Origin of the sequence: Massilia sp. YIM B02769 (assembly GCF_030411995.1) — a bacterium.
GTDB lineage: Bacteria > Pseudomonadota > Gammaproteobacteria > Burkholderiales > Burkholderiaceae_D > Telluria.
In genome coordinates this window covers 189,599-304,941 of sequence record NZ_JASNRC010000007.1, presented here as the reverse complement: position 1 = coordinate 304,941, position 115,343 = coordinate 189,599, and the positions used below count along the sequence as shown (strand labels likewise).

Genomic DNA, 115,343 nt, shown 5'->3' with positions numbered 1-115,343 from the left:
CCTGCGTTCGCCTTCGCGCACGCCTTCCTGCTGGCGCACCAGGCGGGTCAGCACGGCCTGGGTGTCCTGCAACGAGCCTTCCGCCACCTGGCGCGCCTTCTGCTCCAGGCACAGGCGGGCGGACAGCTCGCGCGCGCGGTCGTCGAGATCGATCCCGCGCCGCAGCAGCAGGCAGAGCGCACCGGCGGCGCCCAGCAGCCAGATCAGGGCGGTGACGGTCGAGGACGGAAAGGCGCTGCCCGGGATGCCCGCGCCGGCCACGCAGGCGCCCAGGATCATCAGGGCAGGGAGGTAGCCGGCTGGTCGGAGAAGCGGAGTCTTCATGGCGATCCTTCTTACGGGTTATCAGAACTTTCCGGCACTCAAGTTACCGCTTGTCGCAGGCGGGGTCCTTGTGGGTCATCAAAGTCCGTGCCGTATGGCAATAGCCACACTCCGGCGGCCGGAAAGGGGGAGGGGTCGGCAAGCGGGGTGGCGGGCGGTTATAATGGCCGGTTGACGAGAGGCTTACTGTGACTTACAGCATCAAAGAGATTTTCTACACCTTGCAGGGCGAAGGCGCCCATGCCGGGCGGCCGGCCGTGTTCTGCCGCTTCTCCGGCTGCAACCTGTGGACCGGGCGCGAAGCGGACCGGGCCACCTCGATCTGCCAGTTCTGCGACACCGATTTCGTCGGCACCGACGGCGAACGCGGCGGCAAGTTCCGCGACGCCGCCAGCCTGGCCGCCGAGATCGACGGCCTGTGGCCGGCCACCTATGCGCCGAGCAAGTACGTGGTCTTCACCGGCGGCGAACCGCTGCTGCAGCTGGACACGGCCCTGATCGAGGCCATGCATGCGCGCGGCTTCACGATCGCCATCGAGACCAACGGCACGCTGCCGGTCCCGGCCGGCGTCGACTGGATCTGCGTCAGCCCCAAGATGGGCTCGACGCTGGTGGTCGAGAAGGGCAATGAAATCAAGGTCGTGATTCCGCAGGCGAACCAGGACCTGGCCGCCTACGAGCACCTGGATTTCGAGAACTTCTTCGTGCAGCCGATGGATGGCCCGCTGGCCGCGCACAACACGCGCCTGGCGATCGAGACCTGCCGCCGCAACCCGAAGTGGAAGCTCAGCCTCCAGACCCATAAACTTTTGCAGATTCCCTGACTGATGCTTACCATTACCCGCAAGCTCGAATTCGATGCCGGCCACCGGATTCCCGACCACAAAAGCCAGTGCCGCAACCTGCACGGCCACCGCTACACCCTGGAAATCACGCTGATCGGCGAAGTCATCCAGGCTGAAGGCAATTCCGACAACGGCATGATCATGGATTTCTCCGACATCAAGGCCCTGGCCAAGGAACACCTGGTCGACGTCTGGGACCATGCCTTCCTCGTGTACGAAAAGGATGACAAGGTGCGCGCCTTCCTCGCCAGCCTGCCGGACCACAAGACCGTCGTGATCGATCGCATCCCGACCGTCGAGAACCTGGCGCAGGTGGCTTTTGGTATCCTGAAGGCCGCCTACACCGACCGTTTCGGCACCGGCCTGCGCCTGCACAAGCTGGTACTGCACGAAACCCCGAACTGCTGGGCAGAGATTACCGATGCCTGATGTCGCACAAGCCGCGCTCCAGCCTTTCGCCTCTGAGCTTGGCGGGGCAGGGGCGGCGCAACCCGACGTACCGCAGGCCGACTGCACGCATCCCGACTTCACGCATCCCGACTTTACCTTCATGCGCCTGGCGCTGGACCAGGCCGAGCGTGCCCGCCTCGAAGGCGAGGTGCCGGTCGGCGCCGTGGTCGTCAAGGATGGCGAAGTGGTGGCGGTCGGCTACAACCAGCCGATCGGGCGCCACGACCCGACCGCGCACGCGGAGATCGTCGCCCTGCGCGCCGCCGCCGAGAAGCTCGGTAACTACCGGCTTCCGGGCTGCGAGCTGTACGTGACGCTGGAACCTTGCGCCATGTGTTCGGGCGCCATGATGCATGCGCGCCTGGCGCGCATCGTGTACGCCGCGCGCGACCCGAAGACCGGCGTCTGCGGCTCGGTGCTCGACTTGTTCTCGCATGACGTGCTGAACCACCACACCGAAGTGGTCGGCGGCGTTCTGGCCGACGACGCCAGCACCATGCTGAAAAGCTTCTTTGCCGAACGCCGCGCCGCTGCCCGCAAAGTTGTGACCTGAGCGCCACGGGCGTGTGGCGCGGCTACCGCAGCCACGCCATGCACCCGGCGCACGCTTGCCCCTGAGCGCCGCCGCCGCGCTGAAAATGCTATGCTGGTTTTCGCACTGCCGACAGGCAGTCCAGGAGACCAGCCGTGTTTTGCCCGAACCCATTCAACCCACGCACAAGCCGGCACTGTCGTACGCCGGCCCAGCCGCCATGCCGACGCTGAGCGCCAACGGCATCCGCATTGCCTTCGACACCGCCGGCGACGCCAAGTCCACGCCGGTGCTGTTGCTGCACGGCCTGGGCATGCAGCTCACCAATTGGCCCGACGAATTCGTCGACGGCCTGGTCGAACTGGGTTTCTACGTCATCCGCTTCGACAACCGCGACAGCGGCCTGTCCACCAAATTCGACCGCGCCGGCAAGCCCAACCCCGTCTGGAGCTGGATCAAGCACGCCTTGGCGGCCCGCCTGGGCCTGCCGTTCAAGCCGCCTTACGGCCTGGACGACATGGCCGAGGATGCGCTCGGCGTCCTCAGCGCGCTCGGCATCGCGCGCGCCCACCTGGTCGGGGTCTCGATGGGCGGCATGGTGGCCCAGATCCTGGCGGCGCGCCATCCGCAGCGCGTGCTCAGCCTCACCGCCATCATGTCGAGCAGCGGGCGGCGCGGGCTGCCCGGACCGACCCCGAGCGCGCGCCATGCGCTGCTGTCGCGGCCGGCCGACACCCGCGACGTCGAAGCGCTGATCGACCATGCGGTGGCGGTGCAGCAAGCCATCGGCAGCCCGGCCTATCCGACGCCGGAAAAGCAGCTGCGCCGGCGCGCCGCCCGTTCGCTGCGGCGCTGCTATTGCCCGGCCGGGGTCACGCGCCAGATGCTGGCCATCACCGGCGCCGCCGACCGCTCCGCGCTGCTGCACACGATCGCCGCGCCGACCCTGGTAATCCACGGCGCCCGCGACCCGCTGGTGCCGCTGGCCTGCGCCGAAGACCTGGCGGCCCAGGTGCCGGGGGCGCGCCTGGAGGTCATCGAAGGCATGGGCCACGACCTGCCGGCCCAGCTGAACGAGCGGATGCTTGCCTTGATCGACGCCCATGCGCGCGGTAAGATGGCTTTCGACTTAACACCGCGCCTCTTCGTCAAACAGTGATCACTTCCCAACTCGGCATCGCGATCGTCGCGCCCGCCGGCCACACGCACGACCTCGACGCCGTCGCCCGCGGCATCGCCCGCCTCGAAGCCCACGGCTGCCTGGTCCACAATTACTACGATCCCGAGGCGGTGCACCTGCGCTTCGGCGGCACCGACGAAGCGCGCCTGGCCCAGCTGTATGCGGCGGCCGACAACCCGGACGTGCAGGTCGTGATGGCGCTGCGCGGCGGCTATGGCATGACGCGCCTGCTGCCGCAGATCGATTTCGAGCGCCTGGCGCGCAGCGGCAAGTTGTTCGTCGGCTTTTCCGATATCACGGCCCTGCACATGGGCCTGTATGCCAGGACCGGCGCGCTCAGCTATGCCGGGCCGATGCTGGCGGGCGACTTCGGCGCGCTTGAACCGGTCGACTTCACGCTCGACCAGTTCTGGTCCTGCCTGGCGGGGCCGACGCACACGATTACCGAGCAGGCTTGCGGCAACCCTGCGCTGGACGTGAGCGGCACCATCTGGGGCGGCAACCTGGCGATGCTAGCCTCGCTGGTCGGCACCGATTATTTCCCACGCATCGACGGCGGCATTTTGTACCTGGAAGATATTGCCGAGCACCCGTTCCGGGTGGAGCGCATGCTGCTGCAGCTGATGCAGGCCGGGGTGCTGGCAGGGCAGCGGGCCGTGCTGCTGGGCGACTTCTCCGGCTACAAGCTGGGGCCGATGGACAACGGCTACGATTTCGACGCCATGCTGGCCCACCTGCGCGCCACCTTGCCGCTGCCGGTGCTGACCGGCCTGAGCTTCGGCCACGGCCCGCGCCGGGTGACGATACCCTTCGGCGCCCAGGCGCGCCTGGTGTCGGACGGCGAGGGCTTCAGCCTGCGGCTATCCGACTATCCAACGCTGCGTTGCGCCTGAAGCGCCGCGAGCGGCAACATTTCCTGAACGATCAACCTGTCCTTGCGCCGCAGCGCCCTCCAACCGGGCCTGCCGGTGGTAAAATAGCAGGTTAATCGCAAACTTCGCTAGAGGTCACACCAGTGCTCAGTACAGCCAATATCACCATGCAGTTCGGCTCCAAGCCGTTGTTCGAGAACATTTCCGTCAAGTTCGGCGAAGGCAACCGCTACGGCCTGATCGGCGCCAACGGTTGCGGCAAGTCGACCTTCATGAAGATCCTGGGCGGCGACCTGGAACCGTCGGCCGGCAACGTCAGCCTCGACCCGGGCGAGCGCCTGGGTAAACTGCGCCAGGACCAGTTCGCGTACGAAGACGTGCGCGTGCTCGACGTCGTCATGATGGGCCACACCGAACTGTGGAACGCCATCGCCGAGCGCGACGCCATCTACGCCAATCCGGAAGCCACCGACGACGACTACATGAAAGCCGCCGAGCTCGAAGGCAAGGTCGCCGAATACGACGGCTACTCGGCCGAAGCACGCGCCGGCGAACTGCTGCTCGGCCTGGAAATCGCCAGCGAGCTGCACCAGGGTCCGATGAGCGCCGTGGCGCCGGGCTGGAAGCTGCGCGTGCTGCTGGCCCAGGCCCTGTTCTCGAACCCGGACATCCTGCTGCTCGACGAACCGACCAACAACCTGGACATCAACACGATCCGCTGGCTGGAAGACGTGCTGAACCAGCGCAATTCGACGATGATCATCATTTCCCACGATCGTCACTTCCTGAACCAGGTCTGCACCCACATCGCCGACATGGACTACGGCACCCTGAAGGTGTATCCGGGTTCCTACGACGACTACATGCTGGCCTCGACCCAGGCGCGCAACCAGCAGCTGGCGAACAACGCCAAGGCGAAAGAGAAGGTCGCCGAGCTGCAGGACTTCGTGCGCCGCTTCTCGGCCAACAAGTCGAAAGCCCGCCAGGCTACCTCGCGCGCCAAGATGATCGACAAGATCAAGATCGAGGAATTCAAGCCTTCCTCGCGCGCCTATCCGTTCGTGCGCTTCGAAGGCGAAAAGAAACTGCACCGCCTGGCCGTCGAGACCGAGGGCCTGACCAAGGCCTACGACCGCACCCTGTTCAAGAACTTCTCCATCATGGTCGAAGCGGGCGAGCGCATCGCCATCATCGGCGCCAACGGCGCCGGCAAGACCACGCTGCTGCGCTGCATCGGCGGCAGCGCCATCACGGGTCTGGATGCCGACCATGGTCGCGTGAAGTGGGCCGAGAACGCCAACGTCGGCTACATGCCGCAGGATCCGACCGAGGAATTCCCGAAAGACGACATCCTCACCGACTGGATGGGCCGCTGGACGAAGGAGGGCGACGACGACCTGGCCGTGCGCTCGATCCTGGGCCGCCTGTTGTTCGGCGGCGACGAAGTCAAGAAATCGGTCAAGGTCCTGTCCGGTGGCGAAAAGGGCCGCATGATGTACGGTAAGCTGATGCTGGGCCGTCACAACGTGATGCTGCTCGACGAGCCGACCAACCACATGGACATGGAATCGATCGAGTCGCTGAACATCGCCCTCGACAAGTACGAAGGCACGCTGATCTTCGTCTCGCACGACCGCGAGTTCGTCTCCTCGCTGGCCACGCGCGTGCTCGAAGTGAAGGAAAACGAAGTCGTCGACTTCCGCGGCACCTACGAAGAGTACCTGACCAGCCAAGGCATCGATTAAGTAGGGTGGGTTCTCGAACCCACCGCTCCGACCGGCGCCGCATCATCCGGCGCCGGTTTTGTATTCATTGACGAATCTGCTGCGATGAACATCCCGATCAAAACCTTCGAATACGACCACCCGCAAGACGGCGCCGCCTGCACCGCCCACGCCTGGGCCAAGGTCCCCGCAACGCCATCGCCTGACGAAAAGACGGCACTCAAGGACCGCATCCGGCGCCTCTTGAAAGAGAAACAGGCGGTCCTGGTCGCCCACTATTACGTCGACCCCGACCTGCAGGACCTGGCCGAGGAAACCGGCGGCTGCGTCTCCGATTCCCTGGAAATGGCGCGCTTCGGCCGCGACCACCCGGCCAAGACCCTGGTCGTGGCCGGCGTGCGCTTCATGGGCGAGACCGCAAAGATCCTCAGCCCCGAGAAGACCATCCTGATGCCAGACCTGGACGCGACCTGCTCGCTCGACCTGGGCTGCCCGGCCGACGAATTCGCGGCTTTCTGCGACCAGCATCCGGACCGCACCGTGGTCGTCTACGCGAATACCAGCGCCGCCGTGAAGGCACGCGCCGACTGGATGGTGACCTCGTCGATCGGCCTCGACATCGTCAGGCACCTGCACGAGCAGGGCAAGAAGATCCTGTGGGCGCCTGACCGCCACCTGGGTTCCTACATCCAGAAGCAGACCGGCGCCGACATGCTGCTGTGGCAGGGCTCCTGCCTGGTGCACGACGAATTCAAGGGCATCGAACTCGATTTGCTGAAGATCGAGCACCCTGGCGCGAAAGTGCTGGTGCACCCCGAGTCCCCAAGCAACGTGGTGGCCCAGGCCGACGTGGTCGGTTCGACCACCCAGCTGATCACCGCCGCGCAAACAATGGACGCCACCACCTTCATCGTCGCCACCGACAACGGCATCCTGCACAAGATGCGCATGGCCGCGCCGGGCAAGACCTTCATCGAAGCCCCGACCGCCGGCAACAGCGCCACCTGCAAAAGCTGCGCGCACTGCCCGTGGATGGCGATGAACGGCCTGAAGAACCTGGCCGACGTGCTCGAATCCGGCGCGAACGAGGTCTTCGTCGACCCGGTCATCGGCAAGGAAGCCGTGCGCGCCATCGACCGCATGCTCGATTTCGCCGCCGCCAAGAAGACGAAGGCGCTGCCAAGCGGCGCGCTCGAACAGAACACCACGCTTTTCTCGGGAGTAGGCCCAGCATGACGACCCTGCGTAATCCGCATTCCCAGTTCGACGACAAGCTGCAAGCCGCCTTCGAACAGAACATCCTCGCTGCGCTGCTGGAAGACGTCGGCAGCGGCGACCTGACCGGCATGCTGGTCCCGCTCCAACCCCGCGTGCAGGCGCGCGTCATCGTGCGCGAAGCCGCGGTGCTTTGCGGCGCGCCCTGGTTCGAAGGAGTGATGCTGGCCATCGACCAGGATACCGAGATCGAGTGGCAGTATGCCGAGGGCGACCTGATGGCGGCCGATTCCGTCGTCTGCACCATCGCGGCTTCGCCGCGTTCGCTGCTGACGGCCGAACGCGCAGCGCTGAACTTCATGCAGCTGCTGTCGGGCGTGGCCAGCGCCACCCGCACCTACGTCGACGTGATCCAGGGTACGAACGCCGCCATCCTCGACACCCGCAAGACCTTGCCGGGCCTGCGCCAGGCGCAGAAATACGCGGTGCGCGTCGGCGGCGGCCAGAACCAGCGCATGGCCCTGTACGACGGCATCCTGATCAAGGAAAACCACATCGCGGCGGCCGGCGGCGTGACCCGCGCGCTGGAGAATGCGGCGGCCCTGGACGCCGGCGTCACGGTGCAGATCGAAGTCGAGACCATCGCCCAGCTCGAGGAAGCGCTGGCGGCCGGCGTCACCTCGGTCCTGCTCGACAACTTCGACCTGGACATGATGCGCGAAGCGGTAAAAGTCAACGCCGGCCGCGCACTGCTCGAAGCCTCGGGCGGCATCAACATGGGCACCGTGCGCGCCATCGCCGAAACCGGCGTCGACCGCATCTCGATCGGCAGCCTGACGAAGGACGTCCGCGCGACGGACTACTCCCTGCGCATCGTCGGGTAGGGTGGGTACTCGTACCCACCGGGTATGCACCGTGGCGGTCCGTAGGGTGGACCGGGCCGCGCAAGGCACCTGTGTCCACGCGGAACAGCACCACCGCGCCACCGGCCGCTGTCCGGCACCCGCAACGTCTGCGTTCCGATCACCCCAGCAGGCGCGCCACCTGCGGCAGCAGCAGCTCCGCCGAGTCCTCGATTTTCATGGAGAGCAAATGGTCGGCCCGGGTGCGCCCGAGATTCACGGCGGCGATCGGCTTTCCTGCTTCGGCCGCCATGCGGCAAAAGCGAAAGCCCGAGAACACCATCAGCGAGGACCCCACCACCAACAAGGCGTCGGCCGCCTCCATCAGCGCCAGCGCCTGGGCCGTGCGCGCCGCCGGCACGTTATCGCCGAAGAACACCACGTCCGGCATCAGGGTGCCGCCGCAGTGCGGGCAGAAGGGCAGGTGGAAGTCGCCGAGGGATTCGGGTTCGATCTGGGCGTCGCCGTCCGGCAGCGGCACCGCCATCGCCCCCATCAAATGCGGATTCGCGTCTTCCAGCATGCGCTGCACCGCTGCGCGCGGCAGCAGGCGGCGGCAATCCAGGCACACCACGGTGTGGATGTTCCCGTGCAGTTCGAGCACGGCGCGGCTGCCGGCCTGCTGGTGCAGGCCGTCGACGTTCTGGGTCAGCACCGGGCCGATGCGGCCGGCGCCCTCCAGCGCGGCCAGGGCCCCGTGCCCGGCATTCGGACGCGCCCGCGCCAGGGTCGGCCAGCCGACCATGCTGCGCGCCCAGTAGCGCCGGCGCACGGCTTCCAGCTTGCGAAATTCCGGCCCCTGGATCGGCTGGCGTCCGCGGCGCACGCCGTCGCGGTCGCGGTAGTCGGGAATGCCCGAGGCGGTCGAGAGGCCGGCGCCGGTCAGCACCAGGGTGGTCGGATGGCGCGCCAGGAACGCGGCCAGCATCTCCGCAAAGACCTCGGCCTGCCCGGTGATCGTGAATCCTTCAGACATCGCAATGCATCCTCCTGTCAGCAAGGATGCTAGCACCACTGGGTCAGCGCTGGCGCGCAGACACCGCGATCCCGCCGACGATCAGCATGAAGGCCAGCGCATGGTAGAAGTGCGGCGCCTCGCCCAGGAAGGCGGACGACAGCAGCGCCGTGAACAGCGGCGTCAGGTTAATGAAGAAGGCGCCCAGGGTCGGCCCGGCGCGCTGCACGCCGGCGCCCCAGCAGCGCATGGCGACGATCGCCGGCCCGATCGCCACGTACAGCAGCGCGGCCGCGACCGTCGGGCTCCAGGCGACATCGACGTCCTGGACCGACCACTCGATGCCGGACAGCGCCGCGCACCACAGCACGCCGTAACCGACCTGCATCAGCAGGAAGGCGGCCCAGTCGGCGCGGATGCCCGGCACGTCGCGCTGCTGCATCAAGAGCCAGCTGTAGAAGGACCAGGCGATCGTCGCCAGGATCATGTACAGGTCGCCCGTCACCAGGCGCAGCCCGGCCAGTTGCTGGACATCGCCCCGGCACAGCACCACCAGCACGCCGACGATCGACAGCACGGCGCCCACGATCTGGCGCGGCTTGACCGGCACCTTGAAGAACAGGCGCCCGACCAGCAGCATCCAGACCGGCAGGCCGGAAGCGACCAGGGTCACGTTGATCGGCGTCGAGCTTTGCAGGGCCAGGTATTGCAGCGAGTTGTAAAGACCGATGCCGAACAGGCCCAGCAGGCTGTAGCGGCGCCAGTTGGCCAGGATGCCGCTGCCTTCTCGAAGCGCCGCGCGTCCCAGCGGAACCAGCACCAGCAGCGCGATGCTCCAGCGCAGCAGGTTCAGGGTCATCGGCGGCACGGCGTCGCGCACCAGGCGCCCGACGATGGCATTGCCGGCCCAGAGCACGGGCGGCACGGTCAGGAGCAGGGCGGTGGAGACGCTGAGCTTGCGGTTCATGCGGCCCGCATCCCTAGCGCCGCGCCGGCGTCAGGACGCTCGGCAGTGCCTTCGGCAGGGTGTCGGGATAATCGCGCGAGTAGTGCAGGCCACGGCTCTCGTGGCGCGACAGCGCGCTGTTCACGATCAGCGAGGCCACGTCGACCAGGTTGCGCAGCTCGAGCAGGTCGTGGGTGATGCGGAAGTTGCGGTAGTACTCGTCGATCTCTTCCTTCAACAACTTGATCCGGTGCTGTGCGCGCTCCAGGCGCTTGGTGGTGCGCACGATGCCGACGTAGTTCCACATGAAGCGGCGCAGCTCGTCCCAGTTATGGGCGATGACGACTTCCTCGTCGGCGTTGGTGACGCGGCTCTCGTCCCAGGGCGGCAGCACTGGGCTGTCGATGGGCGGCGCGGCGGCGATCTGGCTGGCGCAGGCGCGGCCCACGACCACGCATTCGAGCAGCGAATTGCTGGCCAGGCGGTTGGCGCCGTGCAGTCCGGTGCAGGCCGTCTCGCCGACCGCGTACAGGCCTGGGATGTCGGTGCGCCCGGCGAGATCCGTGACCACGCCGCCGCAGGTGAAGTGCACGGCCGGCACCACGGGAATCGGCTCCTTCGTGATGTCGATGCCCAGTTCCAGGCAGCGCGCGTAAATGGTCGGGAAGTGCTCCTGCAGGAATTCCGGGCTCTGGTGGCTGATGTCGAGGTGGACGTAATCGAGGCCGCGCTTCTTCATCTCGAAGTCGATGGCGCGCGCCACCACGTCGCGCGGGGCCAGTTCGCCGCGCTCGTCGTGGGCCGGCATGAAGCGCGTGCCGGCGGCGACGCCGGCTTCCGGCGGCAACTTGAGCAGGCCGCCTTCGCCGCGGATCGCCTCGGTGATCAGGAAGGACTTCGCATACGGGTGGTACAGGCAAGTCGGGTGGAACTGGATGAACTCCATGTTCGACACGCGGCAGCCGGCGCGCCAGGCCATCGCGATGCCGTCGCCGGTGGCCGTGTCCGGGTTGGTGGTGTACAGATAGACCTTGCCGGCGCCGCCGGTGGCCAGCACCGTGTGCTCGGCCTCGAAGGTCAGGACCTTGCCGCTCGACTCGTCCTGCACGTACAGGCCGTGGCAACGCGGCTGGCCGACCAGCGCCGGGGCGCCACCGTGCACGCCCTTGCCCGTGAGTTTGTCGGAGGTGATGACGTCGATCGCGCAGTGGTGTTCGAACAGCGCGATGTTCGGATGTGCACGCACCTTCTGTTCCAGCGTCACCTGTACCGCGTGGCCGGTGGCGTCGGCGGCGTGGATGATGCGGCGCTGGCTGTGGCCGCCCTCGCGCGTCAGGTGGAAACCCAGTTCGGCGGAGGCGTCGCGGGTGAAGGGCACGCCCTGCGCGATCAGCCATTCGATCGCTTCGCGCCCGTGTTCGACGATGCTGCGGGTCGCCGCTTCGTCGCACAGGCCGGCGCCGGCCACCAGGGTGTCGGCGATGTGCTGGTCATGGCTGTCGCCGGAATCGAGCACCGCGGCGATGCCGCCTTGCGCCCAGTTGCTGGCCCCGTCGAGGAGGGCGCGTTTCGAGATGATTGCAACCTTGCGCGTCTCGGCGAGATGCAAAGCCACCGACAAGCCGGCCAAACCGCTGCCGACAATAGCGACGTCAAATTTCATGGCAAGTCTAATATGTATACAAGGGCATCACTATAAGCGATTTGCACCATATCCGTCCCGGCGCCTTGCGCCTGGCCTCACCAGGAAGTCAGCCAGCTGGTGCTGGCGGCGGCCACCGCTTCGCGCCAGTCGCTGCGGCTGAAATCCCCGTCGGCGCCGGCGATCTCGACCCGGCGGCAATGCGCGCGCCGCCGCTCCAGCAGGCGCGCGGTGCGCTCGTAGGCCGGATCGGCGCTGCCCAGCACCAGCAGGATATGGCCAGCGTAGGCATCGAAGGCGCCGGCCAGTTCGGCCGGCAGGGCGGCCGCGCGGGGCGGCGCAGCGTGCGGCAGGTGGCGCCGCAGCAGTTTCGGGGCGAAGCGCCGCATGTAGCGCCGTGCGCCGCTTTCCTGCGGCGGCGGCGCCGGCAATTCGGGATTGAACAGGGCCAGGCCGGTGACGCGCGCATCGCCGGCGGCATACAGCGCCGCCGAGCGGGTGGCGTCGCCGGCGGCGAGGATGACAGATTCTTTCATTTCGGGCACGTGGATGAACAATTCTTTCATCGCGGCGCCGAGATCTGCGCTGTCGTCGGCGCTGCCGTCGCGGCCCTCGCTGTCGCCGGCGCCGCTGCGGTCGAAGCGCATCACGGCCACGCCGCGCCCGGCCAGCAGGCGCGCCAGCAGGGTGAACTGGCGGTGGCTGCCGGTGCGGTACTGGCGGCTGTCGGCCAGCACCAGCAGGCCGCGCGCCAGCGGCCGCTCGGGCACGTCGACGATGCCGATCAGGGCGTTGCCGCCCGAGGAAAAGCGCAGGGCGCGCTGCTCGAGTTTCATGATGGCTCTCCCGCGAACAGGGTGGCGGTTGCCGCGCGCAGCTCGGGACAATCGAGGTGGCCGGCGCCGCTCCACTCGGGGGCGCCGTCGAGCTGGTAATAGTGCAGCTGGGCGCCGCCCGCCGCCCAGCGTTCCTTCAGGCGCGCGGCGCCGGCGGCGGCACGCGCCGGCGCCGGTCCGGCGTAGGCCAGCCAGTGGACGTCGCAGGGCGGCAGCGTCAACTGCGCGGCGTCGCAGGCATCGATGGCCTTCACCAGCGGCACCGCCACCTCGAAGCCGGCCACCTCGATCGCCCCGTGCACGGCCAGCTGGGCGCGCAGGGCCGAGGTGCTGCGCGGCGCGCCCGGCGCCGGGTCCTTCAGTTGCTCGGACAGGCGCAGGAACTGATTGATGCAGGCGCGCCCGCTGAGATAGGGCTGCCACAGCAGCAGGCGGCGCGGCTGCAGCCGGGCGGCGACGTCGAGGGCCAGCAGGCCGCCCAGGCGCAGGCCCCACAGCGTCAGCGGGCCGCTGTCGCGCTCGGCCAGCCAGTTCGCGGCCAGCACCAGGTCTTCGCGCCAGATGTCCCAGCGCCCGGCGCTGAATTCGCCGCAGCTGTCGCCGCAGCCGAACAGATCGATCTGCAGGACCGCGAATCCCAGCTCGGCAAAGGCGCGCGACTGCAGCGCCGCCATGCGCCGCGTGCGCGTCAGTTCCTCGGCAAAAGGATGGACATACAGGATCGCGCCGCGCGGGGCGACCTGCGGATTCGGCGCGTGGTAGAGGCTGAAACGCGTGCCCGGTTCGGCGTCGAAGAAGAAGGGCTCCACGCGCGGCGTGGTCAAGAGCGGAGCATTCATGGCTGGACCTCCTGCACTGGCGCGGCGCGGCGCGTCGGGGACGTGCGTGTCGTAGCCGGGGGATTAAACATGCATTTATGTCAATTTGACACGCGCTCTGGCGTGGCGTCTTGACGACCGACAGACGGCCAGTGGCAATATCAATTGATACCCGTCAATGATCCCGAGGCAGATTTTCTCAATGATGAATCTTTATTTACAGCATCTTCGGAGAAAACATGGCGCAGCTGATCCATGAACTGGTCGAACGCATCGCCGCGCGCGCCCCCTCGAGCACCGCCTTGCGCCATGGCGCGGGACGCGTCAGTTACGCCGGGCTGGCGGCGGCGATGACGGCGGTGGCCGCCGCGCTGGCCGGCAGCGGCGCCGGGCGCGACGACCGGGTTGCCTGCTGCCTCGCGGCGTGTCCGGAAAGCGTGGCGCTGCTGCTGGGCGTCTCCAGCGCGGGCTGCGCCTTCGTCCCGCTCGACCCGCAACTGGCGCCGGCCCAGCTGTGCGCGCAGTTGCGCCACAGCGGGGCGCGCGTTCTGGTTGCCGGCGCAGTCCAGGCAGCCGCACTGGCCGCCGGCCTGGCCGATTGCCCGGCGCTGCGCAGCGTGGTGGTGCTCGGCGAGGGGGCGGCCACCGGTGCGCGCAAGCCCGGCGCGCGCCGCTTCGGACCGCGCGCCGTCGGCTGGAACGACTGGCTGGCCGGCGCCGGCCGCGCGGCCCCGGCGGCCGGCATGCCGGTGCTTGGCGCCTTGCTGTACGACCCGCGCTCGGCCGAGCCGGCCGCCAGCGCGCTGTCGCAGCGTAACCTGGTGGCCGGCGCCGCCTCCAGCGCGCGCTGCGTCGGCCTGGGCGCGGGCGACCGCATCCTGGCGGCGCTGCCGCTGCACACCGACTACGGCCTGAACACCTTGCTCGCCACCTTGTCGGCGGGCGCCACCGCCTGGCTCGGCGCACCCGGCGACAGCGCCGGACTGGCGGCCCTGCTCGAACGCGGCGAACCCACCGGCCTCTGGGCTGCGCCGGCCACCTGGGAAGCCCTGGCCGGCGCGTCCTTCGGCCGCGGCGCCGATTGCCTGCGCTTCCTGGTCAGCGCCGGCGGCAGCCCGGAACGGGGCGCGCTCGACGCCCTGCGCCGCGCGCTGCCGCGTACCCGCATCCACCTGATGTACGACGTCGGCGACGCCTGCCGCTCGACCTGCCTGATGCCGTCCCAGCTCGACGAACGCCCCGGTTCGATCGGGCGCGCGATGCCGTATTCGGACTGGCTGGTGCTGCGCGCCGACGGGCGCGAATGCGCACCCGGCGAAACGGGCGAACTGGTGCAGCGCGGGCCGCTGGTCACGCTCGGCTACTGGAACGACCCGGGGCGCAGCAGCGCCGCGTTCCGCCAGCTGCCGCCGCTGCCCGGCCTGGCGCTGGCGGAGAACGGGCGCTGGCCCGGCGCCGGCGCGCGCAAGGACATGGACGGCTACCTCTACCTGGTGGATGCGCGCAGCGACACCATCACCACCGGCGGCTACCGGGTGCGGGCGCGCGAAGTCGAGAAGGTCGTGGTCGGCACCGGCCTGGTGGCGGAAGCGGCGGCGGTCGGCGTCGCCCATCCGGTGCTGGGCCAGGTGATCGCGGTGCTGGCCACGGCGCGTCCGGGCGCCCGGCTCGATTCCGCTATCCTGTTCGGCGCCTGCCGCGCCAGGCTGCCGCAGCACATGCTGCCGGCCATGGTCGACGTGCGCCGGGCGCCGCTGCCGCGCGCGCGCGACGGCCAGATCGACCGCGCGCTGCTGGCCGGCGAACTGGCGCCGCTGTTTGCCGAGGCCGCGCCATGAGCGGCCTGTGCGGCTGGTTTTCGCGCGAGCCCGGCGCCTTGCCGATCCTCGACATGGCCGCGCCCCTGCATGGCGGCAACGGCGCGCCGCCGCGCTGCGCCGCCCACAGCCTGGGCGCGGTCGCGCTGGCCGGCGCGGCCTTGCCCGGCCTGTACCACGAGGACGGCTTGCTGATCGCCTATTGGGGCGAGCGCCCGGGCGCACTGGCCCGGCTCTGGCGCAGCCATGGCGCCAAGGCGTGCGCCGCGCTGTCCGGGCAATTCGCCTTTGCGCTCCTCGACGAGCGGCGCGCCGAGGCGCTGCTGGCCGTCGACCGCTGCGCCACCCGCCCGCTGTATTACCAGATGGTCGGCAGGACGCTGCTGTTCGCCAGCCACAGCGAAGCGCTGGCGCGCCACCCCGGCGCCGGACGCGAGATCGACCCGCAAGCCATCTTCGATTACCTGTATTTGCAGGCGCTGCCCGCCACCCGCACCCTGTACAGCGGCCAGCGCCGCCTGGCGCCGGGCGAATGCCTGCACCTGCGCGCCGGGCGCGCCGAACGGCTGCGCTACTGGCGCATGCGCTTCACCGAGCATGCGCTTGGCGCCGCGCCGCAGGCCGGCCTGCTCGATGCCCTCAGTTGCGCCGCCGACGCCTGCGTTGGCGCGGCCGCCGATACCGGCCATTCCAGCGGCGCGACCGCGGTCCTGCTCGGCGGCGGCGCGGCCAGCGTGGTCCTGGCCGGCCTGCTGCAGCGCCACAGCGGCGCGCCGCTGGCCACCGTCGCCGTCGGCTTCGCCCCGGGCGCCGAACCGGCCCTGGAGCCGGCCAGCGGCGCCGCCCGCCGCCTGGGGAGCCGGCACCGCGCGCTGCTGGTCGGCGCGCGCAACCTGGTGGAAGCCGTGCCGCTGCTGGCGGCGGCCGGCGATGGCCCCTGCGGCGATCCGGCGGCCTTTGCGCTGTTCGCCGCGGCCCAGGCCGCGCGTGCCGACGGCGCCACCCGCCTGGCCGGGGCCCAGGGCGCGGCCCAGCTGTTCGGCGGCGGCCGGCGCTTCGGCGCACTGGCCCGGCCCGGCCGCTACGAACGCCTGCCCGGCGCGCTGCGCCAGCTGGCGATCGAGCCGGTGCTGTACCGCCTGGCGGCGCGCTTGCGCCGCGCGAATCCCTTGCCCGCCTACGGCCTGGACGCGTTGTTCGAACCGGCCTTCCTGGAACTGGTCGACCCCGATGCGCCCGCCGCCTTGCAGGAAGCGCTATGGTGGGGTGCCCAGGCGCGCAGCGGCGCCAACCGCCAGGTCGAACTCGAACTCCAGCTCGACTTGCCCTGCCGGGTCTTGCCGGCCTTTGCCGGCGCCTGCGCCGCCGCCGGCATCGATCCCTTGCACCCTTACCTGAACGATGCGGTAGTGGCGGCGTCGGCGCGCCTGGCGCCGGCGCACAAGCTCGACGCCGGCCGGCGCAAGCTGTTTGCCGCGCTCCTGCGCGAGCTCGCCCCCGGCTGCAGCGCGTACGGCACGGCGGCGCCGCGCATGCCGCTGGGGCGCTGGCTGCAGGCCGATGCACGCCTGCGCGCGCTTGCCTGCGACAGCCTGAACGACCTGGCGCGGCGCCGCATCCTGCGCCGCGACTTCCTCGACCTGCTGCTGTCGCGCCGCCTGCCGCTTGATCCCGAACTGCACGGACAAACGGTCTGGCTCCTGATGATGCTGGAGCAGTGGTTCGTGCGCCAGCGCCACGACGGTTGCGCGCACGGCAGCCGTCTGGCAACGGTGGCGCCGCTGGTGATGTCGTAGGCGCCGCGCCGGTGCCGGCCTGGCGCCGGCGCTAGCGCCCGGCCTCGCGCAGCAGGGCGTCGTAGACCGCGCAGTGGCTGCGCGCCATCGCCGCCAGGCTGTGGTGGGTGATCACCTGGCCGCGTGCGCGGGCGCCGTGGCGCAGGCCCATCTCGGGGATGCGGCAATAGTCGGCGATGGCGGCGGCCATGATCTCGGGCGACAGCGGCGGCACCAGGATGCCGGTCAGGCCGGGCTGCACCAGCTCGCGGTGGGCGCCGACGGCGGTGGCCACCACCGGCAGGCCGCTGGCCATGGCTTCGAGCAGGGCGCCGGCGCAGCCGCCCGCGCGCGCCGGCAAGACCATCAGGTCCATGGCGCGCATCAGCTGGGCGGTGTCGCGGCGCTCGCCCGGCAGCCAGGCGCGCGCGCCGGCGCCGGCGCGTTCGAGCGTGGCCTGGCAGGCGGCGCGCAGCGGACCGTCACCGGCGATCAGGAGGCGCAGGCGACGGTGCGCCGCATGCGGCGAGGCGATCAGGCGCAGGAAGGCGTCGACCAGGGTCGCATGATTGCCGGCCTCGTCCATGCGGCCGACACTGCCGATCACGAAGACCTCGTCGTGCATGAAGCCGGCCGGGCCAACCGCCACGTGCGGGCCGAGGCGCGGGTGGAAGGCCAGGCTGTCGACCCCGGCCGGGATCTGGGTCACGCGCGAGGGCGCGGCGCCGACCCGCTCGATCAGCCAGCGTTCCTGTTCGGCGCTGGCGGCGATGTAGTGCCGGACCAGCGGGCACAGGGCGCGCCGCAACAGTTGCGTGCGCAGGCGCCGTACCGCCTTCCAGCCGCCGGCGCCGCGTGTCCTGGAGGCGAATCCGGCGCCCGGGTCGTGCGCGGCCTGGCGCCCGTATTCGCCGTGCACCCGCAGCCTGACCCCGGCCAGCGCCGCAACCAGCTGGGCGTCGAGGTTGCCGAGGCTGCGGGTATGGACCAGGTCCGGCGCCAGCGCGCGCAGGGCGCGGTAGAGCGCGAGATAAAAGCCGGCGCCGCCGCGCCGCGCCAGGTCGACCACCTCGACGCCGCGTTCGCGCAGTCCGGCATGGGCGGCGCTGTGCCCGCCCAGGCAGACGACGGCGTGGCGGTAGCTTCCCGCCGGCGCATGGTCGAGCAGGTCGAGCAGGCCGGCGGCGGCCGTGTCGAGGCGCGAGACCAGGTGGGCGACCAGCGGTGGCGGCGCGTCGGCGCCGTGCGCGATGGCTGCTGGCGGCCGGTTGCCCATGGCAGCTCAGCCGGCACTGGCCAGCGGCTGCGGCGCCGCCTGGAACAGGGCCGGCAGGCCGGCCAAGCGCAGGTTCCAGTCGTGCTCGCGCAGCACGCGCGCACGCGCCGCGCGCCCGACCGTGGCCGCGCTGCCTTCCGCTCCGGAAAGCAGGGCGCCGATCCGCGCACGGAAGGCCGGCGCATCGGCCGCCGCCCAGGCTTCGGGCAGGGCCAGGCAAGCCAGGCCGGCCAGCGCGTGCGGCAGGCCCAGTACGGTTTTTTGCATCGCCATCGCGGCCAGCACCGCCATCGAGGCCGCGTGCCCGGCGCCGGGCGGCGCCAGTACCAGGGCCGCGTGCGCCAGGTAGGGCCGCGCGTCGGCCGCCTTGCCGCCGAGCGTTACGCCGGGCTGGCGCGCCAGCGCCCTGAGGCGCCGGTCCGCGCCCGCCGCCAGGGGAGGGCCGACCAGGTACAGGGCCAGCGACGGATCGGCCGCGCGCAGCGGCGCGAAGACCTCGTGCGCCAGCCAGTGCGCGGCGTCGGCCCCGGCCGGGCCGTCCAGGGGACCGGCCATGACCAGCGCACGCTCGCCAGGCTGGAAGGGCGAACGCTGCACGATATGCGGAGAATAATGCTCGGGGTCGATGCCGCTGGGCAGGAGCCGGGCCTTGTGCGCCGATTCCGGTGCAAACAGGCGAAAGCGCGCGACGTCGGCGGCGCCCGCGAACAGCGCGTGGTCGCAGGCGGCGCCGGCGGCGCGTTCGGCCGCCAGCAGGCGGCGCGCCTGGCGCCGCCACAGCGCCGCTCCCGGCCAGGGACGCACGGCGCCGTGGCGGCGGCTCCGGTCGGACTCGAGTTCGACGAAGTCGACGACACGCACCAGCCCCCGCGGCAGCGCCGCCAGGTGCCCGCCCATGCCGGCGCCGCAGGCCAGCACCGCGCGTACCGCCTGGCGCGCGCATAGCCGCATGGCCCAATCCAGCAAGACCGCATCGCCGCCAGCGCCGGGCCTCAGGCGCGCGCGCACGCCGGCGGGGGGAGCGAAACAGGTTTCGTGGCACAGCGCGCGAACCCGGCTGAACTGGGCGCCGTCGCGCAGCGGATCGGCGCGGCAACCCAGGTGGACGCGGTAGTGGCGCGCCAGGAAGCGCAGCAGGTGGAACCAGCGCAGGCTGGCCGCGTCGCCATCCGGACGCGGCAGGCAGGGCGCCAGCACCAGCAGGTCGCCGGCACGCGCCGAAAGTTGAACCGGAGTGGACGGGGTCATGCGCACACCGGGTGCGCCGCAAACGGCGAAATCGGCCGGGTCGAACCACGGCGGTGGACGAGCAGCATGTCGGAATCTCCCGTGAAAGCCTGGTGGCGCGGCCCTGGCGCTTGCCGTCCGTCGATTATATGGCTGGGCAAGCGATGCATTGCGCAACCCTTTTTGCAGTTGATACCGCTCAAGAGACGGGCTCGTGCTGTCATCCGGGCACACAACGCATCCCGGAATCTGCACCATGCTTGTGGCAAATTTCTCTGGAGCTTGATCTATGTTCAGATGGCAAAGTTTGGCGGCAAAGGCGGGGAACTGCGCTACGGCTGACCTTGTCTGACTGGCAGCTATCCCGTTTTCGCCAATAACGGCGGGACGCCACTCAGGAGAACAGCATGCTGGTAGATGAAATGCCCATCGCAACATTCGAGTCGCCGCCACCGGCCTCCGGCGCGCCGTGCCCGCCCGGCGCCAGGCCGCAGCCGGCGCAGCAGGTCCGCTCCCAGGTCTTCAACGTCCGCCTGGCGAGCAGCGCCGGCCGGCATGACGCCGCCGGCGTGCTGCTGCGCCGCATGTACGCATGGCGCGGCTATGCGCTCGACCCGGCGGCGCGCCAGGATGGCGGCCGCGTCACCTTCTATGCCGAGACCGACGGCGAGCTGGTCGGCACCATGAGCCTTGCCCTGGACCTGCACGGCCGCCTGCCGGCCGACGAGAACTTCGCCGACTGCCTGGCGCCGCTGCGCCTGGCAGGACGGCGCCTGTGCGAGCCCTCGCGCCTGGCGATCGACAAGGGCATGTCGAAGCGCGTCTTCGCCGCCCTGATCCACATCTCCTACCTGTACGCGCACCGCTTGCGCCGCTTCAGCGACTACGTGATCGAAGTCAATCCGCGCCACGTCGCGTTCTACCAGCGCATGCTCGGCTTCTCCGACTTCGGCGGCGAGCGCGACTGCAGCCGGGTCGGGGCGCCGGCGGTGCTGTTGCGCCTGCCGCTGGACGTGATGGGCGAGCAGATCCGCCGCTGGGGCGGCAGCTTCGACGCCGCCGGCGCCGAGCGCTCGTTCTACCCGTATTTCTTCCCGTTGCGCGAGGAAGCCGGGATCACGGCGCGCCTGGCCGCGCTGTGCCAGGGGGAGGACGCAGCATGACCGCCATGAACGAACTGCGCGGCGCCATCGACCACCGCGCCGCCCTCGCCGACATGACGGCGGCGGTCGGCGCGCCCCATTTGCTGACGGACGAAGCCACGCTGGCGCGCTACGCCCGCAGCACGTCGGCGCGCCCGGTGCGGCCGCTGGCGGTGGCGCGGCCGGCCGACGCCGCCCAGGTGGCGCAACTGGTACGCATCGCCGCCACCCACGGCATCGCCGTGTATCCGCTCAGCACCGGGAAAAATTGGGGCTATGGCGACGCCTGCGCGGTCGGCGCCGGGCAGTTGATCCTCGACCTGTCGCGCATGAACCGCATCGTCCAGGTCGACGCCGAGCTGGCCTATGCCGTCATCGAACCGGGCGTGACCCAGCATCAATTGTCCAGCTTCCTGGAAGAGCAGGGCTATCCCCTGTGGGCCGATTGCACCGGCGCCGGGCCGGACACCAGCTACATCGGCAACATCATGGAGCGTGGATTCGGGCATTCGCCCTACGGCAACCGCCTGCAGCACGTGGCCGGCATGCAGGTGGTGCTGGCCAGCGGCGAGATCCTGGAGACCGGCTTCGGCCACTACCGCCAGGCACGCGCGGCCCACCTGTTCCCGTATGGCGTCGGTCCCTTCCTCGACGGCCTGTTCACGCAGTCGAACATGGGCATCGTGACCCGCCTCGGCATCTGGCTGATGCCACGGGCGGAATGCGTGAACCATTTCCTGTGCAGCGTGCCGGCGCATGGCGACATCGCCGCCGTGGTCGACGCCTTGCGGCCCCTGCGCCTGGACGGCACCTTGCGCAGCATCCTGCACATCGGCAACGACCTGCGGGTACTGTCGGGCGGGCGGGTGTTTCCGCATGCCGAGCTGGCGCGTGCCGCGGCTACGGACGGTCCTGCGCCGTCCGGCGCGCGCCTGCCGCCGGCACTGCGCGCCCGGCTATGCGAGGGCCTGGGCGCCTGGACGGTGTCCGGCGCCCTCTACGGCAGCACGGCCCAGGTGGCGCTGGCGCGCAAGGCCGTCAAGCGCGCACTGCGCGGTACGCGCGGGCGTGCGCGCTTCGTCACCGAACGCAGCCTGCGCCTGGGCGCCCTGGCCGGGCGCCTGCTCGGCGACAGCGAGGCGGGACGCCGCCTGCGCGCCCAGGTCGCCCTCGGCGCCTCGCTGTTCGAGGTGAACCGCGGGGTGCCGAACGGCCGCTTCCTCGCCGGCGCCTACTGGCGCCGGCGCGGCGGCTTGCCGGCCGGCTTCCCGCAGGGCGCCGATCCCGCGCGCGACGGCTGTGGCCTGCTCTGGGTGTCGCCGGTGCTGCCGCTGCGCGGAGAAGACCTGCTGGCGGTCCACGCGCTGGCCGAGGCCGAGTTCGCGCGTTTCGGCTTCGACCTGTTCGCCACCTTCAGCATGATCAACGAACGCTCCCTGGGCGGCGTGCTGACCGTGGCCTACGACCGCGACGACCCGGAGGAAACCGCACGGGCGCGTGCTTGCCACGACGCCGTGTTCGCCCGCCTGTTCGAAGCCGGCTACATCCCTTACCGCGTGGGCAACCACGCGATGGCGGCGCTGGACCCGGCGGGCGACACCTATTGGCGCACCGTGGCGGCGCTGAAAGGCGCGCTCGATCCGCGGGGGATACTCGCGCCGGGGCGTTACCAGCCGGGCGAGGCGGCGCGCTTCGGGTAAGGCTGGTCGGCCCGGCGCCGGGATAATCGTCAGCGGAAACGCGGGCCTGAGCGGCGCATGGGCCGGGGCCGCAGCATGGGCCAAGGAAGCGCAGGCCCGTGGCATGGACATGGGCATGGCAGACAGACTGCCGCCACGCCGCATGCCGGACCCTGCTCAAAAGCCGATTTTCCTGGCCGGAAGGGTGCGCACGACGCCGCGGAAGTCGACCGTGTTCAGCGCCACCGGGCGGCGCCAGATCCGGTCGACGCACTCCATCACGCGCTCGGCCTGCTGGAGGTCGAGGCCGCGGCCGTCGTGCTGGTAGTCGTGGCGCAGCTCCAGGCTGCCGTCCGCCTTCAACGCCGTGACGGCCACCGACGGCGCCCCGTAGTTGTATTTCGGCGCCAGGATCGCTTCGCGGATCGCATGGATGTCGCGGTTGGCGATCCGCGTCTCGCCATCCTTGCGCGTTTCATGGACGAACAGGTCGAGCCGATCGGCCAGTTCCGGGTCGAGGTAGTTGCGGATGAAGCCGAAGTCGTCTTCCTCGCGCATGATGCGGCGTGCCGCTTCCAGGCCGTCGCGCTCGACGATGTGTTCCCACATCGCGAATCCCAGGTGGTAGGGATTCAGCGTGAGCGCCAGCTGCTGGCCGCCGGCATACGGACGCACCACGTCGGAATGCGATTTCAGCGCTGCCAGGTAGAGTTCGTTCGGCAGGAAGCCGGCCTCGCGCAGCAGGCGCGCGTGCCAGTAGGAGGCCCAGCCTTCGTTCATGATCTGGCAGGCGTGGATGGGATGGAAATAATAGGCTTCCTCGCGCACGGCCAGGAAAATGTCGCGCTCCCATTCCTCGAGCTCCGGCGCGTAATGGGCGATGAACCAGAGCAGGTCGCGTTCGGGGTGCGGGGGAATCGGCGCGCGCTGGCGCCGGGTGTCGGTTCCGGGCGGATCGGTTTCGCCGGGCAGCCGAGCATAGCGGTCGCGAAACACGTCGGCGGCCGGCGCGCCGCCGGGCGCGGCGTGGTCCGGATAGCGCGGCCGGTGCAGCGGCTGGTCGATGTCGATGTGGGCTTCCAGGGCCAGGGCCGCGTCGAGCACGGCTTCGACCTTTTCCTGGCCATGCTCGGCCAGCGCCGCTTCAAGGCGGTGGGCGCGCGCCGCGCTCTGTTCGAGGATGTGGCTGCCGGCCATGTTCATGAAGCGGCGGAACAGGACATTGTTCTTGGCGAAATCCGCGTGGCCCAGCACGTGGGCGGTGACCAGGGTGTTTTCGGCCAGCGAATTGTGCTCGAGCATGAAGGCGCGGCAAGGATCGCCCGGGAACATCACCTCGAAGATGCGCGAATGCCCCATGTGCTGGCGCACCAGCTGGTGGATGTAGCGCACGCCGAAGGACCAGTGGCGCATCCGCACCGGCAAGCCGTAGACGGCGATCTCGAGCATGAAGCTGTTCGGCACCATGTCGAAATGCACCGGATCGAAGTCGAGGCCGTGCTCCAGCGCCAGCGTCTCCAGGCGGGCAGCGTACTCGGCCAGGCGGGCGTCGCGGTCGCCCGGGTGCGCGCCGCTGTGCTGGCTCATGTGCTCGCCCGTGTGCTGACTCATGTGGTCGTCCGTGTGCTGGCTCATGTGCTGCCTCCTGTGCGCATGCATCTCCCTGTCCTTGCTCATGCGGGCACCTTCGTGTCGGGCTGTTCGCCGAAGAAGCGGCGCAGGGCGCGCCAGACATCGTCGGGATGCGACAGCACGCTGGCCCCGACCGGCAGGCCGCGCACTTCCAGGTCCGTGAACAGGCGCCGCATCTCGGTATCGAGCGAGCGGGTGACGCTCGGCAGGGTTTCGACGAATCCAATGTAGTTGAGCATACCCGCCAGCTCCTTCAGGCTGTGGTGGGTGGCGCCGCGGTCTTCGGTAAAATTTTCGCCGTCGGAGGCGTAGAACAGGTACAGGTTGGTTTGCCCGGCCAGGCGCTCGCGCCGGATGATGTCGAGCGCCAGCCGGAAGCCGCTCGAAGCGATCGTGCCGCCGATGCCGCTCACCTGGAAAAAATCGCCCTCGGCAAATTCCCAGGCCTGGGTAGTATGCGCGATGAAGCGCGCCGCCACCTTTGCATAGCGGCGCCGCAGTCCCTGCAAGGCAAAGAAAAAGAAGGACTTGGCCAGCTTGCGTTCGAGCGGGGTCATGCTGGCCGAGACGTCGATCACGAAAAAGATCAGGGCCGCGCTGGCCGGGCGCGGGCGGCTCACCAGCTGGCGAAAGCGCAGGTCCTCGTCAGTGAAGGGCAGGGGATCGTCCTGCACCGCGCGGCGCTTGATCGCTTCCTTCAGGGTGCGGCGCCGGTCGAGGCGCGAGCGCGCGCCGCGCCGGTCCCAGCCCTCGCGCACCAGTTCGGTATCCGGGATGGCGTGGCTGGACACGGGTTGCAGGTCGGGCAGGCGCAGATCTTCCCACAGCCAGTCCATGATCTCGTCGATCGAGAACTCCAGCAGCAGCTTGACTTCGCCGTCCTCGTTGCCGCCGGCCCCGTATTTGCCCTCGTCGTCATCGTCGTCCCCGGCATGGCGCAGGATATCGCCGGGCTGGCCCTGGCCCTGGCCGGCGCCGGTTTCGACACGGCCTTCGGCCAGGCGGAAGCGCGCATGTTCCAGCAGGCGCACCGGCACCTGCACGCTGCGCTGCCCGGGGCCGGTGATCAGGTCGGGCCCGGCGATCAGGTCGGGCAGGTGCTGGCGCACCGCCTCGCGCACCTTGTCGTTGTGGCGCAGCCAGTCGCGCGCGCCGCGCGAGAACAGCTCGTACCATTCGGTGCTGATGGTGAGCGCCATGGCGTAAGTCCTGTGCCTGTGCGTGGATGGCGGCCGGTTCGTGGGCGCCGGTCATTCCTGGGCCAGCAGCGTGGTGACATAGTTCAGGGCTTCGCGCGCGCTGTGGGCGTCGTAGCCGTACTCGTCGACCAGACGCTTTTCCACGGCTGAGATCTTGGTGCGCACCTCGTCGTCGGGCCGCTTGCTCGAACTGACCAGGCGCAGCACGTCGCGGCGCTGCTCGAACAGGTATTGCTGGACCGCGTCGTTGAGCTGGATGTGGCTGTCGAGGCCGAACCTGGCGCCGCGCTTGTAGGCGCCCATGGCCTTGCGCACCACTTCCTGCCGGAACGACTGCTTGCCCGACTCCGAGATATGGATCTTTTCCTCGACCGCGCGCAGGAAGCGTTCGTCCGGGCGCCGTTCCTCGTTCGTGATCGGGTCCTTGATGGTGCGGTTGTCGAGCATGGCTTCCACCTCGTCGAGGTATTTCTCGAGCAGCTCCAGCGCTTCGCCCTCGAAGGAAACGAACAGCGCCTTGTGCACGTCCTGCTTCACCCAGCGGTTATAGAAATCCTTGCGCGTCAGTACCAGGTAGTCGACCCACTTGCGTTTCTTGCGCGCCTCGATGCGGGCGTCGTTCTCGATGGCGTCCTTCAGGGCCAGCAGCACGTCCATGGTGGACAGGCTTTTCTGGTTCGAGCCGATGATGGCGTTCGACAACGCATTGATCACGAAGCGCGGCGAGACCCCGGACAAGCCTTCGTCGGGCGCCTTGTCCTTCTCTTTGACCCGGCGGATGTCGGCCCGGTTCACGCCATCGACTTCCTCGTCAGCATGGATACGCACCTTCTTGACCAGTTCGACCTCCTTGTCGTCGCCGTCCTGGATGCGCGACAGGATCGCGAACACCGCGGCCGCATGCAGCACGTGCGGATCGAGGTGGACGTCGCGGAAGGCCGGCGCCGCCGAGGAGATCAGCTTGCGGTAGATGCGCGCTTCGTCGCGGTAGTTCAGGGTGTAGGGCACCTGGACGATCACCATGCGGTCGAGCAGGGCCTCGTTCTCGCTCTCCTGCAGGAACTTGCGGAACTCCGCGAGATTGGTGTGGGCCAGGATGGTTTCGTCGAGGTAGATCAGCGGAAAGCGCGCCACCTTGACGTTCTTTTCCTGGGTGAGCGTGAGCAGCAGGTAGAGGAATTCGCGCTTGACCTTCAGGATCTCGATCATTTCCAGCACGCCGCGGCTGGCCGCGTACACCGCGCCGGACCAGGACCAGGCGCGCGGGTCGCCCTCGTCGCCGTACTGCGCCACCTTCGACAAATCGACCGAACCGACCAGGTCGGCCAGGTCGGCGGTGGTGGGGTCGTGCGGCGCATAGGTGCCGATGCCGCTGCGCCCGGCCTCGGAGATGAAAACGCGCTCGACCGGCATGCGCAGGAAGTCGCCGTCGAAGCCGTCTTCCAGGCGCGCGCGGCAGTGCGGACACAGCTCGCCGGCGATGTCGATGCCGTAGGTGTTGCGGCAGGCGGCGCGCATGCTGTGCGGCACCAGGTGCAGCGGCGACTCGCGCACCGGGCAGCCGCCGATCGCGTACAGCGCGCCCTCGTCGGTGCGGCTGTATTCCTCGAGGCCGCGCTTGAGCAGGATGACCAGGGTCGACTTGCCGCCCGATGGCGGACCGAGCAGCAACAGCAGGCGCCGCCCGACCTCGGAGCCGGCCGCGGCCGCCTTGAAATAATCGACCACCCGCTCGAGCGCCTCGTCGATGCCGAACAGGTCGTCGGCGAACAGGCTGCAGCGCGGCTTGCCCTCGGCATCGTCGAGGCAGGTGGCGCGCATCATGTCCCAGATGTACTGGTGCGAGCTGCGCGCCAGGCGCTGCGCCGCCTGCGGCAGGATGACGCCCAGGAAATCGGCGAAGCTTCCCGCCCAGTGCCCGGCCCGGTGCTGCCGGTTGAACTGGTCGAGGCCCTGCAGGAACACATCGTGCCCGCCGGCCTGCGCCGACTGCGCGGCCGGCAGATTGTCGCCCGGGTGCGTCACGTTTCCTCCGTTGGCTGGTGTGGCGGTTGGGCGGCCCTGGCCGGCCGCGCGAAGCCACAGTATCGGTGGGCGCAACTTGATGCGACTGAGGCGTATCAATGTGCGCGACCGAACCTCGCGGGGTCAGCCGGGCCTAATAACACGCGATCCTGCGTTCGCCGCCGCACCGATTGCTTGCGTGCATGCGGTTAGGATGGGGTTTTCGATCAACCGAAGGGTATGCCATGTCCACAACGAATGCTTCCGTCCAGGCCGCGGCACTGGCCGACAAGATCCGCTCGATGCGCTTTGCCATGTTCACCACTGTCGACGAACACGGCCACCTGATCAGCCATCCGATGACCAACCAGGATACCGACGCCGAAGGCGGGCTGTGGTTCTACACCTCGATCCACACCCCGCTGTGGCAGAACATCGCGATGCAGCCCGAGGTGAATGTCAGCTTCGCCCAGCCCGAGGACAGCCTGTACGTGTCGATCAGCGGCACCGCCGAGCGCGTGGTCGACCGCGAGCGCATCCGCGCGCTCTGGAACCCGATGGTGCAAGCCTGGTTCCCGCACGGTCCCGACGACGAGCACGTGGTGCTGGTGCGCGTGGCGCCGCACAGCGCGGAATACTGGGATTCGAACGACAGCAAGATGGTGCGCCTGTTCCAGATGGCCAAGGCGGCCGTCACCGGCACCACGCCGGACGTCGATCCGGGCGAACACGGGACGATCAAGCTGGACAACTGAATGGACAACGGAGCCCGGCGCGAACTGCCGGGCCCATTCGCATACGGGCTCGCGCCAGGAAAGCCGGCGTCAGCGCCGGCTTGACGCTCAGGCTTTTTTGTCCGCCGGCGGCGCCAGGTCGGCCGGCGACTGGTTGGCGCCGCTTTCCGGCGAGCCGATCCCGGTGCCGGTCCCCCCGGCCTGGTCGGAGCGGGTATCGAAGGCCCCACGCGCGCCGCTGTGCATGCCGGACTCGGCCGGCTCGGCCGGATTGCGTGGTGCGGCAGGCGCACCCTCGGCGGATGGCTGGGCGTGGGCAGTGCCTTCGCGCAGCGCATCCTTCAGCTCGCCCTGGCTTGCAGTCAGTTGCTCTCCACCACTGCCGCCCGTTTCCTGTTGCGTTTCGTGGCTGGGCGTCGCCCCGGCCTGGCCGCTCGTCGCGCCACCCACGCCTATCGTGGCCGACGCATCCTGGTCTGTCCCGTTCCTGCCTTGTGCATTCATCATGGTTCCTCCTTGAAGTTGTACCAATTATGCCAAGCCAGGCCTCGGAAGGCCGCACGGACGCACGCCCATCAGCGGTAACGCTTGTACACGCCCGTGCTGCCATCCTTCTTCACCAGCAGCACCTCGTACGGATCGCTGTGCGCGCCCTCCATGCCTGGCGAGCCCATCGGCATGCCGGGGACCGCCAGGCCGGTCGCCTCCGGCCGCGTGGCCAGCATGCGCTTGATGTCCGATGCCGGCACATGGCCCTCGATCGCGTAACCGGCGACCCTGGCGCTGTGGCAGGAGCCATGCGCGTCGGCGATGCCGAACTTCGCCCGGTAGTCGCCCGGGTTCGCCACGTCCTGCGCCTTGACGCTGAACCCGTTTTCCTCCAGATGCTTGATCCACTGTTTGCAACAGCCGCAGCTGGCGGTCTTGTAGACCTCGACCACGGGCTGGGCAGCCGTCGCGAACAGGGGCAGGGCGGCGAGGAAGGGCAGCAAGGCACGGGAAACGAATGGCAAGGACATGGGACTCTCCAATAAAAGCAGTGGGATTGCCCGGCGCGGGGGCCAATCCGGATGACGGAACCCCGCGATGCTACACCAGCCGGAGGCCAAGCCGCCATGCCCGCTTTCGTAGTATCTTTACAGAAATTGTTTGGACGTGGTTGCCTGACCTGGAGACCAGCATGACCTCGCATCCTCCCGCATCCGGCGTACTCGCCGCCGACGCACCGTCCGGGGCGCCGCTGCCGCCCACCAGCCCGGACACGCCGCTCGAGGCCGTGGTCATCGGCGCCGGCTTCGGCGGCATCTGCATGGGCAGGGCCTTGCTGCAGGCGGGCATCGCCCACTTCGTGATCCTCGAACGGGCGCAGGAGGTCGGCGGCGTCTGGCGCGACAACCGCTATCCGGGCGCGGCCTGCGATGTCCCGTCGCACCTGTATTCGTTTTCCTTCGCGCCGAAGCCGGACTGGCCGCGTACCTTCGCCACCCAGCCCGATATCCTGGCCTACCTGCGCGATTGCACCCGCGCCTTCGGCCTGTTGCCGCATCTGCGCCTGGTCCGGGAAGTGGCGCAGGCCCGCTTCGACGAGGCGCACGCGGTCTGGACCATCCTGACGACGTCCGGGGCAACACTGCACACCCGCCTGCTTGTTAGCGCCACCGGCCTGCTGAGCCGGCCGGCGCTGCCGTCCATCCCAGGCCGCGACAGCTTCGCCGGCCCCACCTTTCACTCGGCCCGCTGGGACCATGCCGCCAGCCTCGCCGGCAAGCGCGTGGCGGTCATCGGGACCGGCGCCTCGGCGACCCAGCTCATCCCGGCCATCGCCGGCGAGGTGAAGGCCTTGCTGGTGTTCCAGCGCTCGCCGGCCTGGCTGAAGCCGCGCGGCGACCGGGCCTATCCGGGCTGGCGCCAGCGGCTGTTCCGGCGCCTGCCGCTGGCGATGCGCCTGCACCGCGCCCTGATCTACGCCAGGTACGAAGCGCGTGCGCTGGCCTTCAGCCGCCTGAAGGGCATGATGCAGCTGGCCGTGGGCCGGCCCTTCCGCCAGATGCTGGCGCGCGACGTGCCCGACCCGGGCTTGCGCGCCAGCCTGACGCCGGACTACCCGATCGGCTGCAAGCGCATCCTGCTTGCCGACGACTACCTGGCGGCGTTTGCCGATCCGCGCGTGCAACTCCTGACCGGCGCCATTGCCCGCATCCACCCGCAAGGCGTCGAAACCGCCGACGGCAGGCTGCACGCCGTCGACGCCATCGTCTACGGCACCGGCTTTGCCGCCACCGACTTCCTGGCGCCGATGTCGATCCAAGGGCGCGACGGGCGCGACCTGAACGCGGCCTGGCGCGACGGCGCCGCGGCCTACCTGGGCATGAGCGTGCCGGGGTTTCCGAATTTCTTCATGCTGTACGGCCCGAATACCAACCTCGGCCACAATTCCATCGTCTACATGCTGGAAAGCCAGGTCGCCCACGTCATGCGCTGCCTGCGCGCGCTGCGGGCCACGTCCTCGACCACGGTGGAAGTCGACGCGGGCGTACACCGCGCGTTCAATACCCGGCTGCAGGCGCGCCTGGGCAGCTCCGTCTGGAACGGTTGCACTAGCTGGTACCTCGACCGCCAGGGCCGCAACAGTGCCAACTGGCCGGGATTCAGCTTCCGGTACCGCTGGCTGGCACGGCATGCGCGCCTGTCGGCCTACCGCCTGGCCGCTCCCTTGGCGGACCGGGCCGGCGGCCTGCGCATCGCCGCGCCACCCGCGCTGGACGAGCGCCTGCAGGCCGCTTTCCAGCGCGCGTTCCTGCGGGCCTGCTTCCGGCCGCTGATCGGGCCGCCTTTCGGCGCCCATTTCCAGCGCACGGTCGTCGGCTTGCTGGCGCCGCTGATGCCGGGCGTGGCCGGCGTGCAGTTGCGCCAGCAACGCATGCAGGAGATACAGGTCGAGATCGTCACGCCGGACCGGGCAGGCCATTTCGGGACCGGCGCCATCCTCTACCTGCACGGCGGCGCCTTTTGCCTGGGGAGTCCCGTCACCCACCGCAGCATCACCACGCGCCTGGCGCGCGATGCCGGCATGCCCGTGTGGGTGCCGGACTACCGCCTGGCGCCCGAGCACCGCTACCCGGCGGCGCTCGACGACGCCGAAACCTGCTACCGCGCCATGCTGGCGAGCGGCATCCCCGCGCACAGGATCGTCGTGGCCGGCGACTCGGCCGGCGGCGCGCTTGCCCTGGCGCTGGCCCTGCGCCTGCGCGACAGCGGCGAGGCGCTGCCGGCCGGGCTGGCGCTGGCATCCCCGCTGGCCGACCCCGGCCTGTCCGGTGCCTCGGTGGCGGCCCGCGCCGGCATCGACCCGATGGTGCGCCGCGCCTGGGTGGCCCAGGGAATACAGTGGTATGCCTGCCCCACAGGCGCCGGCGCGCATGCACCGCTGGCCGCCAGCCTGCAGGGCTTGCCGGCGATGCTGGTCCAGGTCGGCGAGCAGGAGATCCTGCACGACGATGCCACCCGGCTGGCCGCGCATGCCAGGGAATGCGGCGTATCATGCCAGCTAGAAGAGTATGCCGGGCGCTGGCATGTGTTCCATCTGCAAGCCTTTTACCTGCGCTCGGCCGCCCATGCCATCGGGCGCCTGGCCGCCTTCGCACAGGCATGCGCAAGCGAGGCCCCGCCTGACGACATGCAGGCGGATACCGAGACCTAGGGAAGGGGAAGCGCCCATGGGATTTTCGCTGGCCGCCGCCGGGGTCCTGCTGCTGCACCTGGCCTTTGTCCTGTTCGTCGTGTTCGGCGCGCTGCTGCTGGTGCGCTGGCCGCGCCTGGCCTGGCTGCATCTGCCGGCCGCCGCCTGGGGATTCTTCATCGAACTGACCGGGCGGCTCTGTCCCCTGACCACGCTGGAGAAGCTACTGCGGATGCGCGCCGGGCTGTCCGGCTACGGCGAGAGCTTCGTCGAACATTACCTGCTGCGCCTGATCTATCCCGGCAGCCTGACCCGTGAGATGCAGCTCGGCCTGGCGGTCGGCGTGGTCACCATTAATGTTCTCCTGTATGGCTGGGCTTTTCTCTTGCCCAGGTTGCGCCAGCGCGCGCATTCGTGAACCGGCGGTAACGTGCGGGCGCTGGCCATACCCGGTGCTATGCTCGTCCGCAGGGTGCCCGGTCCCAGGGCGCCAGGCTTGACGGGAGAGTTCCATGACGATGACGGTAGGCGATTTCCTCTTGCAACGGCTCGACGAATGGGGTGTGGGCCGCATCTACGGCTACCCCGGCGACGGCATCAACGGCATCCTGGCCGCAATGCGGCGCCAGGACCGCATCGACTTCGTCCAGACCCGCCACGAAGAACTCGCCGCCTTCATGGCCTGCGCCCACGCCAAGTACACGGGCGAGGTCGGCGTCTGCATGGCCACCTCGGGGCCGGGCGCGATCCACCTGCTGAACGGCCTCTACGACGCCAAGCTCGACCACCAGCCGGTGGTCGCCATCGTCGGCCAGCAAAAGCGCGCTTCGCTCGGTGGGCACTTTCAACAGGAAGTCGACCTGGTCACCCTGTTCAAGGACGTGGCCGGCGCCTATGTGCAGATGGCCACCACGGCCGAGCAGATCCGTCACCTGGTCGACCGCGCCTTCCGTATCGCCCGCACCGAGCGCTGCGTCACCTGCATCATCATTCCGTCCGACCTGCAGGACGAGGACGCCGTCACCACGCCGCCGCGCCAGCACGGCAGCATCCTCTCGGGTATCGGCAGCCTGGCCCGTGCCGAGGTGCCGCCGCAGGCAGCACTGCAAGCGGCGGCCGACATCCTGAACGCCGGCAAGAAGGTGGCGATCCTGGCCGGGGCCGGCGCCCACGGCGCCGCCGACGAACTGGTGGAAGTGGCCCGGCTGCTCGGCGCCGGGATTGCCAAGGCCTTGCTCGGCAAGATGGTGGTGGCCGACGACCAGCCCTTCGTCACCGGCTCGATCGGCATCATCGGCACCCAGGCCAGCTTCGACATGATGAACGGCTGCGATACCTTGCTGATGGTCGGCTCCAGCTTCCCTTATTCCGAATTCCTGCCCGAGGAGGGCCAGGCGCGCGGGGTACAGATCGACATCGACGGCAAGATGCTCAGTTTGCGCTACCCGATGGAAGCGAATTTGATCGGCGACGCCAGGGCTACCTTGCGCGCCCTGATCCCGCTGCTGGAACGCAAGCAGGACCGCAGCTGGCAGCAGGGCATCGAAACCAGGGTGGAGGCGAGCTGGCGCTTGCTGGAAGAAAAGGCGCGGATGGACACGCCGGAGCTGAACCCGCAGCGCGCTTTCTGGGAACTGTCGCAGCGGCTACCCGACGACGCCATCCTGGCCGGCGATTCCGGTTCCTCGACCTCCTGGTATGCGCTCGACATCAAGGCGCGCACCCGCATGCTCGGCTCGCTCTCGGGCGGGCTGGCGACCATGGGTTCGGCCGTGCCGTATGCCTTTGCCGCCAAGATGGCCTATCCCGGACGCCTGGTGGTGGCGCTGGTGGGCGACGGCGCCATGCAGATGAACGGCATGAATTGCCTGATCACGATCGCGCGCACCTGGCAGGACTGGAGCGACCCGCGCCTGATCGTGCTGGTGCTGAACAACCGCGACCTGAACTTCGTCACCTGGGAACAGCGCGGCATGGCCGGCGAACCGAAATACGAAACCTCACAGGAACTGCCCGACGTGGCCTACGCCGATTACGCCCGCCTGCTGGGGCTGGATGGCGCCCGCGTCGAACGCCCGGATCAGCTCGGCGCCGCCCTGGATGCGGCCTTCAATGCCGACAAACCCTTTGTCCTCGACATCGTCAGCGAGGCGAATATCCCGCCCTTGCCACCCCATATCACCCGTTCCCAGGCCAGGAAATACTACGAGGCCATCGAAAAAGGCGAGCCGGAGGCCGATGCCGTTCGGCGGGCGCTTGCTCAACAGGGGTTGACGGAGCAATAATGCGGATGTGCTGGCTTATTCTTATCGCTTTTCGGGCACGCGTGTAAAGACGCGGCGTGGAAAGTGTGAATCGATTGGCGCCTGGCGGCTCTGCAGGCGCTTTTTCTTGTTCCGACGATAATCGTATCCGGTGCCGCCGGCGTCCTGCGCCGGCGGCAAGGGTGTGCGCATGGGAGGCACAAGCCGGCGAACGACAGCAGGTCTGCAGGGAAGCGGGAAGGGCTTGCGCCACAAGCGTCGGCCTTCCGACAGGAGACGACAATGCATAACAGGAGAACGCGTAGTGAGTATTTTTAGGACGAAGAACCTCGATACCATGGTGGCGGGCGCCGCCAAGCCTGGCGGGCTGAAAAAGGTCCTCGGACCGATGGACCTGATCCTGATGGGTATCGGGGCAATTGTCGGCACGGGTATCTTCGTGTTGACGGGTACCGGCGCGGTCACGGCCGGCCCGGCGCTGACGCTTTCCTTCATCATCGCCGCGATTGCCTGCGGTTTCGCCGCGCTGTGCTATGCGGAATTCGCGTCGAGCGTGCCGGTGGCCGGCTCGATCTACACCTATTCCTACGTGACCCTGGGCGAAATCGTGGCCTGGATGATCGGCTGGGACCTGCTGCTCGAATACGGCCTGGCCACCTCGACGGTTGCCGTCGGCTGGTCCGGCTACTTCCAGTCGCTGCTGAAAGGCGTCGGCATCGTCCTGCCGGAAGCCCTGCGCGGCGCCCCGGGCGCGATTCCGGGCGTGGACACTGTCTTCAACCTGCCGGCCTTCCTGATCATGATGGTCCTGACCTTCATGCTCTCGCTCGGCGTGCGCGAATCGGCGCGCGTGAACAACATCATGGTGCTGATCAAGACCGGCGTCGTGCTGCTGTTCATCTTCGTCGGTGTCAACTACGTCAAGCCGGAGAACTGGCAGCCGTTCATGCCGTTCGGCATGGGTAGCGTGATGAGCGCCGCCGCACTCGTGTTCTTCGCCTTTATCGGCTTCGACGCCGTGACCTCGGCCGCGGAAGAAGTCAAGAACCCGAAGAAGGACCTGCCGATCGGCATCATCGGTTCGCTGGCGATCTGCACCATCCTGTACGTGGTAGTCGCGGCCATCATGACCGGTATCGTGCCTTTCCCGAACTTCAAGGGCGTCGACCACCCGGTGTCGCTGGCGCTGCAATACGCCGGCCAGGACTGGGTTGCCGGCTTCGTCGACCTGGCCGCCATCCTGGGCATGAGCACCGTGATCCTGGTCATGGCCTACGGCCAGACCCGCATCCTGTTCGCCATGTCGCGCGACGGCCTGCTGCCGAAGAAACTGTCGGAAGTGCACCCGAAATACGGCACGCCTTACTTCGCCACCTGGATGGTCGGCATCATCTTCGGCCTGATCGCCGCCGTCGTGCCGCTGGGCGTGCTGGCCGAGCTGGTGAACATCGGCACCCTGGCCGCCTTCTCGCTGGTGTCGCTGGCCGTCATCATCCTGCGCAAGAAGCGTCCGGACCTGCACCGCGCCTTCCGTTGCCCGGGCGTGCCGGTGGTGCCGGCCCTGGCCATCATCTTCTGCCTGGCCCTGATGTCCTTCCTCAGCTGGCACACCTGGGTGGCCTTCATCGTCTGGCTGCTGCTCGGCCTGGCCGTGTACTTCGGCTACGCGCGCCAGCGCTCGGTGCTGAACAACACCCAGCCATAATCGATTGACGATGTAAAAACGGCGCCCCCGGAAACAGGGGCGCCGTTGTCGTTTGTGCAGCGCTGAATACGGATCAGGCCGCGGCGGCTTCCTGTTCCAGTTCCGCCAGCGTCGCGGCGGTGGCGCCGGCCTCGCGCATCTGCGCGATCGCACGTTCGCCGTCCTCGGGCTGCACGTTCACCGCGCGCATCGCTTCGGGCAGGATCACGGTCTCGAAACCGTTCTTCAGCGCATCGAGGGCGGTGTTCAGCACGCAATAGTCGGTGGCCAGGCCGCACACAAACACGCGCGTGATGCCGTGCCCGCGCAGGTGGTCGGCCAGGGCCGTGCCGTTGAAGGCCGAGTAGGCGTCGACATCGGCCGTATCCGCCTTCGAGATGATCACGGTGTCGGCCGGCAGCGCCAGCTCGTCGGAAAATGCGGCGCCGCGGGTCTCGGCCACGCAATGCGGCGGCCAGGGACCGCCGCGCGCCGCGAAGGAACAATGGTCTTCGGGATGCCAGTCGCGCGAGGCGTAAACGGGCAAGCCGCGCGCGGCAAACCTGGCCATGGCCTCGTTGATCGGCGCCAGCACCTGGTCGCCCTCGGGCACGCCCAGGCTGCCGCCAGGAAGAAAGTCGTATTGCATGTCGATGACGAGCAAGGCATCGCTGTCTTGCAGACGGATCGGATTCATATAAGCAGGTCCTCGCGGTTTGTACACAAATCAAGGTTAGCACGTCGGGCATGCAGGGGGTACCGCCAGGCTTGTTGAAGATGCTATACTGTGTTTTTATACAGTATCTCTTGCTTCACATGACTAAGTTCGTTCCCATCGACCTCGGCTCCACCGTTCCCATCGAGGAGGACGCAGCCGCGCCCAGCGGGCGGCTCGGGGTCAAGATGTTCCGGGTGGCGGACGATCCGATTACCGAGGCGCAAACCGACATCGAGATCGCGCGCGAGTTCATCGCCAACGGCGAACTCACGCCGGCCTCGATCGCCAATTCGCAAAAGGAACTGTACCGCTTCCTCACCTGGTGCCGCGAAGAAGCGAAAAAAACCCTGTCCCAGCTGAACGTGGCCGACCTGAACGCCTACAAGGATTTCCTGCGCAACCCGCCGCCGGACTGGATCTCGAAGACCAAATGGCCGCGCAGCGATCCGCGCTACCGCCCGTTCACAGGGCCGCTGTCCGATCCCAGCCGGCGCCAGGCCATGATCGCGGTCAAGGGGCTGCTCGCCTTTGCCGAGCACACCGGCTACCTGCGCCGCAATCCCGGCGCGCTGGTGCGCAATGTGCGCACACCCGTTGCCAGCCGCATCACGCGCTACCTCACGCCCGAGGCGATTGCCCTGGCCATCGACACGGTGTCGAATCGCCTGGCCGATTCGCCCGCCGCCGAACGGCGCCGCGAACGCGACCGCTTCCTGCTGATCGCCTTTGCCCATACCGGCGCGCGCCTGAACGAAATCGTCAGCGCCAACATGGGCGCCATCTATACCGAGGGCGGCGGGCGCTGGTGGATCGACGTGCTCGGCAAGGGCAACAAACCGCGCCGCCTGCCGGTGCCGGAAGAAATGCTGGCCGCCTTCCAGCGCTACCGCGAAGCCTACGGCTTGCCGCCGCAGACGGCACGCGTCGACCGCATGCCGCTGGTGCTGTCCAGCCGCAGCCGCGAAGTCACGCGTCTCACCGACGAGGCGGCTTCCGAAGCGCTGAAGGGCATCTTTGCCGAAGCGGCAGGGAAGGCGGCGCGCGCCGGCGACAGCGACATGGCAGCCACCTTGCGCCACGCTTCGGCACACTGGCTGCGCCACAGCATGCTGACCAACCATGCCAACAATGGGGTGCAGCTGAAAACCCTGCAGGACACGGCCGGCCACGCCAACATCGCCACCACGGCGGGTTACCTGCACAAGACCGATCACGAACGGCACGACGAGATCATCGCGTCGGTGGAAGGCGCCAGGCGTGGCGCCAAGGGAGGCGACAAGGACGACGACAGGCGTGCGGACAAGGGTGGCGACCTGCCCGGCCGGGACGAGCCGGCCGACTGAGGCGACAGTGCCGGCCGCGCGTCCAGCCACCGGTGGCTGGCGACTGCGCGGCGCCGCGGCTACCTTCGCCCGGCCGGCGCATCCGACGGCGCATGTGTCCTTTCGACGTCCGACTCATTTGCCAACGCATTTGCCAACCCATTTGCCAACTCATCGGCCAAGGGATTTGCCACCTCATCGGCCAAGGCATCGGGCAATTCATCGGATGGATACCGCAAACCGATCTGGGCGCGGATCTCGTCCAGCACGCGCATGCCGGCCAGCGTGTCGTCGTGGGTCATCAGCGGATGCTCGATCCATCCGGCCCGCAGCGCCTCGCCGGCGGCAAGGGCTTCGTGCACGTAGCCATTGCCCAGGAAAGGCGTGGGAATACCACGGCTGCTGCCATCGGACGCCGTCACCGTCAGCGAACCCGCCATATGAAACATGCTGTCCATGCGGATACTGCCCAGCGAGCCGGCAATGTGCAGTTCGCAGGGCGTGCGCGCGCGCAGCGAACAGCTCGACACCGACATGGTCCCGCCCCGGTGCCGCATGACGAAGCCGGTGCCGAGGTCGACACCGGTGTCGCCGATCACGGCCTGGGCCTGCACGCTCTCGACCGGCCCAAGCAGCGCGCTGGCAATCGACAGCGGATAAATGCCCAGGTCGAGCAGGGCGCCGCCGCCGAGTTCGCGTTGATTGACCCGGTGCCCGGGGTCGCGCGTCGCGGCGAACCCGAAGTCCGCCTGCACCAGGGCCACCTCGCCAATCTCGCCGTCCGCCACCAGGCGCCGCACTTCCGCCAGGGCCGGCATGAAGCGCGTCCACATCGCCTCCATCAGGAACAGCCTGCGGCTGCGCGCCAGGCCGATCATCCGCCGCGCCTGGCGCAGGTTCATGGCAAAGGGCTTCTCGCACAGCACGGCCTTGCCGGCGCCGAGCGCCAGCAGGGTATTCTCCGCATGCAGCGTGTGCGGCGTGCCGATGTAGACGATGTCGACCCCGGGCGCCGCCACCAGCGCTTCGTAGGAGCCGTAGGCGGCCGCCCCGAATTCCTCGGCAAACGCGCGGGCGGACCCGAGGCTGCGCGAGCCGACCGCCACCAGCCGCGCACCCGGCGTCTCGCGCAGGGCCTGGGCAAAGGCGCGGCTGATGCCGCCGGTGCCGAGGATGCCCCAACGAATCATGTCGTTTCCCATGATGTCAGAGCTCGCCGGCGACGCCGAGATAATCCTGCAGGGCGCGCACGACCAGTGCATGGTCCTCGGCGCCAGGCAAGCCGGAGACGGTGATCGTGCCCACCTGCCCGGTGCCGCGCACGACCACCGGGAAGGCGCCGCCGTGGGCCGCGTACTCGCGCACGTCGAAGGTCGGCATGGCATCGATGTCGCCGCCGTTCGCCTTCACCTCCGCATGCACGAACCAGGAGCTGTGCCCGGTACGGTTCGCCAGGTTACTCTTGCGCCGGATCCAGTCGGTGTGATCAGGCGTGGTGCCGCGCATGCCATGGGCGAACAGCAGCATGCCGTTGCGGCGGATCTCGATCGCCACCGCCTTGCCATCGGCACGCGCCAGCTCCACCAGCTTCAGGCCGATGGCGAGCGCCGCTTCGTTGCCGAAGCTGTCGAACTGCAGCACCGCTTCCTGGCGCAGCAATTCTTCGCGGGTATGGTTTTTCGCAGTCATGGCATGGCTTCCTGGGTCGGGCGTCAGCGCCGACAGCGCGCCCAGCACGTACACGAGTGGCGCATTCCAGTTGATCGCCACTTCGTTGCTGGCATAGCTGCAGGCATGGTCGAGGTAAGACAGGGCCGGCAGGCTGGACGGATACGGCGGGCATTCGGCCTTGTCCTGCTGGAAGGGCTGCGGCCCGCCGACCACGAAGCCCGGCACCGGCGCCATGACCTTGTCGCCGAGCGAAGGCCGGTGGTGCGGATGGCGGGGCATACGTGCGCCGAAACCGGTGACGAACGACAGGCCGAGGGCGTTGCGTCCGAACACGTAATCAAGGCCGGACTGGGCCGCATCCAGGTAGTCGCGCCTGCCGTTCAGGCGATAGGCCTGGACCAGCATCATGGCTCCGTTCAGCATTACCGCATTGCTGCCCCAGACAAACTCCGCGCCCTTCATGCCGACCCGGTAGCCGGAACTGCGCCATTCGCTTGCCAGGCGCGCTGCCAGGCCATCGATGCGGCTGGCAATCAAGGCCTGGTCGGCGATCGGACTCAGGCGTGTGCGGTGATGGGCCAGCGACATCCAGGCCAGGCCGCGCACGTCGTCCCAGGCCGGCACCGTTGCCGACACGGTTTCCGGCGCCATCGCCTGGTAGTAGCTGTCCTTGCCGGTCGTGATGTAGAGCTCGGCCGCAGCCCAGGCCAGCTCGTCGTCCACGCGGGCGTCGCCGTACTCTCCGGTCAGCACATCCGCCGGGTTCTTGAACAATACGTTCGGGTGGGCTTGCGCCCAGGCCCAGGCGCGCTCGGCCGCCAGCAGCATCCTGGCGGACAGGCCCGGCCAGCGCTGGTCGTAGGCCGCGAGCACGCGGCTGGCCGTGGCCATGGTCGCGGCAAAGCCGAGCGCGGCCGAGGTGCTTTTCGCCACCACGTAGCGCGGCTCGCGCATCGCCTCGTGCGGCTGGACCATGGCGTCGAAACGCAGGTTGGTCAGCTTGTGGTAGACGCCGCCGTCCTCCGGGTCCTGCATGGCCAGCATCCATTCCAGGTTCCACATGGCTTCGTCGAGGATGTCCGGCACCGCGTCGCCGGACTCGGGAATATTCAGGTCGAGGCCGCCGAACCAGGCGGGAAAATGCTCATAGGCTGCGAGCAAGGTATAGGTGGAAATGGCCGAGCTGGCGATGTACTTGTTGTAATCGCCGGCGTCGTACCAGCCCTTGGCCGCCGCAATCACCGTCCCGGCCGGGCGCGTGGCGGAGGCTGCCGAGGCGTGCACCAGCACCCGGTCGTCGGGGTGGCCGGCCGGACGCGCATAGGCGCCGGCGTGGCGCGCAGCCAGGGCCGTGCCGCTGCGATTGAAATAAAACGCCTTCAATGCCGCCTTGCCGGCCTCGCGGTAGGCTGCGGGCTGGATGGCGAACACATCCGAAAGCGGCTGGCCCGGCACCCGGATGCGGTAGCTGCCCGGCAGGTGCACGGCGCTGAAATCGGCCACGCGCACCGTGTCCCCGGCCGGCGCCCAGGAAGCGGCAGGGCCCAGCTCACCGCGCAGGACAACCCGGCCGCCGTCGTTTGCCAGTACCTCGAACGTCGATCCGGCGCCTGCGGGCACCAGCGCCAGCTTGTTCGCCTGCGGCAGGTAGCCGAGCTGGTTCAACTTGATGGTCGGAACCGGCGCGGACGCCGGCGCAGCGGCGGCACTGGCGGCCAGCAGCAACAGGAGAAGCAGCAACGCGAGGAGCGGCCTCATGCGGGCACCGCCTTGCCGTCCGCCGCGGAGCCGGACGCGGCCAGTCCGTCGTCGTGATAGAAAGGCGCGAACCAGGTAGCGAGGAAGGAAGGAATCGTCGCCACCATCACGAAGACGAAATAGTGCACATAGCCGAGCCACTCCTGCAGGTGGCCGCTGACCACGCCCGTCACCAGCCCGCACAACCCCATCACGCCGGTGCCGAAGGCGTAATGGGTCGTCGTGTACTTGCCCGGCGCCAGCTGCTGCATCAGATAGATCATGAAGCCGACCGCGCCGAAGCCGAAGAAGAACTTCTCGATGACGACCCCGGCCGTGATCAGCACCAGCGAACTCGGCAGGTAAATGCTCATCAGCAGGAAGGTGATATTCGGAATGTTCACCGCGCAGCAGAGCACGAACAGGGTCGCCTTCAGGCCGCGCCGCGCCACATACCAGCCGCCCAGCAGCGAACCGAGCAACACCGCCGCCAGTCCATAGGTGCCGTAGACCAGGCCCAGCATCTCGTTCGACAGGCCGAGGCCGCCTTTCGAGGCCGGGTCGACCATGAAAAAGGGACCGATCTTTTCCAGCAGCCCTATGCTCAGGCGGAAAAGAAAAGCGAAGGCCAGCATGCGCCAGATGCCGCGCTTCTGGAACAGGGTGACAAAGGCATCGAACAGGATGCGGCCGGCATCGCGCATGCTGGCCGGGGTATCGGCGGCGCGTGCGCCATCGGGCATGGTGCGCGCATGCCAGGCGGCCATTGCCAGCATCACCGCGCCGACCAGCACGAAGATCAGGCGCCAGGCGTCGATCCAGTCGGGGCCGAAGACCCTGGGGTCGTGCCCGAAGACCCGGGTATGCAGGTAGCCGCTGAGATACACCATGCCGCCGGCGGCCACGATCGGCCCCACGTTCCACGACAGGCTTTGCAGCCCGCAGTACAGCGACTGGGTGCGGGTATCGAGCGAGGTAACGTACACGCCGTCGCTGGCGATGTCCTGGGTCGCGCCGATGAAGGACAAGCCGAAGAAGACCGCCATCAGCACCGTCATGTAGCCAGGCAGCGACATCGCCAGCGCCACGCCGGCAAACCCGGCGCCGATCAGCACCTGGGCCCAGAGCACGAAGAATTTCTTGGTCCGGTACATCTCGACGAAGGGCGCGAACAGCGGCTTGACGGTGTAGGCCAGGATCAGCAGGCTGGAATACTGGGCGGCCGTGCCGTTGTCCATGCCCAGGTTCTTGAACATGATGGCGGTGACGCTGGTCAGCATCACATAGCCCAGGGCCATCGTGAAATAGCCGGTGGGAACCCAGAGCAGCGGCGAGCGCAGGCGGTCAGCAGTGCGCATGTTCGCGCTCCCGGGTGACAGGCATTGGCGCCGGCGCTGTCGCAAGCGCATGCGCACCCGCGCGCTCGCCCAGATGATCGCCCAGATGATCGCCCAGCATCCGCCCCGCGCCCAGCAGCGCCGGACAGGGCGCCGTGATCAACAGGGTCGGAATCGCCGCCGTGAAGTCGCTGAAGCGGCCCTTGTGCTCGAAGCGGGCGCGAAACGGCGAGCGCGCGAACCACTCGCCCAGGCGCGGCACCACACCGCCACCGATGTAGATGCCGCCGCGCGCCCCCAGGGTCACCGCCAGGTTGGCGGCCACCGTACCGAGCATGCCGGCAAAGCATTCCAGCGTTTCCAGGCACAAGGGATCGTCGCCGGCCAGGCCACGGGCCACGATCCCGGCCGGCTCCAGGGTCTCGAACACCAGGCCCTGGCGCGCCGCCAGCGCTTCCCGGATCAAGGCCAGGCCCGGCCCCGACACCAGGCGCTCGGCCGACACGTGGCTGTAGCGCTCCCAGCAATGGCGCAGGACCGCCACTTCGCGCTCGTCCGCCGGAGAAAAAGCCACATGCCCGCCCTCGCTCTGGAGCGGCGTCCAGCCGCCAGCCCCGTTCGGCACCAGGCCGGACACGCCAAGCCCGGTGCCGGCGCCAACCAGCCCGATCGCCGCCCCCGGCCGCGTCGCGCCGCCACCGACCTTCACCAGATCCGCAGGCATCAGACCGGGGAGCGACATCGCCAGCGCCGTGAAATCGTTCACCACCAGCAGCGTCTCCAGTCCCAGCTCGTGCGCCGCACCCGCGGTCGAGAAGGCCCAGTGGTGGTTGGTCATGCGGACGGCATCGCCGTCGACCGGATTGGCGATCGCGATCGCCGCGTGCTGAACCGCGATGCCGACACTTGCCAGGTAGGCGGACACGGCGTCTTCGAAACGCGGATAGGCGTCGCAGGCGAGGGTGCGCACGGCGCTGAGCTGCCCAGGTGCGCGTTCCAGTGCGAAGCGGGCATTGGTGCCGCCGATGTCGGCCAGCAGGCGCGGGCCATCGGGATAGAAAGCGGGGTGCATGCTGTCTCCTTTGCTGTCAGCGCGCGCGGCGCGCCAGGAAATCGCGGTACCAGAGCGCGCTTTCCTTGAGCGTGCGCTGCTGGGTGGCGTAGTCGACGTGGATGATGCCGAAGCGCTTGCTGTAGCCCGAGTTCCACTCGAAGTTGTCCAGCAGGCTCCAGAGAAAGTAGCCGCGCACGTCCACGCCCTGGCGCATGGCCTCGAGCAGGGCCGCCAGGTGGCTTTGCACGAAGGCGATGCGTTCGGGATCGTGCACGCTGCCGTTCTCGACCGCATCGGCGCGCGCCATCCCGTTCTCGGTGATGTACAGCGGCGGCAGCGGATACTCGGCCTTCAGCTTCAGCAGCAGTTCGGGCAAGCCTTGCGGATAGATCTCCCAGTCCATGTCCGTGGTGCCGAGCGGGGCCGGAGCCGGACGCGGCGGGTCCTCGGCGCTGCACCAGGCGCGAAAGTAATAGTTACAGCCGAGGAAATCGAGCGACTGGGCGATGATGTCGAAGTCGCCTTCTTGCACCTGCGGCGCATTCTCGCCATGCGCACGCAGGGCCAGCTCGGGATAGCGTTTGTTGAAGATCGGGTCCATGAACCATTGCACCGAGCGGGCATATTCCCATTCGGCCAGGGCGCGATCCGCTTCGGAATCGGTGGCCGGGTCGGCGGTCCACTGGTTCAGGACGATACCCAGGCGCGCCGAGCCGGCGGCGGCGCGCATCGCCTGCATCGCCAGGCCGTGCGACACCAGCAGATGGTGCGAAACCTGCACGCTCTGCTTCTGGTCGACCACGCCGGGCGCGAACTGGGCGTTGCCATAGCCGAGATTCGCCGTGCACCAGGGTTCGTTATGGGTGGCAATTGCCGCGATGCGGTCGCCGAAGCGGCGCTTGACCTCGTAGGCATAGTCGGCAAAGCGGTGCGCCGTGTCGCGGTTCAGCCAGCCGCCATCATCCTGCAGGGCTTGCGGCAAGTCCCAGTGGTAGAGCGTCAGGTGAGCCGCGATATCCTTTTCGGCCAGGGCGTCGAGCAGGCGGTCGTAGAAGCCGAAGCCGGCCTCGCTCCAGGCGCCCTTGCCACCCGGCTGCACGCGCGACCAGGCCATCGAGAAACGGTAGGCGTCCACGTTCAGGCCGGCGAGCAGCTCGACGTCCTCGCGGTAACGGTGGTAATGGTCGCAGGCGACCTTGCCGTCGCTGCCATCCTTGATGGCGCCGGGCCGGGTACAGAAGCTGTCCCAAATGGAGGGGCCCTTGCCGTCGGCGTTCGAGGCGCCTTCGATCTGGAAGGCACTGGTGGCCGTGCCCCAGGCAAAATCAGGTGGAAACTGCTCGGCTGATACTGAAATCGGTTTCATCATTGAAGCTTTCGGTTACGCAAAGAGGTGTACGTCGTCCCGGCTGCCCGGCAGCCGTACCCGGACAACGTGGCCGGCGCCGCTGGAGGTAGGCGGCACCAGCCGTGCCGCGGCGGCTGCTGTCAGAAGTCGAAGCCGGTGTTCACGCCGACCGTGCGCGGCGGCTTGTACTGGGCCAGCCACGGGCCGAAGCCGTTGAAGGCGCTGGTCTTGATCTTCTTGTCGTTGACGTTGCGCACCCAGGCGTCGATCCACCAGCCGCGCCCGTTCTGGTAGCGCAGGCCGAGGTCGGCCGTGGCATAGGCTTCCTGGCGGTCTTCCGGACCCAGGTTGAACACGCTCAGTTCGGCGTCGGACTCGTAGTGCGCGGTGATGCGTGGCGACAGGGTGCCGTCGGCGCCGATATGGAAGTTGTGCTGGTATTGCACCGTGGTCGAGAAGCGCGGCGCGTGCGGCATCTTGTTGCCGGTGACGTCGACGCAGGTTTCGATGCGGGTATCGACCGTGCATGGCGGCAGCGCGTAATCGTTCGAGCCGGCCACCAGGCGGCCGAGCTTCGCGTCGAGCAGGGCCAGCGTGACTTGCAGGCGTCCGTTGTCGCCGATGCGGGCGGCGATTTCGCTTTCGATCCCCTTGACCTTGGCGCCCTCGGCATTCTCGATGGCCAGGCCGCGCCCGCCATCCGTGAAATTCACCGGCGAATTGAACTGGAAGTCCTTGAAGTCCGAGTAGAACAGGGCGTTGTTGATGCGCAGGCCGCCGTTCAGGAAGGTGCTTTTCGAGCCGATCTCGTAGTTGGTCAGGGTCTCGGGCTGATAGGGCAGGCCGCGGTCCTGCACCCCGCCCGATTTATAGCCGGTGGCAACGCTGGCATACAGCATGTGGTTGCGGTCGAGGTCGTAGTTGGCGCGCAGCAGGCCAGTCACCTTGCTGCCCTTGAACACGCCGTCGTTGCCCGGCACGCCCGCTTCGAAACCCTGGCCGGGACGGCTCGGGTCGATCGACGGGTTCAGCGGAATCACCGGGATGCCGGCGCCGCCGACCCAGTTGAAGGCGCGCCCGCCGACGTTCTCGCGGCGGTCGTGGGTATAGCGCACGCCGGCGGTCAGGTGCAGGGCGCTGTTCACGTTCCAGGTGGCCTGGCCGAAGGCGGCAGCCGACTTCACGGTTTCCTCGGGCTGGATGAAGGAACCCTGCCACCTGACGGTGCCGTCCTGGGTGCCGTTGAAGGCCGGAATGTCGAAGCGGATGTCGTTCTTCTCGGCCGCGTAATACAGGCCGGCCTGCCAGTCGACGGTCTTGCTGCCCAGCGACTGCAGTTCCAGCTCGTGGCTGTGGCTGCGGTAGTTCGAGTCGACCGTGGTGTGTTCCTGCCAGATGCCGCCCGAGCGGATGCTGGTGGGCAGCACCGCGCCGCCGTCCTGGTCGAAGCGCATCGAGCCGCGGTACGTCGAGAAGCCGGCGATGTAGTGGACGGCGAGGTCGGCGTTCAGGTCCCAGCTCAGGCGGCTGCGGATATTGTGGCTGTCGCGGTCGATCCAGGGTGCGCTGTCGCTCAGGGTCGACCAGTGCTTCTGGCCCGGACGCGGGTTCTGCATCAGGTTGGCGCTGGGCGTGCCGCGGTCGGCGAAGTTTTCGTAGGCGACGTTCCAGCGCAGGGCCGGATTGATCTGCCACAGCAGGCTGACGCGGGCGGCGGTCTGGTTCTGGGCGCTGTATTTCTGGTTGCCGACCACGTAGTTGTTCGGGTTGATCGGGCGGAAGGCGGCGATGTCGCCGCCGGCGGCGACGAAAGCCGCCTGCTGGTCGGCCAGCGAGACGCCCGGGAATTTCTGGTAATCGACATAGCCGTCGTGCTGCTCGTGCACCACCGCGAAGCGCAGGGCGGCGTTATCGGAGATCGGCACGTTGAAGGCGCCGCGCGCGCCATAGCGCTTGTAGTCGCCGACGCCGCCCTCGACGTAGCCGGAGCGGCTGTTCAGGGTCGGCTTCACGGTCTGGATGTTCACCGCGCCGACGGTCGAATTGCGGCCCCACAGCGTACCCTGCGGACCACGCAGCACCTCGATGCCCTCGACGTCGAACAGCAGGGCGGTGGCGCCTTCCGCGCGCGGCGAATACACGTTGTCGACGAAGGAGGCGACTTCCGGATCGGCATACTGGGTCTTGGCGCTGTCGTTGCCGATGCCGCGCAGGGTCATGGTGGTGACGCCGTGGTCGCCCTGGGCCGTGGCCTGGAAGCCGGGCACCAGCGCCACCACGTCGAGCATGGTCTGGACGTGGTTGTCGGCCAGGGTGGCGGCCGACAGCGCGGTCACGGCGATCGGGGTTTTCTGCAGCGAGGTGTTGCGCTTGGTGGCGGTGATGCGTACCTCGGGGATCACATTCGCGCCTGTGCTTCCATCCGCGCCGGCAGCGGCGGCCGGCTGGGCAGGCACGGCGGCGGCGGTGTTCGACTCGGGCGTCTGGACCGGGGCGGTCTGGGCATGGGCGCCGCCGATACCGGCGAGCAGGGTGAGGATGGCGAGCTGGATCTGGGCGTGGGCGTGCCGCCCGCGTTGCGGTGCAAGGGTTTCCATGGTTGTCTCCAATGTGGAATTATTGATTTGCGCGTCAGCCGGCAGCTTTTTGTAAGAAATCGATTTCATCCGCCGTGAAAACGATTTCATGCTACATTTGGACTTGTTCGAAAGTCAAACAAAATTTGCGAGCTTGTTGCGGACAATGTTTTCGGCAGCGGTGCGAGTAACGCGTGAAAGCGTTTCATGGAACCGCCAGTCCGCCGGGTGGGCAGAACCCAGCCACGGCTGCCCGGCAAGCGTTGTAAAAAGGAGAATATCGCGTGTTACACTTCAGTCAACTAGCCGCCTGCGGCGCCACGATCCCGCCACGATGAAGAACGACGACAGCACCGCCACCCTGTACGAAGTCGCCAGCGCCGCCGGCGTGTCGCCGGCAACGGTGTCGCGTTTCCTGAACGGCACCGCCAAGGTGTCCGACGACAAGCGCAAGACCATCGAACGCGTCATCGACGAGCTCAACTACAAGCCGAACCGCCTGGCCCAGAGCCTGAAGATGGGCAGCACGCGCACCATCGGCGTCCTGACCCAGTCGCTGGAAAGCGGCTACTTCAGCCAGGCCATGATCGGCATCGAGGATGCCGTGAAAGCCTCGGGCTATGCGCTGCTCATCATGAGCGGGCACTGGCATGCCGACGAGGAAGCCGAGCGCGTCGAACTGCTGATCGGCCGCCGCGTCGACGGCGTCGCCATCCTCACCGGCAAGCTGAGCGACGAGCAGATCCTCGGCTATTCGCAGCGCGTGCCGATCGTCGCCTTCGGCCGCAAGCTCGAGGGCGAACGCCTGATGAGCCTGCGCCTGGACAACTACCAGGGCGCCTGCGACGCCGTCGCGCACCTGGTCGAGCAGGGCCACCGCCGCATCGCCTTCATCACCGGGCCGGAAGACCACGAGGATGCCCAGGCGCGCCTGGCCGGCTACCTCGACACCCTGGCGCGCCACAAGATCGCGCCCGATCCCGCACTGATCGTGCCGGGCGACTTCCAGGAATCGGGCGGCCTGCTGGCCGTGAACCAGCTGCTGGCCGAAAAGCAGCGCTTCACCGCCATCTTCGCCAGCAACGACCTGAGCGCCTACGGCGCGCGGCTGGCCCTGTACCGGCGCAGCATCCGTGTGCCGGACGACATCTCGATCGTCGGCTTCGACGATTTGCACAGCTCGATGTACACGACGCCGCCCCTGACCACCGTGCGCCAGCCGCTGTACGAGGTGGGGAAGGGCCTCGGGCGCATGATGCTGGGCATGCTGGGGCAGAAGCAGGTCGAGGTCGATGCCCCGCAGCTGGGCCTGATGATCAGGGAATCGGTGCGCCGTATTGCCTAGTACCGTCCGCTGCCAATGGGTTGGAAGAGGGAAGCGGGCCGCTGCTGGGCGAAGCGGGAATGCGGGCCCGTTGGAGAAGGAGGCGGATATTGCGCCGCGTGGCCATCGGGGTCGACAGCTCATGGCGAGAAGCAGGGCATGCGGGATGGGCGAGGCGGATGCCTGGTCGCAAAGAGCATCGCAGTCAGGTGCAGGCGCACGCGGGCCACGAACCCGCGTGCGCGTACGTCCAGCGACCGGAAAAAAGAGGCACGCCAAGTCCATCGCGCATGTATTGCGCGATCGCGCCGATGATCGACGTTCCCGAGATTTCCGTGCCGGCGCTGGGTTCAGGCGGTCCAATACGGACTCGACATTAGCAAATATATTGTCGAGTTGGATCCGGCATCGCACGCATGCCCGGGTAGGCGAGGTAGATGCTCCCTGCTTGCGACGCCTGAGTATAGCGTGGCGCGGGCCGGCCGTGGATAATCGCTATCTCACTCACCCGGCTGGTCTTTTCAATTGCACAACGAAGCCATACACGACGTGCTCTACACGCTGCACAAAGCGCGTCCGATTTCCGACGAAACACTCAGCAACGATTTTGAGAGGAAATGCAGACGCATCGCGATCTCCCTGCGCTGGGCGGTTGGCATCTGCTTTGTCACTATCCTCGTGCTTGCTGGATGGCCGCTGTTGCCCTGGGCGTTGCCAAGCCATCCGACCGTCGCCCTGGACTGGCTGTTACGCGCACTCACCGTGAGCGGCGTGCTGTGCGTCGCTGTCGACGTCTTGCCGCTGGCAAGAGACATCAGCCGCTTCGAGACCTACGCCTACCAGCAGCGGCAACTGGTCGCAGCCCACGATCTCGCGAACGCCGCCACACTGGCGAGTTTCACGCTCGCCGAGCTCGTCCTGGCCGAAAAGTGGCTGGGGCTGCGCATCGAGCGATCTCGCCTGCGGCTAGGGATCATGCTGGGTGGCTCCGACAAGGTGGCCATACTCGCAGTGGTCAGCGGCGCGTGGACCGCCTGGCACAATCTTCCGTCCAGCAGCGGCGCGGTCGACCAGTGGCTTTATTGGTGTCTGGGCGCGTTCATCGGCGGGTCGGGATTGGGCGGTATACTCGCCAACATCGCAATTGCAAGAATGGCGTACCAGCGCGATGTGTTGGCGCTTGCCATTTGCCAGAGCGCCCAGCTCAGCGCTTGATCATGCACCGATAGGGAATGCAATCGGCAGCCGCAATCGGTCGGCGTTTCGGAGGGCAGACTTCCTGGTCTCGACAGCATAGCTGGTGACGCTAGGAGTGGTCCTACGTCCAGTGAAGTAAAAGTGGTCACCCCATGAACACGCAAAGCATTGATTCGTCAGTGCTTTTTTTTCGCCTGTTTCAAAATTACTTCATACTCGAATGAAGTAATTTTGAAACTCGCCAATGAGTGCACACTGCTGCCGAACTTCCGCACGAGAAAACCAGTCTAGAGACTATCGCGGCAAGCTAAACCACTGAATATTTGGATAAATTCCTCCGAAGTGTCCCAATTTTACTTCGAACTTCGACGCATTGTCGACCTGTTGACAGATTTCTATTACGATATTTAAAAGTTAACTAGAACGAGGTGCAACATGATCGGTACAGGCATCGCGACGTTGGCGAATGAAAACAGGCTGGCGCCGCCACAGGCAGGGGCCGCTGGCGTGCTTCGGTCTGCACTTCTCTTGGCACAGCGGACAACGGAGTTTGACGGAGGCGTCGGAGGGCTTGTGCTGCCGGTCTGCTCGCGGGATCCGGGTCGTCAGCGAAAGGATGGTCATGGCACCTAACCCGCGCTTTGTACGTCCAGCGAGTAACGCCCGTAATTCGAAAGCCCATCGTTATGACGTGTTCGGTCCGAAGGTTAGCCGTGAACTTACAATTTTTGGCCGGCCCGCTTTGCTTGCGTGGACAAGTCTCGAAGCAGACCCAAGCGTCGAGACCTACTGCGAGAGGCCGCTAGTAATACCGGAAACGAGTCGTATTGTCGATTTCTGGGTTCGAAGGAAAGATAGCGAATGTTTTGTCATTCTGCTGAGACAATCCGAGCTGCCGGAAGAGGGCAAAATATCTCTGCCGAAGAAGGTGCAATCATGGCTCGACGCGAGTCGCACGCCGGTCGTACTCGTCGATCCTGCGGACGATGTGCGCCGCCTCGTACTACTGGAGAATTGGGGCTTGATTATCCGGGATCTTTCCGCGTTCGCCCGTTACGTTCCTCGGGCGCTTTCTGAAGAGGTCCATAAAGCGATAGAAGATGGCCTCGCTCTTGAGCAGCTCGAGCAAGACTTTGACGATCAGGACCCAGTGCTCGCCCGCGTTGCGCTCTTTTCTCTGCTACACCGAGGCCTGGCGCTTTGTCCGCAGCTTGAGCATTCTCCTCTCAATTCGTCAATGACGTTCACGCCTGCATGAAAAATCTTTCGTACGGCAAGTTGCGCTTCGATCGGGCGTCGATCCCGGATTTTCTTGCGGACCTGCAGACCTGGCCAAGTGTCGACCCATCCGCGTTGCGCGAAGAGGATCGGGCTCCTTTCAGAGCGCGCTGCGATGCGATAAAGGACTTTATCGAAGAGAAACACGTACCGGTCAACGCTATTTTGAAGAACACGGGGGTCTCGCGGTCCACCCTGTACCGGTTGATCGAGAAGTGCTGGCAAAAGCACGCGGACGGGAGAATTTATGGTTTTCGAGCCGTGATTCCATACGAACGGCTCGCGGATTATGAACGTCAGCAACGAGTCGACGGGGAACGGGAAGGATACAGCGGATGCGCAGGCGCCTTCGCACAGCTCCTCCGCGAACATCCTCCGATCGAAAAACTCTTGCTCAAGCGCGCCGTCGAACGAGTTCGGCCGATCAAGGGGCAGAAGAGGGCACGGCAAGTCCGGAAGCCGCTACGCGCGATCCACGACGAATTTATCAGAGCGTGCCGGGCCGAGAAGATCAAGTCCAACGAGTATCCATTTACTGAGCAGCGGCAGGGGTTTCGCACTATGCAGACCTACCTGAGAAAAATGAGCGCAAAAAAGTATCCAAACGCCGCAACCGACGCTGGAGGGCAGCGCACCGGTGCAGCACCAGGGGATGAGGAACAGGCACCGGCAGCCACCCGGCCGTTCCAAGTAATCGAATTCGACGGTCATAAGCTGGATCTGCGTCTTACCATTAGGCTCAAGGACCCACTTGGCTTCGAGCGAACTCTCGAGCTTCACCGTATCTGGATCCTTGTCCTGCTCGACGTACAATCCCGCGCCGTGCTTGGCTACTCCCTTGCGTTCGGCAAGGAGTATAACAAGGACGACGTCGCTGCCGCATTGCAGTCGGCGCTTACTCCTTTTGTCCCTCGGAAGTACACAATTCCTGACCTCGAAATCGACGAAGGGGGAGGCTTTCCTTCGGCCGTATTTCCCGTGACCGCTTACGCGTGCTGGGATTGGTTTCGCTTCGATGGAGCCAAGTCGCACTTGGCAGCTGCAACCCTTGAGCGCCTGACCCAGATTGTCGGCTGCTGGACCGAGAACGGGCCGGCAGGCGAGCCAGATGCGCGACCGTTCATTGAGCGCTTCTTCCAGCTCCTTTCCCGCCATTTTGCGCACCGTTTTCCAGGAACCTTGGGAAATGATCCTGAATCCATCGAAAAAGCATTGGGCGACCCGGGGGGCGATATCTCGTTACTGATTGAGTACGAGGAGCTGGAACAGCTTATTGAAGTGGTGATTGCTAACTATAACGGCAGTGGTCACGGCGGACTCCTGGGTGTGACACCGTTAGCAGCAATGCGCCACTGGTTGCGCCGCAAGCCGTGTTATCTCCGCAGCCTGCCGCGCTTTCTCCGGTCCAGCCTTTGCCTGCTTCAGGAAGCGCGGGTGGTGCCGGTGAAGGGTTCCTTAAAGACGGGGGTACGCCCGCACATTAATTTCTCCAATGTCCGATATACCAGCAAGGAGTTAGCCGGAAATGCTGGGCTCATCAATAAAAAAATCCGGATTTATTATGATGTGCGCGACATTCGTACCGTCAAGGCGTTTTTCGAAGATGGAACCGAGCTGGGCATTCTGACCGCTGCCCGGCCCTGGAATGCGACGCCGCATTCCTTACGCCTCCGGCAGCAAATTTTCCGCGAGATCGAGGAAGGCAAGCTCGTAGTAAAGGATGGCATGGACCCCATCGAAGCTTGGGAGAGAAAGAGGTGGAGCGAAGCGCGCACGAGCAAGCGAGCTGCAAATGCACTAGCGCAGGCACACGTCAACGGCAGACAGGTGATGCCGGCTGCAGAGCCGAATCCAGCCGAGCACCCTGAAGGTCCGGACAGCCCCGAAGGGGAAGGCTCGACTGCACCTCTCGCTCCCGCAGCGACTGAGGATTCGCCCACCGCTACACCGGCGACAGAGGCGCCCCTCGTTCCAGTACCAGAGCCAGCGCCCCCGGACGAGGTGCCCACGGCGCAACCCCGCGTGCTAAAAATTCGCCGCATTGTTACCTTTTAGGAGCGTTGGGTGAAAAACGACATCCGCCCCGTAAGCGTCGACGAACACCCGATGACGCTGAAGACGTACATTGTGCCTACCCCAACGATCGACGCGCTCGTCGAACGGGTGAAAAAACTGATCCGCCTCCGCACTCCCGGTGCGATCATTTACGGATTTCCTCGTTTTGGTAAGACCTACAGTATCCGGTACGTGATCAGCACGTTGCGGGTGGATTTTCCCAAGTCTGTCTTTATCAGTTTTGGCTGCGAGAAGAAAAAGACACCCTCTGAGGACGCGTTTTTCACTAACTTGCTCATTGGCGCAGGGCATAAGCACCTGGGCGGAACGAATCCCAGAAAACGCGTGCGCTTGATAGAGAAAATTTGCGAGATGGTAGACGGCTCTGGTTATAACTGGGTCGTCTTCTTTGCCGACGAGGCGCAGCGGCTCGATGTCATCGAATATGAATGGTTACGTGATGTGCACGATAGCCTCGAGCGCAAAGGAATCAGGATGCTGACCCTGTCAGTCGGCCAACCGCAACTGCTCAACGTCAAAAGCGCACTCCGCCAGAGCGGCCACACGCAGATCGTCCTGCGATTCATGATCACGGAAATGCGCTTTGACGGGTTGCGCTCACCAGACGATTTTGCCACGTGCCTCCAGGCGTACGACGAGGCAGAATATCCGCTGGGTAGTGGCTGGACATATACACGCTTTTTCTTTCCGGAGGCATGGTCGGCCGGCCTACGGCTTGTAGACCAGGCGGGGCAGCTTTGGGCTGCCTTTAACAGGGCGCACCGTCTTGCGGGATTCAACTTCGAGATGGAGGTGCCGATGCAGTACTTCGCGTACGCGGTTGAAATAGCATTCTCCGAAAAAATGGGATTGGATGGGCCGACCTTCGAATTTACTTCCGAGATTTGGGACGAGGCGGTACTTGAGGCAAGCTATGTCTTGGCTCAAGAGGAGTTGCATCATGGGAGCACGTCGGCGGATCTGGTGGAGGTCGAATGACGGTCCGAATCATTCTCGACACCGTGCGGCCACCAGAAACCAGCTGGTGTTGGCGCAATGACTGGTATAGCGGCATGTGCTCTGCGTATGCACTGGTTCTCAAATTCGGTATGTTAAACGCGGTTTCCGGAAAAGAGATCGCCAAAGCGTTCATTAGCAGGAAGTGTGGGATCAAGAGCGAAACCTGTGCGAACCCGAACGTGGATCTGCGCGACGCAAGACTTTTTGATATCGAAATAATGGCGGAGGCCTTTCGAATTCCGCCGAGAGAAGTGCGTGCCACATTCCTTTTTGAGCTGCTGCCTAAAAGCGGCACCAAATCGAGCGAACACTTGCGCTGGTGCGAAGCATGCATGGCCCGCGGATTTCATACGCCCATCTTCCAGATGACCCTTGTTTCCGCTTGTCCTATTCATCAGATGGCTTTGCGGACATTCTGTCGCTGGTGCGGGCAGTCCATACCGTATCGGCTGCGCCAGGATCTTCTGGCCATGCCGTTCTGTTGCCCCCATTGCAAGGCGGATATGGCACCCGGCCTGCGCGACGCACGCGCGAGCGTCCTGGTGCCACGCCCGCGTGAGCGCATCGCGCTTGGGGAGACCGTGGCATTTCTTCGGCTTGAAGAGGAAACCGTGCTTGCCAAGATGGAGATGGAACGCCGGGTGCAGCAATACGGACAGGGCGAACTGATCTTCTCGAGGCCCAGCGCGGACGGCCGGATGTCGCGCTATATCGGGTTTGTATCGCAAGTAATCGATCATCTGCGCTTTGCCAAAGTGAAGGCTCAGGCCACACTAGCGATGGAAGCGTTGGAACGAGCGGAGCGAGGAATGCCGGCGGCGGCGCACCCGGACGATGAAGATCCGGCTCTACAATACCCGTCCTGGGGGAATCAGATCGAACACATGAGTAACAGCGAGACCGTCGGGGAGCCGCGCGGAGAAGCTGAGATGCGGTCGGTTACCACGGTGTACCAGGCGGTCCGCCGCCATCTGTGGAAGCATGTCATTCGGCGACACAGGCGTTGCGTGATCGCTGCGGCGCGCCACCTGTGGTGGCGGACGGACGAGGAGACCACTGCGAGCTTTTGCCCGGTCGCCGAGGCGTACATCAGATGGCGGATGTCGTGGGAGGGATGCGGGACACCGCGTTACCTGTTCGGGGCGCCCCGGCGTGCGTTTTACGGGGTGCTTGGATGGGTTTCGTCTCGACCCTCACCATGCCCGAGTCATTGGTCTCGTCCGACGCAGCATTGGGTGATCGATCACATTTTCGCAAACGCCTGCGTGGAAAGCTTCCGTGAGCGGCTTGCCGATGCAATGGAAAACGATGCCAAAGGCACCATTCACTGGAAAGGCGCATTCCGTCCGGTGCGCTACGACACATACTGGGCCGTGACCGGCTCGGATGTGCAGGGAGACCCGACCGTCGTTTACCTTCGCTGCCCAATGCCGCACCCGGCTGCGGCCTATGGTTTGCCAGGAGGGCGGCAACATCGAAAAACCCACTTGGCTCAGCTGGCGACTATTGTGCGATAGGCAGTCACAAGGAACTACGTTTTCCGCTGTACGGTACACGCAACCGCGTCTGCTATTCGAGATAGGAGGCAGCCGCGATCATCCTTGGTGCGTCGTCCGGATGATGTGTCCGCCGGGTCCAATTCCCTGGGACTTACTGAGACCGACAGCTCCGCGGCAAGGTGTTTTTCGAAAGCCAAACCTGACCCACGGTCGGCAGCTCATCTATCATTCAACCGATGGGCAAACTCCACATGAGGCCCCACCGACTGGCCAGTCAGCATCTCGAACGACGTGTTTCCATCCCCAAGCACCTTATCGAAGAGGATGCTGCTCATCCACGATTCCGTAAGCGGCGCAGGCCGCTGCCATGGCCGTATTGCCTTGTTGTTGCCTAAACGGTAATCAAAGTAGCGCCGCAGGTTTCCAGGAATCATATTGTAGACATGCTGGCGCGCGTAAGTCTTTTCTTGCGCAAGAGCTGCCATATCCTTCAACACATAAAAAATCACGTTCCACACTTGCCCGATGGAGTAGTGCGTCAGGAAGTCGTGAACGACGGCCGCGACTTTTGGAGAATAGATATCGGGCTGGAAGAAACGGTACCGTTCACACTGTTTGAGGAAGTACCGGCGGCACTCGCTCTCGGCGACCATGAACCAGAGCTGTTCAACGGCGTCCGGCTCGGGGTCGTCGAGGCGCGTAAGCAGTAGGGAAAAGACCTCCTTCATGGAGCGCCCGGATGCATCGGGAGCCAGTACCCAACCGACACTTTCGAAAGAAAAGTTGATGGCTCCGTCCTCATCGCGGATCGTGAATACCCGAGGGTCGGAGGCAGGGTCGGGAGAAATGATCCTGTCTTCGTATAGCGTCTTATAGACACGCTGCGACAGGTCCGGTGTCGGCCCCAGTTCTCCTGGCTGCGAGTCCATTGAGGCTAGCCGGTTACCCTCCCATCCGGCATTGGCAGCGACCAGCGCACTGTACAGGAAAAACGACTGCACATAACTCAGTTCTGAGTACTCAATAGGGGAGGCGTCTGTCTGGACACGCGACAGAGCCTGCGTTATCCGAGCAGTGTGCTGCGCCAAGACGATTTCATTGGCCCTCCTGTCCGTAGCGAGCGCAGCCGCCGCACAGGATCCGCACCGGTTCACGCCCCGGTAGTAAGCGGAGCCGATAGGCCTGCGACTAGATGGCGAATACTGGCTTCTATTCCGTACCTCCAGCGGAACACCGCATCCGGCACAGGGGAAATGACGTAAGTAGGCGCGGCAACTCGACTTCAGAATCTCAAGCATTTTGGGTTGGCTGATTCCCGATTCATGCAGGATCGCGTCGAATTTCTCAGTCCATGCGCCCTCAGTAACAGCCCAGTACCTGAGGCACAAGGTTTGATGAAGAGGATCATCGGTGAGGAAACAGAGGAAAGGAATGCTGGTTGACATCGTTAAAGAATGGAGCAAGGAAGGTGTGCGCCGGCCATCAGGCAGTAGCGAAGCTACTCGAATTGCAGGCCCGCGCAACACGCAAAATGATGACTATAGTCCGAAGACGAAATGATACAGCAAGGACATGATTTCTCCTACGTAACGGGAGAAATCATTGGATCCAGGGCTGGCGTTTGGAAAAGTTTTGCGTGTAGTGCGGAAGAAAGCGGGCCTGACCCAAGAACAGCTGGGTCACGCTGCAGAGGTTGACCGAACATTCGTCAGCCTGATGGAGCGCGGCGAGCGACAGCCGACGGTGCGTGTGCTATTCAAGCTCGCTGCCGCCTTGCAGGTGACGCCGGCGCGACTGATCCAGCTCACCCAGGACATGGCGGAGCAGGACTTAGCCGGTAGCCCATGATCGTTACGAGGTCCCGCGCACCCGGCAACGGTATCACGACAATATACGGCTACCAGCCGATCCGGTGTTTTTCTTCCGTTTCAGCATGGCGGGCGTCGTCGGACGAATGCAGGTAAGTGTTCGTTGTGCTAATCGACTCGTGGCCCAGGTTATCGCGAACGTGGCGGAGGTCGACATCGTTGTTCGCCATATGCGACCCCGCGGTATGGCGCAGCCAGTGCGCTGACGCCTGGGTTACGCGGGCGGCGGCAGGTGCGTGTTCAGGACCTCGCTGACGGAGTCGATCCGCGGTTTTGGCGAACAGCGCCTTGAAGATCTCATGTACGCCACCGCGCGACATCGGTCGAGGGTTTCCGCCTATCGGTAGGAGTAGTGGCGTCGCTTCTCCAGGAACGGGGTACGGCTGAAGGCCCAACTCACGTCGGTAACGGGCCAACTCGACCATTAGCTCGTCGGTCGCCGGCACGATGCGCAATTTGTCGCCTTTGCCGAGCACTTCCAGCCACCAGCGCTCTTCGCCGTCGCGGTCGCGGCGCCGGAAAAAGCCTCCCATGCTGTTGCTGGTGATTTCAGAGATACGCAACCCACAGACGTAACAGAGCGAGACCAGCCAGCGTAGCCGCAAATAGTGTTCGCGCTCACGCGGCGTCTCCCGCGGCAGCGTGTCTACGGTCATTTTTACTTCATTCCACAGCTCGTCGTCGAGATAGCGAGAAATTCTTGGCGCAGATCGCCGTCGGCGCTCACGCGACAGAGCAAGAGGATTACCGGCTAGATAGCCTGCGTTGACGAGCCACGAAAAGAGGGTATTCAGGATAACCGCCGCCTGACGCTGGCTCGACGCCGACAGCGGCCCGGCAAACGGCCGCCACCCCGGATCTGTCCGCGGGAATTTTCGACCTTCTGCGGCGATCCAGCGAGTCGCGGGCGTCGGGTTCCGCAGAAACAGCTGGTACTCGAGCCAATCCTCGTGGGTCAGTGAAGAAAGTGGTTTGCCCAGTTGGAGCGTGCACCAAAGCAGCAGGCGCTCGGCCTCCTTGCGATAGTTGTCGAAGGTGGTCCGCTTTTCCAGAAAACGGGCCAGCCAGGCCTTGATCGCGTCGATGTCATTATTTGCTCGTATCTGGGATGTGCCGGCGCGTGCGCGGTTGGTCCCCTGGGAGCCGTCGAGCTGCCCGGGAATGGTGATGATCTCGAGAGGAGCGACCACGGCTGGCGACGGGATGACGGAATTTGAAGGGGGCATGACGAATGTTAGTTAATACAGCCGCTTGTGGCCACTGTCGGAATTGCGCTCAACGCAGACGACCCTGATCCTACCCGAAGCCAAGCGACAGCCTGGATTGTATGCCGGGATTTCGTGCGCAGACCAGGGCTTCGCGAGCGGCGTCTGAACCGGCAGGGTCGAAGGGCCACATCGAGCACGTGCACGGGTCGTCCAGTCCTTGCCTCCAAGCCGAGTCAGCGCTTCGAGCATGGGCGAGGGATATTTGCTTCCTTGACCATGCTGTTCGATACCGGACCGAACAAGGCACTCAGGACTAGATGTTGTCCGTAAGTACCGCTAACTGTTCCAACTTTGAGCTCTGACTGCGACCGAGCAATGTACTTAAGGTTGCTTACGAGCGGGATGGTAGGCGACGGGATCAACGACGCGCCGGCGTTGGCCAAGGCGAATATCGGCTTCGCCATGGGGGCGGCCGGCACGGATACGGCGATTGAAACAGCCGACGTCGCGCTCATGGATGACGACCTGCGCAAGATCCCTCAGTTCATCCGATTGAGCAGGCAGGCCAGTGCCATCTTGAAGCAAAACATCGTTACCGCCCTTTCAATCAAGGCGGTGTTCCTGGGACTGGCGATTGCGGGATCGGCCACCCTGTGGATGGCAGTGTTTGCGGACATGGGCGCGAGCCTGCTGGTGGTCTTCAATGGACTGCGGCTGCTCAAGTTCAGTGGAGCACGCGGCGGGACGTAAGCAGGCGCGTCCGCTTCCAGACGCCTATTCTGGGACCTTGTCGGCGGCTTACTTGTTGACTGGGTAGTTCGCCGGCTGCAAAGCGCGCTCGACCAACTCGATCAGGATATGGATGACCTTGATATGCAGCTCCTGCACCCGGTCCGCGTATCGGCCCGCACTTGTACAGATGCATACGTCGGCATTCTGTTCGAGCTGCGACCCTGACCGCCCAGTCAGGCCGATCACCTTCATTCCGCGCGCACGGGCAGCCTGGGCAGCCAACACGACTGATGGGCTGCTGCCGCTCGTGCTGATTGCGAACAGGACGTCGCCATCGCCGCCGTTACCCTGGACGAAGCGGGCAAACACCTGGTCGTAGCCGTAGTCGTTGGCCACACAGCTGATATAGCTCGGGTCGCTGATGGCCACGGCTGCCATCGCTGGGCGATCCTCGCGGAATCGCCCCGACAGCTCTTCGGCCAAATGCATCGCATCGCACATCGAGCCACCGTTTCCGCACGAGATGACGCGGCGTCCGCTGCGCAATGCGTCGATCAACAGGGAGGCGCCGGCCTGAATATTGCCGAGTTGGGTATCATCGCTGATGAGGCGGTCGAGCGCGTCGCGTGCCTCGACGAGGTTGGCCCTGATATGGTCGATCATCGCTTTTCTCCTTCGTGCTCGTCGTGGTCGGCGTGCTCGTGTGCCAGCGTAGGCCCGAAGCTGTGCTCTTCAGCCGCCTGTTCACAGGGCGTCGTTTCGATCTGGATGGTGCTGTGATGGATATCGTACTCGCGCGCCACGAGTTCGCGGATCGCCATCAGCAGAGCTTGCGGGTCTGCGACAGCAGTACCCTGAACGACGTGCACGGTCAGGCTGGCTTTTCCGCTGGTGATCGACCATACATGCAGGTCGTGAACGCTGGCCACGCCCGGCACTCGCGCAATTGCATCCTTGACGTCGGCAATGCCCAGTCCCTCTGGCACCCCCTCGAGCAGCACGTTCATGCTTGCCTTGAGCAGCGTCCAAGTACGTGGCAGCACCCACAGCCCGATCGCAACGGCAATCACCGAATCGACCCAGGTCCAGCCGGTGTAGCGAATAACGAGCGCACCAATGATCACGCCAATCGAACCGAGCATGTCGCTCCAGACTTCCAGATAGGCGCCCTTGACGTTCAGGCTGCTGTCCTTGCCGCTCGAGAGCAGGCGCATGCTAACGAGGTTCACGACCAGGCCGAAAGCGGCAACCATCAGCATCGTTCCCGACTGAATTTCCGGTGGATTGTGCAGTCGCTGGTAAGCCTCGTAAAGGATGTAGATCGCCACCGCGAACAGCAGCATGGCGTTGAAAGCGGCCGCCAGGATCTCGAAGCGGTAGTACCCGAATGTCCGGTTGCTGTCTGCCGGGCGTTTGCCGATGCGGATTGCGGCCAGTGAAATTGCCAGCGCCGCGCTGTCGGTAAACATGTGCGCTGCATCCGAGATTAGCGCCAGGCTGTTGGTAAGGATGCCGCCGATAATTTCAGCGATGAGGAAGGCGGTCGTAAGGCCGAGGGCAATCCAGAGTGGTCGTTCGTTCTGGCCCGGCTGTGCTGCATGTGAATGTCCTGAACCCATTGTTTTCCCCTTATATAGTAATTACGGTTGTGCTGACAAATTAGAGAAGCGAGACCCTCGCGGAGAGTTCGGCACGCTTCCTGCCGCTCGCCCGCGATACGGACGGGCGCCAAGGACGCCGGAGGATTGCTATTTTTTCTTCGCGCTGCGTGCTGAGCCCTTCCTTTTCTTCTTGTTTGCCGGATTGTTGCGGTCCTTGTATTTGAGCCAACCGAAAAACACCATCATCAGGCCAAAGAAAATCAGGCTGCTGATTCCAACTACTTCGATGAGCTGACCACGTATCGGATCGGGCAGCTGTTGTTGTAGTTTCATTGTTCGTCTCCTTGCGATTGCGTTCAACGCTTTGTCTCTCTAGCAGCGAATCAGTCCAGAATCCGGCCAAGATGGAGCACGGTACGTGCGCACAGCATCAGTACGATGCTCAGCCCGGCAAGTGCGTCCAGCTTTCCTGCCTCAACGCCCAGTGGGCTGAACGCGACACAAAACGCCAGCACGGCCGGCGCTCCGGACAGCATTGCATCGACCGCGCGCCCTCTACGTCCAGGACCGCCAGGCCGCAAAGCCAGCGCAGCGGTAGTCGTAGCGGCCAGCGCTCCCGGTATCGCGAAGCCTGCTATTGCCAGGGCATTGAGCGGCTCCGCGTGAAACATGCCGTGTGCGCCCATGGCGGTAACGCATATAGCCAGTGGCAGGCAACATGCCCAAACGAAGAGCTGGACAAGTGAACACAGTGCGTCGCCCGACCTGATTCGGGATTGCCCTGCATCCTTGTTGTCAAATAGCAGGCGGAAACCGAGGCTTGCTGCGTGATGCGAGGCAGCTCCCATGAGGACGACGCTTTCCAGAACGACTCCTCCAGTCATGCAGCTCAGGAGCGCCGTTCCGTGCGCAGCAAGGTCCAGCCCGAAAAGCCGGCGTGTGCCTGGTGACCTCCGACCTGGGGTGTCTTCACGCATTTCATCCTCCTCAGCCGGGCCGCAAGGATTTCTCGCGGCCCGGCAGTCTCAATGCACGAGGACCTTCACCGGCTCCGCTGGTACTTCATCGCTGTCTTTGCGATGAGCAAGCCGGTAAAGGAGGGGAAGGACGAGCAGCGTCAGCGCCGTCGAGGAAAGAATGCCCCCAATCACAACGGTGGCCAATGGCCGCTGCACTTCGGCCCCGGTGCCGGTGGCGATCGCCATCGGCACGAAGCCAAGGGACGCCACCAGGGCCGTCATCAGCACTGGCCGCAGCCGCGTCAAGGCTCCGTGCGTGATGGCCCGGTCCAGTCCGATGCCTTCTTCGCGCAAGGTGCGGATATAGGAAATCATCACCAGGCCATTCAGCACCGCGACACCCGACAGGGCGATGAAGCCGACCGCCGCCGAGATGGACATTGGAATACCACGCAGGGCGAGGGCAATGACGCCGCCCGTCAGGGCGAAGGGGATACCCGTAAAGACCAGCAGCCCGTCCTTCACGTTGTTGAACATCATGAACAGCAGCGTGAACACGATGAACAGGGCGAGCGGTACCACCAGCTGGAGCCGGGTCGTGGCCGACTGCAGTTGCTGGTAAGTACCGCCCCAGCTCGTCCAGTAGCCCGCCGGCACCTTGACATCCCTGGCGATTGCCGCGGCTGCCTCAGGTACGAACGAGCCGATATCGCGTCCGCGCACGTTTGCGCTCACGACAACGCGTCGCTTGCCGTTCTCCCGGCTGATCTGGTTCGGGCCAGGCGCGAATTCGAGCGAAGCAACCTCGCCCAGGGGGATATAGGTCGTCGCGCCGCCGTCCTTGGCGGGCAGGGAGATCGGCAGCTGCCTGAGCGCGTCGAGATCGGTCCGTAGCGTTTCGGGCAAACGAACGACGATGTCGAAGCGGCGGTCGCCCTCGAACATGGTGCCGGCTTCGCGACCGCCGGTTGCGATGGCGAGGGCTTCCTGAACGTCGCCGATGTTCAGACCATAGCGCGCAGTCTTCTCGCGGTCGATGTTAACGGTCAACATAGGCAGGCCGCCCGTTTGCTCGACCTTTACTTCGGCCGCGCCAGGGATGCGCTGCAGTACCTCGGCTATTTCCTTGCCCGTCGATGCAAGCACGTCCATGTCGTCGCCAAAGACCTTGACGGCAACGTCACTGCGCACGCCGGAGATCAGTTCATTGAACCGCAACTGGATCGGTTGCGAGAACTCGTAGGAATTACCCGCGTATTTCTCGGCCTCTTCCTGGATCGCCGCGATCAGTTCGTCGCGGCTCTTCTTCGGTGCTGGCCATTGCGCTTCAGGCTTGAGCATGATGTAGCCGTCCGAGATGTTCGGCGGCATCGGGTCCGATGCGATCTCGGCAGTGCCGGTGCGGGCAAACACTCTGTCGATCTCCGGGAACTTCGCTTTCAGGCCGGCTTCCACCTTTTTCTGCATTTCCACGGACTGACTCAGGCTGGTGCCAGGAATGCGCAACGACTGCAACGCCAGGTCGCCTTCGTTCAGGCTCGGGATGAACTCGCTGCCCAGCCGCGTGACCAGTAACCCCGACAGGACGACGAGGACGACCGCGCTCGTGATAACCAGTGCCGCGTTGCGCATGACTTTTTCGAGCATCGGCGCATAAGCTTGCTTGGCCATGCCCATGAGCCTGTTTTCCTTCTCGGTGACGCGCTTGCCGATAAACAGGGCCACCGCGGCGGGGATGAAGGTGATCGACAGGATCATGGCGCCGACCAGGGCCGCAACCACGGCGAAGGCCATCGGGTGGAACATTTTTCCTTCGACACCCGACAGCGCGAAGATCGGCAGGTACACAACCATGATGATGAGCTGGCCGAAGAGCAGCGGTCGCCGTGCTTCCCGGGCAGCGGCGAACACTTCATGGAAGCGCTCGGCGAGGGTCAGGTCACGCTTGTGGTGCTCCTGCGCATGTGCGAGGCGCCGCACGCAGTTCTCGACGATCACCACCGCGCCATCGATGATGATGCCGAAGTCGAGGGCGCCCAGGCTCATCAGGTTCGCGCTGACCTTGTACGACACCATGCCCGTGAAGGTGAACAGCATCGCCAGGGGGATGACCATCGCCGTGATGATCGCCGCGCGGATGTTGCCGAGGAAGAGGAACAGGATGACGATCACCAGTACCGCACCCTCGAGCAGGTTCTTCTTGACGGTATTGATGGCCTTGTCGACCAGTACCGTCCGGTCGTACACCGGCACCGCCTTGACGCCTTTGGGCAGCGAACGATTCACCTCGACCATCTTGGCGGCAACGGCCTGCGACACGGCGCGGCTGTTCTCGCCGATCAGCATGAATACCGTGCCGAGCACGACCTCTTTGCCGTTTTCGGTCGCGGCGCCGGTACGCAGTTCGCGCCCGATGTCGACGGTCGCCACGTCGCGCACGCGGATTGCAACACCCTTGACGTTGCTGAGGACCGTGTTGCGGATATCGTCGAGGGTACGCACCTGGCCCGGTGCGCGGATCAGGAACTGCTCGCCACGGCGCTCGATATAGCCGGCGCCGACGTTGTTATTGTTGCGGTCGATCGCGCCGACGACGTCGGACAGCGACAGGCCGTAGGAGCTGAGCTTGGCCGGATCGGGTGCGATCAGGTATTCCTTCTCGAAGCCGCCGATCGAATTGATTTCGGTGACGCCGGGTACCTGGCGCAACTGCGGCTTGATGATCCAGTCCTGGACTTCGCGCAAGTCGGTCGGGGTGTACGGTGTGCCATCGGGCTTTTTCGCGCCCGGCTCGCTTTCGACCGTCCAGAGGTAGATCTCGCCCAAGCCGGTAGAGATCGGGCCCATCATCGGCACCACACCGCTCGGCAGGTTTTCCCGTGCTTCCTGGATCCGCTGGTTGACCAGCTGGCGTGCAAAGTGGATGTCGGTGCCATCCTTGAAGATGACGGTCACCTGCGACAGGCCATAGCGGGACAGCGACCGGGTTTCTTCCAGGCCGGGGAGGCCCGCCATGACCGTTTCGATCGGGAATGTCACGCGCTGCTCGGCTTCCAGCGGCGAATAGCCGGCGGCCGACGTGTTGATCTGGACCTGGACGTTGGTGATGTCGGGCACCGCGTCGATAGGCAGTTTCTGGTAGTTGTAGATGCCGATGGCGGCCATCGCGACGACGCCCAGCATGACAAGCCATCGATGCTCGATGGCGAAGCGGATAATTCGTTCAAACATGGCAGGTTCCTCGATCAGTGTTCGTGCTCGGCACTGCTTTTGCCTTGCTCGGCTTTCACAACGAAGCTGCCCGTTGCAACGTATTGCGCTCCTGCGCTCAGCCCGGCGACGATCTCGACGTTCTTGCCGTCGCTCGCGCCCAGCGTGACTGGCTGGGCCTGGAAGCCCTTCTGCACTTTCGTGAAGACGACGGTTTTGCCTTCAATGGTCTGGACGGCATCGGCCGCGACCGCAACGGCGGCCTCCTTCGTGCCGCGCACAAGGGCGACGTTCACGAACAGTCCTGGGCGCCAGGCAAGACCCGGGTTATCGATGACGACACGTGCGCTCGCGGTCCTGGTCTGTTCGCCCAGCAGGCTACCCACATAGCTGACCTTGCCGGTGACCGATGCGCTGCCGGCAGCGGATTTGATTGTGACCGGCTGGCCGACGCGGACCGATTCCAGGTCCTTTGCCGTCACCACAATTTCCACCCAGACGGTCGACAGGTCGGACACCAGGAAGGCATTCGCGTCTTCCTTCACCGCTTCGCCCTGCGACAGGTGTTTTTCGACCACGACGCCGTTGAAGGGCGAGCGCAGGACATAGCGGTTCACGGCGCCCCCGTTGATTTCGGCACCGATGGCCGTCAATTTCGACCTGGCCGACTGCGCCTCGATCTGCGCTTCACGGTAGGCCTGCTCGGCTTGCAGGTAGTCCTGCTGCGCCGAGATCCTGTCTTCCCACAGCTTCTTCTCGCGTTCGTAGGTGGTGCGCGCCAGTCCGAGGCGCTTGTCCGCGGCGAGGGCGGTACTGCGCAGTTCTGCCAGGTCGGGGCTTGCGATGATGGCCAGTGGCTGGCCCTTCTTCACCTCCTGGCCGAGCGAGGCGGAGACCGATTCGACCACGCCCGCCACCCGGGGAACGATATGCGCGGTGCGGTCTTCGTTGAAGCGCACTTCGCCCGGCAGCGTGACGGCGGTATCGATGCGCGCCGGAGCGGCCTGCGCCACGGCAATGCCCGCGCCTTGAACTTGCTGCGGCGTCATCTCGATCAGGCCGGGAGGCTCGTCGGCATGCTCTTCCTTGCCTCCCGACTTTTCGGCGGTTTCCTCTGCGTGTTCGCTTTCACCCTGCGCCGCTGGCGCGTCCTTTTTCCAGAAAAGAATGGCGAGCGCGAGCACGAGACCCAGGCCAATCACGGCGGCGATGGAAAAGAGGGATTTCTTGTTCATAGTCGACTTCATGGGGCAATCCTGTTGTTGAGGTCGGCGCCTGCGTCTGGTGCGGCATAGCGGCCAAGGTCGGCGACGGCGCGGTAGCGGTCGTACAGTGCCTGGATGTATTGGGTGCGGATCTGCAGCAGCGTGCGCTGGGCGTCGAGCACGTCGAGAAACCCGAACTTGCCGGCTTCAAAGCCGATGACCGCAGAGTCGAACACGCGCTGCGCTGCCGGCAGGATGTTCTCGCGCATGCTGCGCACCTGCTCGCGCGACAACTGGGCGCGCTGGTACGCGTTGGTCAGCCCCTGGTGCAGGCGCAGGCGCTCGGCCTCCAGTTCGGCGCGTGCCTTCTCGGCGCGACCGAGCGAGGCCTGCAGGCTGCCCTGGTTGCGGTTGAACAAGGGCAGCGGGACCGACAGGCCGACCACGGTCTGCGAACGCCCGATCTCGTCGTCCTTTTTGTTGCCGACGATAAGCGTGAGGTCGGGCATACGCTGGGCACGATCGACGCCGACCTGAGCTTCCTCGCGCTGGACCTGCAAGTTCGCGCGCCGTAGCTGCGGCGAGGTGGCCAGCCGCTGTTCCAGTTCGGCCAGCGCAGGCGTTGGTGCCAGGTCGAGCTCGGGGACGATCAGGGTAAGGTTTGCCTGACCAGTTTCGCCCCAATAGGCGGACAAGGTGTGCATGGCAATCGCCAGGTCGCTCTGCGCCTGGGCCAGCTCGAGCCGCGCCGATGCCTGTGCCACGCCGGCGCGATCCTGCTCGACAGGCGAAACCCGTCCGGCCGTGACGCGCTTTTCGGCCGCCACTGTTGCTTTCGCTGCGACGTCGAGCGAGGTCTGGGCGATGCGCACGCGCTCCTGTGCACCCAGGGCATCGAAATAGGCCGTTGTGACGTCGGCGCGCAGATCGGTACGGGCCACGCTGAGGTTGCCTGCCGCAAGACTGCGTTCGCGTTCGGCCAGGTTGATACGCGCCGAGCGCTTTCCTCCGAGTTCGAGCACTTGGCTGAGCTGCACGGTCTGGGTGCGGGTACCGCGTTGCGTTCCTTCACGGACAAAGGACACTTCGGGATTCGGGAACAGGCCCGCCTGGCGGCGCATGCCGTCGGCGATCGCAACATCGAGCGCGGCCGCGCGCAGGCTTGGGTTGGCCGCCAGTGCCTTTGCGATGGCTTCATCGAGCGTCAGCGGCGGGCCTGCGACGGGTGCTTGCTGCTGTGTTGCCACAGGAGACAACGGCTGCGCTGTCACCTGCGCAGCACTCGGCAACGCCTGTGCAAATAGCACGGACGCCCCGAGGACGAAATACTTGGGATGCATGAATAACTCCGGTTATTGAAAACGAAGGCTATTCAGCAGCGAGACGTATCGGGATGGCCTTCTCAGGCCCGCCCGCACAATGATGAGTGGATGTATACGATCTGCCGCCGAATCAGACGGCGGAGATCCATTGAGGCCGCTCGGGACGAGCGGAGTATAAGGAGGAGTATTGAAGCTGGAGCGCCGGCGGCGCCAGACGGACCGGCTCAATAATCACTTGCGCAACAGGAAGTCCTTCAAACGAAAGCGTCGCGTGAGCACAGGAAGCGCAGTGCGAGTGCATTGCGACTTTCTTGTTGGAACCCGTCGGCTTGTCCTTCTCAGCGGAGGCGAGCTTGTGCGAGTCGGCCTCCGACGAATGATGACCGAAATGCTGGGCGGCACGGCCCGACTCGTGCTGACAATAAGCAGCAACCACACTCCAACTGAGCTGAAGAGCGAGGATCGTCAGGACTAGGTAGATGAAGCGTCGGGCGGTCATGAAGAAAAGTATAGCACGTGGGATCGTTTGTCTTATGCGCTCATATCCTTACTTCAGCTTCAGGATGCGACGTGCGCCCGAAAGTACGATCACGCCAATCACCGTGCCGACAATCAAATCGGGATAAGGCGATCCGGTCCAGGTGACGAGTGCGCCGGCAGCAATCACGCCGATGTTTGCAATAACGTCATTCGCCGAGAAAATATAACTTGCCTTCATGTGCGCCCCGCGGTCGCGTTTCTTTGCGATCAACACCAGGCAAGCCACATTCGCAACCAGGGCTACCGCGCCAACGCCCATCATCAGGCCCGATTCCGGTTCGCTTCCGAAGAAGGCCCGGCGTACCACTTCACTGAGGGCGCCCAGCGCGAGCACGAGCTGCAGCCAGCCGGCCAGGTGTGCTGCGTGCGTCTTCATCGCCGCAGCCCTGCCCACTGCGTACAGGGCCAGGCCGTACACAGCGGCGTCCGCAAACATGTCCAATGAATCAGCGACCAAACCGGTCGATTCTGCGACCAGCCCCCAGATCAGCTCGACCACGAACATGATGCCGTTGATAGCTAGCAGCAACCAGAGCGTCTTCGCCTCCGATGCGTCGCCGGCCTTGTCTTGACTGGCTTCTTCATGGGACGAATCCAGTTGCGACCCGATCAGATGGGCACCAAGCTTCAGCGGGCCAAGTTTCTGCAAGATCGGATCGACTTCCCCCATATGCGCAACATGGAGCTGCCGCTGGGAAAGGTCAAAGTTCAAGGAATGAATGCCGCCGACATCCGCCAGTGCCATGCGGATCATGTTTTCCTCGGAAGGGCAGTCCATCTTGGGAATCCCGAGCGTACTCAGCGTACGTTTGCTGTCGACTTTCGGCCTGGCTGGACGGGATCCGCGCAATTCGACACCCAGCCGCAAGGGCTGCAGCACCTGCACGAGGGCGTCCGCTTTGCCGTCGTGGAGCACAGTCACCGTGCGGGTGTTGAGGTCGAAGGCAATGTTGTCGATGCCCGAAACTTTGCCTAAGGCCATCCGAATCAAATTCTCTTCGGACGGGCAGTCCATCTTCGAGACAAATAGTTCGGTTTCGAGGCGGGCTGCCGTAGCGGTTTGGTCTTGTGTCATGACGATGAGCCTAGGATCGGAATTGTTCGAAGGATAAAGCTTCAACCCGCTTCAAGGTCAAGCGTGTTCGCCACGTCAGAACCGTCCAGCCGGAGGAATAATCTATTGCTGAGGTGACAGGGCGCCGATGATGCCGCAATCGGAAACTCGGCCGCCCTGGCATGAAATGAGCAGACGGGACAGGTGTTCTTTCAGTGAGTTGAGGTCTCTGATCTTCTGCTCGACTTCTGCAAGATGCTGCTCGGTCAGCGCAGTCACTGCACAGCAGTCGCCATCGCGGCTATCGGAAAAGGCCAACAGACTGCGTACCTGATCGATCGTGAAGCCGATTTCCCGGGCACGGCGAACGAAGCTCAGGCGGGCCACATCCTCGCTGCCGTACAGCCGATAGTTACTGCCGGTCCGCGATGGAGAATCGAGCAACCCGATTTTTTCGTAATAGCGAATCGTCGGCGCAGGGGTCTGCGCCGCGGCGGACAGCTGACCTATCGTAAAAGTGCGTGACATATGCTTGACCTTAAAGTGACTTCAAGGTTTATAAAGTTCATTTATTAATCCGTCAAGCGAATTCACCTATGCGCACCAAGATGAATCTCTGTGTCACCGCAGCGTTGCTGGCCATGTGCGCAGTTGCGGGATCTGCCTTTGCCGAAAGCACTGCACTGACGCTTGCCGAAGCCGTTGCCAGAGCCCGCATCCAGGCGCCGCAACTGCAGAGCGCCGATGCAGCACTGCGGGCTGCAGACGCCAATGTGCGCCTGTCCGGCCTGCGGCCGAATCCGACACTTTCCGTGGAAGCGGAAAATGTGATGGGCTCAGGGCGCTATTCCGGTTTTGGCGGGGGAGAAAAGACGGTTTCACTGTCGATGCCCCTCGAGCTGGGCGGCAAGCGGGGCGCCAGGCTACGTGTGGCCCAGGCCGAGCGCGCTGCTGCCGACGTTGGTGCGCGCTCCGCTGAAGCCGAATTGACGTTCCAGATCACCGCGGCGTTTGTTACGCTTGCCGCCAGTGAGCGCTACCTTGCGATCACAAAAGCCGGTCATGAGCTGGCCGAACGCGCGCATCACGCGGCACGCGAGCGGGTACGGGCCGGAAAAGCATCTCCCATAGAAGAGCAACGGGCCGACGTGCTACGAATTAATTCCGAGGTTCGCCTGGGAAAAGCAATGCGTGCCGCCGAGCTGGCGCAGAAAACGATCGCACGGCTGACAGGCGCGCCAATGCCGTTCTCGATAGCGTCTGCCTGGTTTGAGCAGATCGAAGGGAGCGAGAAGGCACCGCCGGCGCGGCAGCAGCTGGCGATTGCGACGGCGGAGGCGGAACTGGCCGCTGCAGAGGCTCGCGTCGATGCGGCCAGGCGTGAGCGGGTACCGGACGTCACGCTGACCGCCGGCATGCGCCGGTATGGTGAAACTTCCGAAAAGGCAGCTGTGCTGGGCCTGTCCGTCCCCCTGCCATTGTTCAACCAGGGCAGCGCCGCGCTTGCACGGTCCCGGGCGGAATTCGATCGCGCGTCCGCCGTGCGCCGCGCCGTCGTACTGGAAGTCGAACAGTCTACTGCACAGGCAGAAGCTGAGGTGGCCGACGCACTGGCGGCTGCACGCGCCGCCAACGGTCCCGCACTGGCAGCGGCAGAAGAAGCGGCACGTATCGCGAGGATCGGTTATGCCGAAGGGAAATTCCCGCAACTCGAATTGATCGAAGCCGAACGCTCGCTGGCCGAAACCCGCGAAAGCTCGGTCGATGCGCTCGCAGCACTTCATACGGCACGGGCGCGTTTGGCTCGGCTACAAGGTTCCAACTCTCCAATTTATAAGGACTGACCCATGCAAGCGGTATTCCGATCGGGCCTGTGTGCCGCGATGATCCTCTTGAGCGCATGCTCGCCCAAGCCGGAAACGACCAGCCGTCAAGACGCTGCCGAACATGGCGAACAAAGCGCGAATGCCAAAGGCGAACAGGCCGAAAAGGCCGAGAAAGGCGAGGCCGTAGAGCGGGGCGAAGCTGCGGAGAAAGAAGGCGGCGAGGCCGAAGCCAAGGAAGACTTTGTCGCGCTGTCGGACCAGCAGATCAAAGCGGCAGGAATCGAGGTTATGCCAGTCCGGCAGTCGTTCGCCGGGGCCGTCGAGGCGCCGGCGGTCATCGCGGCGGATCCGAAGCATGCGGCGGTGGTCTCGAGCGCCGTGGGTGGCCGGGTGGTCGAGATCCGGCGCAACCTTGGCGACCCGGTCGCTCGTGGCGACGTGCTTGCCGTAATCGAAAGCCGTGACGTAGCCCAGCTCAGGGCCGACGTCGAGATCGCCAAGCGGCAGTACGAACTGTCGCAGGCCAATTTTGCACGCGAAGAACGTCTGTACGGCGAAAAAGTCACTTCGCGGCAAGAATTCGAGATTGCGCGCAATGCCGCGCAAGAAGCACGCACCCGTCTTCGCTTGGCCGAGCAGCAGCTCGCGGCCGCAGGCGCAAGCAGCGGGGGACAGCTCAATCGGCTGATGCTGCGCTCACCCATCAAGGGCAACGTCACGGCACGACAGATCGCCTTGGGCGACATCGTCGCACCGGACGCCCATCTTTTCGAGGTCGCCGACCTCAACGAGCTGACGGCCGAACTTTCGCTCTCGCCGGACGACGCTGCCCGCATCGCCGTGGGCACGACCGTGGACGTGTCGACCGACGGTCGCACCGGCACGGGCCGCATTACGCATGTCTCGCGTGTCCTCGATCCCGCGACCCGCCAGGTACGAGCCATTGCACGCTTGTCGAACGGCCGCGGCGCGTGGCGTATCGGCGAAACGGTCCGGGCATCGATTGCGCTCGAAGGGAGCGCCGGTGGCACGCAACTGGCCATTCCACGGACGGCTGTGCAAACCGTCGAGGACAGGCCCAGCGTATTCGTTCGGGCGAGAGACGGATTCGCGATCAAGCACGTTGTCCTCGGCGGCAACGCGGCCGGCTACGTCAAGGTGATGGGCGGCTTGGAAGGCAACGAACAGATTGCGGTCAGCAATACGTATCTGCTGAAGGCGGAGCATGGAAAAGGAGAGGCGGGAGACGATGACTGATCTCTTCACTCGACGGCTCCTGAAGGACACCCAACCATGATCGCTCGTATCGTCAACTTTTCCGTTGCGCGGCGGTGGCACGTGCTCATCGCAACGATCCTCCTGTCGATCCTCGGGGCACTTGCGCTGACGCGCCTGCCCATCGACGCAGTACCGGACATCACCAACACCCAGGTGCAGATCAACGTCGTTGCACCTGCGCTCGCGCCGGCCGACGTGGAGCGGCAGATCACCTATCCGATCGAAACGGCGTTTGCCGGGATACCTGGCCTGGAATCCACCCGGTCGCTGACCAGGCACGGGTTTGCGCAGGTGACTACCGTCTTCAAGGACGGTACGGACATCTATTTCGCGCGCCAGCAGATGGCTGAACGGCTGCGCGCCGTCGAGCGCTCGCTGCCGCCAGGCGCTACCGCAAGCCTGGGCCCGATCGCGACCGGGCTCGGCGACGTCTACATGTGGACGGTCGAATACGCCTCGAAGCCTACCCCGAAAGCGGGGCCGGCGGCTGGGCTGCAGGCCGATGGCAGCTACGTCACTCCAGAAGGCGAAGTGCTGCGCAGTGCTGCCGAAAAAGCCACTTACCTGCGCACGGTGCAGGACTGGATCGTCGCACCCCAGCTCAAGAATACCGAAGGGCTGGCAGGCGTGGACGTCATCGGGGGCTACGTCAAACAGTACGTGGTCACACCGGATCCGCAGCGGCTGGCAGCCCTGGGGATCAGCCTGACCATGCTGGGCGAAGCGCTCGAGCGCAATAACACGAGCGCCGGCGCCGGTGTGGTCGTTCAGAACGGGGAAGCCCTAACTGTCAAGGCCGACGCGCGCATCACGTCAGCCGAGGAACTGGCGAAGACCGTCATCACGACCCGAAGCGGCACGCCGGTACTGGTTTCGCACGTCGCCACCGTCGGCATGGGACAGGAAGTGCGATTCGGATCCGCATCCGAAGGCGGGCAGGAGGTCGTCGTCGGTACCGCCGTGATGCGGATCGGGGAGAACAGCCGGACGGTTGCCGCCGCGGTGGATGTCCGCCTGAAAGAGATCGCGCGCTCCTTGCCGCCGGACTTGCTGATCCGGCCGGTGCTTGACCGCACCCGCCTGGTCGACGCCACCATCAAGACCGTGGCGACCAACCTTACCGAGGGTGCGCTGCTGGTGATCGCCGTGCTATTCGCGCTCCTCGGGAACCTGCGCGCGGCATTGATCGCCGCGGCGGTCATCCCGGTCACGATGCTGATGACCTCTGCGGGCATGCTCGAAGCAGGGCTGTCTGCGAACCTGATGAGCCTGGGCGCGCTGGACTTTGGCCTGATTGTCGATGGCGCGGTCATCATCGTGGAAAACGCGCTGCGCCGGATCGCGGAACGCCAGCATGCGACCGGCAGGATATTGACGAAGGCGGAGCGGCTCGAGACCGTCGCCGCCGCCGCACGCGAAATGATCCGGCCAAGCGTCTACGGCCAGGCGATCATCATTCTCGTCTACGCGCCCCTGTTGACGTTCCAGGGGGTGGAAGGCCGCATGTTCGCACCGATGGCGGTGACGGTTATTCTCGCACTGGTCTTCGCGTTCGTCCTCTCGCTTACGTTCGTGCCGGCCGCGATCGCGCTCTGGCTTTCGCGCCATGTCGATGAAAAGGAAAACAAACTGGTCAAGGCCGTGTCCTCGTCGTACGCACCGTTGCTGGAGCGTGCTCTCGCGCGGCCGACGCTGACCGGCGTATTGGCGGCGATCGGTTTCGCGGGCGCACTCGGCCTGTTTACGACACTCGGCCAGGAATTTCTTCCGACGCTCGACGAGCAGGACGTACTGCTCCAGGTGGCACGCATTCCGGGCACTTCCCTTGAGCAGAGCCAGGCCATGCAGTTTGCGGTGGAGAAGGCGGTCGGCAAGCTACCGGAGGTGAAGCTCGTGTTTTCAAGAACGGGTACTGCCGAACTGGCGGCCGACCCGATGCCGCCGAACATGACCGATACCTTTGTCATCGTGAAAGACCGCTCGGAGTGGCCGGAACCACGGATGAGCAAGGCCGAGCTGGTGGAAAAGATCGAGAAAGCGGTCGCTGGCATCCCGGGCCAGAACTACGAGCTTACCCAACCGATCCAGATGCGCTTCAACGAGTTGCTGGCCGGCGTGCGTGGCGACATCGCCGTCAAGGTCTATGGCGACGATTTCGACGCCATGCTCCGCACCGCCGAACAGGTCGCGGCAAAACTGCGCGCGGTCGAGGGCGCGGAAGACGTCCGCGTGGAGCAGGTGCAGGGGCTTCCGCTGCTCGATGTTCGGCTGGATCGCGACGCCATGGCACGGGTCGGCCTGACCGCCCAGGACGTGCACGACACCTTGGCCGCAGCCATTGCCGGCCGCGAGGCCGGGTCGATCTATGAGGGGGACAGGCGATTCGACGTCGTCGTGAAACTGGGCGAAAAGACCCGCAACGACGTGGAAGCCTTGCGCCTGCTGCCTGTGCTGACGCCGAGCGGCAGCTTCGTTCCGCTGGGATCGGTGGCCCTGCTCGAGACGGCCAAGGGACCGAACCAGATCAGCCGGGAAAACGGCAAGCGCCGCGTGGTTGTCCAGGCCAATGTGCGCGGCCGTGACATTGCCGGCGTGGTCAGCGAGGCGCGCGCGAGTATCGATGCGCACGTACGGCTACCGGCCGGCGTATGGCTCACCTGGGGCGGGCAGTTCGAGAACCTGGAACGTGCGCGGATGCGCCTGGCCGTCGTGGTACCGGCCTGCTTCGCGCTCATCGTCGTACTGCTGTATTCGGCCGTCGGTTCCTGGCGCGCCGCCGCAGTCGTCTTCACGGGTGTGCCCCTGGCCCTGATTGGCGGGATTGCAGCGCTCTGGCTGCGTGGGCTGCCGTTCTCGATTTCGGCCGCCGTCGGATTCATTGCGCTGTCCGGCGTCGCCGTCCTCAACGGTTTGGTGATGGTGGGATCGATCGACGACCTGGCAAAACAATTGCCGTGGGCGCAAGCCGTTCGCGAAGGCGCGCTGCGGCGGCTGCGCCCGGTGCTGATGACGGCCCTGGTCGCATCACTGGGCTTCGTCCCGATGGCACTGGCGACAGGCGCCGGGGCCGAGGTGCAGCGTCCGCTGGCGACCGTGGTCATCGGTGGGCTGATCTCGGCCACGATCCTGACGCTGTTCGTGCTGCCGACGCTGTACCAGCGCTTTGCCCGCCCGGCAGAGAACGTAGCGGAAGGCATTTGACGGAACCATGGCCAAACATCTTTCACCGCTCTCTGCCGTCCTGGGCGCCGGACTGATCGCCGCCACCGATCTGGTCACGAAGGCCCAGGTCGTGGATCGGCTGGCCTACGGCCAGCAGGTTGAGCTGCTGCCAGCATTGAACATTGTCCATGTTATCAACCAGGGGGCGGCTTTTGGCCTTCTCGCCACAGCGGGCGGGTGGCAACGTTACCTGTTCATCGTTGTGGCTGTGCTGGCGTCGGTATTGATCATTCAAATGATCAGGAGGCCGGCGACGACGGCCACGGAGAGGGCAGCGTTGGCGATGATACTTGGCGGGGCAATTGGAAACCTGATCGACCGCGCCGCACGCATGGGCGTTGTCGACTGGATTGACTTGTATGTGGGCACGTACCACTGGCCGGCATTCAACATTGCCGACATCGGTATTACGCTGGGCGCGGCAACTATTGTCTTGCACACGGTGTTTAGTGGGAGCACATCGGTTACAGTGCATAAGCAAACACGACAGTGATATAGCGCTGTAACAGGCGGCGGAACGGAACGCTACCTCGACTAGTTGCAAACAGGCTTCCAGCCGGCTGGATACTATTCTTGCGCTTCTTTTGCCTCCGAAAGAATCTCATATCCTCCTTTCGCAGCGATAAACGACACGACCGTTCCAAGAATCAGATCGGGAAGGTTTGAGTTCGTCCACATCACCAGCGCGCCCGATAGGACGATGGCGCCGTTCACGATCGAATCATTGTTCGTAAAAATGGCTGAGGCTTTGAAATTGATGTCCTGCCCCCGATGCTGCTTTAACAGCCGGATGCAATAAATATTCAGAAGCGCATTTGCAGCGGCCATCGCCATCATGGCCGGCCCCAACGGGGCTTCGCCGCCGAGAAACCTGCGAATGACTTCGACTAATAACAGGCAGGCAAAGCCGATGAGGAGCCAGCCGGAAAGCTGGGCGGCACGGGTCTTGATTGCGGCAGACCGGCCGACAGCGTATAAACTCACGGCGTACACGGCTGCATCTCCTAGATTGTCGAGACCGGCGCCGATCACGGCGGTTGAAGATGCCCACGTTCCAATTGCAACACCGGCTAGACATTGTCCCAGGTTGATCAGTAGGACTTTCCATAGAATGCTGCGATCCTCCTCGTTTGAGGCATCCAGATCCAGCTCGTCGCTATGTGCGGTGTTGCTCGTAGTCATGCGGTCTCCGATAAACGATAGGGTCAGCTGCGCCCAGTTAAGGTCGGCTCAGCATCATTACTGCGGTGCGGAAGACGCAAAAAATTTACGTGGCCCGAAAAACTGGTGCGCTCAAGGGGGTCCGCTCTTGTCAGTAGCCACAGCAGCAGGCTTCTTTGGCTTTGCATGCTTCAATATCTGCACAACCTGAGGCAACGCACCATCCTTGCAAAAAGGAGGAGATATCTCGACCTTGTCGTGAAGCTCGGGCTTGATCGAGTCGGGCACTAAGGCGCTGACATATCTGTAAGAGCGAAGATGGGGTACTGTAATTTCGGCGTATTGATGGCCAGAAATCTGAGCCGTGTCCAGACCTGCGAGGCAGGCAGGACGGTTCGTCTTCAATTTCTCTTGCGTATAGAGTTCGCTTACCCAGCCCGTTTTGCTGTTCGGTCCAAGCCGTGGATCAGCGCAGCCAACGAGAATAAGTAGTGAACTGAGCGCAACGATACGTTTTCCGTTATTTTTCATGACAGTTCCTATAAAGATCAGCCCGCCTTCCGTCACCAGCCGCGACACCTGCGCGGCCGAGTCCTAGGTCATCATTTCCTGCCCGGCGCTGGTACATGGTTGAATACCTGTTCGCTACCTTCGCGCTTTGATCAGATTCAGTCCGAAGCCAAGCCCGGCCGCCAGGAGCAGAGCCACCTGTGCCCCATAGGTCTGCGTAGTCGGATAGATACCAAGGACCGGCAAGCGCGGTCCCTGCATTGGGGTCGCCATCAACCATCCGGCTTCCTGCAGGCCTGCGATCCCTTTACCGACCAGCACGACTGCCAGAGCGGCGACCAATGCCGAACTGAATGAAAAGAACTTACCAATAGGCATGCGTGCGCTCGTGCGCAGGAACACGGCGGCAAGAATCGTCAGCAGGACGAGGCCCGTTACGAAGCCTCCCATCAGTGCAGGGCCGTTGCCGTCGGCTGCAAGGGCCGAGTAGAACAGGACCGTTTCGAAGACTTCCCGGTACACCGCGACGAAGGCCAGGACGAACAAGGCCCATGCCGAGCGCTTTTCCATCGCTGCCGTGAGATGCTGCTTCAGGTAAGCCTGCCACTGTCCAGCCTGGCTTTTCTGGTGCATCCACAGGCCGACCGACAGCAGCACCGCCGCCGCGAAGAGCGAGGACAGGCCTTCTGTCACTTCGCGGCTTGCGCCACTGATACTGACCACGTACGTGGCTACCAGCCACGTCAGCGCACCTCCGGCCAGTGCCGAGATCCACCCGGCGTGTACGTAGCGCAGCGCCTGGGGGCGTTCGGCTTTGCGCAGGAACGCAACCATCGCGATCACGATCAGCAAGGCCTCGACACCTTCGCGCAGGAGGATGGTCAGCGCGCCTACGAACACCGTCGTTGCGTCGGTCTTGTCCGAGCCGGTGACTGACTCGACACGTAAAAAGTACTGATCCAGCTGCTGGGCGTATGCCGTTGCGCCCGCGACGTCACCTCGAGCGACCGCCCCCCGGTACAGTTGCATCGTCCGTTCCACGTCGACCAGCAGTTGGCGGTCGGTCGCGTCGAGCGCCGCCTCGAGCGGCTCGAAGCCGTCCAGATAGGCCGACAAGGCAAGATCGGTGGCGGTCGCGCGCTGGCCATTCTTCAAGGCGTCCAGGCTCTCTTGCAGCAGCTTGCGCGCAAGGGCGATCCCCTTGCGTTCCTGCTGTTCCCGGACAATGTCGGGGTGCGTGCGTGCATATGCCTGCGCTGCTCGCGCGGTTGCCGGCGGCATCGCCTTCGCCAGCTCTTCTTCGGTCGTCGTGACAAGGGCGGTCATGTCAGGAAGCGCCGCGGCGGGGACTTCATTTCGTGCAAATGCAGTTTTCCCCGCTTCAATCTCGGTATCCTTGAAAGACAGGGAGCCAACATAGAACGCCAGGGACCAGCGGTCGTGCTCGGACAAGTTGGCAAACGACGGCATCGATGTGCCTTCGACACCCTGACTGAGCACCTGGTAAAGGGCCATGAGAGAACGGGAGCGGGCCCTTTCCTCATCTGTGAAAGCGATCGGTTTCGGGTCGAGCTTTGCCGCAAGAGCGCCGTCGCCGGCACCAGTCGCACCGTGGCATGAAGCGCATTGCGCCTGGTACAGCGCGGCGCCACGGGAAAGATCGGGCATGGCGCGCGGCGCTACAGGAAAGGGATACGCCTGGAGGAGCAGTCGGTTTGCTTCCCGGGCAAGCTGGCCTACACGCTGGGGGCTGTCTTTGCGTTCGACCGCGTGCCTCAGATTTGCGGTAGCTGCGGCCAGTTCCGAGTGCAATGGATGAGGAGGCAAGGACTGCACCTGACTCTGCGCCCGCGCCGAGAACTCCCGCATTTCTCCGTACTCAGGTTCACTGATGACCGCTCCATTCTGGACGGCGCCGGGGTAGTCCACAGCGACATAATCGAGCAACTGCCAGAGCTGCCTGACCTGCGGTTCGGACGATTTGGATTCTGCATGTGCCGTGCCAGCCAGGAAGCTGCAGAGAGCCGCGACGTAAATGAACCAACGCCAAATGGGGTACTTCATAATGAAAAACCTGACCAGATGTAGAGGAGCTTGACATTTAACACCTTCAAGCTACTTGAAGGTCAAGCCGTATACTGGATGCCCAGAACGGAATTGAAACGCCTTCGGCGTCGGAAGTGCCTGGGCAGGTCATACGCATCCTGCTGGGAGCCCTTGGGTCGGTGGTCGGGATCGTCCCGGCTGCTAATACTGGTGGCACGAAGATCAGCATGCTCAAACGGTTGCCAACCGATCCAAGTATCAAGAAACTGATCAGGTTGAGCCCAGCAAAGCACGATGATGCTTGACGCCACGGATGTTGAGGCGAGGGCGGAAAGCCACGTTGGCTCCTCCGTCGCTGACGGCTCCATGTGCTTTAAAGGACGAGACGTCACGCTTACTCCAAGAGCTTGACACTGGCCGCTACGCGCCCCCACAATGCTTGTTGAAATGTCCAAAGTGATGAAACCATCCCGTTCAACCCGCTTCGTTGCCGCCGTGATTGCCGTGATCAGCTTGCTGTTCACCCAATTGGCTCTGGCTTCGTACGTCTGTCCCGACGAGACCACGCCGGAACGCATGACGATGGCGGCGGTTGACAACGGGATGTCCGACATGGATCACTGCACCGGCATGGACAAGGCCCAGCCGAGCATATGTCACGCGCACAACCACTCCAGCCCGCAATCGCTCAACAAACCCGATTTGCCCACAGTGCTGCCGTACCTGTTGATCGGGCCGGCGCTGTCAGTGGTCTTGCTCAATGATGGCGAAGCACCTCCAGACGTTTTTGCTGCCATACCCTCGTTATCCCGTGCGACGGAGCCGGCTTTGGCCATACGCCACTGCTGCTTCCGTATTTGACAACTCCGCCTGCTTGATTCGCCGCGCGCGCTTGCGCACGCGATGTATTTCAACGCTTGTGGAGATCGCATGTCCTTTTTCTTTTCCGCGCGCCGTCACGGGCGCGCTCCCCTGTTTTCGCTGACAGGATACCTGGGCGTATTGGCAACGTCCCTGGCCTTGGCGGCGCCTGCCCTTGCCGCCGATGCCTTGTCCCTGGCCGAGGCGCAGCGTCTCGCCATTGAACGCTCGCGGCAGATTACCGCGCAGGATGCTGCTGTGACGGCTTCACGTGAGATGGCAGTGGCAGCTGGCCGCTTGCCCGATCCGGTGCTCAAGATCGGTGTCGACAACCTGCCAGTCAGCGGCCCCGACCGTGGAAGCTTCACTGCGGACTTCATGACGATGCGTCGTATCGGCGTGATGCAGGAAATCACACGCTCGGACAAACGCAGCTTTCAAGCTGAGCGGTATCAGCGCGAAGCGGACAAAGGGCTGGCCGAAAAAGACAAGGCCATCGCCGATGTCGAACGTGCGGCGGCCATTGCCTGGCTCGATCGCTACTATGCCGAAGCAATGGCATCCGTGATCGCGTCCCAGCGCGAAGAGGCGCAACGTGAGCGCGAGGCCGCCGATGCCGCCTACCGGGCCGGACGCGGAAGCCAGGCTGATGTACTGTCCGCCAGGGCTGCCGTCGCACAGTTCGACGACCGTATGGACGATGCCGCGCGCCGGGTACGCAGCGCGAAGATTGCGCTCGCGCGCTGGGTTGGCGACATCGCCGACCAGCCCCTGTCCGGTCAACCGGCATTCGACACCATCCGGCTCGACCCGGCCTCGCTCGATACCCAGCTTGCCCATCACCCCGAGATTGCCGTTCTCAACAAGCAGGTCGATGTCGCTGCGACCGAGGTGAAGCTGGCCGAGGCCAACAAGAAGTCCGACTGGACCGTGGAAGTGGGCTATGCGCAGCGCGGTCCGGGATATTCCAACATGATCTCGTTCGGCGTCTCGGTCCCGCTGCAGTGGGACCAGAAAAACAGGCAAGACCGCGAACTGGCTGCCAAGCTCGTCACGGCTGAACAGGCTCGTGCCGAACGCGACGAGATGCTGCGAGCGCATACGGCGGAAACGCGCGTCATGGTGGCCGAGTGGCAGGCCAATCGCGAACGCTTGGCACGGTATTCCCGGGAACTCATCCCACTGGCGCAAGAGCGCAGCGGGGCAAGCCTGGCTGCCTACCGTGGCGGCAAGGCGACGCTTGCCGAGGTGCTGGGCGCGCGGCGTGGCGAACTCGACGTTCATCTCTCCAGGTTGCAGCTCGAAGCCGACACCGCCAGGCTGTGGGCAGAACTGAACTTCCTCTTTCCCACTTCGCACGGCGCGATGCCGGCGGCCGCCGCCATCTCCAGGAACACGAAATGACCAAGAAAAAGAAGCTCATCCTCGCGTTGTCCGCGGCCGCCATCCTGATCGCCGTCGGCGGTGGTCTGTTTTGGGCCGGTATGCAGCATGGCCTGCATGCCGCCATGCCAACAATAACCGGCAGCGGCGCGTCCACGAGCGGCGACAAGGTCGATCCTGCGACGGGCAGAAAAGTGCTCTACTGGCACGACCCGATGGTACCCGGCCAAAAATTCGACAAGCCGGGCAAGTCGCCCTTCATGGACATGCAGCTCGTGCCGGTGTATGCCGACGAATCAGGCGATGACGGCAAAGTTGCAATCAGCCCGCGCGTACAGCAAAACCTCGGCATCCGGACGGCCGAGGTGAAGGAAGGCAGCCTTACCACAACGCTTGAATCGGTGGGTAGCGTGGCCTGGAATGAGCGCGATCTTTTCCTCGTGCAGGCCCGTGCCAATGGGTATGTCGAGCGCCTTCACGTACGTGCGCCGCTCGACCGTGTCCGCAAAGGCCAGGCGCTGGCCGATATCTACGTCCCCGACTGGGTGGCGGCGCAGGAGGACTACCTGGCCGCACGCCGTATGTCGGCGGATCTCGCTGACGCGGCACGCCAGCGCATGCGGCTGGCCGGCATGACCGGCGAGCAGATCCGCCAAATAGAGAAAAGTGGCAAGGTTCATCCGCGTTTGACGATCACCTCACCAGTGTCTGGCGTGGTGGCCGAGCTTGCCGTGCGCGAGGGTATGACCGTCATGCCCGGTGCGTCGCTGTACCGCATCAATGGCCTGTCCACTGTCTGGGTGAATGCCGAGATTCCTGAAGCGGCAGCCGCCCAGGTACATCCGGGCAGCACCGTCCAGGCACGCGCCGCCGCCTGGCCCGGTATGACCTTCCACGGCAAGGTCGGCGCGATCCTGCCTGAAATCGATCCCGCCACACGCACCCTGAAGGCGCGCATCGAGCTCGCCAACCCGGAGGGACGGCTGGTGCCGGGCATGTTCGCAACGGTTAGCCTGACACCGGCCGCGCGCAAGGCCATCTTGCTGGTGCCGAGCGAGGCCGTGATCCAGACCGGCACCCGCAGCGTCGTATTCGTTGCGAGCGAGGATGGGAAGTTCGCTCCGGTCGAGGTGGAAACGGGGAGCGAAGCCAATGGCCAAACGGAGATCCACAGCGGCCTGTCGGCCGGCCAGAAGGTCGTCGCGTCCGGGCAGTTCCTGGTCGACTCGGAAGCCAGTCTCAAGGGCGTGATCGCACGCATGGGCGATGCGGGTGCCGCCAACGGCGCCAAAGCGGCTGCCGCCCCGGCGCACCATGGTCGTGGCCGCGTCGAGAAGATCGATCCCGACAGTATCACGCTATCGCACGAGGCGATGCCGACGCTGCAATGGGGACCAATGACGATGCCGTTCAAACTGCCGCCGGACGGCTTGCCGCGCAATATCGCCGTGGGTAACCAGGTCACGTTCGAGATCCGGCAGACTCCGGAGGGCGACTACCAGATCACGTCGATCACGCCGGCCGACAAGCAAACCGGTAGCGGAGACGGCAAATGATCGCCAAGCTGATCCGCTGGTCCATCGTCAACCGTTTCCTGGTCTTGCTGGCCACTGCCGGCCTGACGGCCTGGGGCGTGTGGGCTCTGTCGAAAACGCCGCTCGACGCCATCCCGGACTTGTCGGATACGCAGGTGATCATCCGCACCACCTACCCGGGACAGGCACCGCAAATCGTCGAAAACCAGGTCACGTATCCATTGACGACGACCATGCTGTCCGTGCCGGGAGCGAAGACGGTACGCGGCTATTCCTTTTTCGGCGACTCGTTCGTCTACATCCTGTTCGATGACGGCACCGATCCCTACTGGGCACGTTCGCGGGTGCTCGAATACCTCAACCAAGTGCAGTCGCGCCTGCCGCCGCAAGCGAAACCATCGCTCGGGCCGGACGCCACCGGAGTGGGGTGGGTGTACGAATACGCGCTCGTCGACAAGAGCGGCAAGCACGACCTGTCACAGTTGCGCGCCCTACAGGACTGGTTCCTCAAATACGAACTGAAGGCGGTCGCGAACGTGTCGGAAGTCGCCAGCATTGGCGGCATGGTCAAGCAGTACCAGATCCAGCTGGACCCTGACAAGATGCGTGCTTTCGGTATTTCGCACGCCAGGATCGTCGACGCCGTGCAAAAGGCCAACCAGGAGACCGGAGGCTCGGTACTGGAGCTGGGCGAAGCCGAATACATGGTGCGCGCGTCCGGCTATCTGCAATCGCTCGACGATTTTCGCAAGATTCCGCTGACAACCAGCGAGGCCGGTGTGCCGGTACGACTTGGTGATGTCGCTCGTATCCAGATCGGCCCGGAGATGCGGCGCGGCATCGCGGAGCTGAATGGCGAAGGCGAAGTGGCCGGTGGCGTGATCGTCATGCGCTCTGGGAAGAACGCACTCGAGACGATCGACGCGGTCAAGGCAAAGCTTGCGGAGCTCAAGTCGAGCCTGCCGCCCGGTGTCGAGATCGTACCGACCTACGACCGCTCGGGCCTCATCACGCGTGCAGTCACCAACCTCGAACACAAGCTGATCGAGGAATTCATTGTGGTCGCACTGGTCTGTGCGATCTTCCTGTTCCACATGCGTTCGGCGCTGGTGGCGATCGTGTCACTGCCAATCGGCATCCTCGCGGCTTACCTGGTCATGTACTACCAGGGTGTGAATGCGAACATCATGTCGCTCGGCGGGATTGCAATCGCGGTCGGCGCGATGGTCGACGCAGCCGTGGTCATGATCGAAAACGCCCACAAGCATATCGAGGCATGGAACCACGCCCATCCCGGCAAGAAGCTCGCTGGCGACGAACACTGGCGTGTGATCGGCGATGCGGCTGCCGAGGTCGGCCCGGCCTTGTTCTTCTCGCTGCTGATCATCGTGCTGTCATTCGTGCCGGTGTTCACGCTCGAAGCGCAGGAAGGCAAGCTGTTTGCGCCGCTGGCCTTCACGAAGACCTATGCCATGGCCGCCGCCGCAGGCCTGTCCGTGACGCTGATCCCGGTGTTGATGGGCTACCTGATCCGTGGCCGCATTCCGGACGAACAAAGCAATCCGCTCAACCGCGGTCTGATCTGGCTGTACCGCCCGCTGCTCGAACGCGTGTTGCGGTATCCGAAGACAGCGATCATCGCTGCGGGCCTGATCGCTGCCGCGACAGTTTGGCCATTGTCACGCCTGGGCGGCGAGTTCATGCCGCCGCTCGACGAAGGCGACCTGCTATACATGCCGTCGGCCCTGCCTGGACTTGGCGTCGGCAAGGCGGCTGAACTCTTGCAGCAGACCGATCGCCTGATCAAGACTGTCCCGGAAGTGCAAAGTGTGTTCGGCAAGGCTGGCCGCGCGGAGTCGGCCACCGACCCGGCGCCGCTGGAGATGTTCGAGACCACGATCCAGCTCAAGCCACGCGACCAGTGGCGTGCCGGCATGACGCCTGACAAACTGGTCGAGGAGCTGGACCGCATTGTCAAGGTTGCCGGCCTGTCGAACGTCTGGGTTCCGCCCATCCGCAACCGCATCGACATGCTGGCCACCGGCATCAAGAGCCCCGTCGGCGTCAAGATCGCGGGCACCGATTTGAAGGTCATCGACCGCATCACCGGCGAGATCGAGCATGCCGTAAAAAAAGTGCCGGGCGTGTCATCCGCGCTGGCCGAGCGCCTAAATGGGGGCCGTTACATCGACGTGAAGATTGACCGGGATACCGCTGCGCGCTACGGGCTGAACATCGCCGACGTGCAAAGCGTTGTGTCGTCCGCGATTGGCGGAGACAACATCGGTGAAACGGTCGAGGGATTGCAGCGCTTTCCGATCAGCGTGCGTTACCCGCGCGAGGTGCGCGATTCGGTCGAAAAACTGCGCGAGCTACCGGTCCTGACCGAGCGTGGCGCCCAGATCCGGCTCGGCGATGTCGCGGCAATCCGCATTGAGGATGGACCGCCCATGCTCAAGAGCGAGAACGCGCGCCTGTCGGGCTGGGTCTACGTCGACATTCGCGGCCGCGACCTCAGCTCGGCAGTACGCGACATGCAGCAGGCCGTGGCCAGCGAGGTCAAGCTGCCGCCCGGCTATTCGGTATCGTGGTCCGGCCAGTTCGAGTATCTGGAACGCGCGACGGCGAAGCTGAAGATCGTGGTTCCGGTCACGCTGGTGATCATCTTCGTCCTGCTCTATTTCACCTTCAAGCGCCTCGACGAAGCCGTTCTCATCATGGCCACCTTGCCGTTCGCGCTGGCCGGCGGCGTGTGGCTGCTGTGGCTGCTCGGGCACCACTTGTCGGTACCGAGCGGCGTCGGCTTCATTGCGCTTGCTGGTGTGGCAGCTGAATTCGGCGTGATCATGCTGCTGTACCTGAAGCATGCCTGGGAAGCCCGCGTCGAGGCCGGACGCGACAGCGAAGCCGACCTGGTCGACGCGATCCGCGAAGGCGCCGTCCTGCGCGTGCGGCCAAAGGCGATGACGGTCGCAGTCATCATCGCGGGTATCGTGCCGATCATGATCGGCGCTGGGACGGGTTCCGAAGTCATGCAGCGGATCGCCGCACCGATGGTCGGCGGCATGGTGACAGCGCCGCTGCTGTCGATGTTCGTGGTGCCTGCGGCCTACCTGCTGCTGCGCCGCCGCCAGGCGCGGCGCATGCACGGGCTGCGCCAGGTACCTGCGGCCGAGGAGCGAACGATTCATGCGAAATAGCACGGCAGGCATGCGGTATCTGCGCCGCTGGGCCTGCAAATACACCCACCTCAACTGAAATACGAAAGGAAATATGATGAAACGTCACACCATGATTGCCACGATGTTAGCCCTTGCCGTGTCTGGATTGGGCGCCGCGCAGGCACAGCCGAGTCAAACCGGCATGAACACTAAGTCGTGCCAGGACATGATGAAAGGCATGAACATGGAAGGCATGAACATGCAAAACATGGACGCCAAGTCGTGTGAGGAAATGATGAAGGGCATGAGCGTACAGCAAGCAAACAAAGGTGCGCAGGCCACTCGCCATGAGGCTATCGGTACGGTGAAATCCGTCGACCCGGCCGCAGGAACCGTGACGCTCGCGCATGGGCCGATCAAAAGCCTGAACTGGCCGTCCATGACGATGGGCTTTGCCGTCAAAAACAAGGCCATGTTCGACAAACTTTCGGTCGGCAAGAAAGTAGACGTGGAGATCGAGCAGCAAGGCGGCAAGTACGTCATTACGGCCGTGAAGTAAGCATGTTGCCGGCGCGACGGATGAGTTGAGCGCGGTATCGTCCGTCGCGCATGGTGCCGGTGCAACATGGCGGCGCCTACGGACACTATTTACCGCTATAGATACTCGACACCCGAGTGGTTCAGGACCACTGACGACGGTACGTATACAATGTGGGAAAAATGTAACAGAATGTGTGCAAAACTGATAATTGCCGTGCTACATTAATCACATGCGTAAGCCGTTCCGAATATTCTTCCTGTTCCTGCTTGTCGTGTCCCTGCCGATGCGGAGCATGGCCGGGGTAGCAACAGCAGAATGCGGCATGGACCATCAAGCTGCCGTTGATGGCAGCGCGGGCCACACCGCCATGCTTGTGCACGAGATGCAAGATATGGAAGCGCATGAAGCAGGGCACGAGGACATGCCCGACCATAGGCAAGCAGCCCCGCAAGACGAACAGCCCTGCGACGACTGCGAGACAGCGAGCGACGTTCATGAAGCTACCGGCTGCGGCACCTGCGCGCAATGCTGTATCGGCGCATGTGCTCCGCCTCCTATCGTTGTCCTTACCGCGGTCGAAGAAGCCGTCAGCAGCGTGCAACTATTCCACCTCTCTTCCTTTACCGGGCACATACGCGCCCGCATTGAGCGGCCACCACGGCTCGCGTGACCCTTCGCGTCCGGACTGACGCTTTCCTGTAGGCCCTGCTGAACTCCCGGCGTGTCTTCCGGTACCTGTGCTCGCGTGCACCGGCCGGGTAGCCGTGGCTTCCGTACTGGCTATTGGACCATTGGTCCCTCCATGCCCGCTCCTGCAGGCAAACACTGCCCCTGGCATCGGCGGCAACCCGTCGCCTGCCCGTATCTCGGTTTCTAAAACAATGCACCTGGAGAGAAAAATGAAATACAAGACCATTCCGGCGGCCACCGCCGCGCTTGTGCTGGCGATGTCGCACCAAGGCGTTCACGCCCAGCAGCCCGCGACTACCGGCGAACCCGCCGACGGCGGAGGAATGCAACGCGTCCAGATCACGGGCAGCCGGATCAACCTGAGGCAGGAGCAGATTTCCGGCGTGGGGCCGGTCACGGTGATCGACGCCGACACCATCCAGCGCTCCGGCGCGATCTCGGTCGAGACGCTGCTGCAGCGCCTGCCGTCGTCGGCCGGCACCGCGGGCAACCAGTCCAGCGCCTACTGGACCAGCAACGGTTATGGCACGACCCAGGTGAACCTGCGCGGCCTGGGTATCGATCGTACGCTGGTCCTGCTCAACGGCAGGCGCGTGGTCTCGGGCGGCACCGGCGCCAACAGCTCCGTCGACCTGAACATGATCCCGGTCGCGATGATCGAGCGCGTCGAGGTGCTCAAGGACGGTGCCTCGGCGATCTATGGCGCCGACGCCGTCGCCGGCGTGGTCAACATCATCACCAAGAAGGCCTTCGACGGCGTCGAAGCCTCGGTCCGCTACGGCAGGACCGCGGAAGGGGACGGCGCCGAGAAGTCGGCCGACGTGGTCTGGGGTACGCGCAGCGAGCGTGGCTCCCTGATCGCCTCGCTGAATTACTCGGAAAGCGAGGCGGTCAACCTGGCCTCGCGCGCGCCTTGCGCACTGGTGGAAGACGACGGCGAACTGGTTTGCTCGGGCAGTTCCTCGACCATCGGGGGTCGGGCGCGGCTCGCAGACGGGAGGCGCGTCAATTTCAACCAGGACCCGAACGGTAACCCGCGCGGCTTCGAAACCTATAGCGCGGCCAAGCATGCCTACAATAGCAACCCGTTCCTGAATGCGGTCAATCCCATCAAGCGCATCGGCGTCAGCGCTTTCGGTAATGTGCACCTGAGCGAGAAGGTCGAGCTCTTCACCGAGCTGATGTTCACCAATCGACAGTCCGAGCAGCTTGCCACACCGGGCGCAATTGGTGTCTACCGCCCGATTCAGATTGCCGCGAGCCATCCGACTAATCCGACCGGCCAGGACCTGACTCTAGAGCGGCGCCGCGTCGCCGAAGTCGGGCCGCGCTACTTCTTCCAGGAGACCAACACCTTCCGCGTGCTCGCAGGCCTGAAGGGAACGATCGCAGGCAGCTGGGACTGGTCGGCATCCCTGAACTGGGGCCGCAATACCGGTGTCGACGGCATGACCAACATCATCAACCTGGACCGTGTGGATGCGACGCTGAACGCGGCGACGTGCGGGACCGGTCCGGGCGCTGCCCCTTGCGGAAACTACCTCGGCTACGGCAATCTCAGCCCAGCTGTGCTCGACTACATCCACTTCACGACGCGCGACCATGGCGGCAACGACCAGAAGAGTTTTAATGCGAGCGTCAGCGGGGAGCTGTTTTCCCTGCCGGCGGGCCCGGTCGGATTCGCTTCCGGCTTCGAGTACCGCCGCGAGCAGGGCTGGCGCGATCCGGACAGTCTGATCGTGTCGGGCGCAGCCAATACCAATGCCCAGGACCCGATCGCCGGCCAGTACAGCGCGCGCGAGGTGTTCGCCGAGCTGTCGGTTCCGGTGCTGGCGAAACTCCCGTTCGTGGACGCGCTGAACCTGAACGCGGCGGCGCGCTATTCCGACTACAGCCTGTTCGGCTCGCAGGCCACCTACAAGCTCGGCCTGGACTGGCAGGTCATTCCGTCGCTGAAGCTGCGCGCCAATCGCTCGACCGCTTTCCGGGTACCGAACGTCCCGGAACTCTTCGGTGGAGTGTCCGAGGGCAACCTGACGACCACCGATCCCTGCAACAGCTGGAATACGATGGACCCGAATTCAGCGGTCTACAGGAACTGCCAGGCCTCGGGCCTGCCGGCGGGCTTCCGCCAGTTCGGTCCGTCCATCCTGACGACCGGCGGCGGCAATCCGAATCTGAAACCCGAAGAGGCGGACACCTTTACCGTGGGCGCGGTCTGGACCCCGTCGAAGTCGCTGACCCTGACGCTCGACTATTTCAATATCGAGATCGACAACGCGATCGAGACGGTACCCGGTTCGACCAAGCTGGCCGTGTGCTACAACTCCCCGGGGCTGTCGCACATCTTCTGCAGCCCGTCGAGCTTCACGCGCGATCCGCGCACCGGCGAAATCAACTTCCTGTCCTCGCAGCCTGCCAACGCGGCCCAGCAACGCGTCTCCGGCATCGACTTTGGCGCCTTGTATGACTTCAAGCTGTACGGCTGGAATTCGTCGCTGTCGGCCGATGTGTCGCGCCTGAACCGGTTCGACGTCGCTCCGTTCCCGGGCGGGGAGGTGATCGAATACGCCGGCAAGATCACGGGTGGCCGCGGCAGCTACGCCAAGTGGCGTTCGACCGCGTCGCTGACGACCGGGATCGGACCGTGGTCCGGCTCGTACACCGTCCAGTACATCGGCAAGGCGGACGATATCAATGCGGCGCCTGGCGACATCGGCGCGCAGGCACCGAGCGTCGTTTATCACAACGCGAGCGTGAAGTATGCCTTCAACAAGGCCGTGGCGATTTCGTTCGGTATCGATAACCTGTTCGACAAGAAGCCGCCGTACATCCAGAGCTGGACGGACGGTAATACCGACACGATGACCTACGACCTGCTCGGCCGCCGCTGGCACGTGCGCCTGGGCTACAAGTTCTGATCGGGCCCGCCAGGGCTTTTCGTGCCGCCGGGCCTGCCTGCAGGCCCGGCGCTACAACTCAATGTCGACATAATTATGCAATCAGCTTTCTGGGTGCGCCGCGCCCACAAATGGATAGGACTGGTGATCGGAGTCCAGGCACTGCTGTGGATGATCAGCGGGCTCTACATGGTCGTGGTGCCGCTTGAGGTCATCCATGGCGACCACCTCGCCCATGTCCCAAGCGAGCATCTCGCGACCTCCAGCGCGAGGATGCCGCAGGCGAAACTGCACGACACCTATCCCGGCATCACCTCGGTTCGTCTGAAGGTGTTGCTGGAGAAGGAAGTGTACGAAATCAGGCAGGACAAGAAAGTCAGCCTGGTCGACGCGGTCACCGGCAAGACCATCAGCCCGATCGACCGCGAGACCGTACTTGCCCTGGCAGACGCCGCCTACGCAGGCGAAGGCAATGTGCGCGGCATCGAATGGGTAACCAAGGCGCCCTCGGAAGTCGGCGCGCGGCCGGTCCCGCTGTGGGCGGTGCACTACGACGACGCCGGCAAGGACACCCTGTACTTCTCGCCATTCTCGGGCGACCTCGTCGCACGGCGCCACGAACTCTGGCGCTGGTTCGACTTCCTGTGGATGTTCCACATCATGGATTACGAGGAGCGCGAGAACGTGAACAACAGCCTGCTGCGGGTCGCCTCGATCACGGGCCTGGCCTTCGCGCTGTCGGGCGCCTGGCTGCTGTTCTACAGTTTCCAGCGCAGGAGGCAGGCATGAGCCATTGGATGCGCAAGCTGCACAAGTGGATCGGCCTCCTGATCGCGATCCAGTTCCTGTTATGGATGGGCAGCGGGGTGGTGATGAGCCTGCTCGACGCAGGCAAGGTGCAGGGACGGGAATTCCGGATCAAGCCGCCTGCGCCGCCAACCTGGCCGCGCGACGCGCTCGACCTGTCTGCACTACTGGCGAAAAGCACGGAAGGTGTCTCTTCGGTTACCTCCGGCTGGGTGCTCGAACGACCGGTGTACCAACTGCAGGGCGACAAGCGCAGCTGGCTGGTCGGCGCGGTCGATGGCCGTCCGTTCGCCATCGATGCGGCGCTCGCCGGCGCGATCGCTCGCGCGTCGTACTCGGGGAAAGGCCAGGCTGGAATCGCGCGGCTGCTCGACTACTCGCTCGAAGCGCGGGCACACAAGGAGCCGGTGTGGCGCGTCGACTTCGATGACGCCGACGAGACCTCGGTGTACGTCTCCGCCCGTTCGGGCAAGGTGCTCGAACATCGCAACAGCACCTGGCGCCTGTTCGACTTCTTCTGGATGCTCCACATCATGGACTATAGCGAGCGGACCAACTTCAACAATCCGCTCCTCGTGTCCAGCGCAATCGGCGGCCTGTGGATGGCCTTGAGCGGCGTCTGGCTGCTGTTCGCAAGCGTGCGCCTGGCGGAGTTCGTTCCCGCTCGCCTGCGGCGGCGCAGCCGCATCCATCTCGTAGGATCGGCGGATGCTGAGTCGCGGTCGGTCGATGCCGCCGCCGGCGACACGGTCTTCCAGGCCCTTGCACGCTCGGGATTGCAGTTGCCTTCCAACTGCGGTGGCGGGCAAAGTTGCGGGCTGTGCGAGGTCAGGTGTGTCGGCAAGGTTCCGGCGCCGACGGCTGCCGACCGTGCTCTGCTGCCGCCGCACAAGCTCGACGCCGGATACCGGCTGGCCTGTGGATTGCCTGTGGGGCACGGCGTCGACATCGATGTCGGCGACCCTGCGCTGCTGGCCAGGGAGCACACCGCGGTTGTATCCAGTGTGAAGGCGCTGACCCCCTTCCTGCGCGAGATCTCGTTACGGCCAGCACGTCCGCTTGCGTGCCGCCCGGGCGCCTATGTACAGATGCACGTGCCGCCCTACGCGCGGGATGCCAGCCATATCGATGTCCCGGATGACCATCGCGACGATTGGCACAAGGCCGGAACAGGCGGCCAACTGGTCAACGACGCGCCGCTGCGCCGCTCCTATTCGGTCGCGGTTCCGGTGGAGCGGGCCGACGGCCACCTCGTTTTCCTGGTGCGCTTCATGCCGGGCGAACGGCCGGGCAGGGGATCGAGCTATATGTATACGCTCAAGCCGGGCGACGCCGTCTCTTTCAGCGGTCCATACGGCGAGTTCGCCCTCAAGCCCGGGGCGCGTGAGAAGGTGTTCATCGGTGGCGGCGCGGGCATGGCTCCGCTGCGCGCCATGATCCATGCGCTTTTCGCGCAAGGGGCAAGCGAGCCTGTCCATTTCTGGTACGGCGCCCGCAGCCGGCGCGACGCGCCGTATGTCGAGGAGATGGCAGCGTTTGCGGCACGCTATCCGAATTTCGACTGGCGGCTCGTGCTGTCGGAAGAGGGCGGTGCTGGGCCGACAGGCTTCGTGCACGAGGCAGTGCGCGATGGCTTGCTACGCGACCATCCGAATCTGGCGTTGCTCGAGTTCTACGTGTGCGGCCCGCCGGCCATGCTCGCCGCGACCCGCCGGATGCTGCAGGAACTCGGCGTCGAGGACGGCATGGTCGCCTTCGACGACTTCAAGGTCTGAGACCGCACGGGAGCCGCCATCCTTACCTCAGCTTGCGCGAGGGCCAGTGGTCATGGACGATGGTGCAAGCCTTCCCAGACAACCGCGGTGTTCCAGTCGATGCGCTCGGTTTCCTTGAGCACCTTGCGCGTGGACGACCTGGCGAAATCAGTGCCATCCGCTAGGTGGCTGCTCGCATACTCGCCGCGCGTACGTTCGACGTGGCCACCCTCGTAGATCAGCGCTTCTGGTGCTAGGGGGCAATTGCCTTTGCCTGGTCGCCGGCGGCAAGCGCGGTGTGGAAGGCGGCGGCCGCCCTGTTTCGGTCGGCCGCCATGCGTCAGAACAGAAACGACTATCCGCTTGCATTACATCTGTTCGCCCGGGGGCGAGGTCGATGCAAGCCAGGCCGCCAGCACGACGACCGCCAGTAGCACCAGCGCTTCGATCCACAGGATGCGCCTGAACCTTGCCGGGAAGTGCTCCGGTGTGGCGTTACCTGTGGACTCGCGCGCGAGCCAGGGCGGCATCACAAAAAAGCGGTTGAAACCGCCCAGCATCGCCGCTGCCCCCACGAGCAGCAGCTTGGCCATGAGCGTACTGCCGTAGGGGTTGCCGACCAGGTTGCTGAACCCGCCCAGGCTGCGCCAGGCGGCGTAGATACCGGTCACGAAGATGCCAGTCAGGGCAACCGTCGCCGAGCTGGACAGGGACGCTACATAAGCGGCCCGCGCACGCCTGTCGGCTGCGGTCATATTGTTGGATGTCCTCAACATGACGCCACCGGACAGGACCACTTCCCCGACCCACAGGCTGATCAGGCCAAGGTGCACCCAGTCCATCAACAGACGCACGCTGATGTCGCCGTCGCTTGCCGCGTGGCTCATCATCCCGCGGGTGTACCAGAACGCGGCCAGTCCCAGGAGGGTCAGCAGCGCCGGGCGCGTGCTTCGGACACCACGGAGGAGTGCCCCGGCGGTGGCCACTGTCAATCCGGCGATGCCGATCGAGGACGCGTATCCGAGGTGAGTGGAGGTCAGCATCGACCAGGTGGCGCCTCCCGCTTCGGCGACCGGCACTTCGGCCATCGCCGCCGATTCGAGCCACAGCCACACGACGCTAACGACCAGTGCGACGAAGGCGCTGGCGACGGCAGCCTTGCGAATCGGTTGGCCGCGTACTTCAGCCCACTTCGATGTATCGCCGGCAAGCCACAAACGGGACGCGGTCGCTCCCGTGAGCACGGCAACGGCCAGGTTCAGCAGGGCAGTGACAAGATGCTGGGCGGTTTCCAGGCCCGGCCCCATCACTTGACCTTGAACGTAACGTCGCCCTTTGCCTTATGGCCGTCGTGCGTCATCGTCGACCACTGGATATGGTACTCGCCGGTGGATAGCGCCGGCAGCGGAGCAGTCATGACGGTGGGATCCGCCTTGTCGACGATTGTGGCGGCGACCGGGATGTCGTTGTTCTGTGGGCCGGTCACCTTGATCTTGCTGAACGCGGGCTCGAGCGCTTCGTTGAACTTCAGGCGGACCTGCTTTGGTGCCGTGTCGTACGTGCTGCCCGCTTCGGGATTGGACGATTGCAGTTTTGCGTGTGCGAAGGCCGAGGAGGTGACGGCGCTTGCGAGGGCGAATGTGGTGACGGCCAGAATGCGTTTGAGGGACATGCTTTTCCTTTTCGTTAGTTTAATCAAGTGCGGAGATGGTCGCCTTCCTGATCCGTCAGCCTGCGGATAAGGAAGGCATGGCTTTTACTTGGCCGCTTCAAGTTTGGTGACGATCAAACTGCCATTGACGCGCTCAACCCGGAAGCGGATGTTATCGCCGGCCTTTACCTGATCGAGCATGGCCGGATCCTGCACCTTGAACACCATCGTCATGGCTGGCATGTTCAGGTTATTCAGCGGGCCATGCTGGATCGTCAGCTTGCCGGCGTCCCTGTCGACCTTCTTCACTTCACCGGTCGACAGTGTGTTGGAATCTCCCTGCGTTTCGGAAGGTCCTGCGTTATGACCGGCATGATCATTCATCTGCATTTGAGCGGATGCACTGCTTGCTGCGAGGGCGAGACCAGCCGATACAACAAGCGAGGAAAAAAGCGAGGAAAAACGAATCATGTAAGGCTCCAGAAAAATTGAAAAATTTCCGATTACGACAGAGGTACAAGGACGTTTGCCGCGGCGGGTGTGAAACTTACTCCAGGTGTTCCTTTCATACAGCGTTCAGTCGGAGCACTTCGTTGCCGCGCATCGTGATTCGCTGGCCGTCCTCGGTCACCATGACCTTACCCTCTTCAATGCTGGTCGCGCGGCCGTACTCCTGACATCAATTAGCGAGAACTAGTTGAAATACTGTGGCGACTCGCTCACATACACCGTGAGATTGTCTGCGCCGGGCAGAATGTGCGAGAGTGGGAAGGACCTCGTGTCGAGCGTGTCGAAACTCCAGGTCACGCTCTTGCCGCCGGCATTGATCACGACGGCCTCGAGGCGGGTCACGTTCAGGTACCGCGTCTCCTGGTCGATCGTGATGGTGCGGCTGGCGCCGCCAGCGACTGCGTATCCGAACGGCGCCTGCCGGCCCGGCGGCGCCGCTTGCGGCGCAGCGGTGAGTTGCGGATCGGACGCTGGCGTCGGCTCGGCGTGCGCCAGCCCGGCGGCCATTGCGGTTCCGGTGAATAGCGTCGCGAAAGCGATCCTGGCGATGTATGCGGTCATCTGGTTCTCCTGTTGGGACGTGCCTTGCTTGTTAGCGAAACGGGAAAAGTCCCGCGTTGGAGGCCATATTACGCATGCGACGCCGACAGGAAGGTGACTCGAAGCTTACGTTTTCGTAATCGTCCGGTCAGGAGCGGCCGCGCCGGCGTGGCAGAGGGCAGATGATCTACATCCGCGCTCACCCGGGCAGATCTGGTCGACGTCGCGTCAGGGCTTGCAGCAGACCGCGCTTTCGCAGGTTAGGAAGATCGTCGACCCGCAGCAGAAAGACATCCAGAAATTCGACGCCTGGTTGAAATAGCGCCCTGCCGGACAAGCCCCCGTTTGCGGACGGCGGCATTCGGAATTCCAGACGCTGCCGAATGGGCGGCCGTAATCGCGCAGTCAGTCTACCGCTGGCCCTGCGTCAAGCGACTCCGGTTTCCAGCGCCGCAGAAGCAGTGAATTCGACACCACACTCACGCTGCTCAATGCCATGGCAGCGCCGGCAATGACGGGACTCAGGTAACCGGAAGCCGCCAGCGGTATCCCGACGATGTTGTACACGAATGCCCAGCCCAGGTTCTGCCTGATCTTTCGATAGGTCTTCTTCGATACATCAATCGATTCCGCGACGAGCGAGGGGTCGCCGCGCATCAACGTCACGCCTGCGGTATGGATCGCCACTTCGCTGCCCGTCGACATCGCCACTCCCAGGTCTGCCGCGGCCAGGGCGACAGCATCGTTGATACCATCGCCGACGAAACAGACGGTCTCGCCATTCTGTTTGAGCTCGCTGACGACGCGCGCCTTGTCGGCCGGGAGCAAGCCGGCCCTGAAATCGTCGATGCCGACTGCTTCCGCGACGGCCCTTGCCGCGCCTGCATTATCGCCCGTCAGCATGACGGCGCGTATCCCCAGATGACGCAGCCGAGCGAGCGCATCCTTCGCGGTTTGCTTGATTGTGTCGCCGAATGCGAGGAATCCGCACAATTCCAGGCCGCCCGCTGTCGTTACGACCAGCCAGGAAACGGTGCGGCCGGCGTTCTCGTGATGAGCGGCGACGCCTTCCAACACGCCCAGAGAAACGCCAAGTTCCTGCATCAGCCGTGAGTTGCCGAGGTAAGCCGTGGCGCCATCGACATCGGCCTGTACACCACGCCCGGGCAGCGCTTTTGCATTGGATACGGGGCGCAGCGCGACACCGCGATTGGACGCTTCCGCCTCTACCGCCTTCGCCAGCGGGTGATCACTATATTGCTGGAGTGCGCGCGCCAGTTCGAGGAGGTCGCGCTCCGGCAGGCTCGCACCTTTTACGGCGACCACGGCAGGTTTCCCTTCGGTGAGCGTTCCGGTCTTGTCGAAGGCGGCTACGGTGACCGCATGGGCGGTTTCCAGTGCCTCGGCATCCTTGATGAGGATGCCGTATCGGGCCGCGACACCGGTGCCGACCATGATCGACGTCGGTGTCGCCAGACCAAGGGCGCAAGGGCAGGCGATCACCATCACCGCAACCGCGTTCAGTAGCGCCTGTTGCCAGTCGCCGCTGGCGAGCCCCCATCCGACAAACGTCACCGCCGCGATGACGAGTACTACCGGAACGAAGACGGCGCTGACCCTGTCGACGAGTCGTTGAATCGGCGCTTTGACGGCTTGCGCGTCTTCCACCATCTTGATAATCCGTGAGAGCATGGTTTCGCCACCAACGGCGATTGCCCTTGCAATCAACATGCCGTCAGCATTCACCGCACCGCCGGTAACGGCGTCGCCGACGGATTTCGAGACCGGAAGGCTTTCGCCGGTCAGCAGCGATTCGTCCAGGTGACTGCTCCCTTCGACGATCACCCCGTCGACAGGCACGCGGTCGCCGGGGCGGACAATGAAAAAGTCGCCGCGACGGACGTCGGCGATCGGGACTTCTTTGTCGACGCCATCGCGTCGCACGATCGCGTTGATCGCACGCAGGGACTCGAGCGCGCGCAGCGCGCCCACGGTCTGGTGTTTGGCGCGCTCTTCCAGCCATTTGCCAAGGAGGACCAAAGTGATGATGACAGCCGACGACTCGAAATACAGGTGTTGCATACCGTCGTGACTGTGCTGCGCCCACAGCAGGTAGACCGAAAGCCCGTACGCAGCCGAGGTACCGAATGCCACGAGCAGATCCATGTTGCCGGCACCTGCACGCAGTGCCTTCCAGCCAGCCTTGTAGAAGCGCGCGCCGAGCCAGAATTGAACCGGGGTCGCCAGCAGCAGTTGCAGCCAGCCGGGCAGGGCCCAGTCCTGACCGAACGGCATGGCCAGCATCGGTACGACCAAGGGCAGGCTCAGGAGTGCGGACGCGGCCACGCGCCACCAGCTGGGCAGGGCGGGAGTGGCGTCCGAAGCAGGCCGGCTCTCGTCAGGTATCCTGGCCTCATACCCGGCTTTCGTGACAGCATCGATCAACATATCGGGAGAGACGCCGCCCCGCGCCCTTACCTGGGCTTTTTCCGTTGCAAGGTTCACCGATGCCTCGGCTACCCCAGGCACTTTTCGAAGCGCCTTCTCCACTCGCGTGACGCACGAGGCGCAGGTCATGCCGGAGATCGAGAGGCTGAAGGCCGCAGCCGGCACCTCGTAGCCGGCTTTTTCCACGGCTTCATACAGTGTTTCGACACGCGTTTCGGCATCGGCACGTACCGTCGCCCGTTCCGTGGCCAGGTTGAGTGAAGCCTCCCGCACCCCGGGAACGGCTTTCAAGGCGCGCTCGACGCGTGCGACACACGAGGCGCAAGTCATGCCGCCGATCTGGAAGGTCAGGTCAATCGGATCCGGATTTGGTTTAAGAGCAGTATTCATTGGTCTCTCCATGAGCAAGGTCTTCAGGATAAAGCTTCCAACCATTGGAAGGTCAAGCGGTAACCGTGCCGGGATCAGATGCGCCGCGCGATGGGTAGCTGCGATGATCCAGGTAATGCAAAGCTTGGCAGCGTCTGCGGGGCTGACAGAATGCTTACTCAGAGATTACATTTCTGTCAGGTCTGCGACAGAACTGCTCTTGAAGGGCAAAATCGTCGGACTTTCTTGTTAACTGTTCTATACATGAAGATTCTTGTAGTCGAAGACGAGCCCAAGACCGGTGAATACCTGCGTCAGGGGCTGATGGAGGCAGGTTTTATGGTCGATCTGGCGCGCGACGGCGCCGATGGACAACACCTTGCGCTGACCCAGGCTTACGACCTGGCCATTCTGGATGTCATGCTCCCCAGCATGAATGGATGGGACATCCTGCGCGGGATCCGGCAGGCAGGGAAGGACATGCCCGTCATGTTCCTGACTGCAAAGGACGACGTCGACCACCGCGTCAAGGGGCTGGAGCTCGGCGCGGACGACTACCTGGTCAAGCCGTTCGCGTTCTCCGAACTGCTGGCGCGCGTGCGCACCTTGCTACGCCGTGGCACGAAGGTCAAGGAAGCCGAGTCGCTGCGCGCCGCCGACCTGGAGCTCGACCTGCTGCGCCGTCGGGTCACCCGGGCCGGCCACAAGATCGATCTGACCGCGAAGGAATTCGCCTTGCTGGAATTGCTGCTGCGGCGCCAAGGAGAAGTGTTGCCACGATCGCTGATCGCGTCCCAGGTGTGGGACATGAATTTCGACAGCGATACCAACGTGATCGAGGTGGCGGTCCGGCGTCTCCGGGCGAAGGTCGACGACGCTTTCGAGGAAAAGCTCATCCGGACGGTACGTGGCATGGGCTACGTGCTGGAGGCGCCGTGAGGCTGCCGGGTGCGCGCTCGGTAACACTGCGCCTGACGCTGCTGTTTGCCTCGGCGTCTGGCGTCGTGCTGATGGTGCTCGGCATGGTCGTTGGCCACCTCGTCGAGCGCCATTTCGCCGAACTCGACACGGAGATGCTGAGCGGAAAACTCGAGCTCGCCAGACACGTTTTGGGACAGGTGCATACGGCGGCCGACCTCCAGGCGCTCACGCCGCGCGTGGAAGCGGCATTCGTTGGCGATCACGAACTGTCGCTGCGAATCCGGGCCACCGACGGCACGATACTGTACGCCAGCCCCGATGCCGACTTTCCGCGAGTGTCTACCGACCCAGGGGGCGTAGCCGGACTGGTACACGCCGCTGACGGGCGGGAACTGCGGGTACTGGCGGGATCTGCGCCACTCGGAATGCAGGTCCCGCCGGTGCTCGTCGAGCTGGCCACCGACCTGGTTCACCACCAGCACTTCATGTCATCGTTCCGCGCCGCGCTTTGGGCGACCGTCGGGCTAGCCGCCTTCGTCACCGGACTCATGGGCTGGGCGGTGGCGCGGCGTGGGCTGGCGCCGCTGCGCGCCATCACGAGCGATGCCGCCCGCCTGACCGCGGAGCGGCTGGACTGGCGCGTGCCGGTGGACTCGGTGCCGCAGGAACTGGCGGAGGTCGCAGTGGCCCTCAACCAGATGCTTGCCAGGCTGGAGCGTTCGTTCAGGCGACTGTCCGATTTTTCCTCGGACCTGGCACATGAGCTGCGAACCCCGCTCAGCAACCTGTTGACCCAGACCCAGGTCACGCTGTCCCAACCCAGGAGCGCGGCGCAATACCGCGACACACTGGCCTCCAACGCGGAGGAGTACGAACGGCTGTCGCGCACGATCTCGGACATGCTGTTCCTGGCGAAGGCCGAGAACGATCTGATGGTGCCGCAGCGGGAACCGGTCGATCTGCGTGAGGAGGTCGAGACAATGCTGGAGTTCTACGGCAACCTCGCCGAGGAAAAATCGATCGTGGTGTCGGTCAGCGGCCAGGCCAGCGTCGCAGGTGACAGGTTAATGCTGCGCAGGGCGATCGGTAACCTGTTGTCGAATGCATGCAGGCACACCCCGGTCGCCGGAGCGATCTCGGTGGTCCTGTCCAGCGTGCCGGGCGGCGGTACGACGATCACGGTGCGCAACACGGGCGAGACGATCGATGCCCAGCACCTGCCGCACCTGTTCGATCGCTTTTACCGCGCTGATGCCGCGCGGCGCCGCGATGCGGAAGGGGCGGGGCTTGGACTGGCGATCACCCGATCCATCTTGCGCGCACATGGCGGCGCCGCCTCGGCCCGGTCCAGCGACGGGGTGACCGAATTTGAACTGACGTTGCCGGCTTGAGCTCAAGTGCGGCTGTGCGTGCGCCGGTTTGGACAGCGTCACCCGCACCCGCGCGTTGTTGATCGCGGGCCGACGCGATGAGTAAGGCGCCTTGTGGCGGGCTATTTTTTTACTGTGAACTACCAACGCGAAGCGTGTGCGGCGTGCTTGTACATCGTGCTAAATTGTCAGTATGCGAAAACGGTTGCAATTATTCTTATGGTGTCTGCTCGTCGTATCCCTGCCGATGCAAAGCATCGCGGCGATCGCGAAGTTTGAGTGTGGCATGAGCCATCACTCAGGGATGGGTAGCGATATCGGAGAGAACCAAGCGCAACTGCAGAACATGGGAAATGACGCTGCACATGCACCGATGGTTGCAACCGGCAGCACCGCGATGCAGAGTGTCGACTCGGACGAAGATTGCGGCAGCGCTGGTGAGCACAAGCGTGTCGGGTGTGCTTTCTGTGCAGGATGTTCTATCGGAGCATATGCTCCGCCTCCGGGCATTGCCCTCACTGCAGCCGAAGAAGTAGTGCAGGACATTCGACAGTTTTCACTGTCCTCCTTTAAAGGGCATATACCTGCCCGTATCGAGCGTCCTCCAAAGACCGCCTGATCGAGACCTTGTTCGGTTCGTAGTCACGTGGTCCTGCATCAGCTAAGGGCCAGAACCGTTCGCGCGCATGAGTGTCGTCGCGGCCGAGAGGTCTCATTCCCTAACAAGTCACCGCCCCGCCAGGGACCACGCTATTTGGCTGCCATGCCATTTGGCAGGGAGCGCTTTGCCCCTGGCTCTTGCGCTCGTTCTGTCGAGCGCCGCGTAAGGGCCCGTGCAGCGCAACTTTACTCTCGGAGAAGTCGCATGGAATTTTTAGATATCAAGGACCGACAAGTCAGTCGATGGCGTCGTCGTGTGTTGAAAGGACTCGGCGCAACTGCAGCGTTGGCGGGCTTGAGCCCAGCGTCGCTTTTTGCAGCGCAGAGCAACCGCACTGAACTGCGCGGCACCACATTCGACCTGGAGATCGGGCCGACGCCGGTCAACTTCACAGGAGCGCCGCGCATCGCAACCGCAGTTAACGGTCAAGTGCCGGCGCCGACCCTTTACTGGACGGAGGGTGACGTCGTCACCATCCGGGTCACAAACCGTTTGCCCACAGTGAGCTCCATTCACTGGCACGGCATTTTGCTGCCGGCAGACATGGATGGAGTGCCCGGGCTGAGCTTCTCAGGTATCAAACCTGGAGAAACCTTCACTTATCGCTTCGAGGTCAAGCAAAGCGGCACCTACTGGTACCACAGCCACTCAGCGTTCCAGGAGCAGTCTGGGCTCTACGGACCAATTGTCATCGTTCCGAAGTCGGGCGAGCGCGTGGCGGCAGACCGCGAGCATGTCGTCATGCTGTCCGACTGGACGGATGAGAAGCCGGAACGTGTGATGGCGAACCTGAAGAAGATGAGTGACTTCTTCAATAACAAGCAGCCCACCTTCGGCGAATTTGTCAGCGACATTAAAAGCATGGGTTTCGCCGCTGCTGTCGAAAAGCGCAAGATGTGGAATCAGATGCGCATGATGCCCACAGACTTCAGTGATGTGACGGCCAGCCGGAATATCAGCGGCGCACTTCGGTTCTTGATCAACGGCGCCACTGCGGACGGGAATTGGACCGGACTTTTCCGCCCTGGAGAGAAGGTGCGGCTACGCATAATAAATGGCGCTGCGACTACGATCTTCGATCTGCGTATTCCTGGCCTGAAGATGACGGTGGTCTCCGCCGACGGGCAGGATGTGGAGCCCGTTACGGTCGACGAGATCAGGGTTTCAGTGGCCGAGACCTACGATGTCATCGTCGAGCCTGCCGAAGACAAGGCCTATACGATTTTCGCTCAGTCGATCGGACGATCCGGCTTTGTGCGGGCCACGCTTGCGCCGCGGCTGGGGATGCAGGCAGCCGTGCCGCTAGTGGACGAGGCGCAGTGGCTGACGATGACGGACATGATGGGAGCCATGGCCATGTCGGGCATGCATGGATCCGAATCTTCCGCCGGCGGCCACGCGATGAATGGGTCCGGTCCACCGGCCGCTATGGACCACGGCCAGATGCAGCATGCAATGCCTCCGGCAAACCATGCCGGTCACGCACAGCCGGGCTCGGGCACCGCTGCGAAGAATACTGCTATGCCGAAGGTGACTCACGCACGAACAGAGTATGGTCCCGGCGTCGACATGCACGTCGACATGCCTCGCACGAACCTGGATGACCCTGGAGTCAATCTGCGAAATAACGGGCGGCGGGTGCTGACCTATGCCGACCTGCGCACTGTCGGCGGACCCGTCGACCCGCGTGAACCGACGCGCGAGATCGAACTGCATCTGACGGGCAATATGGAGCGGTTCATGTGGTCGTTCGACGGACAGAAATTCTCGGAGGCGCTACCGATCCATTTCCGGCTTGGCGAGCGGCTGCGTATCGTACTGGTCAACGACACGATGATGAATCACCCGATTCACCTGCACGGCATGTGGAGCGAGTTGGAATCGGAGAGCGGGGAGTTCCTTGTCCGCAAGCACACGATCAACGTCCAGCCGGCGCAGCGGATCACGTATCGGGTTACTGCCGATGCACCAGGGCATTGGGCATATCACTGCCACTTGCTTTATCACATGGAGGCAGGAATGTTCAGGGAGGTGGTCGTATCATGAAAAAAACACCGTTAGTTTCGCTTCAGCTGGCGCTCGCGTTATCGGCCGCCTTATCGGCACACGCCCTGGCCCAATCCAGCAGCCGGCCGTCGGCGCAATCGACACAGTCTACTGAAGGCGCGCAGCCCACGTCTGGCAAGGATATGTCGGAAATGGATCACGCAGCCATGGGTCATGCAACCCCAGCACCGCCCCCCAAGCAAACAGTGCGGAAAAAGCAAGCTCCGCCAAAGCGCGCCGACGATGCTGGACGTGGAAGCGCTGCAGCGGTGCCCCAGCCTGCTCCGGAGTCGGCCGTGCCCGCCATGGATCACGCTGCGATGGGGCACGGGGCAGCGGCCGGGCAGGCCAAGCCGGTAGCACAACCGACCCAGCCCCAGGCCCCGTCAGCCGCACAGTCGTCGTCAGCGGACCAGAGCCACGCTGGACACGTGATGTCCCAGCCGCAGCAGTCGAAGGGAACATCGCAAGCGAACCCGGGAGCGCAGAGCCAGGGCATGGGACAGATGGACCACTCGGCGATGGGGCACGCGAACGCGCCGTCGCAACCTTCGAAAGCCACTGTTCCTGTCGGTTCGATGGATCACGCCGCCATGGGGGGCGCCATGACCGGTGGTCAGGGGATGCAGATGGGCCCGATGCAAGGCGGGTCCCCCCCACCCGATGCGCGTGACCCGAACGCCTACAACGAGGGTACACGGCATGCCAATTTCGGCAATCACGAAATGAACGACAACGCCCCGTTCGGGAGGGTATTGCTTGACAAGGCGGAGTTTGCGAAAGGAGACGGAGAGCGAGGCCAGAACATCGAACTCGAAGCCTGGTACGGCAACGACTACAACAAGTTGTGGATCAAAGCCGAAGGCGAGCGGCGCGGCGGCGCGCTTGAGGAGGCCCGCACGGAGCTGCTATGGGATCGTGCTTTCGCCACGTTCTGGAGCACGCAACTTGGTGTCCGCCACGACACCGGGGAAGGAAGAAGCCGTGACTGGGTGGCCTTTGGCGTGCAAGGGCTGGCACCTTATTGGTTCGAGACCGAGGCCACGGCCTACTGGCGTTCCGGGAGCGGCATCGCGGCGCGGCTGAGCGCGAAGTATGAAGTGCTGTTCACGCCACGCCTGATCCTCGAGCCGGAACTGTCGGCGAACCTGTACAGCCGCGTCGATGAGGAGCGTGGAACGGGCTCGGGCCTGTCCGATGTCAGTGCGGGACTGCGTCTGCGCTATGAGATCACCCGCAAGTTCGCGCCTTACATCGGCGTGACATGGAGCAGGCAATTTGGCGAGACGGCTGACTTCGCGCGGCAGCGTGGCGGGAATCCGCGGATTGTCCAGGCGGTCGCCGGCGTGCGCCTGTGGTTCTAGGGAGGATGGGCCATAAACCGTCCCCCACACCGTCTAGATGTCCTGAAACCGAGACATAACCCAACTCTCAAGGAGAACATCATGCACCAGCAACACGAAACCTGTATCAAAGCTTGTAACGACTGCGCCGACGCGTGCGACATGTGCGCGTCTGCCTGCCTGCAGGAAGACGACGTCAAGATGATGGCTCGCTGCATTGCGCTCGATATCGATTGCGCGCAGCTGTGCAGGGCGGCCGCAGCGATGATGGCAAGGGGTAGCGAAGCTGCAAAAGCGGTTTGCGCCGCGTGCGCGGCGATCTGCGACATGTGCGCCGACGAGTGCGCAAAGCATCAGATGCAGCACTGCCAGGATTGTGCCGCCGCCTGCCGCCGGTGCGCCGATGAGTGCAGGCGCATGGCCGGCGCACACTGATCGTCGGTGTCGTGCTCAACCGCTGCTCAGACATAGTGGCGGAATTCCCAGGCGTTCGTCGGGCTTCCTGACGAACGCCTGCGCGTCGGTCTGGGAGGCGACTCAGCTTCTCCAGCTACTTCGCGATAAAGCCGATGTGGCGCGCAGGGAGCCTGGCCGACAGTGCCACGCCAGGCCCTTCGACCTGCTGCTGCGTTGCACGCCGCCGGGAGCTGGCCAGGACGACGATAGAAAAATAAAACGGAAAGGTATGATAATGACTCAGTTACGGAACCGAAACCTTGCTATTCATGCGGGTCTCTGGGTACTGCTATTGCTGCTTGGGGCAATCTTCATTTGGTTCGGATTTTATAACTTCGCTGCCGACGTGAAGCACTCACGGCCCGTATTTTCGCTGATCGAGACCGCACGTGAGCGTTCTGTGCTGGTTCGCGCCGCGAAAATCGGCGTGCCGCCGCTGGAGGACCGGGCAGCCATCGTCAAAGGTGCCGGCAACTATCAAGCCATGTGTGCGCAGTGCCATCTGGCTCCCGGAATGGGGCCAACCGAGCTCAGCCGTGGACTGTACCCATCACCGCCTGCGCTCGCGAAAAGCAATGTCGATCCTGCGGTGGCATTCTGGACGATCAAGCACGGCATCAAGGCGTCCGGCATGCCTGCCTGGGGCACAAGCATGGGCGACCCGGATATGTGGAATCTTGTTGCCTTCCTGAAGAAGCTTCCAGGAATGGAGGCAGCCGCTTATCGCGAACTGGTCCAAAGCAGTGCCGGCCACTCGCATGCAGGGGCCGCTGCCCCGAGCCCTGGAAACACGCCGCACAGCATGGAAGAAAGCATGCACGGGGAGCACGAAGACGCTAACCCGAAGCCGTCGGCTGCCACCGTACCCGGTCATATGCACAAGGAAGGCGAGCAGCACTGAGGCGTGTCGACACCTATCCTGGCGCAGCGGTCAGGGGCTTCGAAATAGCAAGGATGCCTTTTTGGCCGTCGCCGAAACGAGCGATGGCCTCCCGATGTTTGCTCAGTTCGCCATAGCCGATATAGCGCACGTCGAGTTCGCTGACGCGCGAAAATGCCGGACGAGCGAACTGTGCGCGTACGTCGCTCTCCCTCGCGTCGGGGGCGACCAAGAAAAATGTCGAGCCGTCGTGGTCGGGAACCCCAAGGGCAAGGTCGAGCATCCGCACGATTCCCGAATAGATACTAGTGCTGTGCTCGACCTCGAATGCCAGCGTGATCCTGTCAGTGCTCCGATCGATCCATAGCACATCAATGAGACTGACAGTGTCGGATGCGGAGCTTGTACGGATCGCTTTCGGCAATTCGCTCAGGCAGCCGTCGGCCAGCTTGCCATCACCGTAGGCGCGTCCTTTGTCATTACTTGCGATCCAGACCTGGTATCCGAGAGCCAAGCCCAGATCGCGTAACCAGCCTTGGACCTCCGTATGGGTCCGGTCTGTTTCTGCGGCAAGCTTGCGGGCGTTGGATGCCGCAGCGTTTCCTTCGTGCGCCTTCTCGAGATCGACCTTCCAGTCGAGCGAAACCCCGGTCCCGCTTCCAGGGCTATAGCGACCAGTGCCGATATCGAACATAAATCCGGCCACAGCGCCCAGATCATTGGACAGCACGTTGCGATGCGTCGCATTGAATTCGATAAGGCGCTCGCGCATGGCGAGGTACTCGGTCCAACGGCCGAGTTTAACCTTCGCGCCGAAAAATTCATTGAAACCCTTAACGATCGCAGTATTGTTGGGTGGCACAAATGTCGGGTGGAGGAAGTAGAGCAGATTGGCACAAGCGGGCCCGAGGCCTTTGATCTGGCGTGCGTCCAGCACACGCACCGCCTCGACGAGCTCGGCTTCACTCTGGCAGCAAAGGCACGTGTCCAGGAAGCGTCCAAAGGCGAGCTGGTTGTTCCGGTCTTCGTAAATATCCGGAATACGCAATTTCGGTTTCCAGAGGAAGGCATGATCTGCGCCTTTGAATATCTGACGCTGCTCCGCGATGGAGTGCACTACTGTTTCAAGCGAAGAACCCCGGTATGCGACGCCAAATACACCATCACGAATCTCGCGGACCACTTCCTGCAACCCCCGCCGAATCGAGCGGAAGTTCTTCAACCTTTGATCCCATAGAAACCACGAGCGGTAGGTCCCTTCGGGATCTGCCTTCCACTGCTCGATCAGCGATCGCTGCTGTTGCGTGGCGGGCATCGTCAATAGGTCCATCTGTGTCCTCAAGAGTTGGAAGAAGTGCGCAATTATTGTAGCTTGGAAAGTGACTGAGAAACGGATAAGCGGCGCTGACTCCCAACCAAAATCCGGCCCATCGCAGTGATGCGCAAAGTGGGCATATAGCTCAGCACCAACAAGTACCTCATGAGTGCCAGAACGGCAGAAAATTGGCGGCCCTGCCGGCCGCCAACGGCAGCAAAAAACTTCAAATCTATTGCTGCGTGAAGGACTTACTTGGCTTTGCGAGAGGACCAGTGAATGTGAACGATCGCCCAGTCGCCAGCCTTTTTTTCGAGGACGGCCGTTTCGGTACCGAAGACATGCAACGGCTTGCCACGCGATGTACCCGTCGTTTCGGTCTCGGCCCAGACCACGGCGGTGTTACCGTCGACACGTTCCGACTGCTTGAGAACCTTGCGCGTAGCGGTCTTCGCGAACTCCATATCGCCGCCCAGGTGGTGGCTGGCATATTCGTCGCGCGAGCGCTCGACGTATCCTGCTTCGTAGATGGCGATCTCCGGCGACAGGAGCAAAAGGGCCTTGTCCTTGTCGCCGGTGGTGAGTGCGTGGTGGAAAGCGGCAACGGCGTCTGTCGGCGATGCGGCAGAGCCGCTTGCGTGCACGCCAAGCAGCGCGGTAGCGAGGGCGGCAAGTGCCAGGGATTTTTTGAACATGTTTTCTCCTTCTAATTGGTTTTTGTTCAGGACGCCATCGGTGGCGACGTCGAGGTCAGGATGGCCGCGGCAAGGAGCACAGCGATCAGGAGAATCGCCTCAACCTGGAGGATGCGCGCAAAACGGCCGCTTGCTTCGCGTGCCGCATCGCTCGTCTGAGTCAGCGCCCGCAGCAGAGATGGCATGACAACGAACCGGTTGATGCCGCCAAGCGCTGCTGCGGCCAGAACGAGACCGACCTTGATGATCAGGGTCGTCCCGTACGGGTTGCCGAGCAGATTTTCAGGAACCTCCAGCACGCGCCACGTGCTGATCGCCCCTGTCACGAAAATGCCGACCAGAGCGACGGTTGCGCTGCCTGAAAGCGCCTCGATGTAAGCCGCGCAATCGGAGCGGCTCTCGGCGGTATTCGCGGGCAGCTGCCGCAAGCTGATCAGGCCCGCGACGATCACTTCGCCTACCCAGATGCTGATCAAGACCAGGTGCACCCAGTCGACGGCGACGGACCAGGTGAAGTCGCCGCCGGCGCCGGCGTGGCTGGCCATGCTGCGGCTGTAGAGGAGCACGCCGATTGCTACGATGCGGACGACGGATGCCGGCAAGCGCGACTGGATGCGCAGTGGCGTAGCCGAGACCACTGCCGTCGCGAGGAGCGCAACCGCACCGATCAGCCAGGCCAATCCGAAGTGCGTGCCGGTGAGGACGGATCGCACCGCAGGCAGCGCCTCGGGCAAGGGAACCTCGGCCATCGATGCCGCTTCGACCCACAGGATGGCCAGGTAGGCCAGGATCGCCGTGCCGCTGGCTGTCAGCAGCGCGGTGCACAACCGCGGAAGGGCGGAGGCCGCCCATGGCGACGCCCTGGTGCGCAGCCAGAACATCGCTGCGCTGGTGCCGACGAGTACGACGAGCGACAGGTTCAGGATCACTGTAACGGCGCGCTGGGCCAGAACGAGATCCGCCTCCACTTATTTCACCCGGAACGAAAATTCGCCCTTGACCTTATGGCCATCGCGCGTAACCGTGGTCCACTGCACACGATAGACTCCGGCGTGCAAGCCTGGCGTGGTGGCGATCAGGGCTTTGGCGTCGGCCGGATCCGCGGCCACCTTCGCTGCCTCGACCACTGCGCCTTTCTCGTCGACCAGCTTGACCTTGCTGAAGGGCAGTTCGAGGGGCTCGTTAAATCGCAGGCGCACTTGCGCTGGTGCCGGGCTGACGACGCTGTCGGCCGCGGGTTGCGAGCCCAACAGCTTGGCATGGGCCAGCGCAGCAGGGGCAGCAACGGTGGCGATAGCCGCACCTGCGGCGACAAGCAGATTCTTGATGCTCATATGTTCTCCTTGTTGCCCCGCCTGTGCCAGCGCGGGGACGTGATGGACGGACAAGCGCTTGATTACTGTGCTTTTTCCAGCTGGACGATGGTCACGGCACCGTTGGCGCGGTCGGCAGCGAACCTGACCTTGTCACCGACCTTGACCTGCGTGAGCATTGCCGGATCCTTGACTCGCAGGACCATCGTCATCGCGGGCATGTTGAGGTTCTTGATTTCACCGTGACGGAGCGTGATTTTCTCGGCATCCTGGTCGATCTTTTTTACTTCGCCCTCGATCAGCTCGGCCGGCGCGGATGCTGCATGGCCGGCGTGGGCGCCATGCGAGCCGTGTCCGGCGTGGGTGCTTTCCTGGGCCAGGGCTACCGTGCTTGCGGCGGCCATCACGATGGACAGGGTCAGTTTCGGGAGTGCGTTCATTGTGGTTCTCCAGTTATGTGTGTCAGTTGTAGTGCTTGAAAACAGCGGTCTTGCCATTGGCCTGCACGAGCAGGACGTCGTACGGATCCTTGCGCGGGCCTTCCATGCCGGGCGAGCCGAGCGGCATGGCGGGCACGGCCAGTCCCTTGGCCTTCGGTTTTTGTGCAAGCAGCCGCTTGATGTCGGCCGCCGGCACGTGGCCTTCGATCGCGTAGCCCTGGATCATCGCGGTATGGCAGGACCCGAGCGCGTTGGGAATGCCGCCACGTTCGCGGTAGTCCGACGGATTGGCAACGTTCGCCACGCGGGGCGTGAAGCCATTGGCCTTCAGGTGGTCGACCCAGCCCGCGCAGCAGCCGCAGGATTCGCTTTTGTAGACGTCGATCACCGGGGCGGCTGCGACCGCCAGTACCGGCACGGACAGGGCGGCAGCGAGGGCTGCGCCTGAAACGAGTCTATTGATCATCGTGTGCTTCTCCTTCTCTGGTGTCAGTAGTGGCCCTGGTGGCCCTGAGGTTTACGGACCGTCACTTCGACCTCCGGCCGCTTTGCTGCGGGCATCGCCTGGCCGCCTGCCTGTTGGCTGCGAATGGCTGCGGGGGCCTCGCCCTTCCATTCGTAGGCCACAGTGCCGGCCGGGTGCTTGTACCAACCTGGGTTGCTGTAGTCGCCGCGCTTCTGGTCCTTGCGTACTTTCAGCACGGTGAACATGCCGCCCATCTCGACGCCGCCGAAGGGGCCCAGTCCGGTCATCATCGGCAGCGTGTTGTCCGGAATCGGCATTTCCATTTCGCCCATCGAGCCGCCTTTCTCTCCCATCACCATGTAGTCCGGGACAAGCTTGGTGATCTTCTCGGCGACGCCGCGGTGGTCGACGCCGATCATGTTCGGCACGTCGTGTCCCATCGCGTTCATCGTGTGGTGCGATTTGTGGCAGTGGAAGGCCCAGTCGCCCGGCTCGTCGGCGACGAACTCGATCGCGCGCATCTGGCCGACCGCGACGTCGGTTGTCACTTCGGGCCAGCGCGACTCCGGACGCGTCCAGCCGCCGTCGGTGCCGGTGACCTCGAATTCGTGGCCGTGCAGGTGGATCGGGTGGTTCGTCATCGTCAGGTTGCCCGCGCGGATGCGTACGCGGTCGCCCTGGCGCACGTTCATCGAGTCGACGCCCGGGAACGCGCGGCTGTTGATCGTCCAGAGATTAAAGTCGGTCATCTCGTTGACCCGCGGCGTGTAGCTGCCCGGCTCGATGTCATATGCGTTCAACAGGAACACGAAGTCGCGGTCCACGGCATGCTGCGCCGGGTTCTTCGGATGCGTGACCCAGAAGCCCATCATGCCCATCGCCATCTGCACCATCTCGTCCGCATGCGGGTGGTACATGAAGGTGCCGGGACGCCGGGCGACGAACTCGTACACGAAGGTCTTGCCGGGCTGGATGCCCGGCTGGTTCAGGCCGGTGACGCCGTCCATGCCGTTCGGCAGGCGCTGGCCGTGCCAGTGGATGCTGGTTTGCTCGGGCAGGCGGTTGGTGACGAAAATGCGCACGCGGTCGCCCTCGACCACCTCAATTGTCGGCCCCGGGCTCTGGCCGTTGTAGCCCCACAAGTTCGCCTTCATGCCCGGTGCGATCTCGCGCACGACCGGCTCGGCGATCAGGTGGAACTCCTTGACCCCGTTGTTCATGCGCCAGGGAAGCGACCAGCCGTTCAGGGTGACGACCGGATTGTAGGGTCGACCATTTGGTGGCGGAGGCGGCGGCTGGGTGGCCGCGCTGGTCATGACGGGCGCTTCGGGCAGCGTGGCGGCGCCGGCTCGGCTCACCAGACCGGCGCCGACCAGCGCTGCGGCACCGGTGAAAAAATTTCGACGAGAACTCATTATTTATTCAATCCTTGATTAATGTTCGGCGGCCGCCTCGGGAGCGGCGGCGCCAGCCAGGCTGAGCGTCGAGCCGCCGGAACCATTGATGGCGGCCTGCAGGTCGGTGTCGGCAATCCAGTAGTCGCGCTGTGCCTCGATGGCGGCATTCACGCCGTTGATTTGTGCACGGGCGTCGGCCAGCAGTTCGAACACGCTCATGAGCATGCCGTTGTAGCGCAGCAGGGTCTCTTCCGATATCTTTTTCCGGAGCGGCACGATCTCGTCCCGGTAGTGCCGCGCCACGTCGTAGCTCGTGCGGTAGGCCGAATAGGCTTCGCGCACCTGGGAGCGGGCCGTGATGGCGGTATCGGCCGTGCGCTGGACGGCTTGCATGTAGAGCGCCTCGGCCTTTGCCGTGCGCGCGCCGCCCCAGTCGAAGAGCGGCAGCGCAAGCTCGATCTCGTAGCCGTTCTCGCGCGGAGAGCCGGATTTGCTCGAGTTGACGTAGCCGGCGTCGAGCACGTTGACGAAGCGCGTCGCCTTCGTCAGGCCAAGGGCGCGCGCCGTCGCGTGGGCGTTCAGTTTGGCCAGCTGGACATCCAGGCGCTGCTGCATCGCGAGCGACTCGATGTTCGCCGGTTCGCGCGGCGCACCCGGCAGTTCGGGCAGCCGGTCGGGGAGCTGGAAGGCGGCGTTCGTGCCCCATACGCCCAACAGCCGGGTCAGCTGCTCGCGTGCCGCGGTGGCGTTGTGGCGTGCACGGGCGAGCTGGGCGGTCGCCTCGGCGGAGAAGGCCTGCTCGCGCGCCTGGTCCAGCGCACTCAGGTTGCCTACCTTGGCCATGCGCGTCGCGAGCTCGGCGCTTGCCTGCGCGGCCTCGCGCACCTGCTCCGCATACTTCGCCGACTGCGCAGCCGCCACTGCATTGAACCAAGCCTTGCGCGTGTTAGCGGCCAGGCGTACGGCATCGGTCGCCGCAACCAGCTTGGCGCCTTCGAAACGGCGCGACTCGATATCGCGGCGCAATGGGATGGTGAGCAAACCTACCAGGTCGAACATGACGCTGCGTTCGATCTCGGTCTCGCCGCCGCCGGACATCCGGCCGAAGCTGAAGGACGGGTTGGCCATGCGGCCTGCCTGCACGAGGTCCGCTTCGGCGACGCCCAGCTCCAGCAGGGATGCGCGCAAGCCCTGGTTGTTGAGTAAGGCCACGCGCACGGCGCCGTCGGCGGACAACGGCTGTTTCAACAGTTCAGCCAGTTCAGGCTGCGCGGTGGCATCGCTACTCGCCGGGCGCTGCAGGCGAATATCCTGGCCGATGCGCTCGGTGGTCATCGATGAAACGGCGTCCAGGCCACCGTCCTTGGAGAAGGTCGCGCAGCCGCTCAACGTAAGGGCGATGGCGGCGATCGCAACCGTGCGCAGGGCTGGCGCAATTTGTTTCGTTGTCATTATTCGATCTCGCCTCAGTGATGCTTGTGGTGTTCGGTGGACGCCGCCGCGGGCTCGGTACGGCGCGGCGCCTCAGCGGCGGCGGGAGCAGGCGATTGGTGACCCGTATGCGCACTCTGGCCGCCCACGGCATCGTTGGCGGCGCGCCAGGACTTGTCGGGTGACGGCGCGCCGTCTTTCATGGCCGGCGTATAGCCGCTCATGGCCGAAGCGTAAGCGGTGGCCGGCACGGGGACGGATGGATCGGCCGGGTCGGGCGTACGGGAGTTCTGCTGGGCCTGTGCTCCAAGCGCAGCAGCGAGCAGGGTGCCAAAGGCAACCCACAGCTTGAGTTTCATTGTCAATCCTCAAAATCGGTAACAGGGTGCGCAGGCGCGCACCGGAGCTCAGGACAGACCGTCGCGGCAATCTGGCGCCGACGGGTGTCCTGGTCGATCAAGCGGATTTATTGCCGGGGAGGGCGTTGGAGGCCGTCGGGAATGAAACCGGCTACGAAATCGGCACGAGGCACGATCACCGGCTCTGACCCGTCAAAAGCGGGAAGGGGAAGGGAAAATGAGGGAGGCGCAGCCGCTCCTGCACACAATGCCGAGCATGCGCTGCACGATGAGTGGCCGGTCTTTTTCGCCTCAGCATGATGTCCATCGTCGCCGGAAACCGCAGTCGCTTTTGCTGCCGCATGCCCGCCGTGGTGGGCATGCGCGTCGTCCAGCGTCAGGTGTGACGCATGGTCGGCCATGGCAAGCACTTTCGCTGGCTGATTGGCTGGCACGCACGACATGCTGGCGGCAGCGGCGACCGCGTGGAGCGGAAGCACGGCCATCAGGAGCCAAACCAGAAATGTCGTGAGCGTACGGTTCATAGATTGGATGAGTATAGCATCCCTTTTTCTGTTTCGAACAGCTTTAAGCCTGGCCAAAGTGAGCCAGCGGACCGGCATGTCGGCCTGCATGTCGTCTCAACGTGTGGTACCGCACAGCAGGGGCGGGCCGACTGGGACGATGATCGGGCCAGGACGCGTGGCGCAACTGCTGCGCGGAATCTTGACAACGAAGAGGAGTTTAAAATGAAAAAGATCCAGTCACGAATCGTCTGTGCAGCCGGCAGCCTCATGCTCGTATTCGGCGTTGCGGGAAATACGCTCGCGCAAAATAGCCACGCGCAGCACGGTAGTGCTCCTGCCGCCGGGGCGCAACAACATGCCGGTGGCGGCCACGACATGATGAAGACCATGGACGAGATGCACCAGAAGATGTCCTCTATGCCGATGACTGGTGACCACGATCATGATTTCGCGATGATGATGCGTTCGCACCACCAGGCCGGTATCGACATGGCCCGCGCTGAGCTCGAGAAGGGCAAGGACGCGAAACTCAAGCAGATGGCCAAGAAGATCGTTTCCGATCAGACCAAGGAAATCAAGAAGCTCGACGATTGGCTGGCCAAGCATCAGGCATCTGGAAAATAAGCAATTCGTCCCGGCAGCGCGGCAGGTCAGCTGCGCTGCATTCCCAGCTCCCGAAACGTACGAGCACCGATTTCCAGCCGGTATCGTGCACGCCATCTTCCCCAGTACTGTTAGAGTTTTTGCATGGCTGCGCTACGCACACTAGTGATGTATTTGCTTTGTCTGATGGTTGGGTACCACGGGTACGCCAACGCGGCAGTCACCTGCTCCATGCTTGACGTCGGACACCACTCCCAGACAGAAGCATGCGCCGAGATGGGCGATGCCCAGGCGTCCGATGGTGACGAATGCTGCTGCGCGTCGACTGCTCAATGCTGCGCAAAGTTCATGGTTCCGTTCGCCCCGCTGCCGGCCGTAACGGACTTGGCATCACCGGCCCCTGAGCTTCAGGACTGGACCAAGCCGATTACAAGTTTCTCCTCGCATACCCCTGCTGTTCCCGATCCCCCTCCGCGGGCCTGAGCGACAGCGCCGTCGCCTGCCTGAAATGGACCATGCATAACCCGGCGGCGCGCCACCACGCCATGACCTCGACAACACACGGCTGACGTGCTTTGGTACGCCGGCGCGAACGTGTTCGTCCAAGAAAACTCACAATCAATGGGGGGGTTATATGAAGCGCAACCATTTTCTTGCTGGTGCGGCAGTCATTGCCGCGCTTGTTCTATCGATAGCCACGCCGGCGTATGCCGACATTATTCTCGTCTACGACCGGGCGGCGTTCGGTGCCGCGACGACC

General features: G+C 64.5%; 97 protein-coding genes and 2 pseudogenes (1 of these 99 cut by a window edge). 48 read left to right on the top strand and 51 right to left on the bottom strand.

Going from position 1 to position 115,343, the window contains the following annotated elements:
* Positions 1 to 324: the start of a sensor histidine kinase gene (locus tag QPK31_RS13630; RefSeq protein ID WP_290423472.1), read on the bottom strand. Its footprint begins 594 nt before the window's first position; 324 of the gene's 918 nt are visible here — the first part of the coding sequence; it begins with the start codon at positions 322 to 324; the stop codon falls past the left edge of the window.
* A gap of 188 nt (positions 325 to 512) precedes the next feature.
* Here QPK31_RS13630 and queE point away from each other — a divergent pair, with 188 nt between their 5' ends.
* The 8 genes from queE to nadC all read left to right on the top strand — a co-directional run bounded on the left by queE (position 513) and on the right by nadC (position 8,026).
* Positions 513 to 1,148, top strand: a complete 636-nt coding sequence (gene queE, locus QPK31_RS13625; RefSeq protein ID WP_290423471.1) for a 7-carboxy-7-deazaguanine synthase — start codon at positions 513 to 515, stop codon at positions 1,146 to 1,148.
* Positions 1,149 to 1,151: 3 nt separating this feature from the next.
* Entirely contained in the window at positions 1,152 to 1,598 is a 447-nt protein-coding gene (gene queD, locus QPK31_RS13620; RefSeq protein WP_290423470.1) for a 6-carboxytetrahydropterin synthase QueD, read from the top strand.
* A gap of 121 nt (positions 1,599 to 1,719) precedes the next feature.
* Positions 1,720 to 2,172 carry a tRNA adenosine(34) deaminase TadA gene (gene tadA / locus QPK31_RS13615; RefSeq protein ID WP_290423512.1) on the top strand — a complete coding sequence of 151 codons (453 nt, stop codon included), beginning with the start codon at positions 1,720 to 1,722 and terminating at the stop codon, positions 2,170 to 2,172.
* A 199-nt stretch (positions 2,173 to 2,371) separates the two neighbouring features.
* Positions 2,372 to 3,310 carry an alpha/beta fold hydrolase gene (locus QPK31_RS13610; RefSeq protein WP_290423469.1) on the top strand — a complete coding sequence of 313 codons (939 nt, stop codon included), beginning with the start codon at positions 2,372 to 2,374 and terminating at the stop codon, positions 3,308 to 3,310.
* Positions 3,307 to 4,224, top strand: coding sequence for a muramoyltetrapeptide carboxypeptidase (ldcA, locus tag QPK31_RS13605; protein WP_290423468.1), 918 nt, complete (start codon positions 3,307 to 3,309; stop codon positions 4,222 to 4,224). The genes QPK31_RS13610 and ldcA overlap by 4 nt, the downstream gene beginning before the upstream one ends.
* A 122-nt stretch (positions 4,225 to 4,346) precedes the next feature.
* The gene (locus tag QPK31_RS13600) at positions 4,347 to 5,948 is read left to right on the top strand and encodes an ABC-F family ATPase (protein ID WP_290423467.1); all 1,602 of its coding nucleotides are present in this window, start codon (positions 4,347 to 4,349) and stop codon (positions 5,946 to 5,948) included.
* 84 nt (positions 5,949 to 6,032) lie between these two features.
* On the top strand, positions 6,033 to 7,163 hold the full coding sequence (nadA, locus tag QPK31_RS13595) for a quinolinate synthase NadA (RefSeq protein WP_290423466.1): 1,131 nt from the start codon (positions 6,033 to 6,035) through the stop codon (positions 7,161 to 7,163).
* The gene (gene nadC / locus QPK31_RS13590; RefSeq protein WP_290423465.1) at positions 7,160 to 8,026 is read left to right on the top strand and encodes a carboxylating nicotinate-nucleotide diphosphorylase; all 867 of its coding nucleotides are present in this window, start codon (positions 7,160 to 7,162) and stop codon (positions 8,024 to 8,026) included. The genes nadA and nadC overlap by 4 nt, the downstream gene beginning before the upstream one ends.
* A 139-nt stretch (positions 8,027 to 8,165) precedes the next feature.
* On the opposite strand, the gene QPK31_RS13585 is transcribed toward nadC, so the two are convergent.
* The 5 genes from QPK31_RS13585 to QPK31_RS13565 form a co-directional block, all read right to left on the bottom strand.
* Positions 8,166 to 9,020 carry an NAD-dependent protein deacetylase gene (locus QPK31_RS13585; protein WP_290423464.1) on the bottom strand — a complete coding sequence of 285 codons (855 nt, stop codon included), beginning with the start codon at positions 9,018 to 9,020 and terminating at the stop codon, positions 8,166 to 8,168.
* A 43-nt stretch (positions 9,021 to 9,063) separates the two neighbouring features.
* Positions 9,064 to 9,966: a DMT family transporter gene (locus tag QPK31_RS13580; protein ID WP_290423463.1), complete on the bottom strand. Its 903-nt coding sequence runs from the start codon at positions 9,964 to 9,966 to the stop codon at positions 9,064 to 9,066.
* Between the two features lie 13 nt (positions 9,967 to 9,979).
* Positions 9,980 to 11,608, bottom strand: a complete 1,629-nt coding sequence (nadB, locus tag QPK31_RS13575) for an L-aspartate oxidase (protein WP_290423462.1) — start codon at positions 11,606 to 11,608, stop codon at positions 9,980 to 9,982.
* A 77-nt stretch (positions 11,609 to 11,685) separates the two neighbouring features.
* Positions 11,686 to 12,423: a hypothetical protein gene (locus QPK31_RS13570; RefSeq protein ID WP_290423461.1), complete on the bottom strand. Its 738-nt coding sequence runs from the start codon at positions 12,421 to 12,423 to the stop codon at positions 11,686 to 11,688.
* Positions 12,420 to 13,262, bottom strand: coding sequence for a hydrolase 2, exosortase A system-associated (locus QPK31_RS13565; RefSeq protein WP_290423460.1), 843 nt, complete (start codon positions 13,260 to 13,262; stop codon positions 12,420 to 12,422). Before QPK31_RS13565 ends, QPK31_RS13570 begins: the two co-directional genes overlap by 4 nt.
* 218 nt (positions 13,263 to 13,480) lie before the next feature.
* Here QPK31_RS13565 and QPK31_RS13560 point away from each other — a divergent pair, with 218 nt between their 5' ends.
* Complete coding sequence (locus QPK31_RS13560) at positions 13,481 to 15,079, top strand: AMP-binding protein (RefSeq protein WP_290423459.1); 1,599 nt, start codon at positions 13,481 to 13,483, stop codon at positions 15,077 to 15,079.
* Positions 15,076 to 16,854 carry an asparagine synthase-related protein gene (locus tag QPK31_RS13555; protein ID WP_290423458.1) on the top strand — a complete coding sequence of 593 codons (1,779 nt, stop codon included), beginning with the start codon at positions 15,076 to 15,078 and terminating at the stop codon, positions 16,852 to 16,854. The genes QPK31_RS13560 and QPK31_RS13555 overlap by 4 nt, the downstream gene beginning before the upstream one ends.
* Positions 16,855 to 16,885: 31 nt before the next feature.
* Here the strand turns inward: QPK31_RS13555 and QPK31_RS13550 are convergent, their stop codons facing one another.
* Together QPK31_RS13550 and QPK31_RS13545 are read right to left on the bottom strand one after the other, a co-directional pair.
* Positions 16,886 to 18,109 (bottom strand): glycosyltransferase, encoded by a 1,224-nt coding sequence (locus QPK31_RS13550; RefSeq protein ID WP_290423457.1) that lies wholly within the window; start codon positions 18,107 to 18,109, stop codon positions 16,886 to 16,888.
* Between the two features lie 6 nt (positions 18,110 to 18,115).
* A complete protein-coding gene (locus QPK31_RS13545) occupies positions 18,116 to 19,357 on the bottom strand; it encodes a glycosyltransferase (RefSeq protein WP_290423456.1) in 1,242 nt (413 codons plus the stop codon).
* 386 nt (positions 19,358 to 19,743) lie between these two features.
* Between QPK31_RS13545 and QPK31_RS13540 the strand changes: the two genes are divergently transcribed.
* Together QPK31_RS13540 and QPK31_RS13535 are read left to right on the top strand one after the other, a co-directional pair.
* Entirely contained in the window at positions 19,744 to 20,499 is a 756-nt protein-coding gene (locus QPK31_RS13540; protein WP_290423455.1) for a long-chain N-acyl amino acid synthase, read from the top strand.
* Positions 20,496 to 22,178, top strand: a complete 1,683-nt coding sequence (locus QPK31_RS13535; RefSeq protein ID WP_290423454.1) for an FAD-binding oxidoreductase — start codon at positions 20,496 to 20,498, stop codon at positions 22,176 to 22,178. Before QPK31_RS13540 ends, QPK31_RS13535 begins: the two co-directional genes overlap by 4 nt.
* Before the next feature lie 156 nt (positions 22,179 to 22,334).
* Here the strand turns inward: QPK31_RS13535 and QPK31_RS13530 are convergent, their stop codons facing one another.
* From QPK31_RS13530 to QPK31_RS13520, 3 genes are read right to left on the bottom strand one after another with little or no spacing between them, the layout of a single operon-like run.
* Complete coding sequence (locus QPK31_RS13530; RefSeq protein ID WP_290423453.1) at positions 22,335 to 23,792, bottom strand: SpoVR family protein; 1,458 nt, start codon at positions 23,790 to 23,792, stop codon at positions 22,335 to 22,337.
* Between the two features lie 38 nt (positions 23,793 to 23,830).
* A complete protein-coding gene (locus QPK31_RS13525) occupies positions 23,831 to 24,988 on the bottom strand; it encodes a DUF444 family protein (protein WP_290423452.1) in 1,158 nt (385 codons plus the stop codon).
* A gap of 51 nt (positions 24,989 to 25,039) precedes the next feature.
* On the bottom strand, positions 25,040 to 27,013 hold the full coding sequence (locus tag QPK31_RS13520) for a serine protein kinase (protein ID WP_290423451.1): 1,974 nt from the start codon (positions 27,011 to 27,013) through the stop codon (positions 25,040 to 25,042).
* A 224-nt stretch (positions 27,014 to 27,237) separates the two neighbouring features.
* On the opposite strand from QPK31_RS13520, the gene QPK31_RS13515 reads away from it, so the two are divergent.
* Complete coding sequence (locus QPK31_RS13515; RefSeq protein ID WP_229435631.1) at positions 27,238 to 27,747, top strand: pyridoxamine 5'-phosphate oxidase family protein; 510 nt, start codon at positions 27,238 to 27,240, stop codon at positions 27,745 to 27,747.
* Positions 27,748 to 27,834: 87 nt separating this feature from the next.
* On the opposite strand, the gene QPK31_RS13510 is transcribed toward QPK31_RS13515, so the two are convergent.
* The gene (locus tag QPK31_RS13510; protein ID WP_290423450.1) at positions 27,835 to 28,233 is read right to left on the bottom strand and encodes a hypothetical protein; all 399 of its coding nucleotides are present in this window, start codon (positions 28,231 to 28,233) and stop codon (positions 27,835 to 27,837) included.
* Between the two features lie 68 nt (positions 28,234 to 28,301).
* Positions 28,302 to 28,745 (bottom strand): DUF411 domain-containing protein, encoded by a 444-nt coding sequence (locus QPK31_RS13505; RefSeq protein ID WP_290423449.1) that lies wholly within the window; start codon positions 28,743 to 28,745, stop codon positions 28,302 to 28,304.
* 161 nt (positions 28,746 to 28,906) lie between these two features.
* Here QPK31_RS13505 and QPK31_RS13500 point away from each other — a divergent pair, with 161 nt between their 5' ends.
* The 4 genes from QPK31_RS13500 (at position 28,907) to QPK31_RS13485 (ending at position 35,374) form a co-directional block, all read left to right on the top strand.
* Positions 28,907 to 31,426 carry an alpha/beta hydrolase fold domain-containing protein gene (locus QPK31_RS13500; protein ID WP_290423448.1) on the top strand — a complete coding sequence of 840 codons (2,520 nt, stop codon included), beginning with the start codon at positions 28,907 to 28,909 and terminating at the stop codon, positions 31,424 to 31,426.
* A 16-nt stretch (positions 31,427 to 31,442) separates the two neighbouring features.
* A complete protein-coding gene (locus tag QPK31_RS13495; protein WP_290423447.1) occupies positions 31,443 to 31,823 on the top strand; it encodes a DUF2784 domain-containing protein in 381 nt (126 codons plus the stop codon).
* A 94-nt stretch (positions 31,824 to 31,917) separates the two neighbouring features.
* Entirely contained in the window at positions 31,918 to 33,690 is a 1,773-nt protein-coding gene (locus tag QPK31_RS13490; RefSeq protein WP_290423446.1) for a thiamine pyrophosphate-requiring protein, read from the top strand.
* Between the two features lie 283 nt (positions 33,691 to 33,973).
* Complete coding sequence (locus QPK31_RS13485) at positions 33,974 to 35,374, top strand: amino acid permease (protein ID WP_290423445.1); 1,401 nt, start codon at positions 33,974 to 33,976, stop codon at positions 35,372 to 35,374.
* Positions 35,375 to 35,447: 73 nt separating this feature from the next.
* Here the strand turns inward: QPK31_RS13485 and QPK31_RS13480 are convergent, their stop codons facing one another.
* Positions 35,448 to 36,050, bottom strand: coding sequence for a nicotinamidase (locus tag QPK31_RS13480; RefSeq protein WP_290423444.1), 603 nt, complete (start codon positions 36,048 to 36,050; stop codon positions 35,448 to 35,450).
* A 119-nt stretch (positions 36,051 to 36,169) separates the two neighbouring features.
* Here QPK31_RS13480 and QPK31_RS13475 point away from each other — a divergent pair, with 119 nt between their 5' ends.
* Positions 36,170 to 37,414, top strand: coding sequence for a site-specific integrase (locus QPK31_RS13475; protein WP_290423443.1), 1,245 nt, complete (start codon positions 36,170 to 36,172; stop codon positions 37,412 to 37,414).
* Between the two features lie 59 nt (positions 37,415 to 37,473).
* Here QPK31_RS13475 and QPK31_RS13470 read toward each other — a convergent pair whose 3' ends face one another.
* The 6 genes from QPK31_RS13470 to QPK31_RS13445 form a co-directional block, all read right to left on the bottom strand.
* Positions 37,474 to 38,583 (bottom strand): Gfo/Idh/MocA family protein, encoded by a 1,110-nt coding sequence (locus QPK31_RS13470; RefSeq protein ID WP_290423442.1) that lies wholly within the window; start codon positions 38,581 to 38,583, stop codon positions 37,474 to 37,476.
* Between the two features lie 16 nt (positions 38,584 to 38,599).
* The gene (locus QPK31_RS13465) at positions 38,600 to 40,822 is read right to left on the bottom strand and encodes a heme-degrading domain-containing protein (RefSeq protein ID WP_290423441.1); all 2,223 of its coding nucleotides are present in this window, start codon (positions 40,820 to 40,822) and stop codon (positions 38,600 to 38,602) included.
* Positions 40,819 to 42,159: an MFS transporter gene (locus tag QPK31_RS13460; protein WP_290423440.1), complete on the bottom strand. Its 1,341-nt coding sequence runs from the start codon at positions 42,157 to 42,159 to the stop codon at positions 40,819 to 40,821. The genes QPK31_RS13465 and QPK31_RS13460 overlap by 4 nt, the downstream gene beginning before the upstream one ends.
* Complete coding sequence (locus QPK31_RS13455) at positions 42,146 to 43,210, bottom strand: glucokinase (protein WP_290423439.1); 1,065 nt, start codon at positions 43,208 to 43,210, stop codon at positions 42,146 to 42,148. Before QPK31_RS13455 ends, QPK31_RS13460 begins: the two co-directional genes overlap by 14 nt.
* Before the next feature lie 16 nt (positions 43,211 to 43,226).
* A complete protein-coding gene (locus QPK31_RS13450; protein ID WP_374045804.1) occupies positions 43,227 to 44,561 on the bottom strand; it encodes a GH1 family beta-glucosidase in 1,335 nt (444 codons plus the stop codon).
* A gap of 119 nt (positions 44,562 to 44,680) precedes the next feature.
* Complete coding sequence (locus QPK31_RS13445) at positions 44,681 to 47,137, bottom strand: TonB-dependent receptor (RefSeq protein ID WP_290423437.1); 2,457 nt, start codon at positions 47,135 to 47,137, stop codon at positions 44,681 to 44,683.
* A gap of 313 nt (positions 47,138 to 47,450) precedes the next feature.
* Between QPK31_RS13445 and QPK31_RS13440 the strand changes: the two genes are divergently transcribed.
* The 6 genes from QPK31_RS13440 to QPK31_RS13415 all read left to right on the top strand — a co-directional run bounded on the left by QPK31_RS13440 (position 47,451) and on the right by QPK31_RS13415 (position 55,507).
* Positions 47,451 to 48,461, top strand: a complete 1,011-nt coding sequence (locus QPK31_RS13440) for a LacI family DNA-binding transcriptional regulator (RefSeq protein WP_290423436.1) — start codon at positions 47,451 to 47,453, stop codon at positions 48,459 to 48,461.
* Between the two features lie 504 nt (positions 48,462 to 48,965).
* Positions 48,966 to 49,655 (top strand): hypothetical protein, encoded by a 690-nt coding sequence (locus QPK31_RS13435; protein WP_290423435.1) that lies wholly within the window; start codon positions 48,966 to 48,968, stop codon positions 49,653 to 49,655.
* Positions 49,656 to 50,259: 604 nt separating this feature from the next.
* Positions 50,260 to 50,895, top strand: coding sequence for a hypothetical protein (locus QPK31_RS13430; protein ID WP_290423434.1), 636 nt, complete (start codon positions 50,260 to 50,262; stop codon positions 50,893 to 50,895).
* A complete protein-coding gene (locus QPK31_RS13425; RefSeq protein WP_290423433.1) occupies positions 50,892 to 52,970 on the top strand; it encodes a Mu transposase C-terminal domain-containing protein in 2,079 nt (692 codons plus the stop codon). The genes QPK31_RS13430 and QPK31_RS13425 overlap by 4 nt, the downstream gene beginning before the upstream one ends.
* Before the next feature lie 9 nt (positions 52,971 to 52,979).
* Complete coding sequence (locus QPK31_RS13420) at positions 52,980 to 53,969, top strand: ATP-binding protein (RefSeq protein WP_290423432.1); 990 nt, start codon at positions 52,980 to 52,982, stop codon at positions 53,967 to 53,969.
* Entirely contained in the window at positions 53,966 to 55,507 is a 1,542-nt protein-coding gene (locus QPK31_RS13415; RefSeq protein ID WP_290423431.1) for a hypothetical protein, read from the top strand. The genes QPK31_RS13420 and QPK31_RS13415 overlap by 4 nt, the downstream gene beginning before the upstream one ends.
* Before the next feature lie 200 nt (positions 55,508 to 55,707).
* Here the strand turns inward: QPK31_RS13415 and QPK31_RS13410 are convergent, their stop codons facing one another.
* A complete protein-coding gene (locus tag QPK31_RS13410) occupies positions 55,708 to 56,577 on the bottom strand; it encodes a hypothetical protein (RefSeq protein ID WP_290423430.1) in 870 nt (289 codons plus the stop codon).
* Between the two features lie 514 nt (positions 56,578 to 57,091).
* Here QPK31_RS13410 and QPK31_RS13405 point away from each other — a divergent pair.
* On the top strand, positions 57,092 to 57,337 hold the full coding sequence (locus QPK31_RS13405; RefSeq protein ID WP_290423429.1) for a helix-turn-helix domain-containing protein: 246 nt from the start codon (positions 57,092 to 57,094) through the stop codon (positions 57,335 to 57,337).
* A gap of 49 nt (positions 57,338 to 57,386) precedes the next feature.
* On the opposite strand, the gene QPK31_RS13400 is transcribed toward QPK31_RS13405, so the two are convergent.
* Complete coding sequence (locus tag QPK31_RS13400; protein ID WP_290423428.1) at positions 57,387 to 58,583, bottom strand: tyrosine-type recombinase/integrase; 1,197 nt, start codon at positions 58,581 to 58,583, stop codon at positions 57,387 to 57,389.
* 381 nt (positions 58,584 to 58,964) lie between these two features.
* Between QPK31_RS13400 and QPK31_RS13395 the strand changes: the two are divergent.
* Positions 58,965 to 59,315, top strand: a pseudogene (locus tag QPK31_RS13395) (cation-transporting P-type ATPase); the annotation flags it as partial.
* A 48-nt stretch (positions 59,316 to 59,363) separates the two neighbouring features.
* On the opposite strand, the gene QPK31_RS13390 reads toward QPK31_RS13395, so the two are convergent.
* The 10 genes from QPK31_RS13390 to QPK31_RS13345 all read right to left on the bottom strand — a co-directional run bounded on the left by QPK31_RS13390 (position 59,364) and on the right by QPK31_RS13345 (position 69,716).
* Positions 59,364 to 59,960 (bottom strand): SIS domain-containing protein, encoded by a 597-nt coding sequence (locus tag QPK31_RS13390; RefSeq protein ID WP_290423427.1) that lies wholly within the window; start codon positions 59,958 to 59,960, stop codon positions 59,364 to 59,366.
* Positions 59,957 to 60,916 carry a cation diffusion facilitator family transporter gene (locus QPK31_RS13385; RefSeq protein ID WP_290423426.1) on the bottom strand — a complete coding sequence of 320 codons (960 nt, stop codon included), beginning with the start codon at positions 60,914 to 60,916 and terminating at the stop codon, positions 59,957 to 59,959. Before QPK31_RS13385 ends, QPK31_RS13390 begins: the two co-directional genes overlap by 4 nt.
* Positions 60,917 to 61,045: 129 nt before the next feature.
* Positions 61,046 to 61,231: a hypothetical protein gene (locus QPK31_RS13380; RefSeq protein ID WP_290423425.1), complete on the bottom strand. Its 186-nt coding sequence runs from the start codon at positions 61,229 to 61,231 to the stop codon at positions 61,046 to 61,048.
* 50 nt (positions 61,232 to 61,281) lie between these two features.
* Positions 61,282 to 61,875 (bottom strand): hypothetical protein, encoded by a 594-nt coding sequence (locus tag QPK31_RS13375; protein WP_290423424.1) that lies wholly within the window; start codon positions 61,873 to 61,875, stop codon positions 61,282 to 61,284.
* A gap of 48 nt (positions 61,876 to 61,923) precedes the next feature.
* Positions 61,924 to 65,088 carry a CusA/CzcA family heavy metal efflux RND transporter gene (locus QPK31_RS13370; RefSeq protein ID WP_290423423.1) on the bottom strand — a complete coding sequence of 1,055 codons (3,165 nt, stop codon included), beginning with the start codon at positions 65,086 to 65,088 and terminating at the stop codon, positions 61,924 to 61,926.
* A gap of 14 nt (positions 65,089 to 65,102) precedes the next feature.
* Positions 65,103 to 66,302: an efflux RND transporter periplasmic adaptor subunit gene (locus QPK31_RS13365; protein WP_290423422.1), complete on the bottom strand. Its 1,200-nt coding sequence runs from the start codon at positions 66,300 to 66,302 to the stop codon at positions 65,103 to 65,105.
* 8 nt (positions 66,303 to 66,310) lie between these two features.
* Entirely contained in the window at positions 66,311 to 67,612 is a 1,302-nt protein-coding gene (locus tag QPK31_RS13360) for a TolC family protein (protein WP_290423421.1), read from the bottom strand.
* Positions 67,613 to 67,724: 112 nt separating this feature from the next.
* Positions 67,725 to 68,093 (bottom strand): hypothetical protein, encoded by a 369-nt coding sequence (locus tag QPK31_RS13355; RefSeq protein WP_290423420.1) that lies wholly within the window; start codon positions 68,091 to 68,093, stop codon positions 67,725 to 67,727.
* Between the two features lie 48 nt (positions 68,094 to 68,141).
* A complete protein-coding gene (locus tag QPK31_RS13350) occupies positions 68,142 to 69,209 on the bottom strand; it encodes a cation transporter (RefSeq protein ID WP_290423419.1) in 1,068 nt (355 codons plus the stop codon).
* Positions 69,210 to 69,311: 102 nt separating this feature from the next.
* A complete protein-coding gene (locus QPK31_RS13345) occupies positions 69,312 to 69,716 on the bottom strand; it encodes a helix-turn-helix domain-containing protein (RefSeq protein ID WP_290423418.1) in 405 nt (134 codons plus the stop codon).
* Between the two features lie 68 nt (positions 69,717 to 69,784).
* Between QPK31_RS13345 and QPK31_RS13340 the strand changes: the two genes are divergently transcribed.
* From QPK31_RS13340 to lspA, 4 genes are read left to right on the top strand one after another with little or no spacing between them, the layout of a single operon-like run.
* Complete coding sequence (locus QPK31_RS13340; protein WP_290423417.1) at positions 69,785 to 71,032, top strand: TolC family protein; 1,248 nt, start codon at positions 69,785 to 69,787, stop codon at positions 71,030 to 71,032.
* Between the two features lie 3 nt (positions 71,033 to 71,035).
* The gene (locus tag QPK31_RS13335; RefSeq protein WP_290423416.1) at positions 71,036 to 72,271 is read left to right on the top strand and encodes an efflux RND transporter periplasmic adaptor subunit; all 1,236 of its coding nucleotides are present in this window, start codon (positions 71,036 to 71,038) and stop codon (positions 72,269 to 72,271) included.
* Positions 72,272 to 72,307: 36 nt separating this feature from the next.
* Positions 72,308 to 75,493 carry an efflux RND transporter permease subunit gene (locus tag QPK31_RS13330; protein WP_290423415.1) on the top strand — a complete coding sequence of 1,062 codons (3,186 nt, stop codon included), beginning with the start codon at positions 72,308 to 72,310 and terminating at the stop codon, positions 75,491 to 75,493.
* A 7-nt stretch (positions 75,494 to 75,500) separates the two neighbouring features.
* Positions 75,501 to 76,007, top strand: coding sequence for a signal peptidase II (gene lspA, locus QPK31_RS13325; protein WP_290423414.1), 507 nt, complete (start codon positions 75,501 to 75,503; stop codon positions 76,005 to 76,007).
* 74 nt (positions 76,008 to 76,081) lie between these two features.
* Here lspA and QPK31_RS13320 read toward each other — a convergent pair whose 3' ends face one another.
* The 3 genes from QPK31_RS13320 to QPK31_RS13310 all read right to left on the bottom strand — a co-directional run bounded on the left by QPK31_RS13320 (position 76,082) and on the right by QPK31_RS13310 (position 79,249).
* Positions 76,082 to 76,696 carry a cation transporter gene (locus QPK31_RS13320; RefSeq protein ID WP_290423413.1) on the bottom strand — a complete coding sequence of 205 codons (615 nt, stop codon included), beginning with the start codon at positions 76,694 to 76,696 and terminating at the stop codon, positions 76,082 to 76,084.
* A 111-nt stretch (positions 76,697 to 76,807) separates the two neighbouring features.
* Positions 76,808 to 77,206, bottom strand: coding sequence for a hypothetical protein (locus QPK31_RS13315; protein ID WP_290423412.1), 399 nt, complete (start codon positions 77,204 to 77,206; stop codon positions 76,808 to 76,810).
* Between the two features lie 114 nt (positions 77,207 to 77,320).
* Positions 77,321 to 79,249, bottom strand: a complete 1,929-nt coding sequence (locus QPK31_RS13310) for a cytochrome c/FTR1 family iron permease (RefSeq protein WP_290423411.1) — start codon at positions 79,247 to 79,249, stop codon at positions 77,321 to 77,323.
* Positions 79,250 to 79,320: 71 nt separating this feature from the next.
* On the opposite strand from QPK31_RS13310, the gene QPK31_RS26235 reads away from it, so the two are divergent.
* The 10 genes from QPK31_RS26235 (at position 79,321) to QPK31_RS13265 (ending at position 92,884) form a co-directional block, all read left to right on the top strand.
* On the top strand, positions 79,321 to 79,536 hold the full coding sequence (locus QPK31_RS26235) for a DUF3703 domain-containing protein (RefSeq protein WP_374045808.1): 216 nt from the start codon (positions 79,321 to 79,323) through the stop codon (positions 79,534 to 79,536).
* 142 nt (positions 79,537 to 79,678) lie between these two features.
* A complete protein-coding gene (locus QPK31_RS13305) occupies positions 79,679 to 80,092 on the top strand; it encodes a hypothetical protein (RefSeq protein ID WP_290423410.1) in 414 nt (137 codons plus the stop codon).
* A gap of 69 nt (positions 80,093 to 80,161) precedes the next feature.
* A complete protein-coding gene (locus QPK31_RS13300) occupies positions 80,162 to 81,496 on the top strand; it encodes a TolC family protein (protein WP_290423409.1) in 1,335 nt (444 codons plus the stop codon).
* Positions 81,493 to 83,031, top strand: a complete 1,539-nt coding sequence (locus tag QPK31_RS13295; protein ID WP_290423408.1) for an efflux RND transporter periplasmic adaptor subunit — start codon at positions 81,493 to 81,495, stop codon at positions 83,029 to 83,031. Before QPK31_RS13300 ends, QPK31_RS13295 begins: the two co-directional genes overlap by 4 nt.
* The gene (locus tag QPK31_RS13290) at positions 83,028 to 86,210 is read left to right on the top strand and encodes an efflux RND transporter permease subunit (RefSeq protein ID WP_290423407.1); all 3,183 of its coding nucleotides are present in this window, start codon (positions 83,028 to 83,030) and stop codon (positions 86,208 to 86,210) included. Before QPK31_RS13295 ends, QPK31_RS13290 begins: the two co-directional genes overlap by 4 nt.
* 76 nt (positions 86,211 to 86,286) lie before the next feature.
* On the top strand, positions 86,287 to 86,730 hold the full coding sequence (locus QPK31_RS13285; protein WP_290423406.1) for a copper-binding protein: 444 nt from the start codon (positions 86,287 to 86,289) through the stop codon (positions 86,728 to 86,730).
* Positions 86,731 to 86,941: 211 nt separating this feature from the next.
* Positions 86,942 to 87,382 carry a hypothetical protein gene (locus QPK31_RS13280; protein ID WP_290423405.1) on the top strand — a complete coding sequence of 147 codons (441 nt, stop codon included), beginning with the start codon at positions 86,942 to 86,944 and terminating at the stop codon, positions 87,380 to 87,382.
* Between the two features lie 229 nt (positions 87,383 to 87,611).
* Positions 87,612 to 90,323 carry a TonB-dependent receptor gene (locus tag QPK31_RS13275; protein ID WP_290423404.1) on the top strand — a complete coding sequence of 904 codons (2,712 nt, stop codon included), beginning with the start codon at positions 87,612 to 87,614 and terminating at the stop codon, positions 90,321 to 90,323.
* 75 nt (positions 90,324 to 90,398) lie between these two features.
* On the top strand, positions 90,399 to 91,091 hold the full coding sequence (locus tag QPK31_RS13270) for a PepSY domain-containing protein (protein ID WP_290423403.1): 693 nt from the start codon (positions 90,399 to 90,401) through the stop codon (positions 91,089 to 91,091).
* On the top strand, positions 91,088 to 92,884 hold the full coding sequence (locus tag QPK31_RS13265) for a 2Fe-2S iron-sulfur cluster binding domain-containing protein (RefSeq protein ID WP_290423402.1): 1,797 nt from the start codon (positions 91,088 to 91,090) through the stop codon (positions 92,882 to 92,884). Before QPK31_RS13270 ends, QPK31_RS13265 begins: the two co-directional genes overlap by 4 nt.
* 347 nt (positions 92,885 to 93,231) lie before the next feature.
* Here the strand turns inward: QPK31_RS13265 and QPK31_RS13260 are convergent, their stop codons facing one another.
* The 6 genes and pseudogenes from QPK31_RS13260 to QPK31_RS13240 all read right to left on the bottom strand — a co-directional run bounded on the left by QPK31_RS13260 (position 93,232) and on the right by QPK31_RS13240 (position 98,402).
* On the bottom strand, positions 93,232 to 94,170 hold the full coding sequence (locus QPK31_RS13260) for a copper resistance D family protein (RefSeq protein WP_290423401.1): 939 nt from the start codon (positions 94,168 to 94,170) through the stop codon (positions 93,232 to 93,234).
* Positions 94,170 to 94,535 carry a copper homeostasis periplasmic binding protein CopC gene (copC, locus tag QPK31_RS13255; RefSeq protein WP_290423400.1) on the bottom strand — a complete coding sequence of 122 codons (366 nt, stop codon included), beginning with the start codon at positions 94,533 to 94,535 and terminating at the stop codon, positions 94,170 to 94,172. Before copC (QPK31_RS13255) ends, QPK31_RS13260 begins: the two co-directional genes overlap by 1 nt.
* A gap of 84 nt (positions 94,536 to 94,619) precedes the next feature.
* The gene (locus QPK31_RS13250; RefSeq protein WP_290423399.1) at positions 94,620 to 94,985 is read right to left on the bottom strand and encodes a copper-binding protein; all 366 of its coding nucleotides are present in this window, start codon (positions 94,983 to 94,985) and stop codon (positions 94,620 to 94,622) included.
* 94 nt (positions 94,986 to 95,079) lie between these two features.
* Positions 95,080 to 95,175, bottom strand: a pseudogene (locus tag QPK31_RS26230) (CopK family periplasmic copper-binding protein); the annotation flags it as partial.
* A gap of 32 nt (positions 95,176 to 95,207) precedes the next feature.
* The gene (locus tag QPK31_RS13245; protein WP_290423398.1) at positions 95,208 to 95,585 is read right to left on the bottom strand and encodes a CzcE family metal-binding protein; all 378 of its coding nucleotides are present in this window, start codon (positions 95,583 to 95,585) and stop codon (positions 95,208 to 95,210) included.
* 384 nt (positions 95,586 to 95,969) lie between these two features.
* The gene (locus QPK31_RS13240; protein WP_290423397.1) at positions 95,970 to 98,402 is read right to left on the bottom strand and encodes a heavy metal translocating P-type ATPase; all 2,433 of its coding nucleotides are present in this window, start codon (positions 98,400 to 98,402) and stop codon (positions 95,970 to 95,972) included.
* A 243-nt stretch (positions 98,403 to 98,645) separates the two neighbouring features.
* Here QPK31_RS13240 and QPK31_RS13235 point away from each other — a divergent pair, with 243 nt between their 5' ends.
* The 7 genes from QPK31_RS13235 to QPK31_RS13205 all read left to right on the top strand — a co-directional run bounded on the left by QPK31_RS13235 (position 98,646) and on the right by QPK31_RS13205 (position 106,079).
* The gene (locus QPK31_RS13235; protein ID WP_290423396.1) at positions 98,646 to 99,320 is read left to right on the top strand and encodes a heavy metal response regulator transcription factor; all 675 of its coding nucleotides are present in this window, start codon (positions 98,646 to 98,648) and stop codon (positions 99,318 to 99,320) included.
* A complete protein-coding gene (locus tag QPK31_RS13230) occupies positions 99,317 to 100,693 on the top strand; it encodes a heavy metal sensor histidine kinase (protein ID WP_290423395.1) in 1,377 nt (458 codons plus the stop codon). The genes QPK31_RS13235 and QPK31_RS13230 overlap by 4 nt, the downstream gene beginning before the upstream one ends.
* A gap of 172 nt (positions 100,694 to 100,865) precedes the next feature.
* Positions 100,866 to 101,291 carry a hypothetical protein gene (locus QPK31_RS13225; protein ID WP_290423394.1) on the top strand — a complete coding sequence of 142 codons (426 nt, stop codon included), beginning with the start codon at positions 100,866 to 100,868 and terminating at the stop codon, positions 101,289 to 101,291.
* A 246-nt stretch (positions 101,292 to 101,537) separates the two neighbouring features.
* Entirely contained in the window at positions 101,538 to 103,379 is a 1,842-nt protein-coding gene (locus QPK31_RS13220) for a copper resistance system multicopper oxidase (RefSeq protein WP_290423393.1), read from the top strand.
* A 434-nt stretch (positions 103,380 to 103,813) separates the two neighbouring features.
* Positions 103,814 to 104,743 carry a copper resistance protein B gene (locus QPK31_RS13215; RefSeq protein WP_290423392.1) on the top strand — a complete coding sequence of 310 codons (930 nt, stop codon included), beginning with the start codon at positions 103,814 to 103,816 and terminating at the stop codon, positions 104,741 to 104,743.
* An 81-nt stretch (positions 104,744 to 104,824) separates the two neighbouring features.
* Positions 104,825 to 105,157, top strand: coding sequence for a four-helix bundle copper-binding protein (locus QPK31_RS13210; protein ID WP_290423391.1), 333 nt, complete (start codon positions 104,825 to 104,827; stop codon positions 105,155 to 105,157).
* 256 nt (positions 105,158 to 105,413) lie between these two features.
* A complete protein-coding gene (locus QPK31_RS13205) occupies positions 105,414 to 106,079 on the top strand; it encodes a cytochrome c (RefSeq protein ID WP_290423390.1) in 666 nt (221 codons plus the stop codon).
* 13 nt (positions 106,080 to 106,092) lie between these two features.
* Here the strand turns inward: QPK31_RS13205 and QPK31_RS13200 are convergent, their stop codons facing one another.
* The 10 genes from QPK31_RS13200 to QPK31_RS13155 form a co-directional block, all read right to left on the bottom strand.
* Positions 106,093 to 107,388 (bottom strand): type II restriction endonuclease, encoded by a 1,296-nt coding sequence (locus QPK31_RS13200; protein WP_290423389.1) that lies wholly within the window; start codon positions 107,386 to 107,388, stop codon positions 106,093 to 106,095.
* Positions 107,389 to 107,624: 236 nt separating this feature from the next.
* The gene (locus QPK31_RS13195; RefSeq protein ID WP_290423388.1) at positions 107,625 to 108,068 is read right to left on the bottom strand and encodes a nuclear transport factor 2 family protein; all 444 of its coding nucleotides are present in this window, start codon (positions 108,066 to 108,068) and stop codon (positions 107,625 to 107,627) included.
* Between the two features lie 26 nt (positions 108,069 to 108,094).
* Positions 108,095 to 108,997: a CopD family protein gene (locus tag QPK31_RS13190; RefSeq protein ID WP_290423387.1), complete on the bottom strand. Its 903-nt coding sequence runs from the start codon at positions 108,995 to 108,997 to the stop codon at positions 108,095 to 108,097.
* A 39-nt stretch (positions 108,998 to 109,036) separates the two neighbouring features.
* Entirely contained in the window at positions 109,037 to 109,402 is a 366-nt protein-coding gene (gene copC / locus QPK31_RS13185; protein ID WP_290423386.1) for a copper homeostasis periplasmic binding protein CopC, read from the bottom strand.
* A gap of 62 nt (positions 109,403 to 109,464) precedes the next feature.
* Positions 109,465 to 109,821, bottom strand: coding sequence for a copper-binding protein (locus tag QPK31_RS13180; protein ID WP_290423385.1), 357 nt, complete (start codon positions 109,819 to 109,821; stop codon positions 109,465 to 109,467).
* 22 nt (positions 109,822 to 109,843) lie between these two features.
* Complete coding sequence (locus QPK31_RS13175; protein WP_290423384.1) at positions 109,844 to 110,287, bottom strand: DUF411 domain-containing protein; 444 nt, start codon at positions 110,285 to 110,287, stop codon at positions 109,844 to 109,846.
* Positions 110,288 to 110,310: 23 nt separating this feature from the next.
* Positions 110,311 to 111,702, bottom strand: coding sequence for a multicopper oxidase family protein (locus tag QPK31_RS13170; protein ID WP_290423383.1), 1,392 nt, complete (start codon positions 111,700 to 111,702; stop codon positions 110,311 to 110,313).
* An 18-nt stretch (positions 111,703 to 111,720) separates the two neighbouring features.
* Complete coding sequence (locus tag QPK31_RS13165) at positions 111,721 to 113,136, bottom strand: TolC family protein (RefSeq protein WP_290423382.1); 1,416 nt, start codon at positions 113,134 to 113,136, stop codon at positions 111,721 to 111,723.
* A 14-nt stretch (positions 113,137 to 113,150) separates the two neighbouring features.
* Positions 113,151 to 113,474 (bottom strand): hypothetical protein, encoded by a 324-nt coding sequence (locus QPK31_RS13160; protein WP_290423381.1) that lies wholly within the window; start codon positions 113,472 to 113,474, stop codon positions 113,151 to 113,153.
* A gap of 107 nt (positions 113,475 to 113,581) precedes the next feature.
* Entirely contained in the window at positions 113,582 to 113,998 is a 417-nt protein-coding gene (locus QPK31_RS13155; RefSeq protein WP_290423380.1) for a hypothetical protein, read from the bottom strand.
* A gap of 204 nt (positions 113,999 to 114,202) precedes the next feature.
* Here QPK31_RS13155 and QPK31_RS13150 point away from each other — a divergent pair, with 204 nt between their 5' ends.
* Positions 114,203 to 114,604: a DUF305 domain-containing protein gene (locus QPK31_RS13150; protein WP_290423379.1), complete on the top strand. Its 402-nt coding sequence runs from the start codon at positions 114,203 to 114,205 to the stop codon at positions 114,602 to 114,604.
* Positions 114,605 to 115,343: the final 739 nt, after the last annotated feature.

Bases quoted from the DNA above. Each gene is read 5' to 3' on its own strand.
- QPK31_RS13370 (WP_290423423.1), bottom strand. From the start codon at position 65,088: ATGTTTGAACGAATTATCCGCTTCGCCATCGAGCATCGATGGCTTGTC.
- QPK31_RS13210 (WP_290423391.1), top strand. From the start codon at position 104,825: ATGCACCAGCAACACGAAACCTGTATCAAAGCTTGTAACGACTGCGCC.
- QPK31_RS13235 (WP_290423396.1), top strand. From the start codon at position 98,646: ATGAAGATTCTTGTAGTCGAAGACGAGCCCAAGACCGGTGAATACCTG.
- QPK31_RS13355 (WP_290423420.1), bottom strand. From the start codon at position 68,093: ATGACCGCCCGACGCTTCATCTACCTAGTCCTGACGATCCTCGCTCTT.
- QPK31_RS13535 (WP_290423454.1), top strand. From the start codon at position 20,496: ATGACCGCCATGAACGAACTGCGCGGCGCCATCGACCACCGCGCCGCC.
- QPK31_RS13505 (WP_290423449.1), bottom strand. From the start codon at position 28,745: ATGTCCTTGCCATTCGTTTCCCGTGCCTTGCTGCCCTTCCTCGCCGCC.
- QPK31_RS13465 (WP_290423441.1), bottom strand. From the start codon at position 40,822: ATGAGGCCGCTCCTCGCGTTGCTGCTTCTCCTGTTGCTGCTGGCCGCC.
- QPK31_RS13240 (WP_290423397.1), bottom strand. From the start codon at position 98,402: ATGAATACTGCTCTTAAACCAAATCCGGATCCGATTGACCTGACCTTC.
- QPK31_RS13320 (WP_290423413.1), bottom strand. From the start codon at position 76,696: ATGACTACGAGCAACACCGCACATAGCGACGAGCTGGATCTGGATGCC.
- QPK31_RS13500 (WP_290423448.1), top strand. From the start codon at position 28,907: ATGACCTCGCATCCTCCCGCATCCGGCGTACTCGCCGCCGACGCACCG.
- QPK31_RS13430 (WP_290423434.1), top strand. From the start codon at position 50,260: ATGGCACCTAACCCGCGCTTTGTACGTCCAGCGAGTAACGCCCGTAAT.
- nadB (WP_290423462.1), bottom strand. From the start codon at position 11,608: ATGAAATTTGACGTCGCTATTGTCGGCAGCGGTTTGGCCGGCTTGTCG.
- QPK31_RS13300 (WP_290423409.1), top strand. From the start codon at position 80,162: ATGTCCTTTTTCTTTTCCGCGCGCCGTCACGGGCGCGCTCCCCTGTTT.
- QPK31_RS13440 (WP_290423436.1), top strand. From the start codon at position 47,451: ATGAAGAACGACGACAGCACCGCCACCCTGTACGAAGTCGCCAGCGCC.
- QPK31_RS13265 (WP_290423402.1), top strand. From the start codon at position 91,088: ATGAGCCATTGGATGCGCAAGCTGCACAAGTGGATCGGCCTCCTGATC.
- queD (WP_290423470.1), top strand. From the start codon at position 1,152: ATGCTTACCATTACCCGCAAGCTCGAATTCGATGCCGGCCACCGGATT.
- QPK31_RS13530 (WP_290423453.1), bottom strand. From the start codon at position 23,792: ATGAGCCAGCACACGGACGACCACATGAGTCAGCACACGGGCGAGCAC.
- QPK31_RS13550 (WP_290423457.1), bottom strand. From the start codon at position 18,109: ATGGGCAACCGGCCGCCAGCAGCCATCGCGCACGGCGCCGACGCGCCG.
- QPK31_RS13525 (WP_290423452.1), bottom strand. From the start codon at position 24,988: ATGGCGCTCACCATCAGCACCGAATGGTACGAGCTGTTCTCGCGCGGC.
- QPK31_RS13565 (WP_290423460.1), bottom strand. From the start codon at position 13,262: ATGAATGCTCCGCTCTTGACCACGCCGCGCGTGGAGCCCTTCTTCTTC.
- QPK31_RS13275 (WP_290423404.1), top strand. From the start codon at position 87,612: ATGAAATACAAGACCATTCCGGCGGCCACCGCCGCGCTTGTGCTGGCG.
- copC (WP_290423400.1), bottom strand. From the start codon at position 94,535: ATGTCCCTCAAACGCATTCTGGCCGTCACCACATTCGCCCTCGCAAGC.
- lspA (WP_290423414.1), top strand. From the start codon at position 75,501: ATGGCCAAACATCTTTCACCGCTCTCTGCCGTCCTGGGCGCCGGACTG.
- copC (WP_290423386.1), bottom strand. From the start codon at position 109,402: ATGAGCATCAAGAATCTGCTTGTCGCCGCAGGTGCGGCTATCGCCACC.
- QPK31_RS13480 (WP_290423444.1), bottom strand. From the start codon at position 36,050: ATGAATCCGATCCGTCTGCAAGACAGCGATGCCTTGCTCGTCATCGAC.
- QPK31_RS13385 (WP_290423426.1), bottom strand. From the start codon at position 60,916: ATGGGTTCAGGACATTCACATGCAGCACAGCCGGGCCAGAACGAACGA.
- QPK31_RS13495 (WP_290423447.1), top strand. From the start codon at position 31,443: ATGGGATTTTCGCTGGCCGCCGCCGGGGTCCTGCTGCTGCACCTGGCC.
- QPK31_RS13510 (WP_290423450.1), bottom strand. From the start codon at position 28,233: ATGATGAATGCACAAGGCAGGAACGGGACAGACCAGGATGCGTCGGCC.
- QPK31_RS13560 (WP_290423459.1), top strand. From the start codon at position 13,481: ATGGCGCAGCTGATCCATGAACTGGTCGAACGCATCGCCGCGCGCGCC.
- QPK31_RS13330 (WP_290423415.1), top strand. From the start codon at position 72,308: ATGATCGCTCGTATCGTCAACTTTTCCGTTGCGCGGCGGTGGCACGTG.
- QPK31_RS13305 (WP_290423410.1), top strand. From the start codon at position 79,679: ATGTCCAAAGTGATGAAACCATCCCGTTCAACCCGCTTCGTTGCCGCC.
- QPK31_RS13610 (WP_290423469.1), top strand. From the start codon at position 2,372: ATGCCGACGCTGAGCGCCAACGGCATCCGCATTGCCTTCGACACCGCC.
- QPK31_RS13445 (WP_290423437.1), bottom strand. From the start codon at position 47,137: ATGGAAACCCTTGCACCGCAACGCGGGCGGCACGCCCACGCCCAGATC.
- QPK31_RS13425 (WP_290423433.1), top strand. From the start codon at position 50,892: ATGAAAAATCTTTCGTACGGCAAGTTGCGCTTCGATCGGGCGTCGATC.
- QPK31_RS13365 (WP_290423422.1), bottom strand. From the start codon at position 66,302: ATGAACAAGAAATCCCTCTTTTCCATCGCCGCCGTGATTGGCCTGGGT.
- QPK31_RS13220 (WP_290423393.1), top strand. From the start codon at position 101,538: ATGGAATTTTTAGATATCAAGGACCGACAAGTCAGTCGATGGCGTCGT.
- QPK31_RS13470 (WP_290423442.1), bottom strand. From the start codon at position 38,583: ATGATTCGTTGGGGCATCCTCGGCACCGGCGGCATCAGCCGCGCCTTT.
- QPK31_RS13250 (WP_290423399.1), bottom strand. From the start codon at position 94,985: ATGATTCGTTTTTCCTCGCTTTTTTCCTCGCTTGTTGTATCGGCTGGT.
- QPK31_RS13155 (WP_290423380.1), bottom strand. From the start codon at position 113,998: ATGAACCGTACGCTCACGACATTTCTGGTTTGGCTCCTGATGGCCGTG.
- QPK31_RS13195 (WP_290423388.1), bottom strand. From the start codon at position 108,068: ATGTTCAAAAAATCCCTGGCACTTGCCGCCCTCGCTACCGCGCTGCTT.
- QPK31_RS13475 (WP_290423443.1), top strand. From the start codon at position 36,170: ATGACTAAGTTCGTTCCCATCGACCTCGGCTCCACCGTTCCCATCGAG.
- QPK31_RS13345 (WP_290423418.1), bottom strand. From the start codon at position 69,716: ATGTCACGCACTTTTACGATAGGTCAGCTGTCCGCCGCGGCGCAGACC.
- QPK31_RS13585 (WP_290423464.1), bottom strand. From the start codon at position 9,020: ATGTCTGAAGGATTCACGATCACCGGGCAGGCCGAGGTCTTTGCGGAG.
- QPK31_RS13360 (WP_290423421.1), bottom strand. From the start codon at position 67,612: ATGCATCCCAAGTATTTCGTCCTCGGGGCGTCCGTGCTATTTGCACAG.
- QPK31_RS13400 (WP_290423428.1), bottom strand. From the start codon at position 58,583: ATGCCCCCTTCAAATTCCGTCATCCCGTCGCCAGCCGTGGTCGCTCCT.
- QPK31_RS13515 (WP_229435631.1), top strand. From the start codon at position 27,238: ATGTCCACAACGAATGCTTCCGTCCAGGCCGCGGCACTGGCCGACAAG.
- QPK31_RS13245 (WP_290423398.1), bottom strand. From the start codon at position 95,585: ATGACCGCATACATCGCCAGGATCGCTTTCGCGACGCTATTCACCGGA.
- QPK31_RS13335 (WP_290423416.1), top strand. From the start codon at position 71,036: ATGCAAGCGGTATTCCGATCGGGCCTGTGTGCCGCGATGATCCTCTTG.
- QPK31_RS13150 (WP_290423379.1), top strand. From the start codon at position 114,203: ATGAAAAAGATCCAGTCACGAATCGTCTGTGCAGCCGGCAGCCTCATG.
- QPK31_RS13175 (WP_290423384.1), bottom strand. From the start codon at position 110,287: ATGATCAATAGACTCGTTTCAGGCGCAGCCCTCGCTGCCGCCCTGTCC.
- QPK31_RS13570 (WP_290423461.1), bottom strand. From the start codon at position 12,423: ATGAAACTCGAGCAGCGCGCCCTGCGCTTTTCCTCGGGCGGCAACGCC.
- QPK31_RS13225 (WP_290423394.1), top strand. From the start codon at position 100,866: ATGCGAAAACGGTTGCAATTATTCTTATGGTGTCTGCTCGTCGTATCC.
- QPK31_RS13540 (WP_290423455.1), top strand. From the start codon at position 19,744: ATGCTGGTAGATGAAATGCCCATCGCAACATTCGAGTCGCCGCCACCG.
- QPK31_RS13165 (WP_290423382.1), bottom strand. From the start codon at position 113,136: ATGACAACGAAACAAATTGCGCCAGCCCTGCGCACGGTTGCGATCGCC.
- QPK31_RS13450 (WP_374045804.1), bottom strand. From the start codon at position 44,561: ATGATGAAACCGATTTCAGTATCAGCCGAGCAGTTTCCACCTGATTTT.
- QPK31_RS13580 (WP_290423463.1), bottom strand. From the start codon at position 9,966: ATGAACCGCAAGCTCAGCGTCTCCACCGCCCTGCTCCTGACCGTGCCG.
- QPK31_RS13315 (WP_290423412.1), bottom strand. From the start codon at position 77,206: ATGAAAAATAACGGAAAACGTATCGTTGCGCTCAGTTCACTACTTATT.
- QPK31_RS13310 (WP_290423411.1), bottom strand. From the start codon at position 79,249: ATGAAGTACCCCATTTGGCGTTGGTTCATTTACGTCGCGGCTCTCTGC.
- QPK31_RS13215 (WP_290423392.1), top strand. From the start codon at position 103,814: ATGTCCCAGCCGCAGCAGTCGAAGGGAACATCGCAAGCGAACCCGGGA.
- QPK31_RS13205 (WP_290423390.1), top strand. From the start codon at position 105,414: ATGACTCAGTTACGGAACCGAAACCTTGCTATTCATGCGGGTCTCTGG.
- QPK31_RS13555 (WP_290423458.1), top strand. From the start codon at position 15,076: ATGAGCGGCCTGTGCGGCTGGTTTTCGCGCGAGCCCGGCGCCTTGCCG.
- QPK31_RS13280 (WP_290423405.1), top strand. From the start codon at position 86,942: ATGCGTAAGCCGTTCCGAATATTCTTCCTGTTCCTGCTTGTCGTGTCC.
- nadA (WP_290423466.1), top strand. From the start codon at position 6,033: ATGAACATCCCGATCAAAACCTTCGAATACGACCACCCGCAAGACGGC.
- tadA (WP_290423512.1), top strand. From the start codon at position 1,720: ATGCGCCTGGCGCTGGACCAGGCCGAGCGTGCCCGCCTCGAAGGCGAG.
- QPK31_RS13350 (WP_290423419.1), bottom strand. From the start codon at position 69,209: ATGACACAAGACCAAACCGCTACGGCAGCCCGCCTCGAAACCGAACTA.
- QPK31_RS13170 (WP_290423383.1), bottom strand. From the start codon at position 111,702: ATGAGTTCTCGTCGAAATTTTTTCACCGGTGCCGCAGCGCTGGTCGGC.
- QPK31_RS13340 (WP_290423417.1), top strand. From the start codon at position 69,785: ATGCGCACCAAGATGAATCTCTGTGTCACCGCAGCGTTGCTGGCCATG.
- QPK31_RS13295 (WP_290423408.1), top strand. From the start codon at position 81,493: ATGACCAAGAAAAAGAAGCTCATCCTCGCGTTGTCCGCGGCCGCCATC.
- QPK31_RS13160 (WP_290423381.1), bottom strand. From the start codon at position 113,474: ATGAAACTCAAGCTGTGGGTTGCCTTTGGCACCCTGCTCGCTGCTGCG.
- QPK31_RS13180 (WP_290423385.1), bottom strand. From the start codon at position 109,821: ATGAACGCACTCCCGAAACTGACCCTGTCCATCGTGATGGCCGCCGCA.
- QPK31_RS13545 (WP_290423456.1), bottom strand. From the start codon at position 19,357: ATGACCCCGTCCACTCCGGTTCAACTTTCGGCGCGTGCCGGCGACCTG.
- nadC (WP_290423465.1), top strand. From the start codon at position 7,160: ATGACGACCCTGCGTAATCCGCATTCCCAGTTCGACGACAAGCTGCAA.
- QPK31_RS13290 (WP_290423407.1), top strand. From the start codon at position 83,028: ATGATCGCCAAGCTGATCCGCTGGTCCATCGTCAACCGTTTCCTGGTC.
- QPK31_RS13455 (WP_290423439.1), bottom strand. From the start codon at position 43,210: ATGCACCCCGCTTTCTATCCCGATGGCCCGCGCCTGCTGGCCGACATC.
- QPK31_RS13200 (WP_290423389.1), bottom strand. From the start codon at position 107,388: ATGGACCTATTGACGATGCCCGCCACGCAACAGCAGCGATCGCTGATC.
- QPK31_RS13390 (WP_290423427.1), bottom strand. From the start codon at position 59,960: ATGATCGACCATATCAGGGCCAACCTCGTCGAGGCACGCGACGCGCTC.
- QPK31_RS13460 (WP_290423440.1), bottom strand. From the start codon at position 42,159: ATGCGCACTGCTGACCGCCTGCGCTCGCCGCTGCTCTGGGTTCCCACC.
- QPK31_RS13415 (WP_290423431.1), top strand. From the start codon at position 53,966: ATGACGGTCCGAATCATTCTCGACACCGTGCGGCCACCAGAAACCAGC.
- QPK31_RS13260 (WP_290423401.1), bottom strand. From the start codon at position 94,170: ATGGGGCCGGGCCTGGAAACCGCCCAGCATCTTGTCACTGCCCTGCTG.
- QPK31_RS13375 (WP_290423424.1), bottom strand. From the start codon at position 61,875: ATGCGTGAAGACACCCCAGGTCGGAGGTCACCAGGCACACGCCGGCTT.
- QPK31_RS13285 (WP_290423406.1), top strand. From the start codon at position 86,287: ATGAAACGTCACACCATGATTGCCACGATGTTAGCCCTTGCCGTGTCT.
- QPK31_RS13270 (WP_290423403.1), top strand. From the start codon at position 90,399: ATGCAATCAGCTTTCTGGGTGCGCCGCGCCCACAAATGGATAGGACTG.
- QPK31_RS13380 (WP_290423425.1), bottom strand. From the start codon at position 61,231: ATGAAACTACAACAACAGCTGCCCGATCCGATACGTGGTCAGCTCATC.
- QPK31_RS13490 (WP_290423446.1), top strand. From the start codon at position 31,918: ATGACGATGACGGTAGGCGATTTCCTCTTGCAACGGCTCGACGAATGG.